This window comes from Mesorhizobium sp. P2_H9 (assembly GCF_056403215.1).
This window is the reverse complement of record NZ_JBFUFX010000005.1, coordinates 57672-172503: the sequence shown is the minus strand read 5'-3', so window position 1 is coordinate 172503 and position 114832 is coordinate 57672. Positions and strand designations below refer to the sequence as shown.

Sequence of the window (114832 nt, the reverse complement as noted above, 5' to 3'; positions counted from 1 at the left end):
CCTTGCATGGCTGCCACACAATTATTTGAACCTCTGGTGCAATGCAGCATCTTGAATGGTAAGCACGCTCATTATATATCCCGCTCATGGTTTCCGATGGCATCGACAGATTGGGCTTTTTGATCCACGACGTGCAGCGTTTGATGCGCAAGCGGTTCGAGGCGCGTGCCAGCGGCTTCGGCCTTTCGTCGGCACAATGGCGGCTTTTGGTCCGCGTCGCCAAGGAGGCTGGAGTCGCGCAAGCACGGCTCGCCGAACTTCTCGAAATCGAGCCGATCAGTGTCTCGCGCTTGGTCGATCGCATGGAGGAGGGCGGCTGGATCGAACGCCGCTCCGACGCCACCGACCGCCGCGTGCGCATGATCTTCCCGACCGCCAAGGCGAGCGCGACCTATGCCCACGTCAAGAGCCTTGCCGGAGAGGTTTATGAGGAATCGCTCGTCGGCGTCTCGCCGGAAGATCGCCGTGTCCTGATCAGGGCGTTGGATATGATCGTGCAGAATCTTGCGGATGGCGAGACGTCGTCCTTGGAAAAAGTCAAGAGTACGGAAGGCGCAGCAGCATGAACGCGGCAGCCAAGATAGAAGAGAACGTGACCAGGCTGGAAATGCAGGCGCCGGCGCAGCCGGTCGCCGAGGCGCCATCGCAGCCGGCGGCTGCGCCGGTGGCGATTGCTCCTCCGGTTAAACCGGCGCATGTGGCGCCGAAGAAAAAGCGCCCCGCCGGTCGTTTCCTTTTGATGTTTGCACTGCCCGCGGCGTTGATCGCCGGCGGCGCCTACGTCTGGGTGACCGGCGGCCGCTACCAGGAGACCGAGAACGCCAATCTGCAGCAGGCCAAGGTGTCGATCGCCTCGGATACGGCGGGCCGCATCGTTCAGGTCGATATCGCCGACAACCAGCTGGTCAGAAAGGGCGACGTGCTGTTTGCCATCGATCCCGAACCCTACCGGATCGCGCTGGCCCAGGCCGACGCGGCTGTTGCAGTCGCACGGGTCGGCATCGAGCAGTTGCGCGCCGCCTACAGCCAGGCGACGGCGCAGGAAAAGTCCGCCACCAGTGAAGTCGACTATGCGCAGTCGCAATATGATCGCGCCGCCGACCTTGCCCAGAAGGGCATCAACACCAAGTCGGCGCTGGATCAGGCCAAGAACGACCTCGACAAGGCCAAGCAGCAGCTGGCTGTGGCACAGCAGGGCATCATCAGCGCCAAGGCAGCACTTGCCGGCAATCCCGACATCGAGACCGACAAGCATCCGACCGTGATGGCCGCACTCGCCGCGCGCGACAAGGCCGCCTACGATCTGGCGCAGACCACGGTCAAGGCGCCGGCCGACGGCGTCGTCAGCCAGGCGTCCTCGTTCAAGGTCGGCCAGTATGTCGGTTCCGGCACGCCGCTGTTTGCGCTGGTCGAAACCGGCGACACCTGGATCGATGCCAATTTTAAGGAAACCCAGCTCACCCATATGAAGCCCGGCCAGACGGCCGAGATCGTCGTCGATACCTATCCGGGCAGGACGTTCGAAGCCACGGTCAAGGCGATCGGCGCCGGCACCGGGGCCGAGTTCTCGCTGCTGCCGGCCCAGAATGCCACCGGCAACTGGGTCAAGGTCACGCAGCGCATTCCGGTGCGCCTGGAACTGACCGATGCCGACGCCAAAATGGCGTTGCGCACCGGCATGAGCGTCTCAGTCACGGTCGACACCGGCGTTTCGCGCGGGCTTCCGAGTATCTTTGGCCACGCCACGGCTGGCGAGGCTCAATAGACCGTGAATGGACCGTGATACCGAAAAGTGAAAATCGGTGTTCGGCAAAATTCATGGTCCAGGACGAACACCAGCGCTCGCCGTGCAGGCAGGGTGAATGCAGATGACAGGATTGGTCCGATGGGAGGTGTGCGAGGGGTTGGGGTTGGACCGGGCCACATTGCGGCCTGACCGAAACCTGAACGACTCGACGCAGGGCTCTTCGGTCCTCAGGTTTCCGGGCGGCAGATGCCTGATGTGTCGAGACGTTCGGTCGATGTAACCCCCACATCGATAGTCGCGTCCCACCGCGATGAGTGTCTTTCCACTAGGAAGGCCTCGCCGCCCGGAAACCTAGTGTACACGGTTTTGTTACCTGTCGGAAGTTTTGCATCATGAGCACGCCAGAACCCTTCAAGGAAGTGCCGCACCGAGGCCTGATCACGGTTGCGCTCATGCTGGCGACGGTCATGCAGGCGCTCGACACCACGATCGCCAATGTCGCGCTGCCGACCATGACCGGCGATCTCGGCGCCTCTCCCGACAACATCAACTGGGTGCTGACGTCCTACATCGTTGCCGCTGCCATCATGACGCCGGTGACCGGCTGGCTGGCCGATCGGTACGGCCGCAAGGAACTGTTCCTGACGGCGGTGGTCGGCTTCACCATCTTCTCCATGCTGTGCGGTCTGGCGTGGAGCCTTGAAAGCATAGTGCTGTTCCGGCTGATGCAAGGCGTTTTCGGCGCCGCGATCGTGCCGCTGTCGCAGACCTTCCTGCTCGACATCAATCCCAGGGAACGCCACGGCCAGGCGATGGCCATCTGGGGTGCCGGCATCATGCTGGGGCCGATCCTGGGCCCGACGCTCGGTGGCTGGCTGACCGAGAATTTCAACTGGCGTTGGGTCTTCTTCATCAACCTGCCGGTCGGCATTGCAGCCTTCCTCGGCATGGCCGCCTATCTGCCGGCCGTTGCCCGGCGGGTGCGCAACTTCGATTTCTTCGGCTTCGCCATGCTTTCGCTCGGTGTCGGCGCGCTGCAGCTGATGCTGGATCGCGGCGGCGAGGTCGACTGGTTTTCCTCGGTCGAGATCTGGATCGAGCTCGGTCTTGCGATAACCGGCTTCTGGGTTTTCATCATTCACACGGTGACGGCGGAGCGCCCGTTCATCGACCCCAAGATATTCGTCGACCGCAATTTCGTGACCGGGCTGGCGTTCATCTTCGTCATGGGTGTGCTCATCCTGGCCTCGATGTCGCTGCTGCCGCCAATGCTGGCGACCATCTTCGGCTATCCGACCATGACCATCGGTGTCGTCATTGGCCCCCGCGGCGTCGGCACGATGATTTCGATGCTCGTCGTCGGGCGGCTGATGAGCAAGGTCGATGCCAGGATTCTCGTCGTCATCGGCTTTCTGCTCACCGCGCAGTCGCTCTACACCATGGCCAGCTTCACGCCGCAGATGGACAACTGGCTGATCCTCAGCTCCGGCATCATCCAGGGCCTGGGAATGGGTATGGTGTTCGTGCCGCTGTCGACCGTGGCCTTCGCCACGCTTGACCCGCGCTACCGCACCGATGCAACCGCCTTGTTCAGCCTGGTGCGCAATCTCGGCTCATCCATCGGCGTATCGGTCGTGACGGTTCTGCTGGTGCGCAACACGCAGATCAATCATGCCGAGCTTTCGGCCTTCATCAACCCGTTCAACCCTAACCTTTGGGCGGCTTCGCCGGCAGCCGCAGGCGGCGACCCAACGGCCCTTTCCCAGGTGGACGGGCTGGTCAATATCCAGGCAATGATGATTTCCTACGTCAATGACTTCAAGCTGTTGATGATGATGACGCTGCTTGCCGTGCCGTTCGTGTTCCTGCTGCGCAAGCCAAAGGCTGCTCCGGCCGCTGGCGGAGCGCCTGCCGCACATATGGATTGAAGCGACGCCGATATTTGCCGGTAGCAGATGACGCTATCGCGGACGCGGCTGCAAACATGTAAGGCCGAGGCGCTTGCTGGGATGATCGCCAAATTCTCCAGATGTCGAAGAATATCGATTCTGCTACGCCAATAGCAGATTGAAGACGGCTTTTGCTGGAGTCAACCAGCTGCCGTCGCTTCTGACTTCGATCCAGTTTCTCTGCTATTAGTACATAAGTAACACTATGAACCGACTGTCGGATGGCAGGAGAGGGATTCTTTCTTTGTACCCGGTGCCAAACTGGAGGAGGTCTGTTTGGTCACGAAATCATCCAGGAAACCCGCCGATGCGCCGCAGCCCGCCAGTCTGGCCACCCTGGCGAAACTCGCGGCTGCCTCCAACGACACACTCGAGCGTGAGCTTCGGGCTGCGATCGCAACGCTCGAAGGACAGGCGCTGCGATTCGAGACGGTGGTCGACAATATTTCGCAAGGCATCTGTTTTTTCGATGCCAATGAACGGCTGATCCTGAGCAACCGTCGCTATGCGGAAATCTACCGCATTGCGCCCGAGGAATTACGGCCCGGCGTGACGCTGAGCGAAATCGTCGAACGCCGCGTCATCGCCGGCACCGCGGCGCTGGATGCCGACACCTATCTCGCAACGGCCCGGTCGCACAATTCGGGCAAGGCTTCGCGGCTCTGGACCGCCAAACTTGCCGATGGGCGGACAATCCAGATCCGCAACCAGCCCATGCCTGACGGCAGTTGGGTGGCCACGCATGAGGACATTACCGAACTCACCCTCAATCGCCAGATCGTCGACGAGCGCATCTCGCTCCAGGCGCTGATCGACTGGGTGCCCGACTATCTTTGGGTCAAGGACACCGAAAGCCGTTTCGTCGTGGTCAACAGCGCCCTTGCGACCGACAGTGGCCACGACAAGACCAGCGACATGATCGGCTTGACCGATTTTGACCTCCATCCTGCGGAGGTTGCGGAGAAATTTCGCCAGATCGAGGAGAGGGTTCTGCGCAGCGGCCAACCGATGATCGACGCGGAAGAGTTTGTCGTCGATGCGTCGGGGGCCGGCAAGTGGCTTTCGTCGACGAAGGTGCCGTTGCGCAATCGTCAAAATGAGATCTTCGGCCTGGTTGGCATCGCCCATGACATCACGGCCCGCAAGCAGGCGGATGTCCTTCGCAACGGGCAGGCAAACATCCTCGAAATGATCGCCACGAGCGCCCCGCTGGAGGACGTGCTCGACCGTCTCATGCGCTTCGTCGAGGCCCAGCTAAAGGGGATATTCGGTTCCGTCCTGCTGCTCGACAAGGACGGCATCCATTTGCGCCACGGTGCGGCGCCGAGCCTGGCGAAAGCCTATACGAGCGCCATTGACGGGGTCGCTATCGGTCCCAAGGTGGGATCCTGTGGAACCGCCATCTACCGGCGGGAGCCAGTCATTGTCACCGATATCCAGCAGGATCCGCTCTGGGAGGACTACCGTGAACTGGTGGCGCCCCACGGCTATCGTTCGTGCTGGTCGACCCCGATCCTGTCCCACCAGGGCGTCGTCCTGGGCGCCTTTGCCATGTATTCGAAGACTGTGCGTGAACCGGTCGAGGCCGAGACCCGCCTGATAGAATTCACGACGCACATCGCCGGGATCGCGATCGAGCGCAAACTGGCTGAAGATCAAATCCACTTCATGGCCAACCATGACGTGCTGACCGGGCTTCCCAACCGCGCCTTGCTGGAGGACCGGCTCTCGCAAGCGGTCCTGTATGCGCAACGATACGACCGCTGGGTGACGGTGGTGTTCATCGATCTGGACAATTTCAAACTGGTGAACGACACGCTTGGCCACAATGCCGGCGACGAACTGCTGAAGACCCTCGCCAGTCGTATGGTTGAATGCGTAAAGGTGACCGATACCGTGGTGCGGCTTGGCGGCGACGAATTTGTCATCGTTCTGTTCGACCAGCCCGCCAACATCGATCTTGTTTCGGAGGCGCTGCAAACGATACGGGACGCGATTGCCGAGCCGGTTCATATCGGAGAGCATCGCCTGAGAACGACGGCCAGTATCGGCATCGCAAACTATCCCAAGGATGGGGCGAGTCCGGACACGCTGCTCGCCAATGCCGATGCAGCCATGTATCGCGCGAAAGAAATCGGCCGCGATAATTTCCAGTTTTACGCTCCCGAATTCAACTCGAGGGCTCATGAAAAACTCCTGCTCCAGGATGAATTGCGAAACGCGCTCGCGCGTTCGGAATTTACCCTGCACTATCAGCCGCAAGTCGATCTCCGATCAGGGCGGGTCGTCGCCGTCGAAGCGTTGATACGCTGGAACCATCCGACGCGAGGCATGGTAGCGCCGCTGACGTTCATTCCGACTGCCGAGGAGACAGGTTTGATCGTGCCGATCGGCGACTGGGTTCTTCACGAGGCCTGTCGGCAGAACAAAACATGGCAGCACGCTGGCCTGCCGCCCGTGACCGTCTGCGTGAATGTGTCGGCGAGACAGTTCCGGGAGAAGAACCTGATCAGCCGTGTCGTCAACGCTTTGAAGGAAAGCGGTCTGGAGGCCAGATATCTCGAACTGGAAGTGACCGAAAGCCTTATCATGCAGGATTTCGACGTGGCGGTCGCCACCATGAACGGGCTGCAAAGGCTGGGCGTTCAGATTTCGATCGACGATTTCGGCACGGGCTACTCCAGCCTCAGTGCGCTCAAGACCTTTCCGGTCCAGCGGCTCAAGATCGACAAGTCTTTCATAAACGATCTCGCCACCGACGAGGACGATCAGGCTGTCACCAGCGCCGTGATCTCATTGGGTCAGAAGCTCAATCTGAGAGTCCTTGCCGAAGGCGTCGAAACGGACGAGCAGGTCGCCTTCCTGCGCCGGAACAATTGCGACGAAATGCAAGGCCATCTTTTCAGCAAACCGGTTCCGGCGCAGGGCATCGAGAAATTGCTCGAGCACCGGGATTGACGGACGAACATCGCCGCCACTTGCTTGCTGCTATTTTCCCAGCACAAGGCTCCAATAGCGGATGGCACTGTCGCGGCCGTCCCTGACATAGGCGAGGCCAAAGCGGGTGAAGCGCGGGTCGAGCATGTTGCGGCGGTGGCCGGCTGAATGCATCCAGATGTCGAACAGCTTTTGCTGGTCGAAGCGGCCCTCGGCGATGTTTTCGGCAGCTGCGCCGGAAATGCCATTGTCTTTGACACGCGAGGCAAAGTCCTTGCCCCAGCCGGTGGTGTGGCTCATGCGGCGCCGCCGCGCCATGAAGCTGGCCTGCTGCAGCGCCGCCTGTTCGAGCTGGTGATCGGGGACAAGCGGTCCGAGCCCCGCGGACGCGCGGATGCTGGCCAGCGTGCCGGCGGCGGACGACGAGGCGCCGGCGCCTTCGCCGGTGGGCAGCGAAACGGTGCTGCAAGCGGCAAGCCCGGCCAGTGCGACAACGCCGGCGCCTATCAGCAGCAGGCGCCTGTTCAGATTCGGAATCTGGCAGTTTTCGATTTTGGTCATGCCGCCTGAGATAATGGCGATCATGGCTTTTGCCGGGCAGGGCAGCGAAAATCGCCACATCCAGGCCGATTCGAAAAACACCATGAGGTCAAAAAGTGCTGCACCACGTCTCCTTCGGCGTTTCCGATATCGGGCGCGCGGCTGCCTTCTACGACGCGGCTCTTGCGCCGCTCGGCTATATCAGGGTCTGGGAAGACCTCGAACCTGGCGAACCCGACCAGGCCGTCGGTTACGGGCCTCCCGGCGGCGGCGACAAGCTGGCGATCCAACTGCGCCCAAAAGGCCAGCGTCCGCCCGGTCCCGGTTTCCACCTGGCCTTCGCCGCCCCTGACCGTGGAAGCATCGCGCAATTCCATGTGGCCGCGCTTGCCCATGGCGGTCGCGACAACGGTGCACCCGGCCTGCGGCCCGGCTACGGCCCGCATTACTATGCCGCCTTCGTTGTCGACCCGGATGGCCATCACATCGAGGCGGTCTTCAATTTGCCGGAGTAGTCGTCCGTATGCTTGCGACCAGGCAGCCGTGTCGAGATCGGCTTCCTGGGTCAGCGCTGCGCGTCGGTCGCCATCTTCACGGCAAGCGCGGTAAGCACCGTGCCCATCATCCAGCGCTGGATCACCAGCCACAGCGGCCGTCCCGCCAGGAAGGTGGCGATAGAGCCGGCCGTCACCGCGATGATGGCGTTGACGGTGAGGCTGATCGTGATCTGCGTGGCGCCGAGCACCAGCAGCTGCGACAGCACATGGCCCTTGTCGAGGCTGATGAACTGCGGCAGCAGCGACAGATAGAGCACCGCCACTTTCGGGTTGAGCAGGTTGGTCATCAGGCCCATGGCAAACAGCTTGCGCGGCCTGTCCTTCGGCAGCTCGCGTACCTGGAACGGCGAGCGTCCGCCGGGCCTCACCGCTTGCCAGGCGAGCCACAGCAAATAGAGCGCGCCGGCAAGGCGCAGCGCGTCATAGGCGAAGGGCACGGCGAGCAGCAGCGCGGTGATGCCGAATGCCGCCGACAGCACGTAGAAGAGAAAGCCGAGCGCCACGCCGCCGAGCGAGATCAGGCCGGCCTTCGGTCCCTGCGACAGCGAGCGCGAGATCAGGTAGATCATGTTCGGGCCGGGCGTCAGCACCATGCCGAGGCAGACCAGCGCGAAGGCGAGATGGTTGGCGGTTTCGGGCATGGCGGTCTCCGGGAAGCGTTCGATCTTTGCCTCGCGGGACACCGACGCACAAGGGCTTGGCCGGGCCGACCGTTGCGCCAGTGTCGAAAATTGCCTCAGCTCACCACGCGAAGGTTCGACAGCTCGTTGGCGATTTCCTTGAAATTGTCCGACAGCGTCGCACCGGTTGCGTTCCAGAACAGCTTGGCCGGCTTGCTCGGGTCGGTCGGGTCCTTGCGGAAGCGCGAGTCCGACGAGCACGTCTTCAGCGCGTCCATCGCCTTCTTGTCGCTGGTGTCCGTCGCCGACAGGTCGAGCGCCACGGTCATCACCATGACGTTGGCTGCCTTGGCGTTGTTGCACAGCGTCGCCATCTGGTCGTTGAGCGCGGTGGTGTAGTTGCTGGACGAATAGTTGAACTGGCCGACGGCGCTCGACGTACCGCCGAACAGGCGGGTGACCGAGGTGCCGTTGTAGCCGAGGCCGGTATAGCCATAGGCGGCATAGGTCGACTTGTTGCCGGCCGGATCGGGGCTCACCGTCGAATAGGTGTTCTCGCCGTCGGTGAGCACGATGACCACCTTGTCGTTGCCGCGTTCCGTCTCCGGACGTCCCTCGGTGAAGGGCTCGGTGCTGGAGACGGTGCGCCAGCCCCAGGCCAGGCCTTCCGGCACATTGGTGTTGCCGTTGGGCGCCATCAGGTCGATTGCGGCCTTGATCTTGGCCAGTCCGTCGGCATTGGTAACGTCGGTCAGCGGCGTGATCGGCGTGGTGGTGCAGCTGTAATTGGGGCCGGCGCCCTTGGCCAGCACCGGCGCATCGATCGGCCGCGGCTGGAAATATTTGGCCATGTTGGACTGCCGCGTCTTGGCCGTGGCGCTCGACGGATCGTCGTTCCACCAGCTGTTTGCAGCACCATAGGTGACGGGCGCCGCCTCATCCGGATCCTGGGTCAGCTTCCAGTGATTGCCGGGCTCGTCGGGCGCAAACATCGGCACGAACATGGTTGCCGGATCGCCGACGCCGGTACCGGTGTTGTTGGGGCCGCCGGAAGCCGGCTCGTCGTTGACATTGTAGGGGTAAGGCCGATCCTCGACGCAGCCTTGCCAGCTGGCGAATGGGCCATAAGTGTCGGTGTAGTCRTATTCCTTGTGACTGGTCTTGCAGGTGTGGTTGGAGCGGTAGACGTCGCAGACGACGCGCTCGCTGCCGGCGACCCGCTCGTGGCTGGTAACGACCTTCATGTCGCGGTAAAGCGAGAACCGGGTCAGCATCTGGCCTTCCTCGGTGCCCCAGCCGATGCCCTTTTTGTACCAGATGCCATTGATTTTCTGGGCATATTTGTCGGCGGCGTTCAGCGTCGACCAGTCGAAGTTCTCGTTGTGGATTGGCGACAACCCATAGGCGTCGATCCAGGAGGCGTTATCGTTGTCGGGGCCGACATTGACCGAGGCAGCGAACGGCACCAGGCTGAACTGAACCGGCTTGTCGATCTGCTTGATCGCCGCCGCCTGCTGGGCCAGCGTGTCGACGAGTTGCTTGGCGGCCTGCTTGAGAAGGTCGATGCGCTTTTGTCCCGAACCGGTGCCGGGCGTGGTCATCGAGCCCGAATTGTCCAGCACCATGGCGACTTCCAGCGTGTTCTTCAGCCGCACTTCCGAGCAAACGGAATAGTCGACCGTGCTGGAGGATTTGCCGACCAGCATCGCTGCCGCCGGCAGGAAATAGGGATCATACACCAGGTCGGCGCATAACTTCAGAATGCCACCGCCAGCGGTGCTGGTCGGCAGCGTGACGCTGAGCGTCGTCTTGGCGGGATCGACCCTGTTGAGATTGGCTTGGAAGAAATCGAGCGCGTAGGCTTTCAACTGATCGTCGGTGGCACCCTGGACCAGGCGACGCGCCGTGGCGAAATTGGCTGCGTCGAGCGCGTTCACCACCGACTGCTTCTGGTTGGACACTTGCGTGTAGTCGACGGCCATCGCCACGCCACCCATCAGCGGCACCATGGCAAACACCGTCACGAGAGCATAGTTGCCGCGCCGGTCACGGCAGAATTGACGCCAGAATTCACGCATGTCTGTAAGCGGCCCCGCCTGCGTATTCTCAATTCCGCCAGAGTTTCACAAAACGCTGAAGGACGGGTTTGGGAAACCGATCGATTGCGCGATCGGCATTTCATCAAAAGCTAACCAAGCGCGGCGGCGCCCTGAACAGGCGCTCCAAACAACGCGCCCCGCCAGTGGCGGGGCGCGTCGTTTCGAAAGGTTTGAAAGATCAGCTGACGATGCGCAGGTTCGACAATTCGTTGCCGATCGCCTTGAAATCGTCCGACAGTGTTGCGCCGGTCGAATTCCAGAACAGTTTCGCCGGTTTGCTCGGGTCGGTCTTGTCCTTGGTGAAGCGCGAGTCGGACGAGCAGGCTTTCAGCGCGGCTATCTGTGCTGCTTCGGCGGTCTTGGTCGAGTCCAGGTCCAGCGCGATGGTCATGACCAGGATGTTGGCCGCCTTGGCGTTGTCGCAAAGTGTGGCGAAATGCTCGTTCATCGCCTTGGTGTAGTTGGCGTTGGAATAGTCGGTCTTCACGACGGCTGTACTGGTGCCCAGAAATGGGCGGCCATAGGTGTTGGGGCTGTTGAAAGGCTTGGTCTGAGTGGTGGAGTAGGCAAGATACCCCAGGGACGAATAGATGGCCTTGTTGCCGGCAAGGTCGTTGCCGCCATTTAAGTAGCCGGTGCCCGAGTAGGTCTGCGCCGTCACCGATGTTGGCGTGTAGTATGTATTGGCGCCGTCGGTCAGCACGATCAGGACCTTGTCGTTGCCTCTTTCGGTCTCGGGCCTGCCTTCGGTGAACGGAGCAGTGCTCGAAAGCGTCCTCCAGCCCCAGGCCATGCCCTCCGGCACATTGGTGGCGCCATCGGCCACCATGGCGTCGATCGAGCCTTTGATCGACGTTGCGCCGGCCGCCACCGAAACGTCGGTCAACGGCGTGATCGCGGTCGTGCTGCAGCTTGTGTTCGGCCCTTCATCCATGCCGTAGGCAGGGGTGATCTTGGTGCCGGCGTTGAAATATTTCGGCATGTACTTCTGGCGCACCGGGTCTGTGCCGGTCGAGATATCGAGATGCCAGTTGTTGTTCGCCGGGCGTGAGCTGGTGTCGACGTTGTCGGTCTCGTCGGGTGCAAACATCGGCACGAACATTGTTGCCGGCGTGGCTGTCGAAGCCGCCGTGTCCTGGATGTTGTAAGGGTATGGGCGGGATTCGACGCAGCCGCCCCAGCTCGCGATAGGGGCATAGACTATATTGGACGTGCAGACGCCGCTGCCATTTTTGGTGCATGACGAGATGCGTTTCATCCATTTGTAGAGCGAAAAGCGCGTCAGCACGTTGTTCACCTGCGTCGCATCCCAGGACGAGCCTTTCGCGTAGTAGTTGTTGCCGGTCTTCGTAGCATATTGGTTCGGGCTGTTGGCCGAGGTAAGCGTCGACCAATCGAGGTTTTCCTGGTCGAGAGGCGAGATGCCTGTCGTGTCCATCCACGTCGCGTTAGCGTTTGCCGGGCCGACATTGACGGAGGCGGCGAATGGAACAAGGCTGAACTGGACCGGTTTGGTGACCTGCTTCATCTGCTGGGCCTGGCCGGCAAGCTGGTCGACCAGTTGTTTGGCTGCGCTTTTGAGCAGGTCGAACCGAACCTGGCTCGAGCCGTGGCCAAGCTGGGTCATAGAGCCGGAATTGTCGAGCACGAGCGAAACTTCCAGCGTGTTCTTGAGGCGGACCTCGGAGCATGCCGACATTTCGACATCCGTGGCGGTTTTCCCGATCAGCATGGCGGCCGCCGGCAGGAAATAGGGATGGTACTGCAAATCGGCGCAAAGCTTCAGCGTGCCGCCGCCAGTGTTGTTGTTGGGCAGCGTGACGGTCAGCAGGGTGTCTGTCTTCTTGACGTGCCCGAGATTGACCTCGAAGAAAGTCTGGGCGAAGGCCTTGACGTCGGTGTCGCTCTTGCCCGCGACGATCTGCTGTGCGGTGGCGATGCCGGCGGCATCCAGCGCGCTCAATGTATCCTGCTTTTGCCGCAGCAGTTCCGAATAGTCGACGGCGAGCGCCACGGCGCCCATCAGCGGCACCATGGCAATAACGGTCATCAATGCGTAGTTGCCACGCCTGTCGCTGCCGAATTTCCGGATCATGTCGTCAGAACCCCTGCCCAAACCCCAGTTGTCGGCAGGACGATGCCACAAATCGTTAAATTTCAAGTTTCTGAAATGCTTTCAAGAACAGGCCATCCTTTCAACGCTCATTAACCATGCGGCCGGCGGTGGCGAATATTGCTGCCCCATCGCAAGGGTGGTCACATCGCCTGGCAAAAGCTGGTGACAGGGTGAAGCGCTTCGGCTAATGCGGACCGGCTGCGGCGGACCGTCGGCGGCAGCTCCTGCAACGATCGTTATTTTGGGAACACGGCATGGCGCACACGCCCGACATTATCGGCTCGCTCGCGGATTTGTCGGGTGCCTACAGTGCCATCCTCTGCGATGTCTGGGGCGTGGTTCACAATGGCGAACGGCATTTTCCGGCGGCGGCGCTCGCGCTGGAAACCGCGCGCGCGGCCAAACTGCCTGTCGTGCTGATCACCAATTCGCCGCGCCGCAGCGCAGACGTGGTGGCGCAGATGAACGCGATCGGCGTTCCCCCAGAAGCCTACGACCGCGTCGTCACCTCCGGCGACGTCACCCGCGACCTCATCGCCGAGGGTCCGCGCAAGATTTTCCATATCGGTGCCGACCGCGATTTCACGCTCTATGACGGTCTCGACGTCGAACTCGTCGAGGAGTTCGAGGCATCCGGCATCGTCTGCACCGGGCTGTTCGACGACGAGGTGGAAAAGCCGGAAGACTACGCCGAGCTTCTGCGGCGGCTGCGGGCCAGGAACCTGCCTTTCGTCTGTGCCAATCCCGATATCATGGTGGAGCGCGGCGAGCGGATGATCTGGTGCGCGGGGGCCTTGGCCCGCGACTATGCCCAGCTTGGCGGGCGCACGCTGATCGCCGGAAAACCTTACGCACCGGTCTATGACGTCGCGCTGAAAGAGGTCGCCGGTCTTCTCGGTCGTACGGTCGAGCGCGGCCGAGTGCTGGCCATCGGCGACGGCATGATGACCGACGTCAAGGGCGCCGCCGACAATGGCTTCGACGTGCTCTACGTGTCGGGCGGTGTCCATGCCCGCGACTATGGCGACCCGCTGCAGCCGGATCCGGCGCGACTCCAGGTCTTTCTGGAAAAGCACGGGTACCGGCCGGTCGCGGTTATTCCGAGACTGCGATAGGGTCGCGCCATGACGGAAGCCTCGAAATGACGGACCGTATTTCCGCAATCTCGCCGCTGCCCGCCCATCTGCGTGGCGGCGTTGTCGCGATCGGCAATTTCGACGGCGTTCATCGCGGCCATCAGGCCGTGCTCGAACGCGCGCTCGCTGAGGCGGCGCGGCGCGGCGCACCCGCGCTGGTGCTGAGCTTCGAGCCGCACCCGCGCAAGGTGTTCAGACCCGATATGCCGCTGTTCGTGCTGACGCCGCCGCCGATGAAGGCGCGGCTGTTGTCGCAGCTGGGTTTTGCAGCCCTGGTCGAACAGCCGTTCACGCGCGACTTCGCTTCCCTGTCGGCAGAGGCTTTCGTCACCGACGTGCTGGAAAAAAACCTCGGCATCACGCATGCCGTCACCGGTTTCGATTTCCATTTCGGCAAGGACAGGCAGGGCGGTCCGGCTTTTCTGATGGCGGCAGGCGAGCGCCACGGTTTTGGCGTCACCCTGGTCGACGCCTTTCGCGACGAGGGGGCCGAAGTGGTGTCGTCGAGCCGCATCCGCGCGCTGCTTTGCGCGGGAGAGGTGGCCGAGGCCGCCGGCCTGCTTGGCTACCGCTTCACCGTCGAGGGCGAGGTGATCGGCGGCCAGCAGCTGGGCCGGACGCTGGGCTTTCCCACCGCCAACATGAGACTTTCGCCGGAAGCGACTCTGAAGGAAGGGATTTATGCCGTCCGCTTCCGCTGCGCCGACGGCACGCTGCATGACGGCGTTGCCAGTTTTGGCCGCCGTCCAACCGTCGACGACAATGGCGCGCCGCTGCTGGAAACCTTCGTCTTCGACTTTTCCGGCGATCTCTATGGCGAGATTTGCGCGGTGTCGTTCTTCGGTTTCCTGCGCTCGGAGGTGAAGTTCGACGGGCTGGATGCGCTGGTCGCGCAGATGAAGCGTGACGAGGCCGAGGCGAGGGCGCTGCTCGCCGGTGTCAGCCCGCTGTCGGAGCTGGATCGCGCTATCGCTTTTTGAGCTTCCGGCCGCCTACCTCTTCAAGGCCAGTCCAACGGCGATGAAAGTCCAGCCCTGGAAGATCAGATCGATGGCAAGGAACAGCCCGAGCACCCACAGGCTGTTGACCGGCCAGCCCATGGCGATGGTCAGGCCCGCCAGCACGCTGATCAGGCCGGCCGCGACGACCCAGCCCCAACCATTGGCCGGCCGGTGGCTGTAGCCGACCCAGGCTCGGAGCGCGCCTGATGCGACAAGCGCCACCGCCAGCAGGAAGGTCAGCACCGCTGACGCCAGCAGCGGATTGTCGAAGGCGAAGAACCCTGCGACGGCATAGAGCAGGCCGCTGAGCAGCCAGTAGAAGAAGCGGCCCCAGGTCTTGACGCCGAAGGCATGAATGATCTCGATGATGCCGGCCATCAGCATCAGCCAGCCGACGACATAAACCGAGGCGACGGTGGCGATGAACAGATTGCCGAAGGCAATGCCGCCGAAAATGAGCAGCAGCACGCCGAGCGCGACGAACCACCCCCATTTGTCTCGTGTCTGGCCGATCGCGTCCTTCAATGCATCGCCGCGCAGGGTCATTGCCGCATCTCCTCCAGTCTCGCTTTGGCATAGAAGAACGTCTGGCATTTGCCGGCCACGAGGTTAATACCGGTAGTGGCGCGCGTCCAGCCGAGGGCGACACCCTGCAAGGACAACAAACCGTGCTCCCCTGTCACGGATTTAAATCAAATTTTACCAAACGGCCGTCAAAGCTGTGGCCGTTGCGCGGCTGTGTTGTGTTAGTGGAGTGACCATGAGTCCGGTCGGAAAAATGTCTGCGGTCTTGGCGGCCGTCATGCTGGGCGCGCCCGCTGCCGCCGAGGCCGGTGAGGGCACCTTCGGCTGGCTGTCCGGCGACTGGTATCTAACGGTTGGCGCCACCGGCCTCGTCGCGCCGAATTTCGAGGGCGGCAAGCAGTATATGCTCAGTGCCTCGCCGATCATCTCGCTTGGCAAGGCCGGTCCCACCGCACGCTTTGTCTCGCGCAACGACAACATCTCGCTGGCGCTGGTCGACGATGGCGGTGTCCGCGCCGGCCTGACCGGCAAATTCCTGTTTTCCCGCAGCAGCGACGATGAGCTGAAGGGCCTCGACCCGGTGCGCTGGGGCGGCGAGGTCGGTGGCTTCTTCGAATTCTATCCGACGGACTGGCTGCGCGCTCGCGCCGAACTGCGCCACGGCATTCGCGCCCACAACGGTTTCGTCGCCGACATCGCCGCCGACGCCTTCTATGATTTGACGCCAAATGTCAGGATTTCGGGCGGCCCGCGCGTTTCCTTCGCCTCTTCAGGCTATTTCGACGCCTATTATGGCGTCAATGTGCAGGAGGCGGTGGCCTCGGGCCTCAGCGAATACCATCCCGGTGGCGGCCTGAAATCGACAGGCCTTGGCGGCGCCATAACCTGGAAGGTAACCGAACCGATGACGGCCAGCCTGTTTGGCGAATATTCCCGCCTGATGGGCCCGGCCGCCGATTCAAGCCTGGTCAAGGAGCGCGGCGACCGCAACCAGTTTATGATCGGTGTGTCGACCACCTATCGCTTCGACTTCACGATGTAGCTGAATCAAACGAGAGACGCTTTATTCCTGCGGCTTTCTCCGCTAAAAGCCCTGCCATGACGAGCTTTTCGCGCCTTCGCGCGCTGACGATACGAATTACGAGCCCGGTGTTCCGGGCGGCCTGAGCGCCGCTGGAGCCGCCGGGGATCTTGCGCGTGCCTCTCGCGCTTTTTCCAAATGATCGACGCCTATCGCCCAAAAGTGGGTCCGGTTTTGGGAAGCCGATATGCGTCAAAGCGAAGATTTCAACGCCCGAGCTTCTACGCCCGCCGGGCAATGCACATGGCAGACCAATGACCGACACAACCGATACGATCGACTATTCCAAGACGCTTTATCTGCCGCAGACGGATTTCCCGATGCGTGCCGGCTTGCCCGAGAAAGAGCCGCTGCTGGTCAAGCGCTGGCAGGACATGGACCTCTACCGCAAGCTGCGCGAAAGCGCTGCCGGCCGTGAAAAATACGTGCTGCATGACGGCCCGCCCTACGCCAATGGCAACATCCATATCGGCCATGCGCTGAACAAGATCCTCAAGGACGTCATCACCCGCTCGTTCCAGATGCGCGGCTACGATTCCAACTATGTGCCCGGCTGGGACTGCCACGGCCTGCCGATCGAATGGAAGATCGAGGAACAATACCGCGCCAAGGGCAAGAACAAGGACGAGGTGCCGGTCAACGAGTTCCGCCAGGAATGCCGCGAATTCGCTGCCCACTGGATCTCGGTGCAGGGCGGCGAGTTCCAGCGGCTCGGCGTCGTCGGCGACTTCAAGAACCCCTATACGACGATGGCTTTTCATGCCGAGGCGCGCATCGCCGGCGAATTGCTGAAATTCGCCATGTCGGGTCAGCTCTATCGCGGCTCCAAGCCGGTGATGTGGAGCGTGGTCGAGCGCACCGCGCTGGCCGAAGCCGAGGTCGAGTACCAGGACTATGAGTCCGATACGATCTGGGTGAAGTTTCCGGTTGCCAGCCTTGAGGCTGGGCAGCCGGCACGGGATCCAAAGCTGACCGAGACGTCGCTGGACCTGCTGGAAGCTCATGTCGTCATCTGGACGACGACGCCCTGGACCATCCCCGGCAACCGCGCGGTCAGCTATTCGTCGCGCATCGGCTATGGTCTTTACGAGGTCACGGCGGCCGAGAACGCCTTCGGGCCGCAGCCGGGCGAGAAGCTGATCTTTGCCGATGCACTGGCGGAAGACTCGGCGACCAAGGCCAAGGTCACCTTGAATCGGCTTCACAGCGTTTCGGCGGAACAGCTTGGAAGTCTTACGCTTTCGCATCCGCTCAAAGGCTTCGGCGGCGGCTATGAATTCCCGGTGCCGATGGTTGCCGGCGACCATGTCACCGACGATGCCGGCACCGGCTTCGTTCACACCGCGCCCAGCCACGGTCGCGAGGATTTCGATGCCTGGACGGATGCTGCCAATGAGCTTCGCCAGCGCGGCATCGACACCGCCATCCCGTTCCCGGTCGACGATGGCGGCTTCTTCACCAAGGACGCGCCGGGTTTTGGCCCGGACCGCGAGGGCGGGCCAGCGCGCGTCATCGACGACAACGGCAAGAAGGGCAATGCCAACCAGGCGGTCATCGACGAATTGATCAAGCGCAATGCGCTGTTCGCGCGCGGCCGGCTGAAGCATTCCTATCCGCATTCGTGGCGCTCGAAGAAACCGATCATCTTCCGCAACACGCCGCAATGGTTCGTCTACATGGACAAGGATCTCGGCGACGGCACGACGCTGCGCAGCCGCGCGCTGAAGGCGATCGACGACACCCGCTTCGTGCCGGCCGCCGGCCAGAACCGCATCCGCGCCATGATCGAGGAGCGCCCCGACTGGGTGCTGTCGCGCCAGCGCGCCTGGGGCGTGCCGATCGCCGTCTTCGCCGATGCCGACGGCAATGTGCTGAAGGACGAGGCGGTCAACCAGCGCATCATGGACGCTTTTGAAAAAGAGGGCGCCGATGCCTGGTTCGCGGCCGGCGCCAAGGAGCGTTTCCTCGGCAATCACGACGCCTCCAAATGGAAGCAGGTGATGGACATCCTCGACGTCTGGTTCGATTCGGGATCGACCCACGCCTTCACGCTTGAGGATCGCCCGGATCTGAAATGGCCGGCCGACGTCTATCTCGAAGGCTCCGACCAGCATCGCGGCTGGTTCCACTCCTCGCTGCTCGAAAGCTGCGGCACCAGGGGCAGGGCGCCCTACGAAACCGTCGTCACCCATGGCTTCACCATGGATGAAGAGGGACGCAAGATGTCGAAGTCGCTCGGCAACACCGTCGTGCCGCAGGACGTCATCAAGCAGTCCGGCGCCGATATCCTGCGCCTGTGGGTGGTGACGACCGACTATTGGGAAGACCAGCGGCTCGGCAAGAACGTGCTGCAGACCAATATCGACGCCTACCGCAAGCTCAGGAACACCATCCGCTGGATGCTGGGCACGCTCGCCCATGACGACGGCGAGGAGGTGCCGCTCGACAAGATGCCGGAGCTGGAGCGGCTGATGCTGCACCGGCTGGCCGAGCTCGATGAGGTGGTGCGCTCGGGCTACGATGCCTTCGAGTTCAAGCGCGTCACCCGCACGCTGCTCGACTTCATGGTGGTCGAACTGTCGGCCTTCTATTTCGACATCCGCAAGGACGCGCTCTACTGCGACGCACCGTCGAGCGTGAAGCGCAAGGCCTCCGTGCAAGTGGTGCGCCATCTGTTCAACTGCCTGGTGAAGTGGCTGGCGCCGATGCTGCCCTTCACCATGGAAGAGGCCTGGCTCGATCGTCACCCGGACGCCGTGTCGCTGCATCTCGATCAGTTTCCGGAAATCCCGGAGGACTGGAAGAACGAGGCGCTGGCGGAAAAATGGCGCAAGGTGCGGCAGGTTCGGCGTGTCGTCACCGGCGCGCTCGAGATCGCGCGCGCCGAGAAGCTGATCGGCTCGTCGCTGGAAGCCGTGCCGGTGGTCACGCTGGACGATGCCGCGCTCGAAGCGGCGATCTCGGATGTCGACATGGCCGAGATGGCGATCACCAGCGAACTCGTCATCGCCCACGGCAACGCGCCTTCCGGCGCCTTCACCCTGGACGACGTCAAGGGCATAGCGGTCGTGATCGAGAAGGCGCAGGATCGGGGCCTGGCGAAATGCGCGCGCTCATGGCGCTACACGGCCGATGTCGGACAGGATGTCGAATTCCCCGATGTTTCGGCCCGGGACGCCGCTGTCCTGCAAGAGTTGAAGGCGCTCGGGCGGCTTTGAAACGGTGCACAAATGCCACGGCGAGGGGCTGACAGCCCCCCGCGCGTTGCCCTTAACGAGCGGTTGAGGTAAACACGCGAAACTCCGGACGACAAATTGTCGCCGGATTTCCGTCGCAAGAGCATCGACGATGGGGACCGGACCTTTGGCCGGTGGCGATCGAGAGGCTGTCTAGAGTGGGACTTTTTGGCATGACCGAGAGAACTTACGCGCGCGTTGCGCTGCTGGCGCCGCTTGTCGCGTCCAGCCTCGCTCTGTCCGGCTGCATGGGTTCGCCCACCTACGGCACCGACAAGACCGCCGCCACGCAGCTTGCCGGCGACCTCTCCGGCGCCTTTTCGATCGCGCCGAAGCACAAGGAACGGATTGACTACAAGCCGCGTCCCGAACTGGTGAAGCCGGCGCCGGGGCAGCAGGAAGTGCTGCCGCCGCCGCAGGACAGCATCGAGACGGCGAGCGCCGATTGGCCCGAATCGCCCGAGCAGCGCCGTGCCCGCCTGCGTGCCGACGCCACCGCGCATCAGGACGATCCTTCCTACCAGTCGCAGATCGTCGACGACGTGCAGACCGACCCGGAATCTGTCAAGAAGGCGCTGGCGGACTCCGCCTCGAGCCATCCGCCACGCTGGACGCCGGCTGATTCCGACAAGGGTCGCGTCGCCGAGATCAAGCGTCGCATGGCGGAAAGCAAGCAGGGCGACCCGACCAAGCGCAAATATCTGAGCGAGCCGCCGGTGCAGTACCGCGTCGCGGCCGACACCGCGCCGCAGGACGAGCTCGGCGAGGACGAATACAAGAAGGAACGCCGCCTCAAGAAGGAGGCAGCCGCCAAGAGCAAGAGCGGCGGCATGTTCGACTGGCTGCCCTGGTAAGCAGCCCATCTCCGCACCGCATGTTCCTTAAGACATGCAAAGAACGCCGTAACCCTTTGATATCTAGCTAAGGTTCGCGTCGCTCCCGGAAAAAATCCTTCAGCAGCAGCGCCGCGTCATGTTCGGCCATGCCCGGATAGATGTCGGGCGCGTGGTGGCACGTGGGTGACGTGAAGAAGCGCACGCCGTTGACCACCGCGCCGCCCTTCTCGTCGGCGGCGCCGAAATAGAGCCGGCGCAGCCTGGCGAAGGAAATGGCACCGGCGCACATGGCGCAGGGCTCCAGCGTCACATAGAGGTCGTGCCCGGTCAGCCGCTCGGCTGAGAGCTTCTGGCAAGCCTCGCGGATCGCCAGCATCTCGGCATGTGCCGTCGGATCGGCAAGCTCGCGGGTGCGATTGCCGGCTTTTGCCACCACCATGCTGCCGCTGGCAATGACGGCGCCGACCGGCACTTCGCCGCGCAAGGCGGCGGCTTCGGCTTCTTGCAACGCCAGCGCCATGAAATCCGGCCGCTTCACGCGGGTTTCCATCCCGATTATCTCCTCGCCACTCAGGCGTGATCCTGTTATTGAGCGCATAACCCCGAAAATCGGACTCGGTTTTCGGAAATGATCATGCGCCAAATCAAAAGTGCTACAGCGTTCTTTGCGCGCCCGAAAGGATGCGCCACGCTGTAGCAGCGCAAACAGGCAAAGGCCACATGGACGACAACGACAAGAAATTCCGGCCCAAAAAGGGTCCGGCCAGAGGCGGCCCGAAAGCCGCGGGACCGCGCAGCCGCGACGGCGCCGCCGGCAAAGGCGGCAAGCCATCCTTCGGCGCCAAGAAACCCTACGCACCGCGCGGTGACCGGCCGATAGCCGCTGAGGGCGAGCGCCCGAAGCGCGATTTCAAGAGCGGCGACCGGCCATTCAGCAAGGGCCCGCGCCCTGAAGGCAAGCCTTTCGAGAAACGCGAAGGCCCGCGCAAGCCCTATGCTCCGCGTGGCGATCGTCCGAATGCCGCTGAGGGCGAGCGCCCGAAGCGCGATTTCAAGAGCGGCGACCGGCCATTCAGCAAGGGCCCGCGCCCCGAAGGCAAGCCATATGAAAAACGCGAGGGCCCGCGCAAGCCTTACGCCCCGCGCGGCGACCGGCCGATGGCCGCCGAGGGCGAGCGCAAGCCGTATGAAAAGCGCGAAGGACCGCGCAAACCCTATGCGCCACGCGGCGACCGACCAATGGCCGCTGAAGGCGAGCGCAAGCCTTATGAGAAGCGCGAAGGTCCGCGCAAACCCTATGCACCGCGCGGCGATCGGCCGATGGCCGCCGAAGGCGAACGCCCGAAGCGTGACTTCAAACCGCGCGACGACCGGCCGAAGCGCGACTTCGCTGATCGCCCCAAGCGCGACTTTGGCGATCGGCCCCAGGGCGCATCAGGCGGCGGCTTCAGGCCGCGCCCGCGTGCCGCGGAAGCGACGGAGGAGGCAGGTGAGCGCATCGCCAAGCGGCTGGCGCGCGCCGGCCTCGCCTCGCGCCGCGATGCCGAGGAGCTGATTGCGGCCGGCCGCGTCAAGGTCAATGGCCGCGCTCTGACCACACCGGCCTTCAATGTCATGCCCGGCGACATCATCCATCTCGACGGCATGGAGATACCGCCGATCGAGCGCACTCGCCTGTTCCTGTTCCACAAGCCGGCCGGCGTGGTCACCACCAACCGCGATCCCGAGGGCCGCAAAACCGTGTTCGACGTGCTGCCGGCAGACCTGCCGCGGCTGATGACCATCGGTCGCCTCGATATCAACACCGAAGGCCTTTTGCTGCTCACCAATGATGGCGGGCTGTCGCGCGTGCTCGAACTGCCGGCCACCGGTTGGCTCAGGCGCTACCGCGTGCGCGTCCACGGCAAGGTCGAGGAAAGCGCGCTCGCCGGCCTGCGCGAAGGCATTGCCGTCGACGGCGTCTTCTATGGCGCCATCGAAGCGACGCTCGACCGCGAGCAGGGCACCAATGCCTGGCTGACGCTTGGCCTGCGAGAGGGCAAGAATCGCGAGGTCAGGAACATCCTTGGCTCGCTCGGCCTCGACGTCACGCGGCTGATCCGCATTTCCTACGGCCCATTCCAGCTGGATGATCTGAAGGAGGGCCATGTCCTCGAGATCAAGGGCCGCGTGCTGCGCGACCAGCTTGGCGAGCGCTTGGTCGAGGAATCCGGCGCCAATTTCGACGCGGAGATCACCAAGCCGTTTTCCAACAAGCCGGTGCGGCGCGAAGCGGTGCGCGAAGAAGAACCCGAGCGGCCGAAATTCACCCGCGACGGCGAGCGCCGTCCGATCGGCGAGGGCGGGCTGATCAAGAACCGCAAGCGCCGCGAAGGCAGCCGCGACGAGGCGCTGGGCAAGCTGTCGACAAGTCCCGACAGAGGTGCTGGGCCGGAAAAGAGCTTTGGCGAGCGTGGCCCCAGGCCCGAGCGCAGCTTCGGCGACAAACCGCGCGGTGGCTTTGGCGACAAGCCGCGTGGTGGCTTTGGCGGCAAGCCGGGCGGGAAAAGGCCGGAACGCGAGCAGCGGCCGATCGAGCCGCCGGGCCAGCGCAAGGCCAATGTCTGGATGGCGCCTGGCGCGCGGCCGATCGGCAAGGGCAGGGCGGAAGCCGACGCGGCCAAGGCCAGCGATGCCAAGGCGCGCAAGGCTTCGTTCAAGCCCGCCTATGGCAAGCCCAGCGGTGCAAAACCGTTCGGCAAGCCGCGGGGCGATCGTCCCGGCAGTGACCGGCCGCGTAACGGCCCCAAGGGCAAGTAATGCGGATCGTCGGCGGTGAGTTTCGCGGGCGTCCGCTGGCGACGCCGCGCAGCAATGGCATCCGCCCGACGACCGACCGCACCCGCGAGGCTGTCTTCAACGTGCTGGCGCATCGCTATCCCGAGAAACTGGACGGCGCGCGCGTGCTCGACCTGTTCGCCGGCACCGGCGCGCTCGGCCTCGAAGCGCTGTCGCGTGGCGCGTCCTATGTCGTCTTTATCGAGGAATCGGCGGAAGGACGCGGCCTGATCCGCACCAATGTCGAAGCCTTCGGCCTGACCGGGCGCACCAAGATCTTTCGCCGCGATGCCTCAGCACTTGGCGAGGCCGGCACCATCGCCGCCTTCGGACTGGTGTTTGCCGATCCGCCCTACGGCAAGGGTCTTGGCGAACTTGCCCTGCGTTCGGCCAAGGCCGGTGGCTGGCTCTCGCCCGGTGCGCTCTGCGTCGTCGAGGAAGCGGCGGCGGCCCCGTTCGAGCTTGGCCCCGGCTTTGCGGTGGTCGACGAGCGCGGCTATGGCGAGACCGTCATTCGTTTCATCGAAGCCGGCTGATTGCTTGCGGCATCCCTTGCACGCCCGGGGGCGGCCTCTTTGCCGCCGCCTTTGCCGGCAACATGACCAACAATTGACTTTGCTTGTCCACAAGACCTTGCCTATCGTCGCGGCATGAAATCCGGAGCCATTGATGACATCTCTGCGCAGAATGCTGCTGACGACCGCGCTGGCCCTGGTCACGACCGGCCCGGTTCTGGCCGCATCGGACGACGGCAAGGTGACGGACTTTCTGCTCGACAACGGTATGGAGGTGGTCGTCATCCCGGATCACCGGGCGCCGATCGTCACCCATATGGTGTGGTACAAGATCGGCAGTGCCGATGAGCCGCCGGGCAAATCCGGCATTGCCCATTTCTTCGAACATCTGATGTTCAAGGCAACCAAGAACCATTCAGCCGGCGAGTTCGACCGCGCCATCTCAGCCATAGGCGGTTCCAACAACGCTTTCACCTCCTATGACTACACCGCCTTCCACGAGACGGTGGCGCCCTCGGCACTCGGTGACATGATGAGCTTCGAAGCCGACCGGATGCGCAACCTCATCCTCACCGACGACGTCATCAAGACCGAGCGCGACGTCATTCTCGAGGAGCGCCGTGCACGCATCGACAGCAATCCCGAGGCGGTTCTCGACGAGGAAGTCGACGCCACGCTTTGGCAGAACCAGCCCTACCGCATCCCGGTGATCGGCTGGATGCAGGAGATGGAGCAGCTGAACCGCACCGACGCCACGGCCTTCTACGACAGATATTATACCCCCAACAACGCCGTGCTGGTGGTGGCTGGCGACGTCGAACCGGACGCGGTCAAGGCGCTGGCCGAAAAGACTTTTGGCAAGGTCGCGCGCGGTCCGGACCTGCCGCCGCGCATTCGTCCAGTCGAGCCGGAGCAGAACACCAGGCGCACGGTGACGCTCACCGATGCGCGCGTCAGCGTCCCGAGTTTTTCGACGCAATGGGTGGTTCCGTCCTATCGCACGGCAAAACCGGGCGAAGCCGAAGCGCTCGATATATTGGCTGAAATCCTCGGCGGCGGTAGCCGCAGCCGGCTCTACCAGGAGCTTGTGGTCAAGCAAGGCATAGCCGCCAGCGCCGGGGCCTTCTTCCAGGGCACCATGCACGATGCCACCAATTTCACCGTCTATGGCGCGCCGCGCGGTGACGCCAAGCTCGCCGATGTCGAGGCGGCGGTCGATGCCGAAATCCTTCGCATTGCCAAGGACGGGGTCACTGGCGAGGAGTTGGAGAAGGCCAAGGCCCGCTACGTCCGCTCGATGATCTTCGCCCGCGACAAGCAGGATTCCATGGCCAATATCTATGGTTCGACGCTGGCCGTCGGCGGCAACGTCAGGGATATCGAGGAATGGCCCGACCGCATCCGCAAGGTCACCGCCGATGAGGTCAAGGCCGTCGCCGTGCGGTATCTGGTGCTGGATCATTCGACGACCGGCTATCTCTTGCCGCAAACCCAGGCGGGGAACTGATCCGATGAACAGACTCGCGATCCTGCCCCGCCGCACCGCTACGCCGCTGGCGACCCTGTTCCTTTCCCTCGTCTTCCTCATCCTGCCGGCGCTCGCCGCTCGCGCCATGGACATCCAGGAAGTGAAATCGCCGAAGGGCATCACCGCCTGGCTGGTGGAAGATCATACGGTGCCGATCATCGCCATCCGCTTCGTCTTCGATGGCGGCTCGACGCAGGACCCAGCTGGCAAGGAAGGGCTGGTCAATCTGATGACCGGCCTGTTCGACGAGGGCGCCGGCGATCTCGACAGCGAGGCCTTCCAGATAAAGCTCGACGATGTCGGCGCCGAAATGGGCTTCGAGGCCGGGCGCGACGGCACCTATGGCTCGATGCGCACGCTGGCCGAGCGCAAAGACGCTGCGTTCGACCTGTTGCGGCTGGCGGTCACCAAACCGCGCTTCGACCAGGCGCCGATCGACCGCATTCGGTCGCAGATCCTGTCCGGCATCATTGCCGGCGAGAACGACCCGGGCACCATCGCCCAGACCAAATGGGCGGAAGCGATCTACGGCACCCATCCCTATTCCAGGTCCGACGAGGGCACCAAGCAAAGCCTCGCCGCCATCACGCCGGATGATCTGAAAGCCTTCCACAAGGCCAATTTCGCCCGCGACGGCCTGCATGTGGCGGTGGTCGGCGACATCGACGCCGGGACGCTGAAGCAAAAGCTCGACGCGCTGTTCGGCGACCTGCCGGAAAAGCAGACGCTGAACCCCGTCGCCGATATCGAGCCGAAGCTCGGCCAGCAGCTCGAGGTCAACTACGACCTGCCGCAGACCTCGCTGCAACTGGCCTACCCCGGCGTGAAACGCGACGCGCCGGACTTTTTCGCCGCAGTGCTGATGAACGAGATCCTCGGCGGCGGCACCTTCACCTCGCGTCTGTTCGACGAAGTGCGCGAAAAGCGCGGCCTGGCCTACAGCGTCAGTTCCGACCTGATCGACCAGAAACACGCCGATGCGCTGCTCGTCACCACCGCGACCCGCTCCGACAGGGCGGCCGAGACGCTGGGCGTCGTGCGCGAGGTGGTCAAGCGCATGGCCGAGGTAGGGCCGACCGAGGAAGAACTTGAGGCGACCAAGAAATACATGGTCGGCGCCTATGCCATCAACAATCTGGATTCCTCGAGCGCGATTGCAGCGACCCTGGTCGAACTGCAGCTCGACAAGCTTGGCATCGACTACATGCAGCGTCGCGGCGCCCTCATCAACGGGGTGACGCTCGACCAGGTCAAGGCGGCGGCGAAGAAACTGCTTTCCGCAGAGCCGGCCATCATGGTCGTCGGACCCAAACTGGCGCTGGGCGGCAAGGGATGAGTGCTGGCCCAAGCTTCGGCATCGCCTTTGGCGGCGGCGGCGCGCGCGGGCTGGCGCATGTCCACGTCATCGAGGCGCTGGACGAACTGGGCATCAGGCCGGTCGCAATTTCCGGCTCGTCGATCGGCGCCATCATGGGCGCCGGCATGGCCTCGGGCATGGCCGGTCGGGACATCCAGGACTATACGCGCTCGATCCTGATGCGCCGCGCCGAAGTGGCGACGCGCATGTGGCGGGCGCGGCCGGGCACTTTTGCCGAGGCGATGCAGGGCGGCTTGCGGGTCAGCCAGTTCAATGTCGAGCGCATCCTGAAAGCCTTCCTGCCCGACGCTATTCCCGAAACCTTCGCCGAGCTGAAGATACCGCTGAAGGTGACCGCGACGGACTATTTTGGTCACAAGCTGGCCGTCTTCGAAGACGGCGACCTGCATTCGGCACTCGCCGCCTCGGCCGCCATTCCCGCGGTATTCCGCCCGGTGATGCGCGACGGCCGGCTGCTGATCGACGGCGGCATCTACAATCCGGTACCGTTCGACCTGATCGAGCATGACGCCGACATCATTATCGCCGTCGATGTCGTCGGTGCCCCGACCGAAGCCGAGCGCAAGAACCCGACCTCCGTCGACCTGATGTTCGGCGCCACGCAGTTGATGATGCAGTCGATCATCGCCAACAAGCTTAAGCAGTGCCAGCCCGACATTCTGATCCGTCCGGCGGTGTCGAAATACCGGGTGCTCGACTTCATGAAGATCGACGCCTTGCTGGCCGAGACCGTCGATATCAAGGACGAGCTGAAGCGGCAGATCGAGAAGACGCTAGAAGCGCGGGCCGGCAAGACCAAACGCGGCAAGCGTGCCGCCGGGTGAGGGCGCTTGGTGCCCCTGCGCGGGGGTGACCGGATATCTGCCTTACGGGCGGCGCCACCAAGGCCAAACGCAAGCAGGGTGAACTGCGGGCCAGCGTCGCGTCTGCTGCGCCGGCGCCCAAGAGCGTATCGATCAACCAAGGCTGCTCAGGGCTCGGTGGGGCTTCCCCAACGGAAGAAGAGGATGTAAAAAGGAATGTTAGCAATTCCTTAAGTAAAAAAAATGGAGGGAGTGTAAGGAGTGTTAGGCCATGAGTTTCAAGGGGTTGATGAAGCGTGCCGCTAATTCCGACAGAGCATTTGAGAAGCTCGAAGCCGAGTTGGCGGACGCGTTCGATGAGTGTCTCAAACTAGACGACCAGTCGCCGCCGGAGAACGCGGACGAGAATCTCGCGACAAACAACGACAACGCCCAGCCAGAGAACGGTGCGGATCGTCCAGAGACCGTACGGCTGCTGACTTCGCACACGCAAACCCGGCTGGCTGCATTGAGTGCGGTTGATGGGCTCTTTCACGATGCCCAGGACTATCTGGAGGAGATCAACGCGAAACTGTCGGAGATCGCGACTTCGCACCATCTGACACGCGAATTCTTGAACATCCTCCACGGCGATGTTCTTCGCGCTAACGAACTGGAACTGGCAAATACCGGCCTGACCGCACACCAAAGAGGTCTGTCGGAACAGCTCCACGATGCGGCCAGAAAGCTGCGCGAGCGCGAAGGCGCCGTCGAAGTCTTGCAGCAGCATGAGGCGGGCCTGGTTCAGGACAAGGAGGCGCTTCGAGCTGCGCTGGCTGCAGTGAGGCTGGAACTGGTCGAGGCAGCCAATGCAAGCGCAAAACGCGAAGCGGAATTCGGCGAGGTCGTCAAGACGCTAGCGGCCAAGACGGTCGAGGCCAACAGACGCTTACGTGAGAACAAGATGCTGCGGGAAAAGCATGTCAGCCTGCAGATTGAACTCGACAAGGCGCACAAGCGGGAAACCGAGACGCGCCATAGGCTCGACGAGCTCTCGACGATTCATGCCAGCGAGGCGGTGCGACTTTCGGAACTGCTGGCTGCGCTTGGCAAGAGCGAGAAGGAGGAAATGCGGCTTCAGAAATCGTTCGAGATGGCGCAAACGAAGCTGTCGGAAATGACGGAAGCGGCCCGTTTCATGGAAAGTGACACGCAAGCCGAGCTCACCCGCAATCACCTGGAGATGGACGGCTTGCGTTCTGAAATTCAGAACCTCCAGTCGCGACTGGAGCTGGCCTCGAACGAGAGCAGCGCAGCGGCTGCCGAGATAGCCACGCTTCGGACTCAATGGAGCGACGCCGTGGCCGAAAAGCAGGTTGCGGATGAAAAACTGTCTGCGCTCATGAAGGAGAGCGAGAGCGACAAGATTAACCTTTCGGCGGTGAACGCAAATTATTCGCAGCTTTCCCTGCAGCAGGCATCTGAACAAATGCAGTACGATGTCCAGAGGCAGGAATGCGAGGATTTGCGAGCTGAAGTCGCGTCGCTCAATGCCCGGATCAAGGAGCTCTTGCCTTATGAGCGCCTGCACAGGGTCACCAACGCCAAGCCGCGCGAAGGCGTCGTGGTCGAAATCAACGGCGCGGTGGCCGAGGCGGCGCGCGCAACACACAGGCGGCGCGCCCGCCGCAACCTGCGTGCGACGTCCTAGCAGGCGCCTACACAGTGAGGGAAGATAGAGCCCCATCCCGATCTTTCATCGGGATGGGAATAGGCTCTATGCGAAGGTCTGCAGATTGGCTTCCTGCAGCTTGGCGCTGGCAAGCAAGGCTTCGAGCACCTGTTTCTTGAGCAGCAGGCACTGCGAACGCGCCAGTTTGACGATGCCGGAAACCTCCGCCACCTCGCAGGCCAGCACCAATTCCTGCTGCTGGCTGATGATCAGTTGCGTCAGGTCGCGCGATTTGAAGCCGAGATGGAGAACGCGCTCCGACTGGTCGAGTATCTGATCGAGCAGGCGCGCCAGCCGCAGATTTCCCGACAGCTCCGCCAGCGCCAGGCGAAAGGCGCGATCGGCGGCGAGGAACGCAACGTGGCTGCGCAGCGTCTCCGGCTTCAGCACCTTCTTCGCCGCTAGTCTCACATCTTCCAGCCCGCGCGCGGTGAGGCCCGATGCAGCGACACGGAACACTTCCGGCTCGATCAGGCTGCGCACATCGAAGATTTCGTTGACGTCGCGCAGGCTGAGCGGCGCGATGACATAGCCGCGCCTGGGCTCGCTCTTGATCAGCCCTTCCTGCGTCAGACGGGCCAGCGCCGAGCGGATCGTCGCCTTCTTGATCTGGTAGCGGTCGCCGATCTGCTTTTCGGTCAGGCTTTCGCCGGGGCGCAGCACGCAGGCGACGATATCGGTCTTGACCTGCTCATAGGCCTCTTCGCTGCGCAGTATGTCGGCGGTCGATGCCGCCGCGGCTTTCGGAGGAGTCATGTTGGTCTTCCGTTTGGGCCCCAGTTGACGCCGGTATCGGCATTCGCTAGCGTGAGCTTCTCAGATATTTGCACTGAGCATCTCAGAAGGGATAACTGACAATGTCTCTTTCCCCCAGCTCGCCTCTCTACGCCGTAACCAATGATATCGTCAACGCCGCGCAAGCCCCCGATCCGTTCGAACGCGTCAGGACGGTGCTGCACGACCATACCAGGCGTTTTCACGCGACGGGCGTGCTCGCGCATGAGGAAGACGACGACGAAGTGCTTCTGCACGCCAGCCCGAATCTGACGATCTACCACATCACGCTGTCGCCCGGCCTGCAGTATCCCCCGCACAACCATCTGATGGATGTGCTGATCGGCATCTACAAGGGCAGCGAGACCAACTTCATCTATCCCACTATCGGCAGCGAGATCGACGTGCCGGAGAGGCAGGACATCGCCGCGCCCGCCGTGATGCATATGCCGCCGCACATCGTGCATTCGGTGGCCAACACCGGCAATGCGCGCTCGGGCGCGCTGCATGTCTATCTCGGCAACCTGCCGGCCACCCACCGGCATCTGTGGGACCTCGAAAGCAACCAGGCCGAACCCTTTGATAATGATCGCTATATGGCCGGTGCGCGCCCCATCGGGCAGGTGGCTTCGGAGCCCGGAAAATAGCGAGATACCATCGCCTTTATCGCCAATTGGCACGCGCGCCCTAACTCACGACCCGCAAGCAACGGCAGAGAGGAGAAGAACGATGACCAGTCACACGAATGGCACAGGCGAGGGAGGCTCGGCGCGGCTCGCCATGAAGACACCGCCGATCGTCTTGCAGGAGGCGTGGGAGGCCGCGCGTGAAGCCTTGCTGGTGAAGGAAAAGGCGCAGGCCCGCGCTCGCGATGCGTTGGCCGCCGAGCGGCGGCGGATGCCGTGGATGGAAGTCGAGAAAAAATACGTCTTCGAAGGGCCTGACGGAAAGGCCAGCCTGCTCGACCTGTTCGACGGCCGCCGCCAGCTGATCGTCTACCGCGCCTTCTTCGAGCCCGGCGTCCATGGCTGGCCCGATCACGCCTGCCGCGGCTGTTCCATGGGCGCCGATCAGGTCGGCAATCTCACCCATCTCAACGCCCGCGACACCACGCTGGTCTATGCCTCGCGCGCCCCGCAGACCGACATTGCGCGGCTGAAGCAGCGGATGGACTGGAAGATGCCCTGGTACACCATCACCGACAGCTTTGACGCCGATTTTGGCGTCGCCGAATGGCACGGCCACAACGTGTTCATCCATGACGGTGACAGGGTGTTTCGCACCTACTTCATCAACAGCCGCGGCGACGAGGCGATGGGCACCGTCTGGAACTACCTCGACGCCACGCCGCTCGGCCGCCAGGAGGTCTGGGAGGACTCGCCCGAAGGCTATCCGCAGACCCCGACCTACAAATGGTGGAAYTGGCACGACAGCTATGACGCGGCGCCCGACAAGAAATGGGAAGAGGTGTCGGACGCAGGCGAGGCGGCATTCCGCGACCGCGCCGAGTAATTGGCCTGCGCGAGCCCAGCTCCGTGGATTAGCGGGGCTTCTGCTGCCTCCGTGGTATCAAGGGAAACAGACCATGAGCGAGCCTCATGCAGACGGCGCCGGCGAGGCCGCGCTCGGCGCAGCTGATCTCATATCCCTCGTAGCGGCGCCGACTTTCGCGGTCATGGCGCTGCTGACCTGCATCCTCAGTGGCGATGCCGCCATGCTCTGCATGGGCGGGCAGGGTGTTTCACCACTCAGCGGAATGGTGCCGATGTACCTGCTGATGAGCGGCTTCCACCTGGCGCCCTGGCTGAAGCGGATCCGGCAAAGTGGCGCCCGCCAGTCTCGATAGCTTGTCGCGCGATAGGCACCGCCGGGTCGCCGCCGGCACCGCTGTCATGCGGACTTGACGACAGTGAGTGTGCGTTTGTAGGGGGTCTGTTTCGTCTGGAAACTTTTGGCCAGAGCGGGGCGGCCGACGCGAAAGCCCTGGATCTTGTCTATGCCGAAATCGCGCATGAGCGCCATCTGCTCGTCGGTTTCCACCCCTTCGACCAGGATCTTGTGGCCGCGATTCCGGACCAGGGCAATAATGTCCTGGAGCATCGCCTTGCCCCTGGGGGCGGCGCAGTCGTGAAGAAACGAGCGGTCGATCTTCACCGTATCGAAATCGATCAGACGAAGCCACGACAGGCCTGCGAAACCCGTCCCAAAATCGTCGAGCCATATCCTGACCCCGAGCAGCTTGAGGTCGCTGATGCAGCGCAGAATGTCCGAGTGCATCTCGATCTCCAGCCCCTCGGTGAGTTCGAAGGCCAGCCGGCTGCCGCCCACGCCGGTCTCGCCCAGAATGGCCGCAACCGAGGTGGCAAAGCCGGGTGTCTTGAGCTGGATCGGAGAGACATTGACACTGACGACGCTGATGTGATCGTCCGCCAGGAGCTCGGCGCACACTGTCCGTATTGCCCAGCGGCCGAGTTCCAGGATCGCGCCGGTTCGTTCCGCGACCGGAATGAACAGGCTCGGCGGGACCGATGTGCCGTCCAGCATTTTGAGGCGCATCAGCGCCTCCACCGCCTCGACCCGGCCCGATGCGACATCCTGGATAGGTTGATAAACGAGTGAAACGAGATCCTGGCCGATCGCGATCTTCAGCAAAGCGGCAATGTTCTCGCTCTCGTCGCTGCTCTGGGGGTCGGATGGATCGAACAGCCGGGCGCAATTTCGACCGCCGGCTTTTGCCAGGTAAAGCGCGCGATCAGCCTCGTGGATGATCTTCTCCAGCTTGGCGCCGGTCTGCAGCCGGGTGAACGCAGCCCCAACGCTCACCGTCACAACCGAGATACCGTCCCGCCGCAGTTCGTGGGTAAGGCCGAGATCCTCCACCGTGCGGCGAATGGCTTCGGCAAGGTCCGCGACCTGCTCTTTCTCTTCCAGGCGAGCCAGGACAATGAATTCCTCGCCACCGTAGCGGCCGATTGAGCCATTGTACCCCTTGATCATTTCGCTAAGGGCGTTGGCGACAAGGATCAGGCAGCGGTCGCCCTCTTGGTGGCCGTAACAGTCGTTGAACTTCTTGAAGAAGTCGACGTCGATGAGAATCGCCACAAAACTGTTGCCGAACCTCTGCCAGCCACTCCAGTAGTCCCGCAGTTTCTCGTCAATCGCCCGCCGGTTCTGGAGACCTGTAAGGGGATCGGTTCTCGACAGATTGAGCAGCGCCTGTCCGCGTTCGGTGGCCTCCTTGTGCTGGATTTTGGCTTCCAGCGCATTCAGGAAGACGTTGTAGCGCTCCTCATTCAGCTTCCAGTTCACGTAGGAGGTAAACGTGAAGCACGAGATGTAAAATGTCCCGAGGGCGATTTGGTAAGACAAGGTCGCAGGAAACAAATACAGAGCGACGAAGAACGCGGCGAGGACCACGCCAGACGACACAATCGAAAGGACAAACTGGAATCGAAAGAACAGATTGGCGCCCATCATGAAGATGGAGCCAAAAATCATGAAGTAAGAGAAATTCTGGGTGTATCCGGTCGTTATCGCCGGAATCAACCAACCTATATAGCCTGAGACCAGGGCGACCGCGCAGGTGAGATCAAGCCCTTCCGTTTTGAACCCCAGGCGATACTGTGTTTCGAGGACGACGAGCGCGATTGCGCTGACCGCAAAACGCGCGCCGATCGTGTAAGCCGCGACATCCGGGATCAGCAGTATATCGGTGACGGAAAACGAGAGATAGCACGCAACCGCGAGCCAGAGCCCCTGCCGGGCAGCCTTTCTGCGGGCACTCTCGCCCTCCATTCGGTAAAGCTTGCGCAGGTCTCCCGGAAGTGGCTCTTGCCGCTGCGGAAGGACTTCGTCTTCAACCACATCGGCCAACGTTTGGGTCATGCACAGATCCTAATGATTCGCTCCGGCTGGACAGGATTCTACGCCCCGTTTCATAAGATAGCGCTGATGTTCCGCGTTGCGGTCGCGCCTAGCCTCACGAAAATCACAATCATAAGGAGCCGGCCTTACGGAATGTTTCGCGCGACCCGGACATTTTTCTTAAATTTGTTTGATTGACAGCTGGATGGCGGCGGTTGCCCGGCGTTCACCCCGAAATTCTCGACGTCATGGCTGAGACCTTCGACCAAAGAACCCAAGGCGCCCGGACTTGGTGCCTGGTGTCAACCGCCGACCCGGAATGTCACCGCCGTCCACATCCTGGGATCACGCTTTGCGGACCTTGCCGTAAACGATGTTTCGGTTCGATCCATAGAACACTTCGGCGTCTACGCAATTCCTGTCGACCGCGGCATTGATGATGTCCCACATATCGTCGGCCGAACGCAGGATCAGCGGCCAATCCATGAAGGTTTCCATGTAACCATCGGTCGTGATCTCGTCGCTGAAATTGGCAAAAAGCAGTTCGCCACCGGGCTTGACCATTTCCATGGCTCTCTGAAACAGGCGGATGCCGATAGCGGGCGCCAGATAGTCGTAGAGACCCGAGGCATAGACGAGGTCGAATGCGCCAAGAGGGTAGGCGCGGCGAAGAAGGCCCCGCACCGAGCCTTCCACAGCCTTGACCACCGTGCCGGCAAAATCGCGGTTCACGATGCCGACGCTGACAGGATCCTGGTCCAGTCCAATCCAGCGTTTCAATTTCCCCTGAGAGAGCGCCTCGGAGAGTTCGGCTTCGCGCAGATGACCGCAGGCGATCGCCAGCACCTCGGCATTCCCGACCCGGCAAGCAGTCTCGTCCACCGTTTTGGCGAGGATGTTGCGCCGTTCCCGTCCGGCAGCAGAACTCGCCGCCTCGCTCGTATAGGCGTAGATCTCCTGGCCAAGCGGGGTCGAAGAAGCCACCATCTCGTCGGCGCTGGGGTGCTTGTAGTAAATGTCCAGCAGGCTTGCATCGCCCGAATAGCCGCGCGGCTTTTCGAAGGACCAGCGCGTGAACGGATCTTGCAGCAAATATTCGGCAACGCGATGTTGCTGGGCCAGGGGAATGAGTGCCTGCCAGACCGCGGGAGCAGACTGCCTGCGAAGCTCGTGGAGCCGGCCTGCCAGACGGTCGACGATCGGTCCTGCCGGCGCTTTCTTTGCGAATGCCTGGTGAGCGAGATCCAGGACAAGTGCGAGCTCTGCCGTCCGCTCCTTCAGTTCGTCGGCGTCGACAATATCGGGCGCTTCCGCTCGATGCCTCTTGACCAATATCGACGTTATCAGGCTGTGATCGTCGAGTTTCGTTTCCGGGTTTCGCGCCATGCGACATCACCTGTGATCCGCCGTCTGCGACTGTAGGCGCGCCAAGGGTGATCCCATATAGTTTAATAAAAGTTTAGCTAATTTGATCCGCACTCGGCTGGCCTGGCCAAGCACTGCGCAGGCCGCCTCTCGCGCTTACAGGGACGTGCCTCGGCCACCGTCGACGACCGCCAGAACGACGACACGCGGAGCAACGCAGTAAACAAGTATCGCTCTGCGGCAGGTCGTCGTCATCGCGGTGCCTGCGTCGAGATCGACGGAGATGTCCTCATAGCCCAGCACCTCGCGATCAAGCGGGTAGGCAGCCTTGTAGACGGCCTCCTTGGCGGCAAACAGGATGCGACCAGCAAGACGCCGGTCGGTTGCGTCGGTCCGGTCCGCAGTGGTTGCAACGAGCGGGAAGATTTCGTCGGGCAAGGGCAGGGCGGGCTCGACGTCGATGCCGAGCGAGGCGATGTGGCCAATGGGTGCGACTGCCGCCACGGCCATCTCGTCGTCGTGAGCCAGCGACCCCGTTATCCCCTGGGGCCATACCGGCGCACCGGATGAGCCGCGCAAAACAGCGACATCGTTCAAGCCCATATCGGCCAGCAGCCCGCGCGCGATCCACCGCGCCGCGCCGCTCGCCCGCCGCATCGGCGGCTGGCGTGACGGGATGGAGCGAGCTTCCTGCGGCAGCAGGTGGTTCTCATCGCCTTCGCGTATCGTGCGGCATCCGATGCGAACGCCGATCGGCGCCATGGCGACCATCGCCGCCAGCAGCGATGTCTGCGCCGACAGGCTCGCGTCAACGTCGAGCGGCCGTGTCATGGCTGGTCGATCTATCCCGGCAGGGCGAGATCGGCGATCATTTCCCCGTCCTCGTCCAGCCCTTCTTCGACGAAACCGGCAGCGCGATAGAGGTGGCGCGCCGCTTCATTCCCAGGTTCGTAGCAGATCGAAACGTGGCTGATGTGGCCGAGCCCCATGATCTCATCCAGCACTTCGCGCAACGCGGCCTTGCCGTAACCTCGGCCCTGATGGGCGCGATCGATCATGAAGCGGTTGATGCGCGCCTCATCGTCGTCTGCCTCGTACATCAGGAAACCGACGACGCGATCCCCTGCCATGACGACGCGCGGCTTTGCGTCCGCGTCAGTTTCGGCTTCGTCGAGCGACTCCGCATTGCTGACGACGAAATCCATCTGATCCGGAGCCAGTTGCAGGGCCGCGACCAAGGCCCGGTTGGCCCCGGTCACCGAAACCAGACGGATGTCTGTACTCGTCAAGCCGATGCCCTGGCGCCATCTCCCGTCACCGGCTCGACGAACCGATGCAGCTTGGCCGGGTTGCCGCGCCAGATCGAGTTGGGCTCCAGCTCTTCGCCCTTCATCACGAAGGAGTCGGCATCGACCATCGAGCCTTTGCCCATCACCACGCCATAGTGGACAAAGGCGGAAGGTCCGAGCGTGCAGCCATCGCCGATGCGGATGAAATCCGACTTGAACGCGCCTTCTTCCAGCGAGTGGGCCTGGATGACGCAGCCCTCGTTGAGCGTGACGTCGTCCCCGATCTCCACCAGCGACCGCTCGGTCAGATTGCTGCCGCCGTCATAGACTCGGCTGCCGACCTTGACGCCCAGCATGCGCAGGATCATCGGCCGGAACGGTGTGCCGGCAAACAGGCGCACGATCGGCGAATCCGCCAGCTTCCAATGGCGTTCGTGGCGCCAGAAGGCGACATCGTAGATCGTCGTCATCTGCGGCTTCAGGCGGCGGAAACCAAGGCTTGCCCGCTCGACCAGGATGTAGAACGGAATGGTGATCGCCGAGGTCAAGATCACGGCGACGAACAGGGCGACCTCAGCCCATTCGGTATAGTAGTTCAGCGCCCGGTCCCAGATCGCCAGCGTGGCGAACAGCATGACCCATTGCGTTGCCACGAACAGCAGGATCGTCACCAGATTGTGACGGTTCTTGAACGGGATGCGCTGGCGCCGGTCCGCCTCGTCGACGCCGGCGATAAGCTCCTTGTCGCGATTCACCATGCGGGGGATTTCAAAGGCAGGCGAACCGAGAAGGCCGACATTCTCGCGCACCGGCCCGTCGATGGGGATCATCACCTTGGTGCCGAGCAGGACGTTGTCGCCGGTGCGTCCATCCGGCGGATAGTAGATGTTGTTGCCGAGATAGTTGCGTTCGCCGATGCGCGTCGGCTCGAGCCGGAAGGCCGAGGCGGACTTGTGCATGTTGATCATGAACAGCCCGTCCGACACCATGGTCTCGGTGCCGATCTCGCACAGAAGCGGGTTTTCGTGCTGCTGGTTGGAGCCGAAATTGGAACCGGTCTGCACCACCTTGTTGAGGTTCCAGCCGATGGCGCTCATGTAGTGCACGATGGCCGAGCTGTCGCCGAACAGCAGCCCGAGCACACGCGAATTGCTGGTGAATTCGGCGACGGTCTGCAGCCAGTAGCGGAAGCCATAGAGCGTGTAGGTGCGGCCCGGCTTCAACAGCAGGCTTGTCAGGCGCGGCACCAGCGTCGCCGCCGCAAAGGCCACGGCGATATAGCCGAAAAGCGTGACCGTGGTGCCGATCGCGACAAGACCGATCGTCTCCTGATAGTCGTCGCCGACATATTCCCAGTAGCTGTGGAACAACAGCGGCAGCGGGGTGACAAGGCCGAACAGGCCGACCAGCTGAAGGGTTTCATAGAGGAAGCGCCGGAGCTGGTAAGGGTTGACATTGCGCACCTTGCAATAGTCCGCCGTGGTCGGCACCGCCGGCGATCCATGCCAGTGCTCGCCGTCCGGTATGCTTTGCCCGCGATGCAGCGAGGACGAATGGCCGAGCTGGGCGCCGTCGCCGATGCGGGTGTCGATGTCGAGCGTGGAGCCGACGCCGACGAAGGCATCGCGGCCGATGGTCAGCGGTCCGGTGTGGATATAGCCGGACTGCGCCCTGAAGCCGAGGATCATCGATTCCTTGCGCAGGATGGTGTTGGCGCCGATCGAAATGAGATCCGTGCAGACGGGCACGGATTTCGATTCGATGACGGCGTTTTTCCCGAGTTTGGTGCCCAGCAGCTGCAGATAGAGGCTGTAGAGCGGGCTGCCGCGGAACAGCACGACGGGAGCCGTGCGGATCAAGGTCTTGACCACCCAGAAGCGGAAGTAGCGCTGGCCCCAGATGGGAAACACTTCCGCCTTCCAGCGGCCGATGAGCACCCATTTCGCCAAGACGGCAAAGCCCGACATGCCGAAGAACACGGCGGCCGAGAGCGCCACGCACCTGAAATAGAGCTGCAGCGGTTCGTCGAGCGCGTCATACATCCAGTTGAGGCCGTCATTGATGGCCCACAATGCGACGTAGCTGTAGAGGCAGTAGAACGAGAGCTGCGCCGCACCGCAGGTCCAGTAGGCAAGGTTCGAGGCCTGACGGGTGAGGACAGGCTCGTCGGTGGCCGTCGTCATCTCGTCCGCCACGCCCAGGTGCTGCGCCAGGCGCGCCACTGTGGGGTAGAGATAGATGTCGCGCATCGACGTCGTCGCCCATTCCTTCCTGGTGCGCACGCGGGCGCAGAAATGCGCCATCAGCAGCGAGTTGGCGCCGAGATCGTCGAAGAAGTGATCCTCGACCGACACCGCGTCGAATTTCAGCACCGTCGCCAGCGCCTCGGCCAGGAAACGCTCGTCCTCATTGGCGGGCGGCACCATCGCGCGATCGGCCGAAAGCCGAACGCTCGTCGGCTTCGGCAGCTGGCGCAAATCCACCTTGTTGGAGACCGTCATCGGGATGGCAGGCAGTTCCTCCAGATAGGAGGGCACCATGTAATCCGGCAGCCGCCGCTTCATCGTCTGGGCGAGATCCGCTCGGGAAATCGCCGCTACGCCGGTTTTAAGCGCGTAATAGGCCACGAGTTCGACGCGGCCGGGCTCGATCTCCCAGGTGGTGACCGCCGCTTGCGCAATCTCGGGCTGGTCGAGCAGCACCGCCTCGATCTCGCCGAGCTCGATGCGATAGCCCCGGATCTTCACCTGCGTGTCGATGCGCCCGGCATACTCGATCTCGCCGCTGTCGTTGATCCGGCCAAGGTCGCCGGTGCGGTAGATGCGCTGCGACGGGTTGTTCGGCAGGCCGACGAAATCGGCAATGAATTTCTGGTCGGTCAGGTCGGGACGGTTGAGATAGCCGACGGCGAGCCCGATGCCGGCAATGCCGATCTCGCCCAGTTCACCTGGCTCGGCAAGTTGCGGCAGCGACACGTCGAGAATGACGATCGAATAGGTCGGCAACGGCGCGCCGATGGTCACCGGACGGTCCGGCGTCAGCGCCCCCATCGTCGCGGTGACGGTGGCTTCGGTCGGGCCATAGGTGTTGAGGATCTGCCGGCCCGGCTTCGACCAGCGCACCACCAGATTGTGCGGGCAGGCCTCGCCGCCCACCAGCAGCGTGCGCAGGCTGGGCACGTCTGATGTCATCGACGACAGCAAGGTCGGGCTGCAGGCCATGCAGGTGATGTCATGGAGGCGCAGGAAATCCGCCAGTTCCTCGCCCACCAGCGGCATCTGGCCAGGCGCGGGCACCACTGTCGCGCCGGCGACGAACGGCACCCAGATCTCCTCGGAGGAGAAGTCGAAGGCTATGGTCATGCCCTGGTAGACCCGGTCGCCCGGCCGGTATCCGTAGGAGGCGGCGGCGACGTGTATGAAGTTGACGAAACTCTGGTGCCTGATGACCACGCCCTTGGGCTTGCCGGTGGTGCCCGAGGTATAGAGGATGTAGCAAATGTCGTCGGTGGTCTTCGCCTGCGGCTTCAGCGGCGCAGGCGACTGGGCGGAGATCTCGGTGGCGGCGCTGTCGATCAGCACATGCGGAACCGGCAGTTGACCGGCGCGCGACGCATAGGCGGCGATGGTGACGATCATGCTGACGCCGGCGTCTTCGATGATGAGCGTCATCCGCTCCTGCGGAAACGCGGTGGCCAGCGGCACGAAGGCGGCACCCGTCTTCATCACCGCCAGCAACGCGACATAGGTCTCCGCCGAGCGGTCGAGAATGAGCCCGACCCGATGGCCCGGCCGCACGCCGTGCTTGATCAGCATGCGGGCGAACTGGTTGGCGCGGCTGTTCAGCTCCTGATACGTCCAGACACGCCCGTCGGAGATCACCGCCGGCAACGCGGCAAAGGTGACGGCGAGCTGCTCGAACACCGTATCGAGCCGCTCACCCGGCTGCCGGGCAAAGTCGGCGCCTGTCAGCACCTGGCCCTGCGCGGCCCGTGCCGGAGCGATCCTTGCCAGCGCGAGGCCGTCGATCGGCGTTGCCGCGTCGCTGTCCAGTCCGGCGATATCGTAGTCCATTTCCATACTCTTTCGTCCTGGCCGGGCAACGCCCGGCTGTTCCCGCTGGAGCAGGCTTTTTCAGCCCTGCCGCCGCTGCGATTGTTGATGAAGGACCGACGCTGCCAAAAAGGAACAACCCGGAATCCCGACCGCGGCAGCTTATGCCACCCGATCTTTTCGCCAGTTTTTCCGAACTGTTGAATTTTGTTTCTGGAGTGTGTCTGGGGGGATGTTGCGCGGCCGCTCGTTGGCCCTTGCAGGGGGGCTGCAGCGCGCCTTATTTGCTCTGAAGCAGGAGAACCGCTTTTCGCGTCATGTCGGTCATTTGCGGACTGTCATGCAGGGTTCCCAAAAGCAGACGTCAAAATTCCTTCGAACTGTCCGAGAGTGTGAAATGGGACTTTCACACTGAGACCATACCACGCGCGGACTTTCGCCGGTCGCGGCGCAGCCAGCATGTCGATGCTTCGAGCTCTATCGTAGTCGCCGAATTTTCTGGGATGCTCGAATTAACCAACATCGGTGGCGCCCTGATCGTTGACGTCACCAACATGTTCTACCATCAAGCCAAGGCCAATCCGGAGTCAGATCACTTATCGATTCGAAGTCGCAGGCTGTCACAGCAGAGTAATAGTAAGCCTGGTCCCAACAAATGGCAGTCCTCTGGGCTGCCATTTTCTATTGGCCTGAGGTATTGGTCTAGCAGGGGGAGACAGCATGCTCACACGTCGTCAACGCGATACGATTGCAGCCATACTACGCAGCGTAATAGATCAGGCGGTGTCGGAACACTTCGAAGCGTTGACGCAGGAGCATCAGCTGACATCTCGCATAGCCGGGCTTCTGGAAAAGGAGCTGCAGAATATGCGGGTCCTTCACCGGCGTGTCAGGGTTGTGACGCAGGAGTTTCCCGACAAGGGACCGGGGTCGCTGGAAAAGCCGACCGGCATAGATCTGTATATCGGCATCATGGACAATTCCAACAACGGCTTTTCGAAAGGGATATTCGTCCAGGCCAAATGGCGCGAGGTCACCCGCACGCCGAAACAGATGGAGGAACTGCGGGGGCAGTGCCAGCGGATGCTGGATCTTTCGGACCAATCCTATGTTTGGCTTTACGGCCCTGATGGGGCCGACGCGGTGAGGGCGCAGGAGGTGGTTCAACAGCCGGGCACCAGACCCGAGCAGCTTCTGTCGAGGAAGACGGATGACATCTTCAGACGAATTCTGGAATGCACCGAGGGCGATCCCAACTGGGGGCTGGATCGCGTTATGGTTCGGGACGTCGGCCGAAGGGCCGCCGTGGGAACCATGATGGAGGAGTTGCGGATCAGGACCGCGGTCGGTGTGGTTATCGAAAGCGATCCCGAGGGTTAGAAACAGAAACGCCACTCAACCCGAAGGGAGCGGCGTTTCAATCGAGGCCAGCGTCCTAACCGCTAGACGAACGCCCCATATGGTTGGGCGTATGGGAATCGAACCCACGTTTCTGGCTTGTTCAGTATGTTTAATCTAACACACCGCAAGAGATAAGTCAAGCGAAAAATGAATCTATACTGTAGGTGCGTTTCTACATTTCGCTTATATTGGAGAATTGACGCAATCACTGCATTGCGGCGGTCTTCAGCCGCCCGGAAGCCTCTGCGCCTTGCGCTCTGGCGCAGCATGCCAATGGCTGCTGTTGACCTGACCACCTTTGGCGGCCGGCTCTTTGCCGCCCAGATGCTGGGGGCGTTACGGGAACCCAAAAGCCCGGCAGCGCACGATACGGCGAGCACCGAGATCGAGTGGCGCCGCTGGCAGCAAATGGAGGCCAACCAGAAGAAACCGGATTATCGTGAACTTGGGAGGCCATCCGCCTTGCGCTTGGCGTCGCCTATGGCTACCGCTTCGCCGGGCGCTATGACGTGCAGCATTTCGCATTCAGCGTGTTTCGATCGTCCTGACCAACAAACCGTCCTTGCAGTAAATCCCGTGCGGCTTTAGCGTAATGAATGGCTTGGGGGAGAGTCGGTGCGTCCACCGAAACATAAATGGCCGGATACCGACGGCAGTCGAGGTATTTTGATGTTCGCCCAACTCATGGGCGAGATGTTGAATCCTACGACATTTGAAAGCTTCCGCGTCTACTCTCTGGATACGATCGCTCGACTGACTGAGGCACTTAACCTCATCGATGATGTCAGAAGGCAGCGAGTTCCCCGTGCGGTGCTTGAGCCCATTGCGGAAGAACTTGAGTGGTCCTTCAACAAGGATGCTGCCGCACTGGCATTGGCGGAGCCGGAAATAAAGTCTTTGATCCGAATTCTGTCGGCAAAAAGTTCCTTCTCGCTCGATGATTTTTCCTCGCATCTGAAGCTGATAACCAAGCTGGTAGGGTCAACTTATAAAACCACGCTTGAAAATCTGATCCTTAAGATATTCGATCAGCCAAATCAAAAGATAGCGATTCGTAAACTCGCCGGGTTTTATTGCAGTCACATTCTAAACGTCGGGTATTCTAGACGGTTCATTCTGAAGACCGTCAATCGGTTTTTCTTTGACTCTCCTGTTCAGAGGGTGGGCCGAGCTTCACTGTCTCGCTTCTTCAAGGAGTTCGATGGAAAGACGAAGAAATTCAATGTGCACGCCTTCGTCTCCAAGGATTTGGGTAATTACCTGGGAGGTTTGGGTTTTACGATAAAGGATCAGGAGGATTTACCAGAAGCTCAGATCGACACACTCGCAATCAATGACAACTATGAGAAATTGCCGGCAGCTCTGGAGATTGCGTTCGAACAATTCGACCCCGAAGGGGCGATGGAGCATTGCTATCAGATCCTGAGCGCGCAGCGCGCAATATCCTATCTCGACCCGTATGGAATGCATTGTGAGTGGGGCGACACGATGCACGTTACGTTGCATCGGGCGAAGTCCGGGATCGCAATCACCAAGGGTGATTTTCTCACTAACAAGGCAATTCATTCGGTCCCAAGATCGGGCCACCGCGCGCGGACGATCAGCAACTATGCGCGCGAGATTATAGCCAATTTCGACAGCAGTTCGACCGAGAGGTTGTTGAGTTCAATCAGAACCGCTGCGCTCGCACGAACCTCGCAGAGTCCAGAAAACCGCCTCATATCACTTTGGTCGGCAATCGAAGTTTTGCTAAGCGAGCCCAGGGACGATGTCCGCATTGTTCACTACACCAGGCTCATCGTTCCCTGCATCGCGCTCAGGCACACGAGACGACAAGTGATCGCGGTCTATGACGAGCTTCTTATACCGTACAGGCACCGGCTAAACCGGCTTTTGAAGGCGATGCCCTCATTTCCTTCGAGCCACGGGCAGAAGGCTTTCGCCGAGCTAATGTTTCTGCCGGAGCATGCAGGGCTGAGAATGGAACTCTGCCAGCTTCTGGCGGACAACCCGTTAGCACTTCATCGTGTATGGAAGCTTCACAACGATTACATTGACATCAAGAGCGCGCACAGAACGATGTCTGACCATTTTGACCGTGTCAGATGGCAGGTGCATCGGGTCTACAGGGCTCGAAACCAACTGGTTCATTCCGGCAGGATGCCCACCTATCTTGAATCGGTAATCCTGAACCTAGCTGAATATTACCGTTCGTCGATCGCCACGATTGTGAACCGCGCCAAGCGCGAGACCCACAGTTCGGACATCGATCAGGTTGTGGCTGAAATCGGCATCCGCTACGAGATCTTGCGCGGCCACTTTAACGTCAAAGCGGGAATCCCGTTTACCCAAGAGCATATTTCGATGCTCATGGATTTTCCGACAGCGTAGAGCTAGGCGGGACATACCCTTGCTGTGGCGACGGCCGAAAAGGCCTATGCCTTTACCCGTATCAGCCACATCCCCTTGCCATCCCCAAATTCTCATCCTAATCTCCCCTTGAGAAAACCTTTTCCCAAACCCCGCAGCATCCGCCATCCACCCACATCGACACGCTGCAGCCCAGTAAGAGAAAACCTTTTCCCAAACCAAGGACCGACACCCGAACCATGGCTTCCGACACGTCGCCAGCACCCGCCAAACAACCCGTCACCCTGCGTGAAGTCGCGGCGATGGCTGGCGTCAGTGTGGCCACGGCCTCGAAGGCGCTGAACGGGCAGGGGCGGATGACGGCCGAGACGCGGCAGCGCATTCGCGAGACGGCGCAGCGGCTCGGCTTTCGCCCCAATAGCCTGGCGCAGAGCCTGCTGCGGCGGCGCTCCTTTACCGTCGGCCTGCTGACCAACGACACCTATGGCCGCTTTTCACTGCCGGTCATGTCGGGCATTTCGGATGCGCTGGTCGATGCCGGCGTCTCGGTGTTCATGTGCAATGTCGAGGACGATCCGCGGCTGGCGCAACTGCATGTCGAGGCGATGCTGGACAAGCGCATCGACGGCATCATCGCCAGCGGCAAGCGCATCGACCGCCATCTGCCGGTCGACCTCGCCAATCTCGGCGTGCCGGTGATCTATGCCTTCAGCCAGCCCGATCCCGGCGCCATCGCCTTCGTCTCCGACGATGCCGGCGGTGCGCGGCTGGCGGTCGAGCATTTTTGCCGGCTCGGGCGCCGCCGCATCGCCCATGTCAGCGGTCCCGCGAGTTTTGCCGTGGTGCATGAGCGGGCGCAGGCCTGTCGCGACGTGCTGACCGAGCACGGCCTGCCGGTCACCGAGCCCTTGCTCGGCACCTGGTCGGAAGCCTGGGGGCATGACGCCGTGGGCAAGCTGTTCGATGGCAAGGGGGAAAGGCCTGACGCGGTCTTTTGCGGCAACGACCAGATCGCGCGCGGCGTCATCGATGCCTTGCGCGAGCGCGGGCTTGGCGTGCCTGGCGATGTCGGCGTCATCGGCTTCGACAATTGGGAGATCGTGGCCGAGGCAACCCGCCCGCCGCTGACCTCCGTCGACATGAACCTGGCAGCGCTCGGCCGCGAGGCCGGCCTGACCTTGCTTTCGCTCGTCGGCGGCCAACCCGCCGCGCCGGGCATTCGAAAACTGCCGTGCCGGCTGGTGGTGCGTCAGTCATGCGGTCGCCCATGGGGCGGCGGCTGAGGAACTAGGGCAGCGCGGGGAGCGCTGCCACAGGGAGGAGAACTGAACCATGAGGAGGAGAACCATGAGACATATGATCGCCGGGCTTGCCTTTGCTGCGAGCATTATTGCCTTGCCTGCAATGGCCGCCGATACCGCCAACATCTGGGTTCGCGCCGACGGCTCGAACTTCATGCCGCGCATCGTCGATGCCTTCAACAAGGGCCATGAGAATCAGGTCAAGCTGGACATCATTCCCAATGCCGAGATCATCCCGAAATATGGTGCCGCCGCCGCCGGCGGCACGGCGCCCGACGCGCTGTCGCTCGACCTGATCTACACGCCGTCATTTGCCGCCGCCGGCCAGTTGGAAGACATCACCGACTGGGCGAAATCGCTGCCCTATTTCGCCAGCCTGTCGCCGGCGCATGTCAAGACCGGCACCTACAAGGACCACATCTATGGGCTGCCGTTCTCGGCCGACGCCTCGGTGCTGATCTGGAACAAGAAGCTGTTCAAGCAGGCCGGTCTCGATCCCGACAAGGGCCCGACCAACTGGGCCGAGATCGCTGCTGAAGCCGAAAAGGTCAACGCGCTGGGTGGCGACATCAAGGGCTTCTACTTCTCCGGCAATTGCGGCGGCTGTAACATCTTCACCTTCACGCCGCTGATCTGGGCCTCGGGCGGCGATATCCTCTCCGAGGACGGCTCGAAGGCGACGCTGGACAGCCCGCAATTGCGCGGCGCCATCGACCTCTACCGCTCGATGGTCAAGAAGGATTTGGTGCCGGCCGGCGCGCAGACCGACACCGGCGCCAACTTCTTTGCCGCCTTTGCCGGCGGCAATATCGGAATCTCGCCGTCCGGCGCTTTTGCCATCGGCGCGCTCAACACCCAGTATCCAGACATCGACTATGGCGTCACCTTCCTGCCGGGCAAGGACAGCGGCTGGTCGTCCTTTGCCGGCGGTGACAATTTCGTCGTCACCAAGGGCACCAAGAAGCTCGCCGTGGTGAAGGAGTTCCTCGACTTCGCCTATTCGCTCGAGGGTCAGACCATCCTGGCCAAATACGGCAGCCTGCCGGTGCGCGGCGACATCGCCAAGGACGCGCTGAAGGATCTCGATCCGCGCTACCAGATCGCCGCCGAAGCCATGGCCAAGGGCCGCACGCCCTATTCCGTGGTGTTCAACGATCTGATCAACTCGGCCAACGGTCCGTGGACGCAGATGATCAACGAGGTCTTCTTCGGCGACGACGTCGACGGCGCCATAGCGAATGCACAAGAGACCATGCAGTCGATCATCGACCAGGCGCAGAAATAAGGACTGGCCGGCGGCAGGGGTGGCGCAACGCCCTTGCCGTCAAAAGTCCTGATCCGGTCGCCCGTCCGTTCTCCCTGGACGGGCGGCCGGACATGCAATCGCCCTACCTCCCCCTTGAGGGGAGGTCGGACCGCAGGTCCGGGTGGGGTCGTCTCGGCAGTGCTCGACGTTCCTTTTTCGTCGGCGCACTGCGCAGAGGACCCCACCCCCGGCCTTCGGCCGGACCCTCCCCTCGAGGGGGAGGGGACCACCGCACCCGGAGCCTACCCATGACGGCCATCACCACCACCCCGCCACGCGCCAGAAAACTGGTCGGCGCCGGCCGCCGGCAGTGGATCGGCCTGCTCTATGTGGCGCCGGCCGTGGCGCTGGTCGTCGTGTTCTTCATCATTCCGCTCGGCATGACGGCGTGGATGTCGCTGCACAACTGGCCGCTGATGGGCGAGCATTTCTATATCGGCTTCGACAATTACCGGGCGATCCTGCGCGACGTCAGGTTCTGGAACGCGCTGAGCTTCACCGGCTACTACACCGTGATCGTCACCATCGTGATCTTCGCCGTCGCCTTTCCGCTGGCGCTGTTCATCGAAAGACCGCGGAAGCTGACCGGCTTCTACCGGACATCCTTCTTCATGCCGGCGGTCGTCGGTTTCGCCTCGGCCAGCCTGCTCTGGTCGTGGCTGCTCAATGTCGATTCCGGCCTGTTCAGCCCGGCCGCCTACGACCTCGGCCTGACGGCGAAAAAGTTCAACCTTTTGGCGACGTTTCAACCGGCCTTCTGGTCGATCATCGCCATGGTGGTGTGGAAGGTGGCTGGCTTCACCATGATCATCCTGATGACCGGCCTGCAGTCGATCCCGACCGATCTGCAGGAAGCGGCGATGATCGACGGGGCAGGGCCGTTCGCGCGCTTCCGCGCCATCACACTGCCGCTGATGCGCCGCACGCTGGCGCTGGCGCTGATCCTGTCGGTCGCCGGTTCGATCCTCGCCTTCGACCAGTTTTACATCATCCTGCGCGGCGGCCCGCGCAACCAGACGCTGACCGCCGTCTACTGGATTTTCAACCAGTCCTTCGTCTCGTTCAAACTCGGCTACGGCGCGGCATTGTCGATGATCCTGCTGGCCATATTGGTCGCGCTCAGCCTGGTTCAGCTGTGGCTACTGCGCAAACCCGAGGGCATCGACTGATGGCGCAGGCACGAAGCCGCAGGAGCCGCCTCGGGCTCAAGATCGCCGAGCATTCGACCGGCATGATCGCGTCCGCGCTGTTCATCGCGCCGATCGTCTGGGCCGTGCTGTCGACCTTCAAGCCGGCGCAGGAGGCGCGCCAGCCGCCGCTGCCGCCGTGGCCGACGACAGGTTTTTCGGTCGAGAACTACCGCACGCTCAACACCTTTGGCGACGGCCTCTGGTTGCCGGCGCAAAACAGCCTCTATGTCGCGTCGATGACGGTGGTGCTGTCGGTCATCGTCAGCGTGCTCGCCGGCTACGGTTTTTCGCGCTTCCGCTTTCCCATGAAGGACCTGCTGTTCATCGTCATCCTGTCGACGATCATGATCCCGTTCCAGTCGATCCTGACGCCGATCTTCCTGGTGTTGACCAAGATCGGCCTGCACAACACGCTGACCGGGCTGGTCCTGGTCTACACCACGCTGCAATTGCCGTTCTCGATCTTCATGATGCGCAACGCCTTTGACGCGGTGCCGCGCGAGATCGAGGAGGCCGCCCGTATGGACGGCGCCAACAATGTCACCATGCTCTTGAAGGTGATGCTCCCGCTGGTCTGGCCGGGCATCGTCACCATCGCGCTGTTCGCCTTCCTCGGCGCCTGGAATGAGTTCCTGGCTGCCCTGGTGCTGATGACCGACCAATCCAAATTCACGCTGCCGATCATGATGACGGCGCTGCAGTCCGGCCGCTTCGGCGCCATCGACTGGGGCGCGGTGCAGGCGGGCGTCACCGTGATGATGGTGCCGTGCCTGGTGCTCTTCCTGCTGCTGCAGCGCTTCTACATCCGCGGCCTGATGGCAGGGGCTGTGAAATGACCAATATCCAACGGAGTGACACGATGACCGCCCAACTATCCACCGGCAAACCAAAACTCGCCTTCCGTCCGCTGCCGGTGCCGCAGGTCGACGTGCGCGGCTTCTGGGGCGACCGTGTCGACGCCGTGGCGTCGCGCACCGCCGACATCCTCTACGAGCGCTGCGTCGAAGCCCGCATGCTGGAACAGATCGACCCGGACCGGCCATCGCCAGGCGTCGTCATTCCGTTCCATTCGCCGTCGCCCGACGAGGCGGCCAGCCCCGGCTTCACCGGCTCGACAGTGACGACGCAGATGTTCTGGGATTCCGACTGGGGCAAGACCATCGAGACCGCCGCCTATTCGCTCTACCGGCGCAAGAATGCGGCACTCGAGAAGAAGATCGACGCCGTCATCGACCTGTACGGCAGACTGCAGCAGGACGACGGTTATCTCTCCAGCTGGTACCAGCGCATCCAGCCCGGCAAGCGCTGGACCAATCTGCGCGATTGCCACGAGCTCTATTGCGCCGGCCATCTGATCGAAGGCGCGGTCGCCTATTATCAGGCCACGGGAAAACGCAAGCTGCTCGACATTATGTGCCGCTATGTCGACCATATCGCCGACACTTTCGGTCCCGAGCCCGGCAAGAAGAAGGGCTATTGCGGCCATGAGGAGATCGAGCTGGCGCTGGTCAAGCTGGCGCGGGCGACGGGCGAGCAGAAATACATGGACCTGGCCAAGTATTTCATCGACCAGCGCGGCCAGCAGCCACACTATTTCGACGAGGAGGCGTTGGCCCGCGGCACGGACCCAAAAGCCTATCATTTCAAGACTTACGAGTACAACCAGTCGCACAAGCCGGTGCGCGAGCAGGACAAGGTCGTCGGCCATGCGGTCAGGGCGATGTATTTGTTCTCAGGCATGGCCGACATCGCCACCGAATATGGCGACGATACGCTGCGCGTGGCGCTCGATCGTCTCTGGAACGATCTCACCACCAAGAACCTCTACATCACCGGCGGCATCGGGCCATCGGCGCACAATGAGGGCTTTACCAGCGACTACGACCTGCCCAACGAAACCGCCTATGCCGAGACCTGTGCCTCGGTCGGGCTGGTGTTCTGGGCCAGCCGCATGCTCGGCATGGGTCCCAATGCGCGTTACGCCGACATGATGGAGCGGGCGCTCTACAACGGCTCGATCTCCGGCCTGTCGCTCGACGGCTCGCTGTTCTTCTACGAAAATCCGCTGGAGAGCCGTGGTAAGCACAATCGCTGGAAATGGCACAGCTGCCCGTGCTGCCCACCCAATATCGGTCGCATGGTCGCCTCCATCGGCAGTTATTTCTACAGCCTGTCGGGCGACGCACTCGCCGTCCACCTTTACGGCGACTCGACCGCCCGCTTCGACATATCGAACCGGTCGGTCAGTCTGATCCAAACCAGCAATTATCCCTGGGACGGCGCGGTCTCGCTCCGGATCGAAACCGAAGCGTCGGTCGAGTTCACCTTGCACCTGCGCATACCCTCATGGTGCGGCAAGGCGGCGCTGAAAGTGAACGGCGCCGCGGTCGAACTGGATGGCATCACCAGCGACGGCTATGCCGCGATCCGGCGCGAGTGGCGCCACGGCGACCGGGTGGAACTCGATCTCGAAATGTCCATTGCCCGCCTCTTCGCCAACCCCGAGGTGCGCCAGGATATCGGCCGCGTCGCGCTCGCGCGCGGTCCGCTGATCTACTGTGTCGAGGAAACCGACAATGCCGGCCAGTTGCACCGTATCGCTTTGCCGCGAACGACAAAAATCGAGGCGCATCCCGAGCCGAACCTGCTCGGCGGCATCGTCACGCTTTCGGCCATAGCCAGCACGGAGGCCCAGGAAAACTGGGAGACCGGGCTCTACCGCACCGCACCGCCGGCGGTGAGCGGGACCAAAATCACGGCTGTGCCATACTTCGCCTGGGACAATCGCGAGCCCGGCGAGATGCTGGTCTGGCTGCGGGACGGCTGAGGCAGCTACAGCCGCAGGAAAGCTGTCAACGGCAGATGATCGGAGGCAACCCGCGACAGTGGCGTGTCGTGGGCTTCCACGGTCGAGATCATGTCGTGCCGGTTGGCCATGATCCGGTCGAGCGCCAGCAGCGGCAGGCTCGACGGAAAGGTGGGAACCGCCGGCGGCGAGGAGCCGAAAGTCGCATGCAGCGTCTTCAGCGCCGACCGGTTTCCGAGCCGCCATTCGTTCAGATCGCCAAGCAGCAGCGTTGGCGTTTCGTCCGGGCGGTTCATGATATCGAGCACGACGCGGGCCTGTTCGGAGCGTGACCGGCGCAGCAGGCCGAGATGCGCGGCAATGATGCGCAGCGTCCGTTTTTCGTCCAGGTCGATCTCGGCAACCAGCGCCCCGCGCGGTTCCAGGCCCGGCAGCTTTATCTGATGGACATCGCGCACCGTTCCGCGCTTGAACAGCAAGACGTTGCCGTGCCAGCCATGTCCCTTGCCGTTTCCCGATATTGGCACCGGCACCAGGCCGGTTTCCATTTCGAGGCGCGCAAGATCGAGAAGCCCGGCGCGATCGCCGAAACGGTTGTCCGCCTCCTGCAGCGCAATGACGTCAGGGCCGATTTCGCGGATGACGCGGACAATCCGGTCCGGGTCGAACTTCCTGTCGACGCCTACGCATTTGTGGACGTTGTAGGATGCGACCAGCGTGCCGGCAGCATCCGTCCGCTCATGCGGCGCGGACCCTGTCGCGCGGGCTTTTCTGCGGCGAATGGTTGAAAGCATGTTCGCCCGAAGGCTGCGTACGGTTCTCTGCATATGTGCGCTGCTTATGTCTTTCCGGCTTTCAGCTTCTATAGATAGGGCGATCCCAGCCACAGCAATCGGTCGAAGACACGAATGACAAAAGGCCGCGCTTTCAAGGTCTCGAGCGTCACTTGTGTGGCGGAGGCGATTGCCGATCCGATGCGCGCTTCGATCTCGGCGGCAAAGCCTGCATCCAGAACCTCCATGTCGATTTCGAAATTCAGCCGCAGCGAGCGGGCATCGAGGTTGGACGAGCCGACATAGGCCCAGACGCCGTCGACCGAAAGCAGCTTCGAATGGTCGAACGCGCCCGCGTGGCGCCATACCCGGCAATAATGCTTCAGCACCTGATCGAGTTGCGCCGTCATCGCACGGTCGACAAGGAAGAGATTGTTCACCGCCGGCACGACGATGTCGATCTCGACGCCGCGCCGGGCCGCCGTCGTCAGCGCGCTGATCAGCTCGCGATCCGGCAGGAAATAGGGCGACATGATGAGGATCGAATGGCGGGCCACGGAAAATGCCCCCATCAGCAGCTTTTGGTTGGTTTCGATGCGGGCATCCGGCCCCGACGCCACCGCCCGCACCAGCATTGGCTGACCGGCAGGCGGCGAGGGCACGTCCACCTGCCAGACGTCGCCCTTGAGGGCCTCGTTGCCGGCAAAGCGCCAATCCTCGGCGGCAACCGAGAACAGGTCGGCCACCACCGGTCCGGTGACCTGGAAATGCGTGTCCACCGAGCTGGCGGACCCCGAGAACTCGGCCGAGAATCCCTTGCGGATGTTGATCCCTCCGGTAAAGGCGACCGTGCCGTCGACGACCAGGATCTTCCTGTGCGTTCGCAAGTTGGCATAGGGAAGACGCAGGCCCATGACGATGTTGCCATTGAAGAGATCGACGGTGATGTTTGCGTCTTTGAGAAGCTTGAGGATGCTGGGGACGGAGTAACGGACGCCGACGGCATCGATCAGCACGCGAACGGTCACCCCCCGCCGCACCGCTCCGGCCAGCGATTCGACGAAAAGCTGGCCGACCTCGTCATTGTCGAAGATGTAGGTCTCGAGCAGGATGCTGCGCTCTGCGCCATCGATCGCCCGGCGCATCGCGGCATAGGCCTCGTCACCGGTCTTCAGGATCGCAATTGCGTTGCCCGATGTCAGGGCGCGCCGCGCCACCCTGTCGCCCAATGTCTTCAGCCCGGTGAAGCGCAGGCCATAGCGCTCGGCAATCAGTTTTTCCGCGGCAATGTCGCCGTCGCGTTTTGCCGAAGCGGCCTCGCCGTCGAGCGGCCGCTGTGCGCTGATCGTTGCGCGCCGGATCCGGTTTATGCCGGCAACCGCATAGATGATCGCGCCAACAAACGGCGACAAAAGCATGACGCCCACCCAGCCCGTGGCTGCGCGGACATCCTCCTTCGTCATGATGGCGTGGACGATGCCGATGGTCGCCATCACCGCTGGAATGATCACCAGGATCTGGGGCCAGTGACTCGCTATGGTCTGCAACATCGGCAGGACTATCCAGCGCGCGGCCGCAGAAGGCAATGCGGCTGATGAGGGGCCGCCCGGGCAGCTGCAGATCCGGACGCCACCAGCGCGCTGGCGCGTGATGACGATTGCCATGGCGCCCCGCGTGCAATAGGCCTTTGCCGGAAAAGTGCAGGGGAGGATTGCCGTGACAGGAACAGCCCAGACATGGCGCGTCGGCATCCTTTTTTCGCGCAGCGGCATCACCTCGGTCACCGAAAGCGAGCATTTCTACGGGACGGCGCTCGCCATCGAGGAGATCAATGCCGGCGGTGGCGTTCTTGGGCGACAGATCGAGCCCATCGCCTACGACCCGGGCAGCGACCACGAGGCGTTTCGATCGCTGGCCCGCAAGCTTCTGACCGAGGACGATGTCAACGTCATCTTCGGCTGTTCGATGTCGGGCAGCCGCAAGGCCGTGCTGCCGATCGTAGAGCGTTACAATGGTTTGCTCTGGTATCCCTCGATCTATGAGGGTTTCGAATATTCCGAAAACGTCCTCTACACCGGCGCCACGCTCAACCAGAACACTTTCGCGCTCGCCGACTTCATCCTGCAGCGCTACGGGCCGCGCGTGTTCATGGCTGGGTCCGACTACATTTACCCGCATGAATCCAACCGGGTGATGCGCGACCTCCTGGAATGCAAGGGTGGCACGATCGTCGAGGAACAATATGTGCCGCTCGATGCCGACGAACGCCGGATCCGCCGGCTGATGGCCGACATCGAGAAGGCCGCGCCGGACGCAGTGTTCTCGACGGTGATCGGACGCAGCGCGCAAATCCTTTACAGGCTCTATGCCGAGGCCGGCATCGACCGGACAAAGCGGCCGATCGCCAGCCTGACGTTGGCCGAAGGCGAGATCCGCGTCATCGGCGCCGAGCATTGTACGGGCCATGTGCTGGCTGCCCCGTATCTGGCGAGCGTCGACAGCGACGAGAACCAGCGCTTTGTCGGTGACCTCGCCCGCCGCTTTGGCGACCGCACAACCGCGACTATGTGGTCGCAAACTGCTTATACGCAGGTGCATCTGTTCGCCCGCGCGCTGGAGAAGGCTGGAACCCTCGACACATTCCGCCTCGGCCAGGCAGCGCTTGAGGTCGATTATGCGTCGCCGGAGGGACGGATGATGTTCGACCAGGAAAACCGCCATGTCTGGTCGACGCCCCGTATCGGCATCGCCAACGCTGCCGGCCAGTTCGACATCGCCTGGCAGTCGCAGGCGCCGATCCGGCCAGACCCTTATCTCGCCGCGACCCATTTCGAGGAGCCGTGGCTGTAATGACGGCGACGCTAAAACGCATCCTCAACGATCTCAGGCAGGCGAAGATCCTGGTCATCCACCCGAAGGATGAGGATGGCGCTGCGCTGGTCGATCACCTCAGGCGGTTGGGCTGCGAGGTCCGAGCGGCGTGGCCGCCCCCAGCCTCGATCCCTGGCGATATCGACACGGTCTTCGTGCAGGTGGGCGAAGCGCCGACAGACGATATGGTGTCGCTCATCGAAGGCGCCAGCGCCGCCGTCGTCGCCATCGTCACCTATGAAAGCCCGACCTCGATCAAGGCGATCATCGACCTCAACGCCCATGGCGTCATCACCAAGCCGCTGCGGCAGCTTGGCGTGCTGACGCAATTTGCGCTGGCCCGCTATCGCTACGGCTATGAAGGGCGGCTGGCCAACAAGGTGCGGAAGCTCGAGGATACGCTGAAGGGGCGACGCACGATCGAGAAGGCGGTCAAGGTGCTGGTCGAGATGAACGGCGTCGACGAGGAAACCGCCTACAAATTGATCCGTGACCAGGCGACATCGAAACGCATTGCGCTGGTTTCGGTGGCCGATGGCATCCTCGCGGCGCAGGAAGCAATGCGGACTTTCGGCTTCGGCATTTCCGCGCAGGGCGAGCAGAAGCAGCCGAACGATCGATAGGGTGCCAACGGCAGGTCACAGCAGATACCTTTCGTAACATACTGATTTTGATACTATAAAAGACGCTAAGCCCCGTCATTCGCAGCCGGAATCTTTGGCCCTTGACGCGATCTCCCGGCTGTGCAACTTCTTAAAGCACGAGCAGGTTTGCTCTTCGGCAGGAATGCCGTTTCACATTGATGGCTATGTAGCCCTTGGCTCGCGGATGACTTCCGCGCCCAGGGGTTTTTTGCGTTTGGAGACAGGCTTTGGCACTATTGGCGACAGCATCCACGAACCTCCGTCTGGCCTGCATCCAGTTCCAACCGACGATCGGCCGGCTGGACAAAAATCTCAGATCGATGGAGCGGCTGATCCGCCAGGCCGCCGGTCTCGGCGCCTCGGTGGTGGTGCTGCCGGAACTCGCTGACAGCGGCTATGTCTTCGACAGCCGGGAAGAGCTCGCCGAACTCGCAGCACCCATCCCTGAGGGACGCAGTGCAGCGCTGCTGTGCTCGCTGGCCAGCGAACTCGGCCTCCACATCGTCAGCGGCCTTGCCGAGCGCGACGGCGACAGGTTCTTCAACGCCGCCATGCTGTGCGGGCCATCTGGTCCCGTCGGCACCTATCGCAAGCTGCATCTGTGGAACCGCGAAAAACTCTACTTCCAGCCGGGCAATCTTGGCCTGCCGGTGTTCGATACCGCGATCGGCCGGATCGGCGTGGCGATCTGCTATGACGGCTGGTTCCCGGAGACTTATCGGCAACTGGCGCTGAAGGGCGCTGAGCTGGTTTGCGTGCCGACCAACTGGGTGCCGATGCCCGCTCAGGGCGACCACCCGGAGCCCATGGCCAACATCCTGCACAAGGCCGCCGCCCACAGCAACGGCATCTACATCGCCTGCGCCGACCGTGTCGGCATCGAGCGCGGCCAGCCCTTTGTCGGCAGGAGCCTGATCGTCGGCCCGACCGGCTGGCCGATCGCCGGGCCGGCCAGCGAAGCCGACGAGGAGATCCTCATCGCCACGATCAACCTCGGCGAGGTCGCCAGGGCGCGCGCGCTGAGCGAGCGCAACGACGCCATCGGCGACCGCCGCAGTGACGTCTACGGATAACCAAGAAGAAGCCGGCACCACCCGCTAAGATCAACCAGAGAAAGGGGAATACCATGAAGAACAGAGCAGTGATCCTTGCCTTCGCCAGCGCCGCCCTGACCAGCGCCGCTTTCGCCGCGGATGGTCCGATCAAGATCGGCATCCCGGTCGGTCTGTCCGGCGCCAACAGCGTCGTGGCGCCGTCGGTCGTGCAATCGGCGGAACTGGCGGTCGCCGAAATCAACGCCGCCGGCGGCGTGCTGGGACGGCAGCTTTCCCTCGAGATCGCCGACGACGCCTCAGGCGCCGCTGGTGCGCAAAAAGCCTTCGATTCGCTTGTTTTCCAGAAGGAGGTCAACGCGGTCATCACCATGGAGACGAGTGCTGCGCGCAATGCCGGCCTGCCGATCATCTCGAAGGGTGATATCCCCTACATCTACACCTCGTTCTACGAGGGCAAATCCTGCAATGCCAATCTGTTCGTCAATGCCTGGGTGCCCGAGCAGCAGGTGCCGCCGATCGTCGACAATTTCATCAAGACGCAAGGCGCCAAGAAGTTCTTCCTGATCGGCTCGGATTATTCATTCGGCCGCGGCATGCTGGAATTCGCCAAGGCCTATATCGAGAAGTCCGGCGCCAGCGTCGTGGGCGAGGAATATCTGCCGATGGAAGGCAGCGACTGGACGGCGATCATCTCCAATCTGAAGAGCTCCGGCGCCGATGCGGTGATCACCTCGACGGCCGGCGGCGCGCCGAACGTCACCTTGACCAAGCAGCTGCGCGGTGCCGGTGTCACCATCCCCTATGGCAATCTTGCTGTGGATGAGGGAACCGCCAAGAGCATGGGCGCGGATGCTGCCGGCATCTTCATTTCCGCTTCCTATGTCACCAGCATCGACAGCGATGCCAACAAGGGCTTCCTTGCTGCGATCGAGAAGAAGTTCGGCGCGGAGCTGCGCACCCCCAACGACCTCTCCGTGCCTGAATATGAGGGTATCTACCTCTACAAGGCCGCGGTCGAGAAAGCCGGATCGACCGACACCGCCGCTGTGCTCGCAGCACTTGCCGAGGTATCCTTCACCGGCCCGCGCGGCACGGTCTCGATGAACAAGCAGCACCACGCTCCGCTGACCATGTATCTCGGCCAGGTAAAGGCGGACGGCTCGGTGACCGTCGTCGACAAATTCGAAGGCGTCGACCCCGGGCAACAGTGCCCGAACCTGTAATCGCGCCTCTATTCGCAACGGGGCGGCGCTAACGCCGCTCCGTTCCACACCATCGGGGACCTGCCATGACGCTACTCCTGGACATGGTGACGACGGCGGCGATCCTGTTCATCGTTGCCGCCGGCCTGCTTGCGATCTTCGGCGTGCTGAAGATCATCAATTTCGCCCACGGCGCCTGGCTGACGATCGGCGCCTACTGCGCGGTGGCAACCGCCGGCCTCGGGCTCAATCCCTGGGCAGCGTTGCCGATTGCCTTCGCCGTCGGCGCCATCCTTGGCGGCATCACCGAACTGCTGATCGTGCGGCCGCTCTATCGCCGGCCGCTCGACGCCATCCTGGCGACCTGGGGGCTCGGCATCGTCATCGGCCAGCTAATCACGCTGTGGTTCGGGCGCGACGTGCAGTTCACTCCCAATCTCCTGTCGGGCACGGTTGATGTCTTTGGCGTCGGCTATTCGCTCTACCGCCTGTTCGCCGTCGCGGCCGCACTGATCATAGGGCTCGCCTTCACCTTCCTGCTCGAAGGCACGCGGCTCGGCCTGTCGGCGCAAGCGGTGATCATGAACGAGATGCTGGCGCGGGCGCTCGGCATCGACACGGCGCGCGTGCGGCTCGCCACCTTCATGGTCGGCACCGGACTGGCGGCGCTGGCCGGCGTGCTGTTGACGCCGCTGACCAGCGTCGATCCGAACATGGGCGTCGCCTGGCTGATCGGCTCGTTCATGCTGGTCATGGTCGCCGGCTCGTCCTTCTCGACGCTGGCCATTGCCTGCCTCGTCTTCGGTGGCGCGCAGGTTCTGGTCAGTACCTTCGTCAGCCCCATTCTCGGCGGCATCACGGTGGCGGTCCTGTGCGCCCTGGTGCTGCGCATCAGCCCGAAGGGATTTGCCCGTGCCTGAAAGCCGTTCCATCCCGCCGAGGGCCTGGCTGTTTGCAGCCCTTGCGCTTGCGACGGCGGTCGTCGTCATCGTCGGGCCAGCGCTGTTCGACCGCTTTACGCTCAACGTGCTGACCCGCTCGATGATCTACGCCATGCTGGCGGTGACCGTCGACATATTGTGGGGCTACACCGGCATCTTGACCTTTGGCCAGGCGGCGTTCTTCGGCACCGGCGCCTACGCCAGCGCCATGGTGCTCAGCCATCTCGGCTCGACGCCCGCCTTTCTGGCACTGGCGCTTGCCTTGGCGATCCTCGTGCCGGTGCTGCTTGGCGGTTTCGTCGGCTGGCTGTCGTTCGGCCACGGCTCGACGCCGCTCTATGCGACGGTGATCTCGCTGGTCGTGCCGATCGTGGTGACGCAGCTGGTGTTTTCCGGCGGCGTATGGACGGGATCGAGCAGCGGGCTGGTCGGCTATTCCGGCCTGCCGCTCGGCCTGCCTGGCTATTTCCGGCTGACCGGCATCTGCCTGATTGTCACCACTGTCGTCGCCCTGGTCTTCACCCGCTCCGATGCCGGCAAGCTGCTCATCGCCATTCGCGACAATGAGGCGCGCTGCGCCTATCTCGGCCTCAATCCGCAACGCCTCAAGATCGTGCTGACAACGATCCTCGCCGGGGTCGCGGGCATTGCCGGCTTCCTCTACGCCAATGCTTCAGGCGTGGTGGCGCCCGAAAATACCGGCTTCGTCTTCGGCACAGAGATCGTCATCTGGACGGCCCTTGGCGGCCGCGGCACCATCTTCGGGCCGGTGATGGGTGCGATCGGCATTGACTACCTCAGCGCCCAGCTTTCGGGCGATCTACCCTTCCTGTGGAATCTCATCGTTGGCGCCCTGTTCGTCGCCATGATCATCCTGTTACCGAACGGGCTGGCGCAATTGGCCAGAATGGTTCTGCCGCGCCGCAATGCCGCGCAAGCCAACCAAGCCGGCAGCCCAGCCATCGCCGTTGCGCGGGCCGGCAATGATAGAGAGGACGGCAACCGTGTGCTCTCCGTCCGTGGTCTCGGCAAATCCTTCGGCAGCCTGCAGGTGCTGCAAGGCATCGACCTCGACGTACGTCCCGGCGAACTGGTCAGCCTCGTCGGTCCTAATGGCGCCGGCAAGACGACGCTGATGCGCTGTCTCAGCGACGGCACCGAAGCCACCACCGGAAGCGTCAGCATCGCTGGCCAGGACATAAACGGCATGACACCGGACGAAATCGTGGCGCTCGGCGTGGGCCGCAAGTTCCAGGTGGCGAGCGTCTTCGACAGCCTGACCGTTGCCGACTGCCTGCGCATGGCACGCGCCTCGCGCCAGGCGCCGAGCCTGCTGCGCCGCTCCACCACGCTTGGATTGCCGGCAGCCGCCGCCGATATCTTGCGTTCTACCGGGCTCGATCGCATGCTTGGCCAGCCGGTGTCGCTGTTGTCGCATGGGCAAAAGCAGAGCCTCGAACTCGCCATGGTCGTTGCGCTCGAGCCAAAACTCATCCTGCTCGACGAGCCGACGGCCGGACTGACCAAGGTCGAGCGCACCACCATCGGCGCCACGCTGCAAAAACTGACCGGCGAGCTCGGCTTCGCCGCCATCCTCGTCGAGCACGATCTCGATTTCGTCCGCGACATCTCGACTAGGATCGTCGTTCTCCACCAGGGCAAGCTTGTCCTCGACGGCAGCGTCGCCGAGGTGGTCAATTCCGAAGTGGTCAGGACGATCTATTCGGGAGCCGCCCATGCTTGAGGAGGCCAAAACCACCGTGCCGAAACTGTCGCTGTCGAACGTTTCGAGCGGCTATGGGCCAGTTGCCATCATCGAGGCGCTGTCGCTCGCCATCGCGCCCGGACAGATCTTTGCGCTGATGGGCAAGAACGGCATGGGCAAGACCACCGTGCTCAAAACCATTCTCGGCTTCGTGGCGCTGCGTTCGGGCGACGTCCGCCTCGACGGTATGTCGATGTCAGGCGTTTCCCAGGCCTCGTTGATCGCATCGGGCGTCGGCTATGCGCCGCAGGAGCAGGCCCTGTTCCAGGATCTCAGCGTGCGCGACAATCTGCGGCTCGCACTGCGCTCGGACCGCGGTTTCGCGCAAGCCGTGGAGCGGGTCTACGGGCATTTTCCGTTCCTGCGGGAGCGCCTGTCGCAACGCGCCGGAACGCTGTCTGGCGGCGAGCAGAAGATGCTGATCCTCGGCCGCGCGCTGATGCTGCAGCCGAAGCTGCTCTTGATCGACGAGATTTCCGAGGGCCTGCAGCCGTCGGTCGTCGAACGCATCGCCACCGCACTCAAGGAAGAACGCCGGGCCAACGGCACGACGATCCTGATCGTCGAGCAGAATCTGCCCTTCGCGCTTGGCATAGCCGACAGCTGGGCGGTGCTGAAGCTTGGCCGCATCGACGATGCCGGCGAGGTAACGGACGGAACGGCGGCCCGAGTGATGCAGCATCTGAAGATTTAGGGCATCGGACCCGAGTTACAAACCAGCTTCAGCTGAGGCTCTCCGCACCGCGCGGCGGATATCTGCCTCGGCTGATCAAGGTGACAGCAACCCGGTCAAGCGTCCGGCGTCAGCGCCTGCTGGACCAGGACTGTGTCGACATACTGCATCATGCTGGCGATCTTTCCATCTCTGATCTCGTAGAGATGGGCGAAGGCGGCGTGCATCGACTTGCCCGTCGCCTTGTAGGTGCCGGAGTAGACCCCGAAGGCGGCGACACGGTCGCCGTCTTCGAGATAGGTGTGAACGTCGGCGCGGTAGCCGATCCATTCCGTGGCGAGGCGCCGGAAGACACCGGCGATGATCGCATCCGCGCCGACATAGGTCCCGGCATAGGGGAAACCCTCGGCTTCGGTCCACCGTGCATCGGGGGCGAGAGCGGCCAGCAGGTTGCGGCCGTTGTCCTCCGACGCTCCCTCATAGGTGGCGCGGATCAGATCGAGATGGGCGCCCATCTCAGCCCCACTTCATCTCGCCGGTGGCAACCTTGGAGCCGATGTCGAGCGCGACCCCCATGCCGAGGCCGGGGAAGCGGGCTTCCATGGCGCTCTTGAGCGCGGCCGCATCCTTGGCCCTGGCCAGCTCTTCCTCGAAGGCAATGAGGTAGGTCTTGGTGTGCTCGACGCCCGAGAGGTCGGTAGGGGACTGCGGCGTCATGTGGCCGGCAACCACGATCGCCGGCTTGCGGGCCGCGATTTTCTCAAGATTGGCAATCCATGCCGCGCGCTGTTCCTTGGTCGGCGTGTCGGCGGTCCAGACATGCACGCCCGCAAAGATCATCACGCCGCCGAACACTGCATTCAGCGACGGAACGAACAGATAGCGCCGGTTGGCGAGGCCGTCGGCACTGACAATCTCAATGGTCTCGCCGTCGACGGTCAGCGTCTTGTCGTCGAAGACCTCCGGGATGACGACATCGGCGAGCGTCTGCGGACCGTTTTCCTTGAGCTGCGGACCCCAGACGGCGAGCTTCTTGTCGACGCTGCCCTTGATGGCGGCCACCGTCTCGGACGCCGCGATCACGCGCGCGCCGGGGAAAGCCTCCTTGATCGGCTTGAGGCCGAAATAATAGTCCGGGTCGGACTGGCTGACATAGATGGTGGTGAGCTTCTTGCCCGTCGCCTTGATCGCCTCGGCCACGGCCTTGCCATCGGGGAATGTGAAACCGCTATCGATCAGCACGGCTTCAGTCGCTCCGGAGATCAGAACCGGAGCGCGGAAGAAGCCGTTTTCGCCTGCGGGAAAATGCTTCCAGGCAAGTCCTGCGGCAGCATGGCCAAGCCCTGCGGGAGCAAAGACGGCGGCGGCACCGGCGGCGAGGGTCGTTTTCATGATGGTTCTCCGTGTGAACATGACTGTCTCCTTGGTGGTGGTTGAGGATGTGAGGGGCTGTCTAGCTGGCGGCCAGGCTCAGGCCTTGCAGCCTGGCGACGAGAACGTCATGGCTGCCGTAGAGCGCATTTCCAGGCACAAGGCGGCGGCTCTCTGCGACGCCTTCGATCAGGGCCGGCACGCCATCGGCGCCAAAGCGGCGCATCTCGACGCGCGCGGCTTCGATGCGCTGGCGATAGGCGGCAATCAGATTGTCATCGGACGTTGCCAGGCGTTCGGCGGCCTTCCGCAGGCCGAGCGCGCGCAGCACATCGGAGAGGACGGCAATATCGGTGATGTCGCGGCCGTCGACATAGCGAGCCCGCTGGATGGCTTTCAGCGCTTCGAACTCCCGGTTCGGCGCGGTGCCGGCGACAGCGATGAGCGCCAGCGTCGCCGGGCCGGAGTCGAAAAGGCGCGTGCGGTCGCCAAGCACGTCGTGCCGATAGGCTTCGCTGAAGGGCTGGCCGCTTAAGCGGGAAATGCGCTGGTCATTGGTCCAGGCATAGGTCGCGAATCCGTCGTCCATCGGCCGGGCGCCGGCACCGGCGAAAAGACCTGTCGGCGCGAGCTCGATGACGAAGTCCGGCCTGGCGGCAAGTTTTTCGACGGCCGCGGAGGCGCCATAGCACCAACCGCAAAGCGGGTCGAAGAGATAGGTGATGTGGATGGTTGCGGTCATATCCGGGGTCCTCTGGCACCAGATATGGCAGATGGAGATTGGTTGAAGAAGATCGACGGATAAGACATAATGTATGCTATTATTTGACAATAAACCCACTAGCTTTGATCGAAACCCATGAACCTCAATCGATTGACCTATTTCGCCGCGGTCGTTGACACCGGATCGTTCACCCGTGCGGCGGAGCGGCTCGGCATCACCAAGGCCGTGGTGAGCCACCAGGTGGCACAGCTTGAGCAGGATGTCGGGGCAAGCCTTCTCGTCCGCACGACCCGACGCGTCCATCCGACCGAGGCGGGCATCATGTTTCACGCCCGTTGTGTGATGATCTTGCGCGAGGCGGAGGATGCCTTCGACGAACTTGCCCAGGCCGCCATCGAGCCGACCGGAACGTTGCGGATAACCGCGCCCAACGACTATGGCACTGCGGTGGTCGCTCCGGTCGTCGCCGCGTTTGCGGCGCGCTATCCCGCCTGCCGCGTGGAGCAGACGCTGAGCGACCACACGATCGATCTCACATCCGGCAAGATCGACATGGCGGTTCGCGTCGGCTGGCTCACGGATTCCACACTCCAGGCGCGCAGGATCGGTTCCTTCCGGCAATTGTTGGTCGCAGCACCGGAGTTTACGGACCGGGTTGCGGCGGTCCTCGATCCGGACGATGTTGCGAAGCTGCCATTCGTCGCCAACATGGCGCTGCGCGAACCGCTGCTGTGGCAATTTTCGCGCGGAGACCTCGAGCGGCGCGCTGTTCGCATGCAGGCGAGAATAGCCATCGACACCACGCCAGGGGTGCTCGAGGCCGTTCGAGCCGGGGGCGGTCTTGCGATCCTGCCGGATTTCTCGGTGGCTGACGAACTGGCGTCGGGGCGGCTGATCCAAATCCTCAAGGAATGGTCGCTGCCCTCCGGAGGCATCCATACGGTCTATCCGGCGGCGCGCTTCCGGCCGCGCAAGGTGACCGCCTTCGTCGAAATGCTCATCGCATCCGAGCAGCAGAAAGCTTCGATCGCGCTAGGTCAGGGACGGACGCCGTAGACAGCTTTACGCACGTCCGTAGCCTGATGTCAGTTCTCAGTCCTTGGCGCGCTCGACATAGGCGCCGTCAGCCGTCATCACCACCACGCGGGTACCAGGGGCGATGTGCGGCGGCACCAGGGTGCGCACGCCGTTGGACAGCACGGCCGGCTTGTAGGACGACGAGGCCGTCTGGCCCTTGGTCGTCGGTTCGGTTTCGACCACTTCGAAGGTGGCGCGCTGCGGCAGCACCAGTGAAATGGCAATGCCATTGAACTGGGACACCTGCACGGCCATGCCTTCCAGCAGGTAAGGCGCCATGTCGCCAACCACGGCTTCCGACACCGCCACCTGGTCGTAGCTTTCCGGGTTCATGAAATGAAAACCTTCGCCGTCGCGATAGAGGAAGGTGTGCTCGCGTTCCTCGACATAGGCACGCTCGACCTGCTCGGTGGTGCGGTAGCGCTCCGAAACCTTCACCCCATCGCCGATGCGGCGCATGTCGAGCTGGGTCACCGGCGTGCCCTTGCCTGGGTGGATGTTTTCGGCAAAGAGGATCACATAAAGCTTGCCGTCCTTGTCGACGACATTGCCCTTGCGGAGCGAACTGGCGATGACTTTCACCACGGTTTTCAATCCTGCTAAAGTTTGTTGGCCTGGAACGTTTGTTCGGCGCAATTCGGCTGCGGAAGCCGTCGCCCTAGCGCATCTTGGCCGCATCCGCCAGTCCTCCGTGCAAATCCGCTGCTCATGACCACCGCTTCGCCATGGTGGATGCCGCATGTTCATGCCGACCGCCGGCCGCGGTTGCTGCTGCGCAACGCCATTTCGGCCACCGTGCGCGACTGGTTCGCCCACCGCGATTTCATCGAGGTCGAAACCGCTACCCTGCAGGTCTCGCCCGGCAACGAGGCGCATTTGTCGGCTTTTGCCACCGAGGCGATCGGGGCGGATGGGTCGCGCCAGCCGCTCTACCTCCACACCTCGCCGGAATTCGCCTGCAAGAAGCTGCTTGCCGCCGGCGAGCAGCGCATCTTCAGCCTAGGCGCGGTCTGGCGCAACCGCGAGCGCGGGCCCTTGCACCATCCCGAATTCACCATGCTCGAATGGTACCGGGTCGGTGAAACCTATGAGAGCCTGATGCGCGACTGCGCCGAACTGCTGGCGCTGGCTGCCCAGCGGGCAGGCGCCAAACGGTTCAGTTTTCGCGGCCGCGAGGCCGATCCGTTCGCCGAACCGGAGCGGCTGAGCGTCGCCGACGCGTTCATGCGCCACGCCGGCATCGACCTTCTGGCCACTGTGGCCGCGGACGGCAGCACTGACCGCGCGGCGCTCCATAGTGCTTTGACCAAGGCCGGTCTGCGCACGGCGCCGGATGACAACTGGGCCGATCTGTTCAGCCGGGTGATGGTGGAAAAGGTCGAACCGTCGCTGGGGCAGGGGCGTGCCACCATCCTCTACGGCTATCCGATCTCGGAAGCCGCCCTTGCCCGGCCGAGCGCCGATGATCCCAGGGTTGCCGAGCGCTTCGAGCTCTACTGCTGCGGCGTCGAACTCGCCAACGCCTTCGGTGAACTGACTGATGCCGTCGAGCAGCGCCGGCGCTTTGCCGCCGAGATGGACGAGAAAGAGCGCGTCTATGGCGAGCGCTATCCCCTCGACGAGGATTTTCTTGATGCGCTGACCATCATGCCGCAGGCCAGCGGCGCAGCGCTTGGTTTCGACCGGCTGGTGATGCTGGCGACCGGCGCGCAGAAGATCGAGGATGTGATCTGGACGCCGGTGGCCAACGCATAGCTCAATGCGCGAAAATCTGCTCCAGCGAGCGAAAGCCCTTGAATTCCAGCGCATTGCCGGAGGGGTCGCGGATGAACAGCGTTGCCTGTTCGCCGGGTTCGCCCTTGAAGCGCACCATCGGCCGTTCGAGCCAGTCGATGTCGGCGCGCGCTTCCAGCCGTGCGGCCAGCCGCTGCCATTCGTCCATCAGCAGCACAGCGCCGAAATGCGGGATCGGTACGACGATGCCGTCGACCTTGCCGTCGCTGGGAGCCTGAGCAGCCTGCGGCCGCAAATGCGCCGACATCTGGTGGCCGAAAAGATCGAAATCCACCCAGGTCGCCGACGAGCGGCCGATGGCGCAGCCCAGCACCTCGCCATAGAAAGCGCGGGTTTCATCGAGATCACGGACCGGGAAAGCGAGATGGAAAGGCGTCATGGCGAATGCTCCAAACAGGCTGCTAATGCATCTTGATTGCCGCTTCTCCCATTGCACAAGCAGCAGTGGAACAATAGATGGTGCACCAGCGGCTGCTCCCAAAGCCTGCTGAATAAAACAGGATCATACGCATGACCGATACGCTCGACGCAGCCAAACTGACCGACCGCGTCGCGGCCCTGGTCGAGGCTGCCAAACGCGCCGGCGCCGACGCCGCCGACGCGGTTGCGGTGCGCGGCCGCTCGGCCGGCGTGTCGGTGCGGCTCGGCAAGGTCGAGAGCACCGAAGCCTCCGAAGGCGACGATGTCTCGCTGCGCGTCTTCGTCGGCAAGCGGGTGGCGAGCGTCTCGGCGACGGCGGCATCGGATCCGAAGGCGCTGGCCGAGCGTGCGGTGGCCATGGCCAAGGTCTCGCCCGAGGATCCTTATCAGGGCCTCGCCGATCCGGCCCTCCTGGTTGGCACGCCGCGCGACCTCGATCTGTTCGACGCCACCGAGGTGTCGACCGACCAGTTGAAGGAAGCGGCATTGGCCGCGGAGGCCGCGGCTCTTGCCGTCAAGGGTGTCACCAATTCCGCCGGCAGCGGCGCCAGCGCCGGGCTCGGCGGGCTGGTGCTGGCCACCTCGAACGGCTTTGTCGGCCACTATGTCGCGTCGCGCTTTTCGCGCTCGGCCAGCGTCATCGCCGGCGAGGGCACCGGCATGGAGCGCGACTATGAATATTCCTCGCGCCAGCATTTTTCCGATCTCGATGCGCCGGAAACGATCGGCCGCAAGGCCGGCGAACGCGCCGTGCGGCGCCTCGGCGCGCGCAAGGCGGCGACGGGACCGGTCAATGTGGTGTTCGACCCACGCGTCGCGCGCGGCATTGCCGGCCATCTCGCCGGCGCCATCAACGGCGCCTCGGTGGCGCGCAAGACCAGTTTTCTGCGCGACATGATGGGCAAGCAGGTAGCCTCGGCGGCGATCACCGTCACCGACGAACCGCTGCGGCGCCGTGGCCAGGCCTCGCGGCCGTTCGACGGCGAAGGCATCGAGGGCGAAAAGCTGCTCATGGTCGAAAAGGGCGTGCTGAACCACTGGTTCCTGTCGACCTCGGCGGCACGCGAATTGGGGCTGACCACCAATGGTCGGGGATCGCGCAGCGGCTCCTCCGTCTCGCCGTCATCGACCAATCTTGCCATCGAACCTGGTGAAAGGTCGCCGGAGGACCTGATCAAGTCGCTGACTACGGGCTTCTACGTCACTGAAGTGTTCGGCCAGGGCGTCGACATGGTGACCGGCGAATACAGCCGTGGCGCGTCCGGCTTCTGGATCGAAAACGGCGAACTGGCCTATCCCGTTGCCGAAGTGACCATCGCCTCCAATTTGAAGACCATGTTCCTCAACATGGTTCCGGCCAGCGATCTCGACCGCAATTTCGGCACCGCGGCACCCACGCTTCTCATCGAAGGCATGACCCTTGCCGGTGCGTGACCCGGTCATATCGGCCGGGGCCTCTGATGACTTGGCCGTGCTGCGCGAAGCCGCCCGCGAGGCTGGCCTCATCGCCATGCGCTATTTCGGCAACAACCCGCAAGTGTGGATGAAGGAGGGGACGTCGCCGGTCAGCGAGGCCGACCACGCCGCCGATGCCTATCTGCGCGAGACCTTGCTTGCCGCACGGCCCGATTATGGCTGGCTGTCGGAGGAAACAGCCGACGATCCGGTGCGGCTTTCGGCACGCCGCACCTTCGTCGTCGATCCCATCGACGGCACGCGCGGCTTCCTCGAAGGCCTTCGCTCCTGGTGCGTCAGCGTCGCGGTGGTCGAGAATGGCCGCACGCTTGCCGGCGTGCTCGAATGCCCGGCCAGGGACGAGACGTATTGGGCGCTGCCCGGGCAGGGCGCGTTCCTGAACGGCCAGCGCATTGCCGTGCGCCGCCCGGCAGCGATGGTCGAAATTGGCGGACCGAAGCTATTGCTCGACCAGATGCCGGCTGAATGGCAAAGCCGGATGCAGCGCGTGTCCCATATTCCCTCACTGGCCTACCGGCTGGCGATGATCGCCGCCGGCGCGCTCGATGCGAGCTTCGTCAAGCCCAATGCGCATGACTGGGACATCGCCGCCGCGGACCTCATCCTGCGCGAGGCCGGTGGCGCCTTGCTCGACCGGCACGGTCGGGCGCCGCTCTATGCCGGCGAAATCATCCGTCACGGCGCCTTGGCCGCCGGCAGCGGCGAACTGCTGGCCGTGCTTGCCGGTGTAATTGCCGGTACGGAAGCGTGATCGAAGGTTCCAAAGTCGGCGGCTTTGGTCTAGACCTGTCACAAACTCACAATATGTGAAGGACCGACATGGCCGCGGAAGACGGAAAGAAGCAGCTTTTACACCTGGTGTTCGGCGGCGAACTCAAGAAGCTGGGTGGAACCGAGTTCCGCGATCTCGATGGGCTCGACATCGTCGGTGTCTTTCCGGACTATCAATCCGCGCACACCGCGTGGAAAGCCAAGGCGCAGGCCAGCGTGGACAATGCCCACATGCGTTATTTCGTCGTTCACCTGCACCGGCTGCTCGACCCAGACAGCAAGGCTGCCGGTTGACTTCGATGGATCATGAAGCGGTCAAAGGGCCGGCCAATGAGGCCGCCCCCGCGAACCGTGGCGGCAGCCGTGCCACCAAGGCTTTCTGGCGCCGGATTCGCCAGCCGCTGGCAGAGTCGCGATTCGTCAAGAATGTCATTGTCAGCCTGCTCACCCAGTTCGTGCGACTGGTGGGCCTGACCAACCGCGTGGTCGAAGGATCGGCGCAGTTCTCGGGCGGCGCCTATGCCGAGTTCGAACCTGGCATCATCGCGCTCTGGCACGGCCAGCATTTGTTGACGCCGGCCTATTATCCCAAGCGCAAGCCGCTGGTCGCCATGGTATCGCGCAGTGCCGATGCCGAACTCAACGCGCTGATGCTGGAGAAATTCGGCATCGAGGCCGTGCGCGGTTCCGGCGGGCGCGAAAGCACCAAACATCTCGACAAGGGCGGCGCCAAGGCGCTGATTGCCCTGAAAAAGTCGCTCGCCATCGGCAAGAACGTCGCCATGATTGCTGACATTCCCCACGGCACGCCGCGCGACGCGGGGCTTGGCATCGTTCTTCTGGCGCGCCTCTCTGGCCGGCCGCTGCTGCCTGTCGCCATCACCACCAGCCGCCGCAAGGTACTGGAGAAGAGCTGGGACAAGACCACCATCAACCTGCCGTTCGGCCGCTCGTCCATCGTCATCGGCACGCCGATCTTCGTGCCCGCTGACGCCGACGATGCCGAGATGGAACGCAAGCGCCTCGAACTTACAGTCGCGCTCAACGCCGCGACCGCCGAGGCCTATCGCCTCGTGGATATCAAGCAATGAGCGTGCGCTGGGCACGTGCCTTCCTGACGGCGTACCGTTTCGCCGGTGCGGCCATCTATCCGGTGATCGGACCTTATGTTGCCTGGCGCACCTCGCAAGGCAAGGAAGACCGCAGCCGCAGCCGCGAGCGCTACGGCGTCGCCGGGCGCGCGCGTCCCGACGGACCAGTGATCTGGATCCATGCGGCCAGCGTCGGCGAGACCATCGCCGTCGTGCCGCTGGTCGAGAGCATTCTCGACTACGGCGTCAACATCGTCCTGACGACCGGGACGGTCACCTCGGCGCAGGTTGCCGACGAGCGGCTGGGCGACCGTATCATCCACCAATATGTGCCGCTCGACCTCAAGCCGGCGGTCAGCCGTTTTCTCGACCACTGGCGGCCAGACCTGGCGATCATCGCCGAATCGGAGATCTGGCCGATGACCATCTTGGAACTCGGGGCGCGGCGCGTGCCACAGGTGCTGGTCAATGGCAGGCTGTCCGACCGCTCCTTCACCTCCTGGAAGAAGCGCGCCAACATCGCCGAGGCCTTGTTCGAGAATCTCGCCCATGTCGTCGCCCAGTCCGATGTCGACGGCGAACGCTTCCGCTCGCTCGGCGCGCGGCCGGTCACCGTGTCCGGCAATCTCAAGGTCGATACCAATCCGCCGCCGGTCGATGAAAGGGTGCTGTCGACGCTGCGGCGTCAGATCGGCACCCGCCCAACCTGGGCGGCGATCTCGACCCATGACGGCGAAGAGGTGGTGGCGGCCGAAGTTCACGCCACGCTCTACAAGCGCCACCACGGTCTTTTGACGATCGTCGTCCCGCGCCATCCCGACCGCGCCGAAGCGCTTGCCGCGCAGATTACCGGGCTGGGCCTCAAGGTCGCGCGGCGCAGCAAGGGCGACAGGATCACCGCCGATACCGATATTCTGCTCGGCGATACGATCGGCGAGATGGGGCTGTATCTCAGGCTGACGGAAATCGCCTTCGTCGGCCGATCGCTGACCTCGGAGGGTGGCCAGAACCCGCTGGAACCGGCCATGCTCGACACCGCGGTGCTCGCCGGCCGCAATGTCCAGAATTTTCGCGAAGCCTATCAGCGCCTGCTCGACAGCGGCGGCGCCAAGCTGGTGCGCGACCGCGACATGTTGGCCGGCGCCGTCAATTTCCTGTTGAGCAACGAGGTCGCCCGCCACGAGATGATGGCGGCAGGCGCGGCGACCGTCGATGAGATGCGCGGCGCGCTGGCGCGCACGCTGAAGTCGCTCGAACCCTACATCCAGCCGCTGATCGTCAAGTCGCGCCTGAAGGGCGCCGACGGGCGCTAGCGTGTCCAGCGAAGCACCGCCCTTCTGGTGGGAGGAGCCGGACTGGCGTGTGTTCGCCCTGTCGCCGCTGTCCGCGGCCTATGCCCTCGTTGCCGGCCGCCGCATGCGGCAAGCAGTGCGCGAAAAGATCGACGCGCCAGTGCTTTGCGTCGGCAATTTCACCGTCGGCGGCAGCGGCAAGACGCCGGTGGCGATCGCGCTGGCCAGGCAGGCCAAACGCATGCAGCTCAATCCAGGTTTCCTGTCGCGCGGTCATGGCGGCTCCTTTGCGCAGCCGCATGTCGTCGATCCGCATCACGACACCGCCAAACATGTTGGCGACGAGCCGCTGCTTCTGGCCGAACAGGCGCCGGTGGCGGTGACGCCGAACCGTGCCGCCGGCGCCAGGCTGCTCATGGAAAAGCACGGCTGCGATTTCCTGATCATGGACGACGGCTTCCAGAGCGCCCGCATCCATATCGATTATGCGCTGGTCGTGGTCGATGCGCGTTACGGCATCGGCAATGGCCGCGTCATTCCAGGCGGGCCGCTCAGGGCAAACATCGTCGACCAGCTGGTCTTCACCAGCGGGCTGCTGAAGATGGGCGAGGGCACCGCTGCCGACACGGTCGTGCGCCAGGCGGCTCGCGCCGGCCGGGCGATCTTCGAGGCGCATACCGAGCCAAGCCGCAGGGAAAGGCTTGTCGGCCGGCGGTTTCTCGCCTTTGCCGGCATCGGCCACCCCGACAAATTCTTCGATACGATCCGCGACGCCGGGGGCGACGTGGCGCTGGCCCGGCCGTTCCCGGACCATCATTTCTATGGCGAGGACGAGCTTGCCGAACTGGCGGCGACGGCGCGCAAGGACGGCCTTGGGATCATCACCACCACCAAGGACGCCGCCCGGCTGCGCCACGGCGCATCGCCGGAGTTTCTCGACCAGCTTGACGTGCTCGAGATCGACACCGTGTTCGAGCTCGAAAACGTGCCGGAACGCATTATCGACGAGACGCTGGATGCCTGGCGCCAGCGCAAACTGAGGGGCTGATCGCGTTCCAGCAATCGATTCTGCGGCAGGAATATTCTGGCCGCCTTTCAGGACTATGATCCAGATCGGCTTTCGCGCGGGGGATGGAATGGTCAGGTTGCGGGCGCTCTTTGTCGGCTGTGTTCTTGCGGGGATCGCAAACCCATCTTCGGCGCAAACGCCCGCCATGACCGACAGCGAATTTCTGGTCTCGGTCACCGATGCGGACGGTGTCGCCCACGTCAAGCCCTCCAATGTCGTTCCGCTTATTCCTGATCGCGCCTGCTATGCATGGCGCATACAGCTGGGGCCGGGCGACAAGTTGGTATCGGCCACGGAGGTGTTCACGCTTCCCGCAGAGCCGAAGCAGTGGGGTGGCATAGACGGCGACGAGTATAGCTCCAGCAAGATATCGGGCGATCGAAAAGTCTCCGAGACAACCCTGTTCTATAAGCCGAAGGACGGATGGATCTCGCATGGCTGGTGCGTGGCCGACGGCGATCCAACTGGGCCGTATTCCATCAAGGTGCTCGTTGGCGACCGACTGATTCACGAATTTCAGTTCAGGGTCGAAAACGCGCCGGCATCCTCAGTCCCATAGCCCTGCGGGATAAAAATGCCGATCTAGCGCCGGCTGCGCAGTTCCGGATGCGTTTCGATCTCACGGCGCAGTGAGGCGGCAGCACTCACATAGGGCTCCTGCCTGGCGACGCTCCAGTATTTGAGCTCGTCCAGGGGGATGTTCTCGCCGGTTACCGCGCAGCGCACGAATGCGCCCGGGCTGGTGACCTGGAAGTCACCGTCGAGATAACGGATACGGGCTTCCTTGCCGCCGGGGCCTTCGAAGCGGTTCATCATGAGGGGACGCCAAGGTTCATGATGATTTCATCGCCACAAATTGCCGGCAAGGTCAAGCTTGACGCAATGCAGAAGCTCTATTGTCAGGCTGGAAACCACCTATTGTGGGAACAGCATGGACATTTCATCTGCCCGCCTGACCGCGTTGCTGAAGGAGGCCGTGACATCGCAGGCCGTGCCGTCGGCCAGGGCCGACCCGGTCAGGACGGCGCTGATCAAGGTACTGGTGCTACCGCCAGTGTCGGCAGGCGCGTCCCCGCAATCGGCAGCGCCGGACCCGCCGATCTTGTTGCCAGCAACCGCCGCAAAGGTGCAGCGGGCAGCCTCGGCTGAGATCATGCAGGCCTATCTGGCCTTGGCCGAGCCGGATGCTGCCAGCGATGCCGCACCGGCGACAGCTGCGGTGAGACGAGCGGACGGCGGCGAGGCGCAACGCGGCCTCGCGGTGCCGCTCGCGAGACCTGATGATGGTGGAGCCGTTCGGCCTACTGGCTTGCCATGGTTGGCATTTCTGACACCCGAGCTTTCGCCCTTGCACCGTGCCGCCATCACCGCTGCGGCAGCGAAGAGAGGGCAGGCAACCTCCCAGCCAAGCGATGCGGCAAGGCCTGAACACAGGCAGATGAGCGTCGGGCTGATGTCGCTGGCGGCTGGGCTGTTGGCCGCGGCGATAGTCGGGTTCGTCCTGCTAATACTCCGCTAGCGCTCGGCCTCGATGAACGCGTCCATCTTTTCCATGGCCAGACCGGCCTGGGCAGCAATGCGCCGCGCCAGTTCCGCGGCAGCGCTGCGCGGTCGCCCAATTGGCCGGTCGAGCCAGTAGGACACCGGGTTGAGCGCGGTGCGGTCGTCGACGGTGACGATGCGGCCCGACTTCAGTTGGTGCTCGGTCAGCGGCGGGCGTGCCAGCGCGATGCCGAGGCCGTGGGCGGCGGCATCGAGCACCAGATTGTAGTCCTCGAAGCGGCGGTCCTGCGGGCGCGGGCGGTAGTCCATGCCTTGCGCCGCGAACCAGGCGCGCCAGGCCGAGGCATCGGAATCGTTGACCAGCGGAAATTTGAGCAGCCGCGCAGGGTCGCCGCGGCCGATCTCGCGGGCAAGCTCGGGCGAGGCGACGGGGAAAACATGCTCCTCGAAAAGCTGTACCGAGACCCGGCCAGGAATGCCGCCGCGCCCGCAGCGGATCGACAGGTCGATGCCTTCGTCGGCAAGGTCGGCCTGGCGGATGTCGACGTCGAGCACGATGCGCAGCTTTGACGGGTGGTTTTCCAGTGCCGCCATGCGTGGCATCAGCCAAAGCCCGCTTACCGAGGGGATCGAGGTCAGCCGCACCACGGCGGTGCCGCGCGGCTCGACCCAGCGGTCCGAATGGCTTGATATCAGCGCAAAGGCCTCCGCCGTACGCAGATGCAGGCGGTTGCCCTCGATTGTCAGCGAAACACCGCGCGCGCCGCGATCGAACACTTTCAAGCCCAGCCAGTCCTCGAGCTTGGCAATCTGCCGGCTGACGGCGCCGTGGGTGATGTTGAGTTTCTCGGCGGCGGCCGAAAAGCTGCCTGTTCGCGCCGCTGCGTCGAAGGCGCGGAGCGTTTCGAGTGGCACCATCGTGTCTGAGCTGTGATCCATAGTCACAGGTGATCCTCGATTTGGTCGTTTGTCAACCAGCCGGAAAAGGCGTTTTCTGCATTTAGAGACGCAGGAACACGAGGACAGTGAGATGAGCGCGATGACCAGCACGTTGAATCCGACACAGCGGATGGACACCACCGCAGCCATCGCGGTGGCGCTGACCGTGGTCGGCTGGGCCTCGGCCTTTCCGGCGATCCGCGCCGGCCTCGCCGCCTTCGGGCCGCTGGAACTCGGTGCGCTGCGCTTTGCCATCGCCGCCGTGCCGGCGGCGATCTTCCTTGCGGTCAAGCGTCCGGCGCTGCCAAGGCTCGACGAATTGTGGCGCCTGGTCTTTGGCGGCGCCATCTTCGTCGCACTCTACACCGTGATGCTCAATTACGGTGAACTGACCGTCTCGGCCGGCGCTGCCGGCTTCATCATCAACGTCAGCCCGATCTTCACCGCCATCATGGCGATGGCACTGCTCGGTGAGCGTTTCTCAAGCTGGGCCTGGGCTGGCACAGTGATATCCTTCGCCGGCATCGGCGTCATAGCCGTGGCAGACGGGCAGGGCCTGCATTTCAATGTCGGTGCACTGCTCGTGCTTGGTTCGGCGCTTTGCTCGGCCGTCAACACCATCGTCCAGAAGCCGCTCTTTGCCCGTCACCACCCGCTGACCATCTCGGCCTCGAACATGATCCTTGGCGCACTCTGCCTGTCGCCCTTCCTGCCGAGCGGCTTTGCCCAGGCGGCGGTGGCCAATACGGCTGGCCTCGGCGCCGTGATCTTTCTCGGCATCGTGCCCAGCCTGATCGCCTATGCCGCCTGGGCAACCGCGCTGTCGCGCCTGCCGGCCGCACGTGCCTCGAACTTCCTCTATCTGGTTTCGCCCATGTCTGCCCTGATCGGCTTCTTCTGGCTGGGCGAGATCCCGACGCTGCTCGGCATCCTCGGCGGCGCACTGGCGCTGGGTGGTGTTATCGTGGTGAATTTGAAGCGCTAGATCAAAGGGTTGGGCGCCTATCCCGAATCAAAATGAGAGCCGCACCGGAATTTACTCTGCTCCACCTCTCTGCCGCCACGGGCGGGGTCGCTATCGTCCGCGAAGGCGTATCGTGATGACAGCGGAAATCGAATCGCCTGCCGTTAGATCGCACTGACGCCGAACGTCGTCCTTCAGGGGCAAAAGATAGCTTCCATCCTTGGGAAGTAGCGACGTGCCGAACATGACGCCGTCAATGGCCGCCTCGACAGGGATCACCCCCCAGCCATAGGTCGCCAACTTCGCCACCTTTTTGATCTCGTCGCCATGATGCTCGGGGATTGGCGCGAAGAAGTATGGCGAAGGGCCCCGCCAGTGGATCACTTCGGCTTCGAACCGGAGCTGGAGCGTCGACTCGTCGCCCACAGGCTCACCGCCGCCCGAACAGCCGTTCGATGTCGGCAAGCTTCAGCTCGATATAGGTGGGGCGGCCATGGTTGCAGGTGCCGGAACCCGGCGTCGCTTCCATCTGGCGCAGCAGCGCGTTCATCTCCTCCGCTTTCAGCAGGCGACCTGAGCGCACCGAGCCGTGGCAGGCCATGGTGGCGGCAATCTTGTCCAGCCGGCCTTTCAGCGTCTCGACCGTGTCATTGTCGGCGATCTCGTCGGCAAGGTCGCGCACCAATTGCTGGACATTGGTATCGCCCAGCATCGACGGCGTTTCGCGCACCGCCACCGCGCCAGGGCCGAAGCGCTCGATGCCGAGGCCGAAGCGGGCCAGCGTTTCCGAATGCATGGCAAGCCGCTCGGCGTCTTCTTCCGGCAGATCGACGATCTCCGGCAACAGCAGCATCTGCGACGGCACCGCGCGCGAATGCAACGCATTCTTCAAGGCTTCGTAGACCAGCCGCTCATGCGCCGCATGCTGGTCGACGATGACAAGCGAATCCCGGGTTTGGGCGACGATGTAGTTTTCATGCACCTGCGCGCGGGCGGCGCCCAGCGCCGTGCCGAGCAGCGTCTGCGCCGCTTCATCCGACCCGGCGCGCGCATCGGCGCTGGCAAGTGGGCCAGCGTCGAATGCCGGCTGGTCGCTTTCGCTGAAGCCCCCATTTCTCGGCCCTGTATGCTCGAAGCCCATGTCGAGCGGTCGCTGCGGCGAGCGCGAGGCATCGAAACCGGTGGAGCCAGACGCACGGTAGGCAGCGTCATAGCTGCGATGGCCGTTGGCCGGGCCGCCGTGCGCATAGGACGCCGCACCCGGCCGGAACGCCGCCATCATGCCGGCTGCCCCTGATGTGGCGGCACGGATGCCGGATTCGGCCAGCGCTTGCCGGATGGCGCCGACGATCAGCCCGCGCACCAGTCCGGGGTCGCGGAAACGCACATCGGCCTTGGCCGGGTGGACATTGACGTCGACGACACCGGGATCGAGCGTCAGGAACAGCACGGTCACCGCATGGCGGTCGCGCGGCAGTACATCGGCGAAGGCGCCGCGAATGGCGCCGGCGATCAGCTTGTCGCGCACCGGCCGGCCGTTGACATAGGCATATTGCTGCAGAGCGTTGGCGCGGCTGAAGGACGGGATCGAGACATGGCCGGTCAGATGCACGTCGTCACGCACGGCGTCGATGGCAATGGCATTGTCGGGAAAGTCGGTGCCCATCACCTGCGCGACGCGGCGCAATCGGCCTTCCGGGCTGTCGTCGGTCGCCGGCAGCTCCAGCGTCGAGCGGTCGGAGCCCGCCAGTGTGAAGCGCACCGCGGGAAAGGCAATCGCGATGCGCTTGATCACGTCGCTGGTCGCCGAGCTTTCGGCGCGCTCTCCCTTCATGAATTTGAGCCGCGCCGGTGTGGCGAAGAACAGGTCGCGCACCTCGACCGTGGTGCCGCGATTGGCTGCCGCCGGCTTGACGGCAGAGACGCGGCCGCCCTCGATGCCGATCTCGGCGGCGCTGTCACCTGATGCCGTGCGCGACCGGATCGACAGCCGCGACACCGAACCGATCGACGGCAGCGCCTCGCCGCGAAAGCCGAGCGAGCGGATGTCGTGGATGTTCTCGGTGAGCTTCGAGGTACAGTGGCGGGCGATCGCCAGCGCCAGTTCCGGTTCGGGAATGCCCGAGCCGTCGTCGGTGACGCGGATCAGGTTCAGCCCGCCGCCGGCGGTGACGATCTCGACACGGGAAGCCCCGGCATCCAGCGCGTTCTCGACCAGTTCCTTGACCACGCTGGCCGGACGCTCGATGACTTCGCCGGCGGCGATCTGGTTGATCATCGTTTCGGAAAGCTGGCGAATGGGCATAAGGGCACTATAGGCGGATTCGAGGCCGCTGCGGAAGCTTTCGATGCCGGCGTGCCAGCGGAGATGACAGGGGCTCCATTCACCGCCTCACGCCTGCGCAGCCAGCCAATCCCTTACCTTGCGGGCGTTGTCACTGAGTTCCCGGTTCCTCGACCAGATGATGTGAAAGCCCTTGCCGGTTCGCATCGTGTGGCCGGTGACGCGCACCAGCAGCCCCGAGGCCAAAAGCCGCTCGGCAAGGTGTCCCCAGCCGAGCGCAATGCCTTGGCCCTCCATCACCGCCTGGATCACCAGAGCATAGTCGTTGATGCGCAGGCCACGCCCGGCATCGGTGATATCGACCCCGGCGGACTGAAACCACTCGTCCCAGCTCGCTGCCTCGCGAAACGGCTCTTCGAGATGGATGAGTCGGTGTGCCGGAAGATCCTCGACGGTCTGCGGCAGCCCGAAGCGCGCCACATAGCTTGCGCCGGCAACCGGGAATATCTCCTCATCGGCCAGCGGCAGCGCATGATAGTCCGGCCATTCCCTGGGCTCACCGCCGCGAATGCCGAGCGGAATGTCCTCGGCGATGATGTCGAGGTCGCGGTCGGCGGTCTGGATGCGCAGGTCGACGCCCGGCAGCTCGTCGCGAAACTGCTGCAGGCGCGGCATCATCCAGAACGAGGCGAAAGCGGTCGACGCCGCCAGCGTCACATGCGCGCCGACAGCGATCTGGCGCAGATCCTCGGCCGACTTGCGGATGTGCGACAGGCCGAGCGAGACGTCGGCATGGAAGCGGTCACCGGCTTCGGTAAGGATGACTTGTCGATGGCGACGCTGGAAGAGTTTGGCGCCGAGCTGCTCCTCCAGCCCACGTATCGCATAGGACACCGCGGCCTGCGTCATGCCGAGCTCCCGCCCGGCGGCGGTGAAGCTCGACAGCCGCCCGGCGGCCTCGAAGACGATCAGGCTGCCGGCCGACGGCAGCAGATGGCGCAAGCTTCGCATAAGCTGAGCTTATACAAGAGATCAGGATTTTCCAACGTCACAGCTGTATTTTGTCTCGCTAAATTGACTGGCTCTGGGAGGATGGGATTTCCATGAACGCACCGGCCGTCGAAGTGACCGAACCTGCCAACCGTCGAGCGGGTGGCCGACTGGGGCGCAAGGTGCTGCGGGGAATTCCCATGGCGTCGTTTCCGACCCTGGTCCGCAAGATCCCCGTGTATCAGATGGTCCCGGATGAGGCGGTGGAACTGATCCACCAGGAGTCGCTCTCGATCCTCGAAGAGGTGGGATGCGAGTTCCGCGACGACGAGGCCATTGCACTGTGGAAGGCGGCGGGAGCCGACGTGTCGGAAACGCGTGTCCGGATCGACCGTGCGCTCCTGATGGAGCTCATATCGAAGGTCCCGTCGGAGTTTACACTCAATGCGAGAAATCCGCAGCGCACGGTGCGCGTTGGCGGCGACAACTCCATCTTCGTACCGATGTATGGCGCGCCTTACGTGCGCGACCTCGACAACAACAGGCGCTATGGCACGCTCGCCGACCTGCAGAATTTCCACAAGCTCGCCTACATGGCGCCGGCGCTCCACTCGTCGAGCTCGGTCATCTGCGAGCCGATGGAAATCGCGGTGCCCAAGCGCCATCTCCACATCATCCATTCGGCGCTGAAGCACTCCGACAAGCCGTTCATGGGCATCGTGACGTCCAAGGAACGAGCCGAGGACACGATGGCGATGGCAGGCATCGTGTTCGGCGAGGACTATGTCCGCGACAACCCGGTGCTGGTGTCGATCACCAATTGCAATTCGCCGCTGGTGTGGGATGCCACCATGCTTGACGCCATGAAGGTCTATGCGCGCAGCAACCAGCCGCTGATCCTGGCGCCATTCGCGCTGTGCGGCGCCTCGACTTCAGCCTCTGCAGTGGGAGCAGTTGCGCAGGTCAATGCCGAAGCGCTGGCGGGCGTCGCGTTCACGCAACTCCTGCGTCCGGGTTCGCCGCAGCTCTACGGACAGTTCATGGTTACGGTGGACATGAAGACCGGCGCTCCAATGGGCGGCACGCCGGAGGCGGCCCAGATGATGTATCTGATGGGGGCACTGGCGCGCAAATACCGCCTGCCATGGCGCACGTCGGGCTTCCATGTCGGGTCGAAGCTGAACGATGCCCAGGCGGGCTACGAGGCGAACATGCTGATGCATGCCGCAATCCTCTCCGGTGCCAACTACATCTGGCATTCCGCCGGTTGGCTCGAGGCCGGCTTGAGCTGCGGCTATTCGAAATTCGCGACGGACTGCGAACAGCTCGTTGGCTGGTACAAATATGCCGGCGGGCTGCCGTTCGACGACTTCAAGGAAGCGATGGCGGCGATCCGCGAGGTCGGGCCTCAGGGCCATTTCCTCGGCACACAGCATACGCTCGAACATTTCGAGTCGGCCTTCTTCATACCCTCGATCATGGACTTCAATTCATACGAACAGTGGAAGGCCGAAGGGGCCAAGGATCACGACACGCGCGGCCGCGAGAAAGCTCGCAACATGCTCGCGGATTACCAGGAGCCGAAGCTCGACGAGGGTGTCGCTGAGGGGCTGGCGGATTTCATCGCGCGGCGCGAAGAGGCGCTGCCAAATAGCGTCAGTTGACGCGACGCACGACCAACTAGCGGGAACAAAAAAAGGGAGAAAAAAATGAGGTTCTTCAGAAGCAATGGCGACCGCGTGCCTGATACCATCGAGGCAATGGCGAAAGAGGCGCGTGCAGGCCATATGGACCGCCGCGAATTCCTCGCGCTTGCCAGCGCATTCGGCGCCTCGACGGCCTTCGCCTACGGCATGATCGGCCTTGCCGCGCCGACCAAAGCCCTGGCCGATGAACCGAAAAAGGGCGGAACGCTGCGTGTCGCAATGTCGGTCAAGGCGCAGAAGGATCCGCGCACCTATGACTGGACCGAGATGGCAAACGTCACCCGTTGCTGGCTGGAGCCGCTCGTCCGCTACACGCACGAGTTCACGTTCGAGCCCGTCCTGCTCGAAAGCTGGGACGTCAATGACGACGCCACCGAATACACACTGCATCTGCGCAAAGGCATCACCTGGAACAATGGCGATGCCTTCAACGCCGATGACGTGGTCTCCAATCTGAACCGCTGGTGTGAGAAGGGTGCTTCAGGCAATTCCATGGCGGCACGCGTCGGCGCGCTGATCGACACAAAGACCGGCAAGGCCAAGGATGGCGCCATCACCAAGGTCGATGATCTCACGGTCAAGCTGAAGCTGTCCGAACCCGACGTCGCGATCATACCGGGCTTCACCGACTATCCGGCGCTGGTCGTGCATCGCGACTTCGACAAGGATGGCGCCGACCCGATCAAGAAGCCAATCGGCACCGGACCTTTCGAACTGGTGTCCTATGCGGTGGGTACGAAGGCGGTCGTCAAGCGTCGCGAGAACGGCAAGTGGTGGGGTGGCGAAACGCCGCTCGACGGTGTTGAGTTCATCGACTACGGCACCGACTTCAACGCCACGCTGAATGCCTTCGAGTCCGGCGAGATCGACCTCGATTTCGAAACGCCGGCCGACTTCATCGAAGCCCTCGACAAGATGGATCTGGTAAAGTCGGAGGTCGCGACAGCGACCACGCTCGTTGCCCGCACCAACATCACCCACAAGCCCTATGACGACCAGCGGGTCCGTAATGCGTTGCAGATGGCCGTCGACAACAATGCCGTCATGCAACTCGGCTACGCCGGGCTCGGCACGGTCGGCGAGAACCACCACGTCGCCCCGATCCATCCCGAATACTATCCGCTGCCAAAGAAGACACGCGATGCCGCCGCCGCCAAGAAGCTGATGGCGGATGCCGGGCAGGCCGACTTCGAGCATGAGCTGATCACCGTCGAGGACGAGTGGCAGAAGAACACGGGCGACGCGATCGCCGGCCAATTGCGCGATGCCGGCATCAAGGTGAAGCGCACGGTGCTGCCGGGCTCGACCTTCTGGAACGACTGGACGAAATATCCGTACTCGATGACCATCTGGTACATGCGGCCGCTGGGCGTCCAGGTGCTGGCGCTTGGCTATCGCTCGGGCGAAGCCTGGAATGAGACGGCCTATGCCAACCCGGACTTCGACGCCAAGCTGAAAGAGGCGCTGTCGCTGGCCGATCCTGCCAAGCGCAAGGAGGTGATGAAGGACGTCGAGCAGATCCTGCAGGATTCCGGCGTCATCATCCAGCCTTTCTGGCAGAAGCTCTACTGCCACATGAGCAAGAAGGTGAAGAACTACGGAATGCACCAGACCTACGAAATGGACTTCCAGAACGTCTGGCTGGACAGCTAGCTTACGACGCTGGCCGCAAGCTGCGCCGGCGCCATTTGCGGTGCCGGCGGGTCGACATACCCGCCAAGATTGAAGGGGAGTACGCGAATGTCTGGGCGGGTCTTCAAGCGACTGTTCGAGCCCGCAACATTGCGCGGCAAGACATTGCGCAACCGCATCGTTTTTGGAGCCCATACCGCAAATATGGCCGAGGATGGCCTGCCGACTGCCCGCCATGTCGGCTACTACGCCGAACGCGCGATTGGCGGAGCGGGCATGATCGTGATCGAGCCGATGCCGGTGCATCAGGCCGCGGTGCTTACACGCGGCAATTTCCGCCCCTCGGACGACAGCGTCATCCCCCATTTCCGCAAGGTGACGGATGCCATCCGCGGCAACGGTGCTGTCGCCATCCAACAACTCTACCACGTTGGCCAGCATGCCGATGCAGACAACTCGTTCCACGCCGGTTGGTCGCCGTCCGGCCTGCCGAGCTATCACGATTCAGACGGGTCGCACCGCATGTCCGAGCGCCAGATCGAAGAGACGATCGACGGTTTCGTCCAGGCGGCGCGCCGCTGCCGCGAGGCAGGTTTCGACGGCGTCGAGGTCTGGGCCGCCTATCATTCGATGCTCGATCAGTTCTGGACGCCCTGGTCGAACCGCCGCGACGACCAATGGGGCGGCAGCCTGCAAAACCGCACCCGCATGAGCCGTGAGGTGATGAGCCGCATCCGCAAGGTGTGCGGCGACGACTTCATCGTCGGTCTCGCAATCAATGACGAACCGGAAGTCGAGGTGGCGTTAAAGCGAGAAGCATTGGCCGAGATAGTCAACCTGCACGACCGTGACAATCTGATGGACTACGTCACTTGCGGAACGGGTTCGTATTTCGATTTCTACAAGATCATGCCGACCTTCCTTTATCCGGAAAAGCTTGGGACGGACCTTGCCGCCGTGTTGAAATCGACGGTGAGGCACGCGTTGATCACGGCGGAAAGCCACATCCGCACTCCGGAAAACGCCGAGAGCGTGTTGAGCGAAGGTCGCGCCGATCTTGTCTCGATCGTGCGCGGGCAGATCGCCGATCCGCATCTGGCTGCAAAGGCTGCGGGTGGCCGGCATGAGGACATTCGCGGCTGTCTGTCCTGCAATCAGATGTGCTGGGGCCGGCGCGGCCGCGACTACTGGATCAGCTGCGTGATCAATCCATCGGCGGGGCGGGAATGGGAATGGGGAGGCGATCGCTTCACCCCGGCCACCCAGCCGAAACATGTGTTTGTCGTTGGGGGTGGGCCAGCGGGTCTCGAAGCCGCGCGCGTGGCGGCCGAGCGCGGCCACCGCGTGACGCTCGCCGAGGCGTCGGACCGTCTCGGCGGACAATTCCGGCTCGCCGGCCTGCAGCCGCGCCGGGCGCAGATTCTCGACCTCATCGACTGGTACCAGCGCCAGCTTGGCCAGCTTCAGGTCGATGTGCGCTATGGCCAATATGTCGAAGCAGAGGACATAGAGCGCGAGGGCGCCGATCACGTCATCGTCGCGACCGGCGCCATGCCCCAGGACGGCGCTTTCCAAAGGGCGCTGCCGCAATGGGAAAACGTTCCGGGCGGAGGCGCGGTCTTCTCGGCCGAAGCCGTGATGTCCAGGGAGGCGAGGCCGGGCAAGCGCGTGCTGGTCCTCGACGATGGTGGCAACTGGAAAGGATGCGGCACCGCCTGGAAACTCGCGGAGGACGGTCATGATGTGACGATCGTGACGCCCGACGCCATGGTTGGCAAAGAACTTCAGCGAATGGCCGTGGATGCGCCGCTGCGCCGCGCGCTTGCAGCGCTGAAGGTCAGATTTGTGACAGAAAGCGCCGTCGTGCATTGGGATGGCAAGGTGGCCCGGATAACGTCGTTGCTCGACGGGACCGAACAGGAATGCGAAGCCGACGCATTGGTGTTCGCTGCCACCAGCATGGCGCAGGACAGTCTGTCGGTGGAGCTCGAAAAACGCGGAATCGCGCATACCGCCATCGGTGACTGTACCGCTTCCAGACAGGCGGCGTTCGCCATTCACGATGGCCGCAAGGTGGCGCTTGGTCTTTGACGCGTTGCCGGGAAGACTTCATGAGTCGCAAAAAAGCCGATATGCAGGATGTGTGGTATTGCCGCCTTGCCGCCGACTCCGGAGATCCTGCATGAAACCGATGGTGCTTGCCGCTGTCTTTTCAATTGCCTTGCCCGCCGCTGCACTTGCCGGGCCGGCTTCCAAGGCCGTGAAGTTTTTCTATGTCCCTGAAGTGAAATTCGAGGCGGACACAAAGTACCGCGACCGCTTCACCGAACCGGTGACGAAACTCTTCGATCTCAACGACCAAGCGCAGAAGAACAAGCCTGACGAGGTCGCCTGCATCGATTTCGATCCAGGCCTCGACGCACAGGACTTCGACCAGAAGACCGTGGCCAAGACGCTGAAGCTCGCCGAAGTCGTCAACGGCGACACCGCCGAAGTCACCGCAACCTTCAGCCTTTTCCCGGAAGGCGACGATTCCAAGCGCGAAATGCTGTGGTCGCTGAAGAAGGTCGACGGCAAATGGAAGGTCGCCGATATCAGCTCGAAGACCAGCAATTGGACGCTGAGCGCGCTGGAATGCATGCCCGACAAGGCACCGGAGTGATGCTATGGCCCGTTGCCGTCTTCTGGTCCTGGCGACTGTGTGCCTGCCAATAGTGAGCATAGCCACTGCTCAAGGCCTGCTCGGTGCACCCCCTGCCAATGCGCCAGGCGGTGCTTCGGAGCCGGCAACGCCACCGCTCGCGGCCCCGCCGGCCGACAGCGCGCCAGTGCCGATCCAGCCGGGATCGCCAACGGCGGTGGTCCGGCCATTTTACGATCAGGTCGGGTTGGAGATCGACCCGGCGCAGCGCAGCCACTTCGTCGACCCGGCGAAGACCGTGCTCGACAAGAGCGACGCGCTGCGCAAATCGGGGCAGGGCGAATGCCTCGACCCCAACATGGCGCTCGACAATGCGGACTACGACAAGGCCGAGATCGACAAGAGCCTGAGGACGCTTGAAGCGGTCAATGGCGACCAGGCCAAGGTCATCGTCGCCTTCGTCGTATCAGGCAATCCGCATCGGCTGGAATGGAAGTTCAAGAAGGTCGACGGCGACTGGAAGATATCGGACCTTTTGTCGGTGACCGGCGAATGGGCGCTCAGCCAGTATCAGTGCGAATGAGCTGCTGGCCGCGCCTTGGTGATCGGCAATGAAGCTTCGCGTTCTGCTCGCGATCGCGCTGGTCGGGCTCGTCGCTGCCGGTGGCGCTACGACCAGCCGCGCTATCGCGATGCGGTCCTTCCCTTCCTCGCAACAACGCTGTGCCGGATCGGTGTCGACAATGGCTGATGCTCAATCAGCCGCGCCCGCGATAGGGCGCAACACCGGTGTCGGGCAGCCAGGCGCCTTCCGGCGGCGCGCCGGTCTGCCAGAACACGTCGATCGGAATGCCGCCGCGCGGATACCAATAGCCGCCTATGCGCAACCACAAGGGCTTGGTCGCTGCCACAATGCGGCGACCAATCATGACGGTGCATTCTTCATGGAAGGCGCCATGGTTGCGAAACGAGGTCATGAACAGCTTGAGCGACTTCGATTCCACCAGAGCCGTATCGGGTGCATAGTCGATGACGATATGGGCGAAATCCGGCTGGCCGGTGACCGGGCACAGCGAGGTGAACTCCGGACAGACGAAGCGCACGATCGCCGGCGGGCCGTCGCCGCGCGCAAATGGCACGGTTTCGAGGACCGCCGTCTCGGGGCTCTTTGGCGGCTCGACGTGTGCGCCGAGCTGGGTAAGGTCTTTGGTGACAGTCATGGGCGGTGGCCTTTCGATTTTGCCGCTCAATAGCATCGGACCGAAAAGTGCGCAGCGGTTTTCGGAAAAATCCGATGCGTGAAATAGAAGCGGGAGCAGCACGCTGCTTCCGCACAATTTGAAACGACAGGAAGACGATGGCCAGCAACGATCCGCTTCTCCAGCCCTATCAGCTCAAACATCTGACGCTGAAGAACCGGGTGATGTCGACCAGCCACGAGCCGGCCTATTCCGAAGACGGCATGCCGAAAGAGCGCTACCGGCTCTACCACGCCGAAAAAGCCAAAGGCGGCATGGCGCTGACCATGACCGCCGGTTCGGCCATCGTCTCGCGCGACAGCCCGGCTGCCTTCGGCAATCTGCATGTCTATGACGACAGGATCGTGCCATGGCTCGCCGAGCTCACCGACGCCTGCCATGAGCATGACTGCAAGGTGATGATCCAGATCACCCATCTTGGCCGCCGCACCGGCTGGAACAAGGCCGACTGGCTGCCGGTTCTGTCGGCGTCGCCGGTGCGCGAGCCGGCGCATCGTGCTTTCCCGAAGACCATTGAGGATTGGGATATCGAGCGTATCGTCGCCGACTACGCTTCGGCCGCCCAGCGCTGCCAGGCGGCCGGCCTCGACGGTATCGAGTTCGAGGCCTACGGCCATCTGATGGACGGCTTCTGGTCGCCGGCCACCAACCAGCGCGACGATGATTTCGGTGGCTCGCTCGACAACCGGCTGCGCTTCACCAACATGGTGCTCGACGCGGTGCGGGCGGCGGTCGGCGACAAATTCGTCGTCGGCATCCGCATGGTCGCCGACGAGGATTTTGAGAAGGGTCTGTCGAAAGAGGAGGGTGTCGGCATCGCCAAGCGGCTGGCCGGCTCCGGCAAGGTCGATTTCCTCAACATCATTCGCGGCTCGATCGAGACCGATGCAGCACTGACCAGGGTGATCCCGGTGACCGGCATGCGCTCGTCGCCGCATCTCGATTTTGCCGGCGAGGTGAGGGCGGCGACGAAGTTCCCGACCTTCCATGCGGCGCGCATCTCCGACGTCGCCACCGCACGCCATGCCATCGCCACCGGCAAGCTCGACATGGTCGGCATGACCCGCGCCCACATCGCCGATCCGCATATCATCAAAAAGGTGATGGAAGGCCGCGAGCACGAGATCCGCCCCTGTGTCGGCGCCACCTATTGCCTCGACCGTATCTATGAGGGCGGCGAGGCGCTCTGCATCCACAATGCCGCGACCGGGCGCGAGGCCGAGATTCCGCACATCATCGTCAAGACCGAAGGACCAAAGCGCAAGGTGATCGTCGTCGGCGCCGGTGCCGGCGGGCTGGAGGCGGCGCGTGTCGCGGCCGAGCGCGGGCACCAGGTGACGGTGCTGGAAGCGTCGAGCCAGGCTGGTGGCCAGGTTCGACTGGCGACGCAGAACCCGCGCCGCAAGGAGCTGATCGGCATCATCGACTGGCGGCTGGCCGAGCTCGAGCGGCTCGGGGTCGAGATCCGCTATGACACCTGGGCCGAGAAGGACGATGTGCTGGCGCTTTCGCCCGACGTGGTGGTGGTTGCCACCGGCGGCTTGCCGCAGAACCCGCCGCTTGCGGCGGGCGACAATCTCGTCACGTCGAGCTGGGACATCATGGCCGGCAGCGTCAAGCCGGCCGAGAACGTGCTGCTCTATGACGACAATGGCGGCCATCAGGGAATGGGCGCGGCCGAGCTGATCGCCAACAGCGGCGCCAGGCTGGAACTGGTTTCGCCCGAGCGTTTCTTTGCGCCGGAAATGGGCGGCATGAACCATGTGCCCTATATGCGCGCATTCCAGGAAAAGGGCGTCACCGTCACCATCAACACAAGGCTGAGGTCGGTGCGGCGCGAGGGCAACCAACTGGTGGCGGAGCTGGCTTCCGATTTCGCCGATGGCTGGCGCGGCGAGCGACTGGTCGACCAGGTGGTGGTCGAGCACGGCACGCTGCCCCTCGATGAGCTCTATCTGGCGCTGAAGCCGCTGTCGAAGAATGCCGGCGCGGTCGACTACGAGCGGCTGGTCAATGGCGGCGACATTTTTCCGGCGCGCAATGCGCAAGGCGGTTTTATGCTTTTCCGCATCGGCGACGCGGTCGCCTCGCGCAACATTCACGCCGCGATCTATGACGGCATCAGGTTCGGCATCAGGATCTGAGTGTCCGCTCACGGGCAACACCCCGCTCGGACTGGACTTGTCCGGTCATATTTGTAACTTTCCGCGATCAGGCTGATCCAGGCGGGAAGAGCAGACACAATTCTACTGAAAGTCTGTACAGGAATCCCGACGCCGATCGCTTCCGCAGCGAGAAGTTGACGGCCAGTCAAACGAAGTCGGGGGCCGATTTGACCAAAGAAGAGCTGTTCGTGCCGCGCCAGACCAACACCGCGCTTTATATGCAGTTGCACGAGCTTGGGCACCCGGTCGCCGATATCCTCCGCGTCCAGAACGCTTACCGTGTCGGTTGCGCCATGTTCAACGGCCGCTACCGCAAGACGGGGCGGCCTTTCATCTGTCATGCGGTCGGCGCTGCGTCGGCAGTCGCGCATTTCGACAAGAGGATCGATCTGGTGCTGGCGGCGATGTTTCATGCCGCCTACGATTGCGGCCAGTTTCCAGACGGCAAATCCGGCAAGCGCAGCGATGCCCATCGCAAATGGCTGAAGCAAAAGATTGGTCCCGACGTAGAAGGTCTTGTCGCGCGCCTGGTCGACATGAATTTCGAGACGGGTGACCCCGAGCGCCTTATCACTGACGGTGTGCCGGCCGGTGACGAGGACCTCATTTTCGTGGTGCTTGCCCACGAGCTTGACGACCTGGCGGACGGCGGCTTGGCGTTTGCTCCCAAATACGGCCAGTCACTCCGATCGCGAATCGCCGCCTGCGCTGCGCTGGCCAGGCGTCTGGACCGCGAAAGCCTCGCAGCGACCACCGAAGCCTATGCCGGCAGATACGAGAACATGGCTTGGGCTGCTGCGCTCCAGGAAACCAAGCTGGAGGGCTTTCGTATCGCGCCGAATTTGCGCACATACCTGAAATTGCGCCGGGTCAATCTGCGTGGAGGTTCGGTCGAGGTGATTTAGGGCACGTTGCCAATGCCCCGTGTGAGGCGACGATCCTTTGCCGTCCGAATTGGTGGCGCGCAGCCGAACCGCCGTACGGAGAGCCATCAGGCACGTCGGTCCGGTCTGCGCGCCGCGCACGTCGCCAGCGTGGCGCCGGCAGCGTGCGATCCTGTGAGCTGCGACTGCGGCAGCGACGCTCAAAACATTCTGGCGACGGCCATGCAGAGCACCGTGATGACCAGCAGCCAGGCGGCAATGCGCTCGCCCCGTGCCATCTTCGCGCGCAGGTGGGATTCAGTCGCCGCATCCGCGCCGGCAAGCTGCCTGGTGGCGGGACGAACCAGGGCGCTTAGAACGCCGGCGGCCGCAAAGGCGGTGACGATGCCCAGCGCCAGCACCCGCTCCATCGAGCCGAAATAGGCGCCATGGAAGAAATACCAGAGCAGCGCGCCGGTCAGGAAAACCATGCCGGCCGCGCCCAATTGCGGTTGGATGAAGCGCTCAGCCCTTATGTCTGGGTCGCGGGCCAGTGTGATGGTCGTGCCGGCCCAGAACACGCCGGCCATGACATGAAGACCGAGAACGACGATAGTGACATATTGCATGATCGCATTCCTCTTTTGCCTGCTGCAGATCACAAGCTTAGATATCGAATGATTCGATGTCAATGTTTTTGACCGAGCCAGTTCCATCCGCATATCCATTGCTCTAGTGTCTGCTCATGACACCCTTTGACCGCCCGCCAGTCGGCATGAATCTCGGCCGCACCGCCAAACTTGTCGCTCAGGCCTTCGACGCTGCTTTGGTCGAGGCCGGCGGCACGCTGCCGGTCTGGCTCACTCTGCTTTCGGTCAAGTCCCGGGAACTGGCCAACCAGCGCGAGTTGGCCGGCATGATCGGCATCCAGGGCGCGACGCTGACCCACCATCTCAACGCCATGGAGACGCAGGGCCTGCTGACGCGGCGCCGCGATCCGGAGAACCGCCGTGTTCATCTGGTCGAGCTGACTACAGCCGGAGAGGCGATGTTCCTCAAACTACGCGCGGCAGCACTTGTCTTCGACAAGCGGCTGCGGACGGGATTGCCGGAGGAGAGGCTGGCTGAGTTTGCCGAGGTGCTGGCGGCGCTGCGGGCGAATGTGGAACGCTAGCGCCGGGTGACTGTCGTGCGTGGCTCTGCCATCCTTAAGCCAGGCTGCCCTGCAACACCTTGAGCTTGGCCTTCTTTTTTGGGGCGCGGGCCAACAGCCATTCGCGCGCCTTGTCCTGCGGCATCGGGAAGGCGATGGAATAGCCCTGCACCTGGTCGCAGCCGATCGCCATCAGCGAATCGAGTTCGGCTTCGGTTTCGGCGCCCTCGGCGACGATCGAGATGCCGAGGCCACGCGCAAGCTCGGTGATGGCGCGCACGATCTTGGTGTTGTCACCGTTTTCGTTGATGTTCTGGACGAAACGGCGATCGATCTTCAGCCGGTCGATCTCGTTCGGATTGACGTGGCTGAGCGAGGCGTAGCCGGTGCCGAAATCGTCGAGTTCGAGGTGAACGCCGGCCGCACGGATGTGCCTGAGCTTCGCCGCGATTCCCGTCTTTTCGTCGTCGAGAATGACGGATTCGACGATTTCCAGCGACAGTTTCTGCGGCGCGAGACCTGCCTTCTCCAGCGTGTCGAACAGGAACCTGTCGAAATCGGGCTCACGCAGTTCGGTGCCAGAGACGTTGACGGCAAGACGCCCGAAAGCGATGCCGGCACGGTCCCATTCTGCGGCCTCGTTGATCGCCTTGGCGATGACGATGCGGCCGATTTCTGGCATGAAGCCGCATTTTTCGGCGACCGGGATGAATTCGCCGGGTGAGATCATGCCGCGTTCGGTATGCTTCCAGCGCACCAATGCCTCGATGCCGCTGATCGTGCCATCGGTGAGCGAAACCTGTGGCTGGAAGTAGACCTGGAAGGCACTCTCCGAAATGGCGACTTTGATGTCGTGCTCGAGCTGCTTGCGATAGTCGAGCTCGCGCCGCAATTCCTCGGAGAAGAAAGAGAAGCTGCCACCGCCGAGCTTCTTGGCCGAATAAAGGGCGAGGTCCGCGTGGACGAGCAGATCCTGCGCATTGTCGGCGTCGATCGGATAGACGGCTATGCCGGCGCTGGCGCCCGGAAGGATGGTCGTGCCCTGAAAGGTGATCGGTTCGTTGATCTGCTCCAGGATGCGCCTGGCGACCATGTTGATGTCCTCGGTGCCGCCGGCGCCGTTGAGGATCATCACGAACTCGTCGCCGCCGAGGCGCGCGCACAGATCCGAAGCCCGACAGGCGTCTCGCATGCGTTGCGCGGTGACGACCAGCACATAGTCGCCGGCTGCGTGGCCGAGCGTGTCGTTGATCTGCTTGAACCGGTCGAGGTCGAGCTGGATCACCGCCAGGCGCTCGCGCCGTCGATGCGCGCCCTTGATCAGCGTCTCGAAATGATCGGTCAGGAAGGTGCGGTTGTGCAGGCCGGTCAGCCCGTCATGCACGGCGATGAAGGCCATCGAATTGCGCGCATCGACCAGTTCATGCGTCTTGCGCAAAATAGCTTTCGACATCGGCCGGAAGATGAACAGCGCCACCAGCACGATGACGCCGATGGTGGAGTAGAACAGCGTGCGGTGGAGATCGAGGAGCTTTTCCGACCGCTCGTCGGCATAGGCGCTGATGCGCTGGCCAAGCGCCGCATAGCCGGACAGCGTCGCGTTGGCGACGGAGGCGTCGAGATTAACGCGCTCGTCGCCGCCCTTGTAGCCGCCATTGCTAGCCAAGGTGAGCTGGGATTCAAACGACGAAATCAGCCGTTGGCTATTGGCGATAAGCCCGACCGAGAAATAATCGAGGTGAAACGGCTTGGTGTAAAGCACGCTCTCGATCGATTTTGGATCGAGCCGTGCCGGCGACAGCGGATCGGCCCCAGTCTGGTCGAGCAACAGATCGTAATTCGTCTCGAACTCCACGGTCGCCTGCTTGAGCGCGCTAACCAGCGCCGGCTGCTTGTCGCGTGAGGCGGCACCTGTTGCGCTGGCAAGGAAGACGATGCGCTGCGATAGCGCCTTCTCGGTGCTGACGATGTCGAGCAGCGTATCATTATGCTGTTGCGCCGCCATCATCTGCTGCAACAGGATGAAAGAGGCCATCACCATGGCCGCGATGATAATCAGCGCCAGCCAGTAGCCGCTCTTGATTACCATGATCAGCTTGCGCGAGACGCTATGCACTGGCTGCTGCGACATTTCTGGGTGACCCTCCGGTCAACGGATTCCTGCCATAGGTTCCTGGCGAGAAGACCATTGGCGTGAAAGGGTTAACAGGTCCGGAAGCCGGTGCACTGGCCAGCAAAGCCGCCGAGGAAAGCTGCCGAAATGGTTATCATGTGCTTTCATGATCCAGCTGCATTTGGCCCTATGCTACTCCAGCATGCTGTCCAGCGGTCGCTTCGCGTTGTGGTTGAGCTTTTGTCGTGCCACCGAAGCCGTCGCTTTTGCGATGGATTTTTCGCACCTGCGGGGCGACAGTCCTGCGCACTCTCAATAGGGCTTGATCATGACCGCTTCATTCCTCTCCCATATCGACAGCGAGCTCACCGGGCTGAAATCGGCCGGGCTCTACAAATCCGAGCGGGTGATCACCTCGACGCAATCGGCTGAGATCGAGGTCGGTGGCGACAAGGTGCTGAACTTCTGTGCCAACAACTATCTCGGCCTCGCCGACAGCGCCGAGTTGCGCAATGCTGCCAAGCAGGCGCTCGACCGCTACGGCTACGGCATGGCGTCGGTGCGATTTATCTGCGGCACGCAGGAAGAGCACAAGCAGCTCGAAGCGACGATTTCCTCGTTCCTCGGCATGGACGACACCATCCTCTACGGCTCCTGCTTCGACGCCAATGGCGGCCTGTTCGAAACGCTGCTCGGCGAAGAGGACGCGATCATCTCCGATGCGCTGAACCACGCTTCGATCATCGATGGCGTGCGGCTGTCAAAAGCCAAACGCTTCCGCTACGCCAACAACGACATGGCGGATCTCGAAGCCCGGCTGAAGGAGGCAAAGGACTGCCGTTTCCGGTTGATTGCCACTGACGGTGTCTTTTCCATGGACGGTATCATCGCCAATCTGCAGGGCGTGTGCGATCTCGCCGACAAATACGGGGCGATGGTGATGGTCGACGACAGCCACGCCGTCGGCTTCGTCGGCGCAAACGGCCGCGGCTCGGCCGAACATTGCGGCGTCGAGGGCAGGGTCGACATCATCACGGGCACGCTCGGCAAGGCGCTGGGCGGCGCTTCCGGCGGCTACACATCGGGCAAGAGGCAGGTGGTCGACTGGCTGCGCCAGCGCTCCCGGCCCTATCTGTTTTCCAATACGCTGATGCCGGCGATCGCCGGCGCCTCGATCAAGGTGTTCGAATTGGTCAAGGATGGTGACGGTCTGCGCAAACGGCTTTATGCAAATGCGGAGCAGTTCCGGTCGCAGATGGGTAAGCTCGGCTTTACGCTTGCCGGCGCCGATCACCCGATCATCCCTGTGATGCTGGGTGACGCGACGCTGGCGCAAGAGATGGCGGCGCGCATGCTGAAGCGCGGCATCTACGTCATCGGTTTTTCCTTCCCGGTGGTGCCAAAGGGCCAGGCGCGCATTCGCACACAGATGTCGGCGGCGCACTCCAGCGCCGACATCAACCGTGCGGTCGAGGCGTTTGCTGCCGTCGGGCGCGAACTCGGGGTCATTTCCTGAAAGGCCGGAAGCGAAAAGCGATTCCGGATCAAGAGATTCAAGGGACAAAAGCATGTCGAACATGATGAAGGCGCTGGTCAAGGCCAAGGCCGAACCGGGCATCTGGATGGAAGAGGTGCCGGTGCCGGAGATCGGCCCCAACGACGTGCTGATCAAGATCAAGAAGACTGCGATCTGCGGCACCGACGTCCACATCTACAATTGGGACCAGTGGGCGCAAAAGACAGTGCCGGTACCGATGGTCACCGGCCACGAATTTGTCGGCACAGTCGCCGACTTCGGCGCGGCGGTGACGGAATACAAGGTCGGCCAGCGCGTTTCCGGTGAAGGCCACATCGTCTGCGGCCATTGCCGCAATTGCCGGGCGGGCAGGGGGCATCTGTGCCGCAACACGCTCGGCGTCGGCGTCAACCGTCCCGGCGCTTTTGGCGAGTATCTGGCGATACCGCAGCACAATGTCGTGCCGATCCCCGACAATGTGCCGGACGAGATCGCCGCGATCTTCGATCCCCTGGGCAACGCCGTCCACACCGCTCTGTCCTTTGATCTGGTCGGCGAGGACGTGCTGGTCACCGGCGCCGGGCCGATCGGCATCATGGGCGCGCTGGTGGCGCAGTGCGTCGGCGCTAGAAAGGTGGTCATCACCGACATCAACCCGGTGCGGCTGGCGCTGGCCAGGAAGCTCGGCGTCCAGCATGTCGTCGACGCCTCCAAAGAAAGGTTGCGCGACGTGATGCCGGCGCTCGGCATGACCGAGGGGTTTGACGTCGGCCTGGAGATGTCGGGCGCCGCCCCCGCCTTCCGCGATATGATCGACACCATGAACAATGGCGGCAAGATCGCCATTCTGGGCATCGCGCCGACCGGCTTCGAGATCGACTGGAACAAGGTCATCTTCAAGATGCTGCATCTGAAGGGCATTTACGGGCGAGAGATGTTCGAGACCTGGTACAAGATGATCGCCCTCGTGCAGGGTCCGCTCGACGTGACTGGACTGATCACCCACCGCATCGGCATTGACGATTTCCAGACGGGTTTTGACGCGATGCGTAGCGGCAGTTCGGGCAAGGTGGTGATGGATTGGTGAGCGCCGAGGTTGCTACCTTTATGCGAGTCCCAAAATGGCGGATAACGAGCACGGACGTATCATTGCCTCGCAGGCAAAGATCGCATTGCAGCTCGCCGGATTTCGACGCAAAGGGCAGTCACGCGTCTGGATTGCCGATCGTGGCTTCTGGCTAAGTGTGGTTGAATTTCAGCCCAGTTCTTGGTCCAAAGGCACTTACCTGAACGTGGCTGTCCACTGGCTTTGGGGTTCGCTTCCGCAAACGCTGACCTTCGATCGCTTTGAACGCGTCGGAGGGTTCGTTGAGTTCCAGAACTCCGCACAGTTTGTGCTCCTGGTCGGTCAAATGGCCAGGAAGGCAGTCGAAATTGACCAGGTTCACCGATCGATGTTCCCTTCCGTGCAGGCGACAGCGACAGTCCTCGTGAATGAATTGCAGCCAGGTGCCTACGGCGAGTGGGCGGCCTTCCACGCCGGGGTGGCGGCCGGTTTGGCTGGTGATTTTGAAACGGCAAGGCGGCTGTTTGAAAGCGCTCAGAGACATGCGGCTTCGCAGGCGCAGCTTCTCTTAGGCTACATCGATGATCCGATAGCATTTCGAAGCCGTGCTAGAGGCTTCATTGAAGCCGAACGCGCCCATTACGGTTTAGGGGCGTTGCCTGCCGCAATAGCGATTTGATTTCTGCGACGGTCAACCAATGTGAGGATTTCAACCCAGCGTGAGTTTTGCCTCCAGCGCCGCCACACCGCTGACAATCGCTGTCCGCTCCTCCGCGCTCAGCCTCGCCAGCAGCTCCCTTTCGAACGCCTTCGCCAGCGGCACCATCTCGCGATAGGCGGCCAGTCCCGCCTTGGTCAGCGTCAGATGTTCGACGCGGCGGTCGCTCTCATCAGGCGTTCTGGTCAGCCAGCGCCGCCGCTCGAGTTCGGCCACCGCGCGCGACACCTTGGTCTTGTGCATCGCCGATTGTTCGCCAAGCGCTGTCGCCGTCATGGTGCCGCGCTGTCCCAACCCTGAAAGCGTGCGCCATTCCGGGCGAGTCAACCCCAAACGGTCGCTGTAGACCCTGGAGAATTCTCGGCTGACGGCATCGGCAAGCCGATAAAGCCGGTAGGGCAGGAAGCTTTCGAGCTCGAGGATTTCCATCTGCGCACCAATGCGGCATTCGCCGTTGATAGTTACATTTTCGATGGTTACAAATGAAACCAGTTTGGTCAATCCGGGAGGATACCATGGCCTTTTCCTACATGCCGGGCTTCGGCAACGATTTCGAAACCGCAACGCTGCCGGGTTCGCTGCCGCAGGGGCGAAACTCGCCGCAGCGGCCGGCCTATGGCCTCTATGCCGAACAGCTTTCCGGCTCGCCCTTCACCGCGCCGCGCGGCACCAATGAGCGCTCCTGGCTTTACCGCATCCGGCCAAGCGTGAAGCACACCGGCCGCTTCAAGGCAGCCAACTATCCACTGTGGAAAACCGCCCCAAATGTCGGCGACCACGAGTTGGCGCTCGGCCAGTACCGCTGGAACCCGGTGCCGATGCCGAAGGAGCCGACCGATTTCATCGCCGGCATGCGCTCGATCACCACCGCCGGCGACGTGCTCGGGCAGAGCGGCATGGCGGCGCATGTCTATGTCGCCAATAAATCGATGGTCGACGACCATTTCTTCAACGCCGATGGCGAATTGCTGGTCGTGCCGCAGGTCGGCGCTTTGCGCTTCGTCACCGAAATGGGTGTCATCGAGCTGCGGCCCGGCGAGATCGCCGTGCTGCCGCGCGGGCTGGTGTTCAAAGTGGAGCTCGTCGATGCCGAAGTGCGCGGCTATGTCTGTGAGAATTATGGTGCCAAGCTTACCATGCCGGATCGCGGCCCGATCGGCGCCAATTGCCTCGCCAACCCACGCGATTTCAAGACCCCTTGCGCCTGGTTCGAGGAGAAGGAAACGCCGTGCCGGCTGACGGTGAAATGGTGCGGCAATTTCCATGTCACCGAGATCGGCCATTCGCCGCTCGACGTCGTGGCCTGGCACGGCAACTATGCCCCTTACAAATATGATCTGGCGACCTTTTCGCCGGTCGGTGCGCTGCTGTTCGACCATCCCGATCCGTCGATCTTCACCGTGCTGACCGCGCCGAGCGGCGAGGAGGGCACCGCCAACATCGACTTCGTCATCTTCCCGCCGCGCTGGCTGGTGGCCGAGGACACGTTCCGGCCGCCCTGGTACCACCGCAACATCATGAGCGAGTTCATGGGCCTGATCCAAGGCCAGTACGATGCCAAGGAGGAAGGCTTCGTTCCCGGCGGCATCAGCCTGCACAATCTGATGCTGGCCCACGGACCTGATGCCTCAGGCTTCGAAAAGGCCTCGAAAGTCGACCTGAAACCGGTCAAGCTCGACAACACCATGGCCTTCATGTTCGAGACCCGCTACCCGCAGATGCTGACCCGCTACGGCGCCGAACTGGAAACCCGGCAGGACAATTACATCGACTGCTGGGCCGATCTGAAGAAGCGTTTCAATGGCACGCCCGAGGGCGACTGGTCTTGAGCGCTGATCTGGGGCGCGATCGGCTGGTGCTTCTCGGCTCGAAGGGCGGCCCGGCGATCCGGCCGGGTGGGCCGTGGCCGAGTTCATCGCTGCTGGAATTCGGCGGCCGCAGCATCGTGGTCGATTGCGGACTTGGCGTGACGCGCGGGCTGGCCGATGCCGGTATCAGCCTGAAGGCGCTCGACCTGATCTTCATCACCCATCTGCATTCCGACCATATGCTGGAACTTGGGGCCTTGATCCACACCGCCTGGACGGCGGGGCTGGCGACGCCGGTGACGGTGTTCGGGCCACCCGGCACCCGGCTCTACTGGCAGCACTTCAAGCAATCCATGGCGTTCGACATCGACATCCGCATCGCCGACGAAGGCCGGCCTGATATCAGGGACGTGGTTTCGGTCGTCGAATTCGGCGAAGGCAAGGTAATCGAGGAGGGCGGCCTGAAGGTTTCGGCGCTGCGCGTCGACCATCCGCCAGTGACCGACTGTTTTGCGCTGCGCTTCGACCATGCGGGCAAAAGCGTTGTCTTCTCCGCCGACACGGCGTTCTTCCCGCCACTCGCCGATTTCGCCAAGGGCGCCGACATCCTCGTCCATGAAGCCATGCTGGAACAAGGCATCGAGCGGCTCGTCGCCAAGACCGGCAACGGTGCTCGGCTGAAGGAGCATCTGCTCGCCAGCCACAGTTTTGCTGAGCAGGCAGGGCGCGTCGCCAGCGGTGCCGGCGTGAAGAGACTGGTGCTCAACCACCTCATCCCGGCCGACGATGCCGAGATCGGCGAGGCCGATTGGACCACCGCTGTCAGGAAAACATGGGCCGGCGACTTGACGATTGCCCGCGACGGCCTTGTTGTGGAGTTAAGCGGCGCCAAAGCCGCAGCAGGAGAGGAAACCGCATGAAGCTTGCCACATTGAAGGACGGGACGCGCGACGGAAAGCTCGTCGTCGTCTCGCGCGACCTGACGCGCTTCACCGATGCCTCGTTCCTGGTGCGCACGCTGCAGGCCGCGCTCGACGACTGGCGCAGGATTTCGCCGCACCTCGCGACAATCGCGGAATCCCTAGAGAACAATGCGGTGCCTTCGGCACGCTTTCACGAGCATGACGCCCATTCGCCGCTGCCGCGCGCCTATCAATGGGCGGATGGCTCGGCCTATGTGAACCATGTCGAGCTGGTGCGAAAAGCGCGCGGGGCTGAGATGCCGGCGAGCTTCTGGACCGACCCGCTGATCTATCAAGGTGGCTCGGACTCCTTCATCGCGCCGCGCGACCCGATCCGTATGGCCGACGAGGCCTTCGGCATCGACATGGAGGGAGAGGTCGCCGTCATTGTCGACGACGTGCGGATGGGCGCGAGCCTTGACGAGGCAAGGGCCTCGATCCGGCTGGTCATGCTGGTCAACGACGTCACGCTGCGCGCGCTCACCGGGCCGGAACTGGCGAAAGGGTTCGGCTTCTTCCAGTCAAAGCCGTCCTCGGCCTTTTCGCCGGTCGCGGTGACGCCGGATGAACTCGGCGACGCCTGGGATGGCGGCAAGGTCAACCTGCCGCTGCTCGCCGATCTCAACGGCAAGCCGTTCGGTCGCGCCAATGCCGGCGTCGACATGACCTTCGATTTCCCGGCGCTGATAGCCCATGCCGCCCGGACGCGACCGCTGGTTGCCGGCACCATCATCGGCTCCGGCACCGTCTCCAACAAGCTCGACGGCGGGCCGGGCAGGCCGGTCTCGGCGGGCGGCGCCGGCTATTCCTGCATTGCCGAATTGCGCATGATCGAAACCATCGAATCTGGCGAACCCAAAACGCCGTTCCTGCGCTTTGGCGACACGGTGCGCATCGAGATGAAGAATAGGGCGGGAAGTTCGGTCTTCGGCGCCATCGAGCAGAAGGTCGAGAAGTACGAGGGATAAGTGAATGACAGGCGAGGCGTTCTATCTGCTGGCCGGCGTCTGGGCGCTTGCCATACTGGCGGTCTTCATCCAGGCGATCCGGCTGAGCTACCGCATCGAGGCGCGCTCGCCTGATCTGACCAACCGCAGCGGCTTTCCGCGCAAGGCGATGATGTTCCACACCGTCACCAACACGAATGTGGCGCGGGATGAGGAAACACAGGCGCTGCGCCAGCGCATGAACAGGCTTTTGCTGATCGTTCTCGCCGGATTCGTGCTTATGTGGGCTGGCTTGTATCTGGTCCGGTCGGCCGGATGAAATCATGAACCTGCTCGATCATCTGCGCCACATGGCGGGCAACAATCTTTGGTCGAACGACCGGCTCTATCGCACCGTGCTGCAGCTCAAGCCCGGCGAATTCGAAGCCGAACGCACCAGCTTCTTTCCGTCGATCAAGGCGACGCTCAACCACATCCTGGGTGTCGATCATCTCTATCTCGATTTCCTGGAGGAGGGCGGCGTGGGTGCAGCCGCCTATGACGACTACGTGCCGTTCGATGAACCGCAGGCGCTGTTTGCCGCTCAGGCCTTAGCGGACCGGCGCCTGATCGCATTTTGCGAGAAGCTTTCGGCGGACGACCTCGATCGCCGCGTCATCACCGACCGGCGCGAGGACGGCATGATCCCCGAAAAGATCGGCTATATCCTCGCCCATGTCTTCCTGCACGACATCCATCATCGCGGCCAGGTGCACGCGATGCTGTCCGGCACCTCGGTCGCGCCACCGCAGCTGGATGAGTTTCTGCTCGACTATGATTTGAAGGTGAGGAAGGAAGAGGTCGAGCGTCTGGGACTGTGATCGACCGCTTCCCAATGTCGGCGCCGCCTCTCATTGCCCTGCCGGGCATTTCTCCCCGTAAACGGGGCGAAAAAGGCTGGCCGCAACGCCGGCGCCATCTTCTCCGACGGTGGCACTTGGCGAAAGCAGTCGCAACAGCGTCCCTCGCCCCGTTTACGGGGAGAGGATGCCGGCAGGCAGGTGAGGGGCAGCTCGACGTTGGTAATCTGAGCGCTAGGCCGCTTTTCCGTCGACCTTGATCACGCCGCGCTTGATCTGGTCCTGCTCGATCGATTCGAACAGCGCGCGGAAATTGCCTTCGCCAAAGCCTTCGTCGCCCTTCCTCTGGATGAACTCGAAGAAGATCGGGCCGATCACGGTTTTCGAAAAAATCTGCAGCAGGATCTTGGTCATGCCGCCGTCGACCACGCCTTCGCCGTCGATCAGGATGCCGTGCTTCTTCATCCGCTCGACCGGCTCGTCATGGCCGTTCACCCTGGCATAGGACATGTCGTAGTAGGTTTCCGGCGGGCCGGGCATGAACTTCAGCCCGTTGGTCGCCAGCCGGTCGGTGGCGGCGTAGATCTCGTCAGTGCCGACAGCGATGTGCTGGATGCCTTCGCCATTGTACTTCTTCAGATATTCGGCGATCTGGCTGGTTTCGTCCTTTGATTCGTTGAGCGGAATGCGGATCTTGCCGCAGGGCGAGGTGATGGCGCGGCTGACCAGGCCGGTGATCTTGCCGTCAATGTCGAAGAAATGGATCTGCTTGAAGCCGAACAGCTCGCGGTAGAACGCCCACCATTTGTCCATCTGGCCGCGATAGACATTGTGGGTGAGGTGGTCGAGATAATAGAAGCCGACGCCTTGCGGCCGTGGGTCGCGCGCGCCCAGCCAGTCGAACTCGGCGTCATAGGCCGAGCCCTTCTTGCCGTAGGTCTCCACAAAATAGAGCAGCGAGCCACCAATGCCGACGATGGCCGGCACGTCGAGCGCCTTGTCGGCGCCTTCATAGGGCACAGCGCCCTTGGCGACGGCATGGTCGAAAGCTTGCTTGGCATCGACCACCCGCCAGGCCATCGAGGCCGCGCAAGGCCCGTGCTTGTCGACGAACTTCATTGCATGCGAGCCCGGCTCGGCATTGACGACATAGTTGATGTCGCCCTGACGCCAGATGGTGATGGCCTTGCTGCGGTGCTTGGCCACCGCGACATAGCCCATGCGGGTGAACAGTTCGGCGAGCTTTTCCGGCTCCGGATGCGCGAACTCGACGAATTCAAAACCGTCAGTGCCGGCCGGGTTGGCGGCGCTGATCTTTGCGGGTGGTGCGTCGTGCGGGAAGGGACCCATGGCAGTGCTCCAAAGCTGGCGGCGGCCGCATCGGGCCACATTTGCGCAATCATAGCGCGGATCGCTCGCACGATGCTTGCATTCAAACGCTTGAAATGATCAGATCATGCGCAAGTCGTGCATGTATTGGATAAAGATCATGGATGAGACGCGTATCGATCAGTTCGACCGCAAGATAATGGCGCTTCTACAGGGCGATGCGCGGCTGACCAACAACGATCTGTCGGAGCGGGTGAACCTCTCGGCGTCGCAATGTTCGCGCCGCCGCCAGCGGCTGGAAGAGGACGGCTACATCAAGGGCTACCGGGCGGTGCTCGACCGCGACAAGCTCGGCTTTTCACTGGTCAACGTCATCTCGGTGACATTGGCCACCCACAACCGCGACAATGCGCGGCGCTTCGGCGAGCTGCTGGCGCGGCTGCCGGAAGTGCAGGAAGCGCACGCGCTGACCGGCGAGATGGACTACATCCTGAAGGTGGTGACACCCGACCTGAAGTCGCTGTCGGAATTCGTCAACGGCGTGCTCTTGCCGCACGAATCCGTGCAGCATGTGAAGACGGCGATCGTGCTGGAGACGTTGAAAGAAACCGGCGCGCTGCCGATTTAACCCTTCGACTGTTGGATCAGCCCATAAAGGTTGGTGCAGCGCGCGCCGGAGCGGCAGTAGGCGAAAACCGGCCCATCGAGTTCCTCGAGCGCTTCGGCCTGATCCTCGACATTCTCAGCCGTGATCTGGCCGCTGATGACGGGGATGTAGCGGAAGGCGAGACCGGCGGCTTCGACCGCGGCCTTGAGCGTGTCGGCCGAAGGCTGGCCTGGCTGCTCGTTATCCGGCCGATTGCAGATCACGCTCTTGAAACCGGCTTCCTTGATGGCGGCGACGTCTTCGGGCTGGATCTGGCCCGAGACCGAATAGTCCTCGCTGATCTCACGATATTCCATAGCAGTCCTCGCAATCTGATTTGCAGGGAGTCTTGCCACTCCCTGATGGGATCGGCAACTGCCGTCAGGTAGAATCCGGCCGGGCTGTCCCAGCCCGACCGAATGGAAATGGCCAGGCAATCAACTGCCAAGGATCGCGCCTTTGATCTGGGCGATGTTGTTGTGCATCATGTCGATATAGGTCGCGGCCGGGCCATCGGGCTGCGACAGCGCATCCGAATAGAGCGTGCCGCCCACCTTGATGCCGGTTTCGCTGGCGATCTGCTCGATCAGCCGCGGGTTGGTGATGTTCTCGACGAAGATCGCCGCGGCCTTGTCCTGCTTGACCTGATTGACCAGTTTGGCGACGTCGGCGGCCGAAGGCTCGGAGTCGGTCGACACGCCTTGCGGGGCGAGGAAGGTCAGGCCGTATGCGTGCTCGAAATAGCCAAAAGCGTCATGCGAGGTGATGACGACGCGCTTTTCCTCAGGGATCGAGGCGATCGCCGCCTTCACTTCGCCTTCGACCGCATCGAGCTTCTTGGTGTAGGCGGCGGCATTGGTCTGGTAGCTGACGCATCCAGCTGAATCGGCGGCGCAGAAGGCGTCGGCGATGTTCTTCACGTAGATCTTGGCATTGGCGATCGACTGAAAGGCATGCGGATCGGTGACCGTCTTGCCACCGCCGGTGTCGGCTCCTTCGGCTGCATCGGCATCGGCGAATTCGGGTTTGAAATCGATCGGCGTCACGCCCTTGGTCAAGGTGACGATCGAGGCCTTGGTGGCGCTGGCATCGACCAGGCGCTGCAAAAAGCCTTCGAAATGCAGGCCGTTGACCAGCACCAGATCGGCTCCCGCCATCGCCACCGCGTCAGCCGGGCTCGGCTCGTAGACATGGGCGTCGCCATCCGGCCCGACGATGGTGGTGACAGCGATGCGGTCGCCGCCAACGTTCTTGGCGAAATCGGCAATGACGGTGAAGCTGGCGACCACTTTCAGCGGTGCTGCGAAGGCCGATGAAGCGCCAAAGGCGGATAATGTTATAACGCTCATCGCCAAGGCGGCGCGGATCGATTTCAGCATTTAGAGGTCTCCTTGTTAGGGGGGATCAGGCCGTTCTGTGACGGTGGTGGATGATGCGGGCGCGCAGAATGCCGCGCGTGCCGAACAGGATCGAAGCGAAGTAGACGACGCCCGCCGACAGGATGATGGCCGGGCCGGATGGCAGCGAGGCGTGATAGGACAACAGCAGCCCGGCAATGCATGAGGCAAAGCCGATCAGCACCGCCAGCACGCACATCGGCTCGACACGTGTCGTCCAGAAGCGGGCGGCGGCGGCCGGCAGCATCATCAACCCGACCGACAGAAGCGTGCCGAGCGCCTGAAAACCGCCGACGAGGTTGAGCACGACGAGGCCGAGGAAGATGAAATGCACTGGGCTGCCGAGCCGGCTGACTGAGCGCAGGAACAGCGGGTCGAGGCATTCGGCGACCAGAGCCCGCCAGAAAATGGCGAGGCTGACCAGCGTCAGCAACACGATACCGCCGATCAGCGTCAGCGCTTCATTGTTGAGCGCCAGAACGGTGCCGAACAGCACATGCATGAGATCGACGCTGGAGCCTCTGATCGACACCATCAGCACGCCGATGGCCAGCGAAATCAGATAAAAGGCCGCCATCGAGGCGTCCTCGCGCTGGATGGTGAAGCGCGATACAGCGCCGGCGCCGAGCGCGACGATGATGCCGGCGATCAGGCCGCCAATGGTCATCGGCAGGATTTCCAGGCCGTACAGCAGGAAGCCGGCGGCAGCGCCGGGCAGGATGGCGTGGGCCATGGCGTCACCCGACAGGCTCATGCGCCGCAGCATCAGGAACACACCGACCGGGCATGCGCCGAGCGACAGCATCAGCGAGCCGAACAGCGCCCGTTGCATGAAGCCGAAATCGGCGAAGGGCGCGATGAAGAGGCCGTAGAAAAAGTCCATTAGGCCGCCCTCGGTCCTGGGCCGTGATGATGGTCATGATCATGGTCGTGCCCATGAGCATGGTCGTGGCCGCTGTGGTCATGCGCGTGATCGTGGCCGTCCGGCTCGCACCACGGCGCGTTTTCTTCCCAGGCCTCGTGGAAGCGGCGGGCGCGCAACAGGTTTTCCGGCCGCAGCGTCTCCTTCGTCTCGCCCCAGGCGATCGGCTGGCGCGCCAAAAGCAGCGTTTCGGGGAAATTCTGCCGCACCAGATCGAGGTCGTGGACGACGACCATGATGGTGCGTTCCTCGCCGTGCCAGCGCTTGATCAGCGCGATCAGGTCACCGACCGTCTTGCTGTCGACGGCGTTGAACGGTTCGTCGAGCAGGATCAGGTCGGCGTCCTGCAACAGCACGCGGGCAAACAGCGTGCGTTGCAGCTGGCCGCCCGACAGCGTGTCGATCGGCCGCTTCTCAAAACCGCCGAGGCCGACAGCCATCAGCGCCTGGCTGACGGACTCGCGATCTTCATTGGTGTAACGGCCGAGCATGCCTCGCTTTGGCCACAGGCCAAGCGAGACCAGATCGACGACGCGGGCAGGGAAGGAGCGGTCGAGTTCCGACTGCTGCGGCAGATAGGCGGCACGCACGCCGGGGGCCCGCGTCACAGCACCCGCCATCGGCTTCAATACGCCGACGATACCTTTCATCAAAGTTGACTTGCCCGAACCATTGGCACCGACCACGGCGGTCAATGAGCCCTTGCGTATGGTGCCGTCGAGATGATGGATCGCCGGGTGGCTGCCATAGCCAAGCGTCAGGTCGCGGAAGGTCAGGCAGTTTGTTGTCATTCAACGATCCGTGGGCGATACGGGCGGCAGCGGGCAGCGGCCGATTGGATATGTGATGTTATTACATTAGTCAACAAGCCAATCCGGCGGAATTGCGGCGTCCCGGTCAACTTGCCGTGTGCCTTTTTCCTTGGCTCAAAAGGATTCGCACCGGCGACCTTGCCCGAAGCCGGTCACGACTCTAAAGAGGCGCAACCACAAAGGAAGGAAACATCCCATGAGCATTCGTCGCATCGATGTTGGCCCGCGCATGAGCCAGATCGTCATTCACGGCAACACCGTCTATCTCGCCGGTCAGGTCGGCACGCCCGGCGCAAGCGTTGGCGAGCAGACCAAGTCGATCCTGGCTTCCATCGACGAATTGCTGGCCAAGGCCGGCACCGACAAGACCAAGATCCTGCAGGCGATCATCTGGCTGGCCGACATGGGCACCTTCGCCGAGATGAACAAGGAATGGGACAAGTGGGTGCCGCAAGGCAACACGCCCGCCCGCGCCACAGGCGAAGCCAAGCTTGCCGGCCCGGAATACACGGTTGAGATTATTATTACGGCGGCGATTTGAGGCAAAGTTGAAGCTGCCAATCTCCCCCACAAGGAGGGAGATCAATCACCCCTGCGACGGCGTGAACCTTGCAACCAACGTGTGGCTCTCCGCCGGATAAATAAAGCGCACATGCGTCACCGGGTGCTCGGCGCTCCATGTCCTGCGCTCGACCACCAGGCATGGCGCGCCGGTTTCGATATCGAGCGCCGCAGCAATGTGCTTATCGGCGGCGATGGCGCGAATGCGGTGCTCGGCGGCACTCCACGGCACGCGGCCGATCAGCCATGGACCCGGCGCGGTGCCGAGAAACTCCTCGTCAGCTGCTTCAGGCACCGCCGCTAGATTGATCAGCCGCTGTTCATGGGCGAACGGCCGCTTGCCGGCGAAATGTCGGCATTCCAGCGCCAGAACCGGTCCTGCGGCGCTGAGTTCCAGCAAGCTGCGATCGTCGGTGCTGCTGCGCCGTTTCAGCCGCGCCACCCGCTCATAGCGGTAGGGCAGGCCGAGCGCCTCAACCTCGATCCTGATGTCGTGGATTTCCAGCACCGCCGCTTGCGACTGCGGCCGGCGCACGAAACTGCCGGAGCGCCGCCGCCGCTCGATCAGCCCGGCCTTGGCTAGCTGCGACAGCGCCTTGTTCACCGTCATGCGCGAGCAATTATATTCCGCCGTCAGCTCATGCTCGAACGGGATGCGGTGGCCGGGCGCCCAGGCGCCGGACAGGATTTTTTCGCTGATGTCGGACAGGATGCGCTGGTGGAGCGAGCCGCCACCCTCCGCATCCAATGCCGCGATCATGCTCATGCCGCAAGTACCGTCATTACCTGGCGAAAGCGCGCGGCAATGGCATCGCGCCTCGCGTGCCTGCCACCGCTGACCAGTTTCTGGCCATGCACCCAGACGCAATCGACCTTGCTGCCATTGGCGAAGATCCAGGCGTCCAGCACGGCATCGTCGCTCTTGCCGGTCAGCGAGGGGTGGTTGCCGTCCAGCGACACGAAATCAGCCGGAGCACCGGCAGCGATGCGTGACGGACCGGCGCCAAGCGCTGCACTACCGCCATCGAGTGCCGCATCAAACAGAGCACGCCCAGTCGAGCCACCGGCGACGGCCAGCACGTTACGGGCGCGGTGCGCCAGGCGCTGCGAATATTCGAGCTGCCGCAACTCGTCGGGCAGGCCGATCAGCACGTTGGAATCGGAGCCGATGCCGAAGCGGCCGCCGTGCTGCGTGAACAAAGGTGCGGCAAACGTGCCGTCGCCAAGATTGGCCTCGGTGATCGGGCAGAGGCCGGCGATGGCGCCGCTTTTGGCCATGCCGATCGTTTCCGCCTCGGTCATGTGGGTGGCGTGGATCAGGCACCAACGATGGTCGAGCTTGGCATTGGCGAGCAGCCATTCGACCGGCCGCGACCCGGACCAGGCCAGGCAATCCTCGACTTCTTTGACCTGTTCGGCGACGTGGATATGGATCGGCCCATCGGGCGTTATCGCGGCGACTGCAGTGAGTTCCTCCGGCGTCGCGGCACGCAGACTATGCGGAGCAACGCCGACCACGGCGTGATTCAACGCGCGGACCGATTCGCGGGCTTTCTCAACAAGCCGCGCGAACCTGCCCACATCGTTGATGAATCGCCGTTGGCCTTCGTTGGGGGCGGCACCGCCGAAGGACGAATGCGCATAGAACACCGGCAGCAGCGTCAGGCCGATGCCGGTTTCTGAAGCGGCAGCCGCGATGCGTTCGGCCATCTCGGCGATATTGGCATAGGGTTTTCCATCACGGTCGTGGTGGAGATAATGAAACTCGCCGACGCGCGAGAACCCGGCCTCCAGCATCTCAACATAGAGCTGGGCAGCGACGGCCTCGACCTGGTCCGGCGTCATTGACAGCGCAAAACGGTACATGACCTCGCGCCAGCTCCAGAAACTGTCGGCTGAGGGGCCGCGCAATTCGGCAAGACCGGCCATGCCGCGCTGGAAGGCGTGGCTGTGCAGGTTCGGGATGCCCGGGAAGAGAATGCCGTGGCGCTCATCGCCGGGCAGGGATGACGTGTTCGATTCGACCGTGGCGATGCGGCCGTCGCTGGTAGCGATCCGCACATTGGCATGCCAGCCGTCAGGCAGGAGCGCCTGTTCCGCAAAGATCGCCGTCACTTTTCTCTCCGGTTCCCAATGTCCTATGCGATGATGGTCTCATGCGATGATAGCACTTGCAGTGCGTTTCAATATGTATATACATAATCGTCATCCAATCAAACGGAAAAGATGATGGCTGCAGAAAGCAAAAGCCGGGCAGGGGCGGTTCGCATCTGGTGCAATGCGCGCCTGGCGACCATGGCCGAAAGCGCCGCTGGCCTCGGCATCGTCGAACACGGGACTGTTGCCGCGCGCCATGGTCTCATTGTCTTTGCCGGCCCCGAAACGGAGATGCCGGCGGCGCTCGCTCAGGGCGCGGAGACCATCGATTGCGAAGGCCGCTGGATCACGCCTGGGCTGATCGACTGCCATACCCACCTCGTCCATGCCGGCAACCGCGCCAACGAATTCGAGATGCGGCTTGCCGGCGCCACCTATGAAGAGGTCGCCAGGGCCGGCGGCGGTATCGTCTCCTCGGTCAAGGCGCTGCGAACCGCCAGCGAGGACGAACTGGTCGCTCAGTCGCTGCCGCGCCTCAATGCGCTGATCGCCGAAGGCGTCACCACAGTCGAAATAAAGTCGGGCTACGGGCTCGACCTCGAAAACGAGACAAAATCGCTGCGCGCGGCGCGGCAGTTGGGCAAAGAGCGGCCGGTGACGGTGCGCACAACCTTCCTCGGCGCTCACGCCCTGCCGCCGGAAGCCAAGGGCGACAAGGATGCTTTTATCGATCTGGTGGCAAAGACGATTCTCCCAGCGGTCGCCGCCGAAGGCCTGGCAGACGCCGTCGACGGTTTTTGCGAAGGCATTGCCTTTTCGCCGGAGCAGATGGCGCGCGTCTTCGATGCAGCCAAGGCGGCAGGCCTGCCCGTAAAACTCCATGCCGATCAGCTCTCCAACCTGCACGGCGCCGAACTCGCCGCGCGCTATGATGCGCTGTCGGCCGATCACCTCGAATACACCGACGAGGCGGGCGCCGCGGCGATGGCCAAGGCCGGAACCGTGGCGACGATCCTGCCCGGCGCCTACTACTTCATCCGCGAGACCAAGAAGCCGCCGGTCGGCCTGTTTCGCCAGCACGGCGTCAAAATGGCGGTTGCCACCGACAACAATCCCGGCACCTCACCGCTGACCTCGCTGCTGTTGACCATGAACATGGCGGCGACGCTCTTTGGCCTGACGGTCGACGAATGTCTGGCCGGCGTCACCCGCGAGGCCGCGCGTGCGCTTGGGCTGCTGGGCCAGACCGGCACACTCGAGGCGGGAAAATCCGCCGACCTGGCGATCTGGAACATCGAGCGCCCGGCCGAACTCGTCTATCGCATGGGCTTCAACCCGCTGCATGCCCGCATCTGGAGAGGACAATGACCGAACTCACCCTCAAGCCCGGCAACGCAACGCTGGCCGAATGGCGCGCCATCTATCGTGGCGCCGTGCCGAAGCTGGACGATGCGTGCCGTCCCAAAATCAAGGCCAGTGCCGAGGCGGTCGCCCGCATCGTCGCCAAGGGTGAACCGGTCTATGGCATCAACACCGGCTTCGGCAAACTGGCCAGCGTCCGCATTCCCGCTGCCGATCTCGAAACCCTGCAGCGCAACATCGTGCTGTCGCATGCCGCCGGTGTCGGCGAGCCGATGCCGGTCGCTGTTACCAGGCTGATGATGGCGCTGAAGCTGGCCAGTCTGGCGCAGGGCGCTTCAGGCGTGCGGCCACAGACCATCGAACTTCTGGAAGCGATGCTGGCCAACGACGTCATCCCGGTGGTGCCGGCGCAAGGCTCGGTCGGCGCCTCCGGCGACCTCGCGCCGCTGTCGCATATGACGGCGGTGATGATCGGCGTCGGCGAATGTTTTACCCCGCATGGCCGTTTCCCGGCCAAGGTCGCTTTCGTCTCGCACGGGCTGGAGCCGGTGACGCTTGGCGCCAAGGAAGGTCTTGCGCTGCTCAACGGCACCCAGTTTTCGACCGCCTATGCGCTGGCTGCTTTGTTCGAGGCTGAAGTGCTCTATCAGTCGGCGCTGGTCGCCGGCGCGCTGTCGACCGATGCCGCAAAAGGCTCGGACGCGCCCTTTGATCCGCGCATCCATCTGCTCAGGAAACACCCCGGCCAGATCGAGACGGCGCAGGCGCTGCGCAATCTGATGGCCGGCAGTGCCATCCGTGAATCGCACCGCGTCGGTGACGAGCGCGTGCAGGATCCTTACTGCTTGCGCTGCCAGCCACAGGTTATGGGCGCCGCACTCAGCGTGCTGCGCCAGGCTGCCGATACGCTCGGCACCGAGGCCAATGGCGTCACCGACAATCCGCTGATCTTCGCCGAGGACGACACAGCACTTTCCGGTGGCAATTTCCACGCCGAGCCGGTGGCCTTCGCCGCCGACATGATCGCGCTCGCCGTCTGCGAGATCGGCTCGCTGTCGGAGCGCCGCATCGCCATGCTGGTCGATCCGGCGCTGTCCGGCATGCCGGCCTTCCTGACGCCGAAGCCCGGCTTGAACTCCGGCTTCATGATCCCGCAGGTGACGGCGGCCGCACTCGTCTCCGAGAACAAGCAGAAAGCCTATCCGGCCAGCGTCGATTCCATCCCGACCTCCGCCAACCAGGAGGACCATGTCTCGATGGCTGCGCACGGCGCGCGCCGGCTGATTGGCATGGTCGAGAACGCGACGGCAGTCATCGGCATCGAATTGCTGGCCGCGGCGCAAGGCTGCGATTTCCATGCGCCTTTGGCGTCGAGCGTAGCCCTTGAAGCGGTGCGCAAGCTGGTGCGGGCCGAAGTGCCGCATCTCGACAATGACCGGCATTTTCACCCAGACATGGAAAAGGCCATCGCCATGGTGCGCAGCGGCGCAGCTGTCAGGGTGGCAAGCGCAATCGCGCTGCCATCCATTTCGGGAGCGGCATTGTGACCAACTGGCTCACCGTGACGCGCGGTACGGCACCTCTGCTGGTGTCGATCCCGCATACCGGCATCGATCTCTCCGGCCTCGAAAACCGGCTGGTATCGCCTTGGCTCGGCCGCCGCGATTGCGACTGGTGGATCGACAATCTCTATGATTTCGCCGCCGGCCTCGGAGCGACCGTCGTTCACACGGCGATCTCGCGCACCGTCATCGACGTCAATCGCGATCCCTCGGGCGCTTCACTCTATCCCGGCCAGGCGACGACCGGTCTCTGCCCGACGGAGACTTTCGACGGCGACCCGCTTTACCGCGAGGGCGAGGAGCCGGGGCCATCGGAGGTCGACGAACGGCGCGAGAAATTCTTCGTGCCCTATCATGCTGCCCTGCAGGCCGAGATCGATAGGCTGCGTGCCCTTCACGAAAAAATCGTCGTCTATGACTGCCATTCGATCCGCTCGGTGCTGCCACGCCTGTTCGAGGGCACACTGCCGGTGTTCAACCTCGGCACCAATGACGGCAAGAGCGCCGACCCTGTGCTGCAAGCGATGGTCGGCCAGATCATGGCCGAGACCGGCGAAACGTCTGTTGTCAATGGCCGTTTCAAGGGCGGTTGGATTACGCGCCATTTCGGCCAACCGCAGAACGGCGTCCATGCGCTGCAGATGGAGTTGTCTAATCGCGGCTACATGCGCGAGCCCGAGGGGAAGGGCGCACCCGACACTTGGCCCGTGCCTTATGACGCCGAATTCGCAGCGCCGATCCGCGCGACGCTGAAGAAAATTCTCGAAAAAGCGATTTCATGGGCTGAGCGCTGAGCCGCGCCGCACATCTCATTTCGAAAGGGAACGACATGAACGATCCTCGCCACAACATTCGTGAAGTCCGCAGCCCCCGCGGCAACAAGCTCAACGCCCGGAGCTGGCAGACCGAAGCGCCTTTGCGCATGCTGATGAACAATCTCGACCCGGAGGTCGCCGAGAACCCCAATGAGCTGGTCGTCTATGGCGGCATCGGCCGTGCCGCCCGCACCTGGAACGATTTCGACCAGATCGTCGCCTCGCTGAAGACGCTTGGCGACGACGAGACGCTGCTGGTGCAGTCGGGCAAGCCGGTCGGTGTGTTCCGCACCCACGCCGATGCGCCGCGCGTACTCATTGCCAATTCCAACATCGTGCCGCACTGGGCGACCTGGGATAAATTCAACGAGCTCGATAAGAAGGGTCTCATGATGTACGGCCAGATGACGGCCGGCTCGTGGATCTATATTGGCACGCAAGGCATCGTGCAGGGCACCTACGAGACCTTCGTCGAAGCCGGTCGCCAGCACTATGGCGGCAATCTCAAGGGAAAATGGATCCTGACCGGCGGCCTCGGCGGCATGGGCGGCGCCCAACCGCTGGCGGCCGTCATGGCCGGCGCGTGTTGCCTGGCGATCGAATGCAATCCGGACTCGATCGATTTCCGCCTGCGCACCCGCTACGTCGACGAGAAGGCCGAGACGCTCGATGAGGCGATGGCGATGATCGAGCGCTGGACGAAGGCCGGCGAGGCGAAGTCGGTCGGCCTGCTCGGCAATACGGCCGAGATCGTCCCGGAAATGTTCAGGCGCGGTATTCGCCCCGACATGGTCACCGACCAGACTTCGGCGCACGACCCCATCAACGGCTATCTGCCGAAGGGCTGGACGATGGCTGAATGGCGCGAGAAGCGCGTCAGCGACCCCAAGGCTGTCGAAAAGGCGGCGCGTGCGTCGATGCGCGAGCATGTCGAGGCCATGGTCGCGTTCTGGAACGCCGGCGTGCCGACGCTCGACTACGGCAACAACATCCGCCAGGTGGCCAAGGATGAGGGTTTCGAGAACGCCTTTGCCTTCCCGGGCTTCGTGCCGGCCTATATCCGCCCCCTGTTTTGCCGCGGCATCGGCCCGTTCCGCTGGGCGGCTCTCTCCGGCGATCCCGAGGATATCTACAAGACCGACGCCAAGGTTCGCGAACTGACGCCCGGCAACACCCATCTGCACAACTGGCTCGACATGGCGCGCGAGCGCATCGCCTTCCAGGGCCTGCCGGCCCGCATCTGCTGGGTCGGTCTCGGCGATAGGCACAGGCTGGGACTGGCCTTCAACGAGATGGTGGCCAAGGGCGAACTCAAGGCACCAGTGGTCATCGGCCGCGATCATCTCGATTCCGGCTCGGTCGCCTCGCCGAACCGCGAGACGGAATCGATGAAGGACGGCTCGGATGCCGTCTCCGACTGGCCGTTGCTCAATGCACTGCTTAATACCGCGTCTGGCGCCACCTGGGTGTCGCTGCACCATGGCGGCGGCGTCGGCATGGGCTTTTCGCAGCATGCCGGCATGGTCATCGTCGCCGACGGCACCCGCGAAGCGGCCAAGCGCCTGGAGCGCGTTCTTTGGAACGACCCGGCGACCGGCGTCATGCGCCACGCCGATGCCGGTTACGACATTGCGATTGCCTGCGCCAAGGAGCACCAGCTCAATTTGCCAGGCATTCTCGGCTGAGCAGCACAAATGCGCATCCTGCGGGCAGCCGACTACCGCGTCATGCCGTGGAAGAATGGCGGCGGCACGACGACCGAGATCGCCGTTTCACCTGACGGCGCCGGGCTCGACGATTTCGACTGGCGCGTGTCGATGGCGCGGGTCGACAGCGGCGGGCCATTCTCCGGCTTTGCCGGCGTCGACCGAACGCTGGCCGTGCTGGAAGGCGAGGGCATCATCCTTGATATCGCCGGCCAGCCGCCGGCCACCTTGACCAGGGTTTCCGCTCCGCTTGCCTTTCCGGCCGATGTGTCGACATCAGCCGCGCTGATCGCCGGTCCGATCACCGATCTCAACGTCATGACCCGCCGCGGGCGGATGACCCACACGGTCGAGCGCTTGCTGCTTTCCGCTCCAACCGAGGTTCAGCCGGCGGCCGATACGACCCTCGTTCTGCCTCTCGACGGCGATGTCACGGTGGCTGGTGTAGCACCGGTCAGCATCGGACCGCTCGACGCGCTGCTGCTCGGGCCTGGGGCCGGGAAATTGCGCCTCGAGCCGGCCGGGGAGACGACCCTGTTCGTCATCCGCATCGAAGGTGTTTCCGGCAACGATTAACGCCTGTTGCCAAACATGATCGCAACCCTGGCGAAATATCGCGTAAGCTGTTGGCCGTATCACGAAAAAGCCCGAATCCTTCCGTCGATCAAATGCGGACGGGAGCGTGGGGCGCTCGTCTTTGAGTTGCTGAGGGATGACGCCCTGTCGCGGTGCGAAAACAAACTTTCGGCCAAGTGTTGCGATGCAACCAATTGCATTTGAAACGGTTTTAGGGACATTGCCGTGGCGGTGACGCCGCATTGCGTCCCCCCATGCGGAATTTTCAATGAATATTCAGACGAATCCTGCCCAGATCGAAAAGACGAGCGCCAGCTTCCCGGCCATCACCGAAGAGCCGATACGCTCCAATTTCCTGCCGGAGGATCGTCTGCGCACGCTGGGCGTCAGCCTTGCCAAGGGCGACCTTGCGGATCTGTTTGGCCTGACGCCATTCGACTTCCAGGCGCGCATCCGCGACAGCGCCAAGAAGATTCTCGAAGTCTACCGCTCGACCAATGCCGCGCAGGCGCGGGGCGAAACCATCACACCGGCGGCGCAATGGCTGCTCGACAACAATTATCTGGTCGAAGAGACCATTTTCCAGGTCAAGCGCGACCTGCCGCGCCGTTTCTACCGCCAGTTGCCGACCCTGAAGCTGTCCGAACGCGCCACCGTGCCGCGCGCGCTGGCGCTGGCATGGACCTATGTCGCGCATTCCGACAGCTCGGTCTCGGCGACCATGTTCAAGTCGATCGTCGAGGGTTTTCAGTTCATCGAGCCGCTGAAGATCGGCGAGCTGTGGGCGCTGCCGTCGCTGCTGCGCTTCGTCCTGATCGAAAACCTTCGCCGCATCGCGGTTCGCGTCAACCGCACAAGGCAGATGCGCCAGATTGCCAATGAGGTCGCCGACCGCGTGCTGGCCACCGACGACAGCGCCGACCGCCAGGCGATCCTTGCAAACTACGGCGCCCATGCGCAGGACACCACCTTCGCCACCCAGTTGCTCTACCGCCTGCGCGATGGATCGCAGAATGCCGGCCGGGCGCTGGAATGGCTGGAGGGTGAGCTCGAGAAGACCGGCTCCGACGCCGAGGAAATCATCATCAGCGAGCATCGCACGCTGTCCGGCGGCAACGTC

General features: G+C 63.0%; 104 protein-coding genes (1 of these 104 running past the window's edge). 69 read left to right on the top strand and 35 right to left on the bottom strand.

What is annotated here, in order from left to right:
- The first annotated feature begins 86 nt into the window (after window positions 1-86).
- The 4 genes from AC1DXN_RS11000 to AC1DXN_RS10985 all read left to right on the top strand — a co-directional run bounded on the left by AC1DXN_RS11000 (window position 87) and on the right by AC1DXN_RS10985 (window position 6654).
- A complete protein-coding gene (locus tag AC1DXN_RS11000) occupies window positions 87-566 on the top strand; it encodes a MarR family winged helix-turn-helix transcriptional regulator (protein ID WP_477273623.1) in 480 nt (159 codons plus the stop codon).
- The gene (locus AC1DXN_RS10995) at window positions 563-1765 is read left to right on the top strand and encodes an HlyD family secretion protein (RefSeq protein WP_477273621.1); all 1203 of its coding nucleotides are present in this window, start codon (window positions 563-565) and stop codon (window positions 1763-1765) included. The genes AC1DXN_RS11000 and AC1DXN_RS10995 overlap by 4 nt, the downstream gene beginning before the upstream one ends.
- Window positions 1766-2139: 374 nt before the next feature.
- The gene (locus tag AC1DXN_RS10990; RefSeq protein WP_477273619.1) at window positions 2140-3675 is read left to right on the top strand and encodes a DHA2 family efflux MFS transporter permease subunit; all 1536 of its coding nucleotides are present in this window, start codon (window positions 2140-2142) and stop codon (window positions 3673-3675) included.
- Between the two features lie 297 nt (window positions 3676-3972).
- Complete coding sequence (locus AC1DXN_RS10985) at window positions 3973-6654, top strand: EAL domain-containing protein (protein WP_477273617.1); 2682 nt, start codon at window positions 3973-3975, stop codon at window positions 6652-6654.
- Between the two features lie 30 nt (window positions 6655-6684).
- On the opposite strand, the gene AC1DXN_RS10980 is transcribed toward AC1DXN_RS10985, so the two are convergent.
- Window positions 6685-7218: a CAP domain-containing protein gene (locus tag AC1DXN_RS10980; RefSeq protein WP_477273615.1), complete on the bottom strand. Its 534-nt coding sequence runs from the start codon at window positions 7216-7218 to the stop codon at window positions 6685-6687.
- 71 nt (window positions 7219-7289) lie between these two features.
- On the opposite strand from AC1DXN_RS10980, the gene AC1DXN_RS10975 reads away from it, so the two are divergent.
- Window positions 7290-7688 (top strand): VOC family protein, encoded by a 399-nt coding sequence (locus tag AC1DXN_RS10975; protein ID WP_477273613.1) that lies wholly within the window; start codon window positions 7290-7292, stop codon window positions 7686-7688.
- Between the two features lie 50 nt (window positions 7689-7738).
- Here the strand turns inward: AC1DXN_RS10975 and AC1DXN_RS10970 are convergent, their stop codons facing one another.
- From AC1DXN_RS10970 to AC1DXN_RS10960, 3 genes are all read right to left on the bottom strand, one after another.
- Window positions 7739-8371: a LysE family translocator gene (locus tag AC1DXN_RS10970; RefSeq protein ID WP_477273611.1), complete on the bottom strand. Its 633-nt coding sequence runs from the start codon at window positions 8369-8371 to the stop codon at window positions 7739-7741.
- Between the two features lie 95 nt (window positions 8372-8466).
- Complete coding sequence (locus tag AC1DXN_RS10965) at window positions 8467-10428, bottom strand: TadE/TadG family type IV pilus assembly protein (RefSeq protein ID WP_477273609.1); 1962 nt, start codon at window positions 10426-10428, stop codon at window positions 8467-8469.
- A 199-nt stretch (window positions 10429-10627) separates the two neighbouring features.
- Window positions 10628-12544, bottom strand: coding sequence for a pilus assembly protein TadG-related protein (locus AC1DXN_RS10960; RefSeq protein WP_477273607.1), 1917 nt, complete (start codon window positions 12542-12544; stop codon window positions 10628-10630).
- Window positions 12545-12819: 275 nt separating this feature from the next.
- On the opposite strand from AC1DXN_RS10960, the gene AC1DXN_RS10955 reads away from it, so the two are divergent.
- Window positions 12820-13680 carry a TIGR01459 family HAD-type hydrolase gene (locus tag AC1DXN_RS10955; RefSeq protein ID WP_477273605.1) on the top strand — a complete coding sequence of 287 codons (861 nt, stop codon included), beginning with the start codon at window positions 12820-12822 and terminating at the stop codon, window positions 13678-13680.
- 26 nt (window positions 13681-13706) lie between these two features.
- Window positions 13707-14681, top strand: a complete 975-nt coding sequence (locus AC1DXN_RS10950) for a bifunctional riboflavin kinase/FAD synthetase (RefSeq protein WP_477273603.1) — start codon at window positions 13707-13709, stop codon at window positions 14679-14681.
- A gap of 12 nt (window positions 14682-14693) precedes the next feature.
- On the opposite strand, the gene AC1DXN_RS10945 is transcribed toward AC1DXN_RS10950, so the two are convergent.
- Window positions 14694-15248: an HdeD family acid-resistance protein gene (locus AC1DXN_RS10945; RefSeq protein ID WP_477273601.1), complete on the bottom strand. Its 555-nt coding sequence runs from the start codon at window positions 15246-15248 to the stop codon at window positions 14694-14696.
- A gap of 232 nt (window positions 15249-15480) precedes the next feature.
- On the opposite strand from AC1DXN_RS10945, the gene AC1DXN_RS10940 reads away from it, so the two are divergent.
- From AC1DXN_RS10940 to AC1DXN_RS10930, 3 genes are all read left to right on the top strand, one after another.
- On the top strand, window positions 15481-16269 hold the full coding sequence (locus AC1DXN_RS10940) for a MipA/OmpV family protein (RefSeq protein WP_477273599.1): 789 nt from the start codon (window positions 15481-15483) through the stop codon (window positions 16267-16269).
- A gap of 293 nt (window positions 16270-16562) precedes the next feature.
- Window positions 16563-19526, top strand: a complete 2964-nt coding sequence (ileS, locus tag AC1DXN_RS10935; RefSeq protein WP_477273597.1) for an isoleucine--tRNA ligase — start codon at window positions 16563-16565, stop codon at window positions 19524-19526.
- Window positions 19527-19717: 191 nt separating this feature from the next.
- On the top strand, window positions 19718-20398 hold the full coding sequence (locus AC1DXN_RS10930; protein ID WP_477273595.1) for a hypothetical protein: 681 nt from the start codon (window positions 19718-19720) through the stop codon (window positions 20396-20398).
- A 67-nt stretch (window positions 20399-20465) separates the two neighbouring features.
- Here AC1DXN_RS10930 and AC1DXN_RS10925 read toward each other — a convergent pair whose 3' ends face one another.
- Complete coding sequence (locus tag AC1DXN_RS10925) at window positions 20466-20918, bottom strand: nucleoside deaminase (protein ID WP_477274005.1); 453 nt, start codon at window positions 20916-20918, stop codon at window positions 20466-20468.
- A 182-nt stretch (window positions 20919-21100) separates the two neighbouring features.
- Here AC1DXN_RS10925 and AC1DXN_RS10920 point away from each other — a divergent pair, with 182 nt between their 5' ends.
- From AC1DXN_RS10920 to AC1DXN_RS10895, 6 genes are all read left to right on the top strand, one after another.
- Entirely contained in the window at window positions 21101-23179 is a 2079-nt protein-coding gene (locus AC1DXN_RS10920; RefSeq protein WP_477273593.1) for a pseudouridine synthase, read from the top strand.
- Window positions 23179-23733, top strand: coding sequence for a 16S rRNA (guanine(966)-N(2))-methyltransferase RsmD (gene rsmD, locus AC1DXN_RS10915; protein ID WP_477273591.1), 555 nt, complete (start codon window positions 23179-23181; stop codon window positions 23731-23733). The genes AC1DXN_RS10920 and rsmD overlap by 1 nt, the downstream gene beginning before the upstream one ends.
- A 133-nt stretch (window positions 23734-23866) precedes the next feature.
- Window positions 23867-25219 carry a M16 family metallopeptidase gene (locus tag AC1DXN_RS10910; protein ID WP_477273589.1) on the top strand — a complete coding sequence of 451 codons (1353 nt, stop codon included), beginning with the start codon at window positions 23867-23869 and terminating at the stop codon, window positions 25217-25219.
- A 4-nt stretch (window positions 25220-25223) separates the two neighbouring features.
- Complete coding sequence (locus tag AC1DXN_RS10905) at window positions 25224-26576, top strand: M16 family metallopeptidase (protein WP_477273587.1); 1353 nt, start codon at window positions 25224-25226, stop codon at window positions 26574-26576.
- The gene (locus AC1DXN_RS10900) at window positions 26573-27442 is read left to right on the top strand and encodes a patatin-like phospholipase family protein (protein ID WP_477273585.1); all 870 of its coding nucleotides are present in this window, start codon (window positions 26573-26575) and stop codon (window positions 27440-27442) included. The genes AC1DXN_RS10905 and AC1DXN_RS10900 overlap by 4 nt, the downstream gene beginning before the upstream one ends.
- A 250-nt stretch (window positions 27443-27692) precedes the next feature.
- Window positions 27693-29111, top strand: coding sequence for a coiled-coil domain-containing protein (locus AC1DXN_RS10895; protein WP_477273583.1), 1419 nt, complete (start codon window positions 27693-27695; stop codon window positions 29109-29111).
- 66 nt (window positions 29112-29177) lie between these two features.
- Here the strand turns inward: AC1DXN_RS10895 and AC1DXN_RS10890 are convergent, their stop codons facing one another.
- Window positions 29178-29888: a GntR family transcriptional regulator gene (locus AC1DXN_RS10890; RefSeq protein ID WP_477242670.1), complete on the bottom strand. Its 711-nt coding sequence runs from the start codon at window positions 29886-29888 to the stop codon at window positions 29178-29180.
- A 101-nt stretch (window positions 29889-29989) separates the two neighbouring features.
- Between AC1DXN_RS10890 and AC1DXN_RS10885 the strand changes: the two genes are divergently transcribed.
- The 3 genes from AC1DXN_RS10885 to AC1DXN_RS10875 all read left to right on the top strand — a co-directional run bounded on the left by AC1DXN_RS10885 (window position 29990) and on the right by AC1DXN_RS10875 (window position 31752).
- Window positions 29990-30553, top strand: a complete 564-nt coding sequence (locus AC1DXN_RS10885; RefSeq protein ID WP_477273581.1) for an autotransporter — start codon at window positions 29990-29992, stop codon at window positions 30551-30553.
- An 82-nt stretch (window positions 30554-30635) separates the two neighbouring features.
- Window positions 30636-31418 carry a DUF899 domain-containing protein gene (locus AC1DXN_RS10880; protein WP_477242672.1) on the top strand — a complete coding sequence of 261 codons (783 nt, stop codon included), beginning with the start codon at window positions 30636-30638 and terminating at the stop codon, window positions 31416-31418.
- Between the two features lie 73 nt (window positions 31419-31491).
- Window positions 31492-31752 (top strand): hypothetical protein, encoded by a 261-nt coding sequence (locus AC1DXN_RS10875; RefSeq protein WP_477273579.1) that lies wholly within the window; start codon window positions 31492-31494, stop codon window positions 31750-31752.
- A gap of 44 nt (window positions 31753-31796) precedes the next feature.
- Here AC1DXN_RS10875 and AC1DXN_RS10870 read toward each other — a convergent pair whose 3' ends face one another.
- The 5 genes from AC1DXN_RS10870 to AC1DXN_RS10850 all read right to left on the bottom strand — a co-directional run bounded on the left by AC1DXN_RS10870 (window position 31797) and on the right by AC1DXN_RS10850 (window position 40503).
- Entirely contained in the window at window positions 31797-33791 is a 1995-nt protein-coding gene (locus AC1DXN_RS10870; RefSeq protein WP_477273577.1) for a putative bifunctional diguanylate cyclase/phosphodiesterase, read from the bottom strand.
- 324 nt (window positions 33792-34115) lie between these two features.
- A complete protein-coding gene (locus AC1DXN_RS10865) occupies window positions 34116-35156 on the bottom strand; it encodes a class I SAM-dependent methyltransferase (RefSeq protein WP_477273575.1) in 1041 nt (346 codons plus the stop codon).
- A gap of 135 nt (window positions 35157-35291) precedes the next feature.
- Window positions 35292-35966: a 4'-phosphopantetheinyl transferase family protein gene (locus AC1DXN_RS10860; RefSeq protein WP_477273573.1), complete on the bottom strand. Its 675-nt coding sequence runs from the start codon at window positions 35964-35966 to the stop codon at window positions 35292-35294.
- A gap of 11 nt (window positions 35967-35977) precedes the next feature.
- Window positions 35978-36373, bottom strand: a complete 396-nt coding sequence (locus tag AC1DXN_RS10855; protein ID WP_477273572.1) for a GNAT family N-acetyltransferase — start codon at window positions 36371-36373, stop codon at window positions 35978-35980.
- 47 nt (window positions 36374-36420) lie between these two features.
- Window positions 36421-40503, bottom strand: coding sequence for a Pls/PosA family non-ribosomal peptide synthetase (locus AC1DXN_RS10850; protein ID WP_477273570.1), 4083 nt, complete (start codon window positions 40501-40503; stop codon window positions 36421-36423).
- 693 nt (window positions 40504-41196) lie between these two features.
- Between AC1DXN_RS10850 and AC1DXN_RS10845 the strand changes: the two genes are divergently transcribed.
- The 8 genes from AC1DXN_RS10845 (at window position 41197) to AC1DXN_RS10810 (ending at window position 50871) form a co-directional block, all read left to right on the top strand.
- Window positions 41197-41856: a hypothetical protein gene (locus AC1DXN_RS10845; protein ID WP_477273568.1), complete on the top strand. Its 660-nt coding sequence runs from the start codon at window positions 41197-41199 to the stop codon at window positions 41854-41856.
- Between the two features lie 294 nt (window positions 41857-42150).
- Window positions 42151-42465 (top strand): hypothetical protein, encoded by a 315-nt coding sequence (locus AC1DXN_RS10840; RefSeq protein ID WP_477273566.1) that lies wholly within the window; start codon window positions 42151-42153, stop codon window positions 42463-42465.
- A gap of 81 nt (window positions 42466-42546) precedes the next feature.
- Window positions 42547-44268, top strand: coding sequence for a hypothetical protein (locus tag AC1DXN_RS10835; protein ID WP_477273564.1), 1722 nt, complete (start codon window positions 42547-42549; stop codon window positions 44266-44268).
- Between the two features lie 218 nt (window positions 44269-44486).
- Window positions 44487-45530 (top strand): LacI family DNA-binding transcriptional regulator, encoded by a 1044-nt coding sequence (locus AC1DXN_RS10830; RefSeq protein WP_477273562.1) that lies wholly within the window; start codon window positions 44487-44489, stop codon window positions 45528-45530.
- 64 nt (window positions 45531-45594) lie between these two features.
- Entirely contained in the window at window positions 45595-46833 is a 1239-nt protein-coding gene (locus tag AC1DXN_RS10825; protein ID WP_477273560.1) for an ABC transporter substrate-binding protein, read from the top strand.
- Between the two features lie 269 nt (window positions 46834-47102).
- Entirely contained in the window at window positions 47103-48023 is a 921-nt protein-coding gene (locus AC1DXN_RS10820) for a carbohydrate ABC transporter permease (RefSeq protein ID WP_477273558.1), read from the top strand.
- Window positions 48023-48880, top strand: coding sequence for a carbohydrate ABC transporter permease (locus tag AC1DXN_RS10815; protein WP_477273556.1), 858 nt, complete (start codon window positions 48023-48025; stop codon window positions 48878-48880). The genes AC1DXN_RS10820 and AC1DXN_RS10815 overlap by 1 nt, the downstream gene beginning before the upstream one ends.
- Window positions 48881-48903: 23 nt before the next feature.
- On the top strand, window positions 48904-50871 hold the full coding sequence (locus AC1DXN_RS10810) for a glycoside hydrolase family 127 protein (protein WP_477273554.1): 1968 nt from the start codon (window positions 48904-48906) through the stop codon (window positions 50869-50871).
- A 5-nt stretch (window positions 50872-50876) separates the two neighbouring features.
- Here the strand turns inward: AC1DXN_RS10810 and AC1DXN_RS10805 are convergent, their stop codons facing one another.
- Both AC1DXN_RS10805 and AC1DXN_RS10800 read right to left on the bottom strand, forming a co-directional pair.
- Complete coding sequence (locus AC1DXN_RS10805; RefSeq protein ID WP_477273552.1) at window positions 50877-51677, bottom strand: endonuclease/exonuclease/phosphatase family protein; 801 nt, start codon at window positions 51675-51677, stop codon at window positions 50877-50879.
- A 35-nt stretch (window positions 51678-51712) separates the two neighbouring features.
- Window positions 51713-53173 (bottom strand): phospholipase D-like domain-containing protein, encoded by a 1461-nt coding sequence (locus AC1DXN_RS10800; protein ID WP_477273550.1) that lies wholly within the window; start codon window positions 53171-53173, stop codon window positions 51713-51715.
- A gap of 166 nt (window positions 53174-53339) precedes the next feature.
- Between AC1DXN_RS10800 and AC1DXN_RS10795 the strand changes: the two genes are divergently transcribed.
- From AC1DXN_RS10795 to AC1DXN_RS10765, 7 genes are all read left to right on the top strand, one after another.
- On the top strand, window positions 53340-54473 hold the full coding sequence (locus tag AC1DXN_RS10795; protein WP_477273549.1) for a transporter substrate-binding domain-containing protein: 1134 nt from the start codon (window positions 53340-53342) through the stop codon (window positions 54471-54473).
- On the top strand, window positions 54473-55117 hold the full coding sequence (locus AC1DXN_RS10790) for an ANTAR domain-containing response regulator (protein WP_477273547.1): 645 nt from the start codon (window positions 54473-54475) through the stop codon (window positions 55115-55117). The genes AC1DXN_RS10795 and AC1DXN_RS10790 overlap by 1 nt, the downstream gene beginning before the upstream one ends.
- Before the next feature lie 248 nt (window positions 55118-55365).
- Window positions 55366-56211 carry a nitrilase family protein gene (locus AC1DXN_RS10785; RefSeq protein ID WP_477273545.1) on the top strand — a complete coding sequence of 282 codons (846 nt, stop codon included), beginning with the start codon at window positions 55366-55368 and terminating at the stop codon, window positions 56209-56211.
- 53 nt (window positions 56212-56264) lie between these two features.
- On the top strand, window positions 56265-57416 hold the full coding sequence (locus tag AC1DXN_RS10780; protein ID WP_477242690.1) for a substrate-binding protein: 1152 nt from the start codon (window positions 56265-56267) through the stop codon (window positions 57414-57416).
- 65 nt (window positions 57417-57481) lie between these two features.
- Window positions 57482-58315: a branched-chain amino acid ABC transporter permease gene (locus AC1DXN_RS10775; protein ID WP_477242691.1), complete on the top strand. Its 834-nt coding sequence runs from the start codon at window positions 57482-57484 to the stop codon at window positions 58313-58315.
- Entirely contained in the window at window positions 58302-60080 is a 1779-nt protein-coding gene (locus tag AC1DXN_RS10770; protein ID WP_477242692.1) for a branched-chain amino acid ABC transporter ATP-binding protein/permease, read from the top strand. Before AC1DXN_RS10775 ends, AC1DXN_RS10770 begins: the two co-directional genes overlap by 14 nt.
- Window positions 60073-60795: an ABC transporter ATP-binding protein gene (locus AC1DXN_RS10765; protein WP_477273543.1), complete on the top strand. Its 723-nt coding sequence runs from the start codon at window positions 60073-60075 to the stop codon at window positions 60793-60795. Before AC1DXN_RS10770 ends, AC1DXN_RS10765 begins: the two co-directional genes overlap by 8 nt.
- 95 nt (window positions 60796-60890) lie before the next feature.
- Here AC1DXN_RS10765 and AC1DXN_RS10760 read toward each other — a convergent pair whose 3' ends face one another.
- Genes AC1DXN_RS10760 through AC1DXN_RS10750 form a run of 3 tightly spaced genes read right to left on the bottom strand, consistent with a single transcriptional unit; the run spans window position 60891 to window position 62887 of the window.
- Entirely contained in the window at window positions 60891-61289 is a 399-nt protein-coding gene (locus AC1DXN_RS10760; protein WP_477273541.1) for a nuclear transport factor 2 family protein, read from the bottom strand.
- Window position 61290: 1 nt separating this feature from the next.
- Window positions 61291-62187: an MBL fold metallo-hydrolase gene (locus AC1DXN_RS10755; RefSeq protein ID WP_477273539.1), complete on the bottom strand. Its 897-nt coding sequence runs from the start codon at window positions 62185-62187 to the stop codon at window positions 61291-61293.
- 40 nt (window positions 62188-62227) lie between these two features.
- A complete protein-coding gene (locus AC1DXN_RS10750) occupies window positions 62228-62887 on the bottom strand; it encodes a DsbA family protein (RefSeq protein WP_477273537.1) in 660 nt (219 codons plus the stop codon).
- Window positions 62888-63004: 117 nt separating this feature from the next.
- On the opposite strand from AC1DXN_RS10750, the gene AC1DXN_RS10745 reads away from it, so the two are divergent.
- On the top strand, window positions 63005-63925 hold the full coding sequence (locus AC1DXN_RS10745) for a LysR family transcriptional regulator (protein WP_477242697.1): 921 nt from the start codon (window positions 63005-63007) through the stop codon (window positions 63923-63925).
- A gap of 36 nt (window positions 63926-63961) precedes the next feature.
- Here AC1DXN_RS10745 and efp read toward each other — a convergent pair whose 3' ends face one another.
- On the bottom strand, window positions 63962-64531 hold the full coding sequence (gene efp / locus AC1DXN_RS10740) for an elongation factor P (protein ID WP_027038615.1): 570 nt from the start codon (window positions 64529-64531) through the stop codon (window positions 63962-63964).
- Between the two features lie 123 nt (window positions 64532-64654).
- Between efp and epmA the strand changes: the two genes are divergently transcribed.
- Window positions 64655-65701: an EF-P lysine aminoacylase EpmA gene (epmA, locus tag AC1DXN_RS10735; RefSeq protein WP_477273535.1), complete on the top strand. Its 1047-nt coding sequence runs from the start codon at window positions 64655-64657 to the stop codon at window positions 65699-65701.
- 1 nt (window position 65702) lies between these two features.
- Here epmA and AC1DXN_RS10730 read toward each other — a convergent pair whose 3' ends face one another.
- Window positions 65703-66119: a VOC family protein gene (locus AC1DXN_RS10730; RefSeq protein ID WP_477273533.1), complete on the bottom strand. Its 417-nt coding sequence runs from the start codon at window positions 66117-66119 to the stop codon at window positions 65703-65705.
- 131 nt (window positions 66120-66250) lie between these two features.
- Here AC1DXN_RS10730 and AC1DXN_RS10725 point away from each other — a divergent pair, with 131 nt between their 5' ends.
- The 7 genes from AC1DXN_RS10725 to AC1DXN_RS10695 all read left to right on the top strand — a co-directional run bounded on the left by AC1DXN_RS10725 (window position 66251) and on the right by AC1DXN_RS10695 (window position 72418).
- Window positions 66251-67594 (top strand): TldD/PmbA family protein, encoded by a 1344-nt coding sequence (locus tag AC1DXN_RS10725; protein ID WP_477273531.1) that lies wholly within the window; start codon window positions 66251-66253, stop codon window positions 67592-67594.
- Window positions 67581-68387, top strand: coding sequence for a 3'(2'),5'-bisphosphate nucleotidase CysQ (locus AC1DXN_RS10720; RefSeq protein WP_477273529.1), 807 nt, complete (start codon window positions 67581-67583; stop codon window positions 68385-68387). The genes AC1DXN_RS10725 and AC1DXN_RS10720 overlap by 14 nt, the downstream gene beginning before the upstream one ends.
- Window positions 68388-68455: 68 nt before the next feature.
- On the top strand, window positions 68456-68701 hold the full coding sequence (locus AC1DXN_RS10715) for a DUF4170 domain-containing protein (RefSeq protein ID WP_477242702.1): 246 nt from the start codon (window positions 68456-68458) through the stop codon (window positions 68699-68701).
- Window positions 68702-68706: 5 nt separating this feature from the next.
- Entirely contained in the window at window positions 68707-69498 is a 792-nt protein-coding gene (locus AC1DXN_RS10710; protein WP_477242703.1) for a lysophospholipid acyltransferase family protein, read from the top strand.
- Window positions 69495-70811, top strand: a complete 1317-nt coding sequence (gene waaA, locus AC1DXN_RS10705; RefSeq protein ID WP_477242704.1) for a lipid IV(A) 3-deoxy-D-manno-octulosonic acid transferase — start codon at window positions 69495-69497, stop codon at window positions 70809-70811. The genes AC1DXN_RS10710 and waaA overlap by 4 nt, the downstream gene beginning before the upstream one ends.
- A 1-nt stretch (window position 70812) precedes the next feature.
- Complete coding sequence (gene lpxK / locus AC1DXN_RS10700) at window positions 70813-71838, top strand: tetraacyldisaccharide 4'-kinase (protein ID WP_477273527.1); 1026 nt, start codon at window positions 70813-70815, stop codon at window positions 71836-71838.
- Between the two features lie 55 nt (window positions 71839-71893).
- Entirely contained in the window at window positions 71894-72418 is a 525-nt protein-coding gene (locus AC1DXN_RS10695) for a hypothetical protein (protein WP_477242706.1), read from the top strand.
- Between the two features lie 23 nt (window positions 72419-72441).
- Here the strand turns inward: AC1DXN_RS10695 and AC1DXN_RS10690 are convergent, their stop codons facing one another.
- Window positions 72442-72675, bottom strand: a complete 234-nt coding sequence (locus AC1DXN_RS10690; protein WP_477242707.1) for a DUF2093 domain-containing protein — start codon at window positions 72673-72675, stop codon at window positions 72442-72444.
- Window positions 72676-72790: 115 nt separating this feature from the next.
- Between AC1DXN_RS10690 and AC1DXN_RS10685 the strand changes: the two genes are divergently transcribed.
- Window positions 72791-73378, top strand: a complete 588-nt coding sequence (locus AC1DXN_RS10685; RefSeq protein ID WP_477273525.1) for a hypothetical protein — start codon at window positions 72791-72793, stop codon at window positions 73376-73378.
- On the opposite strand, the gene AC1DXN_RS10680 is transcribed toward AC1DXN_RS10685, so the two are convergent.
- The gene (locus AC1DXN_RS10680; RefSeq protein ID WP_477273524.1) at window positions 73375-74301 is read right to left on the bottom strand and encodes a LysR substrate-binding domain-containing protein; all 927 of its coding nucleotides are present in this window, start codon (window positions 74299-74301) and stop codon (window positions 73375-73377) included. The two genes, AC1DXN_RS10685 and AC1DXN_RS10680, sit on opposite strands and share 4 nt — an antisense overlap.
- 91 nt (window positions 74302-74392) lie before the next feature.
- Between AC1DXN_RS10680 and AC1DXN_RS10675 the strand changes: the two genes are divergently transcribed.
- On the top strand, window positions 74393-75286 hold the full coding sequence (locus tag AC1DXN_RS10675) for a DMT family transporter (RefSeq protein ID WP_477273522.1): 894 nt from the start codon (window positions 74393-74395) through the stop codon (window positions 75284-75286).
- A gap of 90 nt (window positions 75287-75376) precedes the next feature.
- On the opposite strand, the gene AC1DXN_RS10670 is transcribed toward AC1DXN_RS10675, so the two are convergent.
- The 3 genes from AC1DXN_RS10670 to AC1DXN_RS10660 all read right to left on the bottom strand — a co-directional run bounded on the left by AC1DXN_RS10670 (window position 75377) and on the right by AC1DXN_RS10660 (window position 78560).
- Window positions 75377-75730, bottom strand: a complete 354-nt coding sequence (locus tag AC1DXN_RS10670; RefSeq protein WP_477273520.1) for a DUF1905 domain-containing protein — start codon at window positions 75728-75730, stop codon at window positions 75377-75379.
- Complete coding sequence (gene mutL / locus AC1DXN_RS10665; RefSeq protein WP_477273518.1) at window positions 75696-77570, bottom strand: DNA mismatch repair endonuclease MutL; 1875 nt, start codon at window positions 77568-77570, stop codon at window positions 75696-75698. The genes AC1DXN_RS10670 and mutL overlap by 35 nt, the downstream gene beginning before the upstream one ends.
- A gap of 87 nt (window positions 77571-77657) precedes the next feature.
- A complete protein-coding gene (locus AC1DXN_RS10660) occupies window positions 77658-78560 on the bottom strand; it encodes a LysR substrate-binding domain-containing protein (RefSeq protein ID WP_477273516.1) in 903 nt (300 codons plus the stop codon).
- 92 nt (window positions 78561-78652) lie between these two features.
- Here AC1DXN_RS10660 and AC1DXN_RS10655 point away from each other — a divergent pair, with 92 nt between their 5' ends.
- From AC1DXN_RS10655 to AC1DXN_RS10635, 5 genes are all read left to right on the top strand, one after another.
- Complete coding sequence (locus AC1DXN_RS10655; RefSeq protein WP_477242714.1) at window positions 78653-80203, top strand: trimethylamine methyltransferase family protein; 1551 nt, start codon at window positions 78653-78655, stop codon at window positions 80201-80203.
- A 45-nt stretch (window positions 80204-80248) separates the two neighbouring features.
- The gene (locus AC1DXN_RS10650) at window positions 80249-81898 is read left to right on the top strand and encodes an ABC transporter substrate-binding protein (RefSeq protein WP_477273514.1); all 1650 of its coding nucleotides are present in this window, start codon (window positions 80249-80251) and stop codon (window positions 81896-81898) included.
- An 87-nt stretch (window positions 81899-81985) separates the two neighbouring features.
- The gene (locus AC1DXN_RS10645) at window positions 81986-83968 is read left to right on the top strand and encodes an oxidoreductase (protein WP_477242716.1); all 1983 of its coding nucleotides are present in this window, start codon (window positions 81986-81988) and stop codon (window positions 83966-83968) included.
- A 91-nt stretch (window positions 83969-84059) separates the two neighbouring features.
- A complete protein-coding gene (locus AC1DXN_RS10640) occupies window positions 84060-84539 on the top strand; it encodes a DUF3828 domain-containing protein (RefSeq protein WP_477242717.1) in 480 nt (159 codons plus the stop codon).
- 4 nt (window positions 84540-84543) lie between these two features.
- Window positions 84544-85101, top strand: a complete 558-nt coding sequence (locus tag AC1DXN_RS10635) for a hypothetical protein (RefSeq protein ID WP_477273512.1) — start codon at window positions 84544-84546, stop codon at window positions 85099-85101.
- A 175-nt stretch (window positions 85102-85276) separates the two neighbouring features.
- Here the strand turns inward: AC1DXN_RS10635 and queF are convergent, their stop codons facing one another.
- Window positions 85277-85738 carry a preQ(1) synthase gene (queF, locus tag AC1DXN_RS10630; RefSeq protein WP_477242719.1) on the bottom strand — a complete coding sequence of 154 codons (462 nt, stop codon included), beginning with the start codon at window positions 85736-85738 and terminating at the stop codon, window positions 85277-85279.
- A gap of 137 nt (window positions 85739-85875) precedes the next feature.
- Here queF and AC1DXN_RS10625 point away from each other — a divergent pair, with 137 nt between their 5' ends.
- Both AC1DXN_RS10625 and AC1DXN_RS10620 read left to right on the top strand, forming a co-directional pair.
- A complete protein-coding gene (locus AC1DXN_RS10625; RefSeq protein ID WP_477273510.1) occupies window positions 85876-87921 on the top strand; it encodes an oxidoreductase in 2046 nt (681 codons plus the stop codon).
- A 188-nt stretch (window positions 87922-88109) separates the two neighbouring features.
- On the top strand, window positions 88110-88847 hold the full coding sequence (locus AC1DXN_RS10620; protein WP_477273509.1) for a hypothetical protein: 738 nt from the start codon (window positions 88110-88112) through the stop codon (window positions 88845-88847).
- Between the two features lie 179 nt (window positions 88848-89026).
- Here the strand turns inward: AC1DXN_RS10620 and AC1DXN_RS10615 are convergent, their stop codons facing one another.
- On the bottom strand, window positions 89027-89434 hold the full coding sequence (locus AC1DXN_RS10615; RefSeq protein WP_477273507.1) for a hypothetical protein: 408 nt from the start codon (window positions 89432-89434) through the stop codon (window positions 89027-89029).
- Between the two features lie 116 nt (window positions 89435-89550).
- Here AC1DXN_RS10615 and AC1DXN_RS10610 point away from each other — a divergent pair, with 116 nt between their 5' ends.
- Window positions 89551-89979 (top strand): MarR family winged helix-turn-helix transcriptional regulator, encoded by a 429-nt coding sequence (locus tag AC1DXN_RS10610; RefSeq protein ID WP_477242723.1) that lies wholly within the window; start codon window positions 89551-89553, stop codon window positions 89977-89979.
- A 34-nt stretch (window positions 89980-90013) separates the two neighbouring features.
- On the opposite strand, the gene AC1DXN_RS10605 is transcribed toward AC1DXN_RS10610, so the two are convergent.
- The gene (locus AC1DXN_RS10605) at window positions 90014-92089 is read right to left on the bottom strand and encodes a putative bifunctional diguanylate cyclase/phosphodiesterase (RefSeq protein WP_477273505.1); all 2076 of its coding nucleotides are present in this window, start codon (window positions 92087-92089) and stop codon (window positions 90014-90016) included.
- A gap of 310 nt (window positions 92090-92399) precedes the next feature.
- On the opposite strand from AC1DXN_RS10605, the gene AC1DXN_RS10600 reads away from it, so the two are divergent.
- The 3 genes from AC1DXN_RS10600 to AC1DXN_RS10590 are packed head-to-tail and all read left to right on the top strand — an operon-like array spanning window position 92400 to window position 95332.
- Entirely contained in the window at window positions 92400-93587 is a 1188-nt protein-coding gene (locus AC1DXN_RS10600; protein WP_477242725.1) for a glycine C-acetyltransferase, read from the top strand.
- A gap of 52 nt (window positions 93588-93639) precedes the next feature.
- A complete protein-coding gene (tdh, locus tag AC1DXN_RS10595; RefSeq protein WP_477273503.1) occupies window positions 93640-94674 on the top strand; it encodes an L-threonine 3-dehydrogenase in 1035 nt (344 codons plus the stop codon).
- Window positions 94675-94708: 34 nt separating this feature from the next.
- The gene (locus AC1DXN_RS10590) at window positions 94709-95332 is read left to right on the top strand and encodes a hypothetical protein (RefSeq protein WP_477273501.1); all 624 of its coding nucleotides are present in this window, start codon (window positions 94709-94711) and stop codon (window positions 95330-95332) included.
- Window positions 95333-95362: 30 nt separating this feature from the next.
- On the opposite strand, the gene AC1DXN_RS10585 is transcribed toward AC1DXN_RS10590, so the two are convergent.
- Window positions 95363-95800 (bottom strand): MarR family winged helix-turn-helix transcriptional regulator, encoded by a 438-nt coding sequence (locus AC1DXN_RS10585; protein ID WP_477273499.1) that lies wholly within the window; start codon window positions 95798-95800, stop codon window positions 95363-95365.
- An 86-nt stretch (window positions 95801-95886) separates the two neighbouring features.
- On the opposite strand from AC1DXN_RS10585, the gene hmgA reads away from it, so the two are divergent.
- Genes hmgA through AC1DXN_RS10560 form a run of 5 tightly spaced genes read left to right on the top strand, consistent with a single transcriptional unit; the run spans window position 95887 to window position 99948 of the window.
- Window positions 95887-97200, top strand: a complete 1314-nt coding sequence (hmgA, locus tag AC1DXN_RS10580) for a homogentisate 1,2-dioxygenase (RefSeq protein ID WP_477273497.1) — start codon at window positions 95887-95889, stop codon at window positions 97198-97200.
- The gene (locus AC1DXN_RS10575) at window positions 97197-98099 is read left to right on the top strand and encodes an MBL fold metallo-hydrolase (protein WP_477273495.1); all 903 of its coding nucleotides are present in this window, start codon (window positions 97197-97199) and stop codon (window positions 98097-98099) included. Before hmgA ends, AC1DXN_RS10575 begins: the two co-directional genes overlap by 4 nt.
- Window positions 98096-99109, top strand: a complete 1014-nt coding sequence (locus AC1DXN_RS10570; RefSeq protein ID WP_477273493.1) for a fumarylacetoacetate hydrolase family protein — start codon at window positions 98096-98098, stop codon at window positions 99107-99109. The genes AC1DXN_RS10575 and AC1DXN_RS10570 overlap by 4 nt, the downstream gene beginning before the upstream one ends.
- A 4-nt stretch (window positions 99110-99113) precedes the next feature.
- Window positions 99114-99407, top strand: a complete 294-nt coding sequence (locus AC1DXN_RS10565; protein ID WP_477242731.1) for a hypothetical protein — start codon at window positions 99114-99116, stop codon at window positions 99405-99407.
- Between the two features lie 4 nt (window positions 99408-99411).
- Window positions 99412-99948 (top strand): DinB family protein, encoded by a 537-nt coding sequence (locus AC1DXN_RS10560; protein ID WP_477273491.1) that lies wholly within the window; start codon window positions 99412-99414, stop codon window positions 99946-99948.
- Window positions 99949-100161: 213 nt separating this feature from the next.
- On the opposite strand, the gene hppD is transcribed toward AC1DXN_RS10560, so the two are convergent.
- A complete protein-coding gene (gene hppD, locus AC1DXN_RS10555; protein WP_477273489.1) occupies window positions 100162-101277 on the bottom strand; it encodes a 4-hydroxyphenylpyruvate dioxygenase in 1116 nt (371 codons plus the stop codon).
- A gap of 139 nt (window positions 101278-101416) precedes the next feature.
- On the opposite strand from hppD, the gene AC1DXN_RS10550 reads away from it, so the two are divergent.
- The gene (locus AC1DXN_RS10550) at window positions 101417-101884 is read left to right on the top strand and encodes an Lrp/AsnC family transcriptional regulator (protein WP_477242734.1); all 468 of its coding nucleotides are present in this window, start codon (window positions 101417-101419) and stop codon (window positions 101882-101884) included.
- On the opposite strand, the gene AC1DXN_RS10545 is transcribed toward AC1DXN_RS10550, so the two are convergent.
- The 4 genes from AC1DXN_RS10545 to aztA all read right to left on the bottom strand — a co-directional run bounded on the left by AC1DXN_RS10545 (window position 101881) and on the right by aztA (window position 105012).
- Complete coding sequence (locus tag AC1DXN_RS10545; RefSeq protein ID WP_477273487.1) at window positions 101881-102219, bottom strand: protein tyrosine phosphatase family protein; 339 nt, start codon at window positions 102217-102219, stop codon at window positions 101881-101883. The genes AC1DXN_RS10550 and AC1DXN_RS10545 overlap by 4 nt on opposite strands.
- A gap of 120 nt (window positions 102220-102339) precedes the next feature.
- Window positions 102340-103281: a zinc ABC transporter substrate-binding protein AztC gene (gene aztC / locus AC1DXN_RS10540; RefSeq protein WP_477242736.1), complete on the bottom strand. Its 942-nt coding sequence runs from the start codon at window positions 103279-103281 to the stop codon at window positions 102340-102342.
- Window positions 103282-103306: 25 nt separating this feature from the next.
- Window positions 103307-104182, bottom strand: coding sequence for a zinc ABC transporter permease AztB (gene aztB, locus AC1DXN_RS10535; protein ID WP_477273485.1), 876 nt, complete (start codon window positions 104180-104182; stop codon window positions 103307-103309).
- Entirely contained in the window at window positions 104182-105012 is an 831-nt protein-coding gene (aztA, locus tag AC1DXN_RS10530; protein WP_477242738.1) for a zinc ABC transporter ATP-binding protein AztA, read from the bottom strand. The genes aztB and aztA overlap by 1 nt, the downstream gene beginning before the upstream one ends.
- Before the next feature lie 217 nt (window positions 105013-105229).
- On the opposite strand from aztA, the gene AC1DXN_RS10525 reads away from it, so the two are divergent.
- Window positions 105230-105574: a RidA family protein gene (locus AC1DXN_RS10525; RefSeq protein WP_354459415.1), complete on the top strand. Its 345-nt coding sequence runs from the start codon at window positions 105230-105232 to the stop codon at window positions 105572-105574.
- A gap of 45 nt (window positions 105575-105619) precedes the next feature.
- Here AC1DXN_RS10525 and hutC read toward each other — a convergent pair whose 3' ends face one another.
- Both hutC and AC1DXN_RS10515 read right to left on the bottom strand, forming a co-directional pair.
- Complete coding sequence (gene hutC / locus AC1DXN_RS10520) at window positions 105620-106360, bottom strand: histidine utilization repressor (RefSeq protein WP_477273483.1); 741 nt, start codon at window positions 106358-106360, stop codon at window positions 105620-105622.
- The gene (locus tag AC1DXN_RS10515) at window positions 106357-107709 is read right to left on the bottom strand and encodes a formimidoylglutamate deiminase (RefSeq protein WP_477273481.1); all 1353 of its coding nucleotides are present in this window, start codon (window positions 107707-107709) and stop codon (window positions 106357-106359) included. Before AC1DXN_RS10515 ends, hutC begins: the two co-directional genes overlap by 4 nt.
- A gap of 114 nt (window positions 107710-107823) precedes the next feature.
- Between AC1DXN_RS10515 and hutI the strand changes: the two genes are divergently transcribed.
- The 6 genes from hutI to AC1DXN_RS10485 all read left to right on the top strand — a co-directional run.
- Window positions 107824-109059 carry an imidazolonepropionase gene (gene hutI / locus AC1DXN_RS10510; RefSeq protein WP_477242741.1) on the top strand — a complete coding sequence of 412 codons (1236 nt, stop codon included), beginning with the start codon at window positions 107824-107826 and terminating at the stop codon, window positions 109057-109059.
- Window positions 109056-110600: a histidine ammonia-lyase gene (gene hutH, locus AC1DXN_RS10505; protein ID WP_477273479.1), complete on the top strand. Its 1545-nt coding sequence runs from the start codon at window positions 109056-109058 to the stop codon at window positions 110598-110600. Before hutI ends, hutH begins: the two co-directional genes overlap by 4 nt.
- Complete coding sequence (gene hutG / locus AC1DXN_RS10500) at window positions 110594-111409, top strand: N-formylglutamate deformylase (protein WP_477274002.1); 816 nt, start codon at window positions 110594-110596, stop codon at window positions 111407-111409. The genes hutH and hutG overlap by 7 nt, the downstream gene beginning before the upstream one ends.
- Before the next feature lie 35 nt (window positions 111410-111444).
- Entirely contained in the window at window positions 111445-113115 is a 1671-nt protein-coding gene (gene hutU / locus AC1DXN_RS10495) for a urocanate hydratase (protein WP_477273477.1), read from the top strand.
- A gap of 9 nt (window positions 113116-113124) precedes the next feature.
- Window positions 113125-113712: a HutD/Ves family protein gene (locus tag AC1DXN_RS10490; RefSeq protein WP_477242744.1), complete on the top strand. Its 588-nt coding sequence runs from the start codon at window positions 113125-113127 to the stop codon at window positions 113710-113712.
- Between the two features lie 268 nt (window positions 113713-113980).
- Window positions 113981-114832, top strand: partial view of a glycoside hydrolase family 94 protein gene (locus tag AC1DXN_RS10485; RefSeq protein WP_477421542.1) — the start only. It continues 7725 nt past the right edge of the window; 852 of the gene's 8577 nt are visible here — the first part of the coding sequence; the start codon lies at window positions 113981-113983; its stop codon lies beyond the right edge, outside the window.

Coding starts and splice junctions, on each gene's coding strand:
- AC1DXN_RS10610 (WP_477242723.1), top strand. CDS start 89,551: ATGACACCCTTTGACCGCCCGCCAGTCGGCATGAATCTCGGCCGCACC.
- AC1DXN_RS10790 (WP_477273547.1), top strand. CDS start 54,473: ATGACGGCGACGCTAAAACGCATCCTCAACGATCTCAGGCAGGCGAAG.
- AC1DXN_RS10865 (WP_477273575.1), bottom strand. CDS start 35,156: ATGGCGCGAAACCCGGAAACGAAACTCGACGATCACAGCCTGATAACG.
- AC1DXN_RS10570 (WP_477273493.1), top strand. CDS start 98,096: ATGAAGCTTGCCACATTGAAGGACGGGACGCGCGACGGAAAGCTCGTC.
- tdh (WP_477273503.1), top strand. CDS start 93,640: ATGTCGAACATGATGAAGGCGCTGGTCAAGGCCAAGGCCGAACCGGGC.
- AC1DXN_RS10995 (WP_477273621.1), top strand. CDS start 563: ATGAACGCGGCAGCCAAGATAGAAGAGAACGTGACCAGGCTGGAAATG.
- aztB (WP_477273485.1), bottom strand. CDS start 104,182: ATGGACTTTTTCTACGGCCTCTTCATCGCGCCCTTCGCCGATTTCGGC.
- AC1DXN_RS10780 (WP_477242690.1), top strand. CDS start 56,265: ATGAAGAACAGAGCAGTGATCCTTGCCTTCGCCAGCGCCGCCCTGACC.
- AC1DXN_RS10840 (WP_477273566.1), top strand. CDS start 42,151: ATGGCTGCTGTTGACCTGACCACCTTTGGCGGCCGGCTCTTTGCCGCC.
- AC1DXN_RS10695 (WP_477242706.1), top strand. CDS start 71,894: ATGATCCAGATCGGCTTTCGCGCGGGGGATGGAATGGTCAGGTTGCGG.
- aztC (WP_477242736.1), bottom strand. CDS start 103,281: ATGCTGAAATCGATCCGCGCCGCCTTGGCGATGAGCGTTATAACATTA.
- AC1DXN_RS10745 (WP_477242697.1), top strand. CDS start 63,005: ATGAACCTCAATCGATTGACCTATTTCGCCGCGGTCGTTGACACCGGA.
- AC1DXN_RS10650 (WP_477273514.1), top strand. CDS start 80,249: ATGAGGTTCTTCAGAAGCAATGGCGACCGCGTGCCTGATACCATCGAG.
- AC1DXN_RS10545 (WP_477273487.1), bottom strand. CDS start 102,219: ATGGAATATCGTGAGATCAGCGAGGACTATTCGGTCTCGGGCCAGATC.
- AC1DXN_RS10860 (WP_477273573.1), bottom strand. CDS start 35,966: ATGACACGGCCGCTCGACGTTGACGCGAGCCTGTCGGCGCAGACATCG.
- AC1DXN_RS10885 (WP_477273581.1), top strand. CDS start 29,990: ATGTCTCTTTCCCCCAGCTCGCCTCTCTACGCCGTAACCAATGATATC.
- hutH (WP_477273479.1), top strand. CDS start 109,056: ATGACCGAACTCACCCTCAAGCCCGGCAACGCAACGCTGGCCGAATGG.
- AC1DXN_RS10805 (WP_477273552.1), bottom strand. CDS start 51,677: ATGCAGAGAACCGTACGCAGCCTTCGGGCGAACATGCTTTCAACCATT.
- AC1DXN_RS10910 (WP_477273589.1), top strand. CDS start 23,867: ATGACATCTCTGCGCAGAATGCTGCTGACGACCGCGCTGGCCCTGGTC.
- AC1DXN_RS10970 (WP_477273611.1), bottom strand. CDS start 8,371: ATGCCCGAAACCGCCAACCATCTCGCCTTCGCGCTGGTCTGCCTCGGC.
- AC1DXN_RS10730 (WP_477273533.1), bottom strand. CDS start 66,119: ATGACGCCTTTCCATCTCGCTTTCCCGGTCCGTGATCTCGATGAAACC.
- AC1DXN_RS10900 (WP_477273585.1), top strand. CDS start 26,573: ATGAGTGCTGGCCCAAGCTTCGGCATCGCCTTTGGCGGCGGCGGCGCG.
- AC1DXN_RS10680 (WP_477273524.1), bottom strand. CDS start 74,301: ATGGATCACAGCTCAGACACGATGGTGCCACTCGAAACGCTCCGCGCC.
- hmgA (WP_477273497.1), top strand. CDS start 95,887: ATGGCCTTTTCCTACATGCCGGGCTTCGGCAACGATTTCGAAACCGCA.
- AC1DXN_RS10800 (WP_477273550.1), bottom strand. CDS start 53,173: ATGTTGCAGACCATAGCGAGTCACTGGCCCCAGATCCTGGTGATCATT.
- aztA (WP_477242738.1), bottom strand. CDS start 105,012: ATGACAACAAACTGCCTGACCTTCCGCGACCTGACGCTTGGCTATGGC.
- AC1DXN_RS10930 (WP_477273595.1), top strand. CDS start 19,718: ATGACCGAGAGAACTTACGCGCGCGTTGCGCTGCTGGCGCCGCTTGTC.
- AC1DXN_RS10490 (WP_477242744.1), top strand. CDS start 113,125: ATGCGCATCCTGCGGGCAGCCGACTACCGCGTCATGCCGTGGAAGAAT.
- rsmD (WP_477273591.1), top strand. CDS start 23,179: ATGCGGATCGTCGGCGGTGAGTTTCGCGGGCGTCCGCTGGCGACGCCG.
- AC1DXN_RS10710 (WP_477242703.1), top strand. CDS start 68,707: ATGGATCATGAAGCGGTCAAAGGGCCGGCCAATGAGGCCGCCCCCGCG.
- hutU (WP_477273477.1), top strand. CDS start 111,445: ATGAACGATCCTCGCCACAACATTCGTGAAGTCCGCAGCCCCCGCGGC.
- AC1DXN_RS10625 (WP_477273510.1), top strand. CDS start 85,876: ATGGCCAGCAACGATCCGCTTCTCCAGCCCTATCAGCTCAAACATCTG.
- AC1DXN_RS10725 (WP_477273531.1), top strand. CDS start 66,251: ATGACCGATACGCTCGACGCAGCCAAACTGACCGACCGCGTCGCGGCC.
- AC1DXN_RS10715 (WP_477242702.1), top strand. CDS start 68,456: ATGGCCGCGGAAGACGGAAAGAAGCAGCTTTTACACCTGGTGTTCGGC.
- AC1DXN_RS10845 (WP_477273568.1), top strand. CDS start 41,197: ATGCTCACACGTCGTCAACGCGATACGATTGCAGCCATACTACGCAGC.
- AC1DXN_RS10945 (WP_477273601.1), bottom strand. CDS start 15,248: ATGACCCTGCGCGGCGATGCATTGAAGGACGCGATCGGCCAGACACGA.
- AC1DXN_RS10775 (WP_477242691.1), top strand. CDS start 57,482: ATGACGCTACTCCTGGACATGGTGACGACGGCGGCGATCCTGTTCATC.
- AC1DXN_RS11000 (WP_477273623.1), top strand. CDS start 87: ATGGTTTCCGATGGCATCGACAGATTGGGCTTTTTGATCCACGACGTG.
- AC1DXN_RS10590 (WP_477273501.1), top strand. CDS start 94,709: ATGGCGGATAACGAGCACGGACGTATCATTGCCTCGCAGGCAAAGATC.
- AC1DXN_RS10905 (WP_477273587.1), top strand. CDS start 25,224: ATGAACAGACTCGCGATCCTGCCCCGCCGCACCGCTACGCCGCTGGCG.
- hppD (WP_477273489.1), bottom strand. CDS start 101,277: ATGGGTCCCTTCCCGCACGACGCACCACCCGCAAAGATCAGCGCCGCC.
- AC1DXN_RS10675 (WP_477273522.1), top strand. CDS start 74,393: ATGAGCGCGATGACCAGCACGTTGAATCCGACACAGCGGATGGACACC.
- AC1DXN_RS10940 (WP_477273599.1), top strand. CDS start 15,481: ATGTCTGCGGTCTTGGCGGCCGTCATGCTGGGCGCGCCCGCTGCCGCC.
- AC1DXN_RS10815 (WP_477273556.1), top strand. CDS start 48,023: ATGGCGCAGGCACGAAGCCGCAGGAGCCGCCTCGGGCTCAAGATCGCC.
- ileS (WP_477273597.1), top strand. CDS start 16,563: ATGACCGACACAACCGATACGATCGACTATTCCAAGACGCTTTATCTG.
- AC1DXN_RS10660 (WP_477273516.1), bottom strand. CDS start 78,560: ATGCGAAGCTTGCGCCATCTGCTGCCGTCGGCCGGCAGCCTGATCGTC.
- AC1DXN_RS10690 (WP_477242707.1), bottom strand. CDS start 72,675: ATGATGAACCGCTTCGAAGGCCCCGGCGGCAAGGAAGCCCGTATCCGT.
- AC1DXN_RS10645 (WP_477242716.1), top strand. CDS start 81,986: ATGTCTGGGCGGGTCTTCAAGCGACTGTTCGAGCCCGCAACATTGCGC.
- AC1DXN_RS10600 (WP_477242725.1), top strand. CDS start 92,400: ATGACCGCTTCATTCCTCTCCCATATCGACAGCGAGCTCACCGGGCTG.
- AC1DXN_RS10635 (WP_477273512.1), top strand. CDS start 84,544: ATGGCCCGTTGCCGTCTTCTGGTCCTGGCGACTGTGTGCCTGCCAATA.
- queF (WP_477242719.1), bottom strand. CDS start 85,738: ATGACTGTCACCAAAGACCTTACCCAGCTCGGCGCACACGTCGAGCCG.
- AC1DXN_RS10565 (WP_477242731.1), top strand. CDS start 99,114: ATGACAGGCGAGGCGTTCTATCTGCTGGCCGGCGTCTGGGCGCTTGCC.
- AC1DXN_RS10810 (WP_477273554.1), top strand. CDS start 48,904: ATGACCGCCCAACTATCCACCGGCAAACCAAAACTCGCCTTCCGTCCG.
- AC1DXN_RS10560 (WP_477273491.1), top strand. CDS start 99,412: ATGAACCTGCTCGATCATCTGCGCCACATGGCGGGCAACAATCTTTGG.
- AC1DXN_RS10875 (WP_477273579.1), top strand. CDS start 31,492: ATGAGCGAGCCTCATGCAGACGGCGCCGGCGAGGCCGCGCTCGGCGCA.
- AC1DXN_RS10525 (WP_354459415.1), top strand. CDS start 105,230: ATGAGCATTCGTCGCATCGATGTTGGCCCGCGCATGAGCCAGATCGTC.
- AC1DXN_RS10640 (WP_477242717.1), top strand. CDS start 84,060: ATGAAACCGATGGTGCTTGCCGCTGTCTTTTCAATTGCCTTGCCCGCC.
- AC1DXN_RS10890 (WP_477242670.1), bottom strand. CDS start 29,888: ATGACTCCTCCGAAAGCCGCGGCGGCATCGACCGCCGACATACTGCGC.
- AC1DXN_RS10585 (WP_477273499.1), bottom strand. CDS start 95,800: ATGGAAATCCTCGAGCTCGAAAGCTTCCTGCCCTACCGGCTTTATCGG.
- hutC (WP_477273483.1), bottom strand. CDS start 106,360: ATGAGCATGATCGCGGCATTGGATGCGGAGGGTGGCGGCTCGCTCCAC.
- AC1DXN_RS10605 (WP_477273505.1), bottom strand. CDS start 92,089: ATGTCGCAGCAGCCAGTGCATAGCGTCTCGCGCAAGCTGATCATGGTA.
- AC1DXN_RS10835 (WP_477273564.1), top strand. CDS start 42,547: ATGTTCGCCCAACTCATGGGCGAGATGTTGAATCCTACGACATTTGAA.
- AC1DXN_RS10950 (WP_477273603.1), top strand. CDS start 13,707: ATGACGGACCGTATTTCCGCAATCTCGCCGCTGCCCGCCCATCTGCGT.
- AC1DXN_RS10895 (WP_477273583.1), top strand. CDS start 27,693: ATGAGTTTCAAGGGGTTGATGAAGCGTGCCGCTAATTCCGACAGAGCA.
- AC1DXN_RS10870 (WP_477273577.1), bottom strand. CDS start 33,791: ATGACCCAAACGTTGGCCGATGTGGTTGAAGACGAAGTCCTTCCGCAG.
- hutI (WP_477242741.1), top strand. CDS start 107,824: ATGGCTGCAGAAAGCAAAAGCCGGGCAGGGGCGGTTCGCATCTGGTGC.
- AC1DXN_RS10955 (WP_477273605.1), top strand. CDS start 12,820: ATGGCGCACACGCCCGACATTATCGGCTCGCTCGCGGATTTGTCGGGT.
- waaA (WP_477242704.1), top strand. CDS start 69,495: ATGAGCGTGCGCTGGGCACGTGCCTTCCTGACGGCGTACCGTTTCGCC.
- AC1DXN_RS10920 (WP_477273593.1), top strand. CDS start 21,101: ATGGACGACAACGACAAGAAATTCCGGCCCAAAAAGGGTCCGGCCAGA.
- AC1DXN_RS10850 (WP_477273570.1), bottom strand. CDS start 40,503: ATGGAAATGGACTACGATATCGCCGGACTGGACAGCGACGCGGCAACG.
- mutL (WP_477273518.1), bottom strand. CDS start 77,570: ATGCCCATTCGCCAGCTTTCCGAAACGATGATCAACCAGATCGCCGCC.
- AC1DXN_RS10960 (WP_477273607.1), bottom strand. CDS start 12,544: ATGATCCGGAAATTCGGCAGCGACAGGCGTGGCAACTACGCATTGATG.
- AC1DXN_RS10980 (WP_477273615.1), bottom strand. CDS start 7,218: ATGATCGCCATTATCTCAGGCGGCATGACCAAAATCGAAAACTGCCAG.
- AC1DXN_RS10820 (WP_477273558.1), top strand. CDS start 47,103: ATGACGGCCATCACCACCACCCCGCCACGCGCCAGAAAACTGGTCGGC.
- AC1DXN_RS10655 (WP_477242714.1), top strand. CDS start 78,653: ATGAACGCACCGGCCGTCGAAGTGACCGAACCTGCCAACCGTCGAGCG.
- epmA (WP_477273535.1), top strand. CDS start 64,655: ATGACCACCGCTTCGCCATGGTGGATGCCGCATGTTCATGCCGACCGC.
- AC1DXN_RS10990 (WP_477273619.1), top strand. CDS start 2,140: ATGAGCACGCCAGAACCCTTCAAGGAAGTGCCGCACCGAGGCCTGATC.
- AC1DXN_RS10755 (WP_477273539.1), bottom strand. CDS start 62,187: ATGTTCACACGGAGAACCATCATGAAAACGACCCTCGCCGCCGGTGCC.
- AC1DXN_RS10550 (WP_477242734.1), top strand. CDS start 101,417: ATGGATGAGACGCGTATCGATCAGTTCGACCGCAAGATAATGGCGCTT.
- AC1DXN_RS10760 (WP_477273541.1), bottom strand. CDS start 61,289: ATGGGCGCCCATCTCGATCTGATCCGCGCCACCTATGAGGGAGCGTCG.
- AC1DXN_RS10830 (WP_477273562.1), top strand. CDS start 44,487: ATGGCTTCCGACACGTCGCCAGCACCCGCCAAACAACCCGTCACCCTG.
- AC1DXN_RS10825 (WP_477273560.1), top strand. CDS start 45,595: ATGAGACATATGATCGCCGGGCTTGCCTTTGCTGCGAGCATTATTGCC.
- AC1DXN_RS10615 (WP_477273507.1), bottom strand. CDS start 89,434: ATGCAATATGTCACTATCGTCGTTCTCGGTCTTCATGTCATGGCCGGC.
- AC1DXN_RS10750 (WP_477273537.1), bottom strand. CDS start 62,887: ATGACCGCAACCATCCACATCACCTATCTCTTCGACCCGCTTTGCGGT.
- AC1DXN_RS10685 (WP_477273525.1), top strand. CDS start 72,791: ATGGACATTTCATCTGCCCGCCTGACCGCGTTGCTGAAGGAGGCCGTG.
- AC1DXN_RS10765 (WP_477273543.1), top strand. CDS start 60,073: ATGCTTGAGGAGGCCAAAACCACCGTGCCGAAACTGTCGCTGTCGAAC.